The 88404-nt window shown below is 41.2% G+C and carries 84 protein-coding genes and 2 tRNA genes (1 of these 86 running past the window's edge); 53 read left to right on the forward strand and 33 right to left on the reverse strand.

Annotation, left to right across the window (positions count from 1 at the left end):
* Together DDT91_RS14165 and DDT91_RS14170 are read left to right on the forward strand one after the other, a co-directional pair.
* On the forward strand, nt 1–436 hold the end of the coding sequence (locus DDT91_RS14165; protein WP_370539320.1) for an MFS transporter. Its footprint begins 773 nt before the window's first position; the window shows 436 of its 1209 coding nt (coding positions 774–1209); the start codon falls outside the window, past its left edge; its stop codon occupies nt 434–436.
* Nucleotides 437–502: 66 nt separating this feature from the next.
* The gene (locus tag DDT91_RS14170; protein ID WP_187176850.1) at nt 503–718 is read left to right on the forward strand and encodes a hypothetical protein; all 216 of its coding nucleotides are present in this window, start codon (nt 503–505) and stop codon (nt 716–718) included.
* Between the two features lie 59 nt (nt 719–777).
* Here the strand turns inward: DDT91_RS14170 and DDT91_RS14175 are convergent, their stop codons facing one another.
* From DDT91_RS14175 to DDT91_RS14220, 10 genes are all read right to left on the reverse strand, one after another.
* Nucleotides 778–2112 carry a transglutaminase-like domain-containing protein gene (locus DDT91_RS14175; protein WP_187176851.1) on the reverse strand — a complete coding sequence of 445 codons (1335 nt, stop codon included), beginning with the start codon at nt 2110–2112 and terminating at the stop codon, nt 778–780.
* Between the two features lie 21 nt (nt 2113–2133).
* Nucleotides 2134–2895, reverse strand: coding sequence for a malonate transporter subunit MadM (gene madM, locus DDT91_RS14180; protein WP_187176852.1), 762 nt, complete (start codon nt 2893–2895; stop codon nt 2134–2136).
* 1 nt (nt 2896) lies between these two features.
* Nucleotides 2897–3253, reverse strand: a complete 357-nt coding sequence (locus DDT91_RS14185) for a malonate transporter subunit MadL (protein WP_187176853.1) — start codon at nt 3251–3253, stop codon at nt 2897–2899.
* Between the two features lie 33 nt (nt 3254–3286).
* Nucleotides 3287–4768 (reverse strand): acyl-CoA synthetase, encoded by a 1482-nt coding sequence (locus DDT91_RS14190; protein WP_187176854.1) that lies wholly within the window; start codon nt 4766–4768, stop codon nt 3287–3289.
* Between the two features lie 279 nt (nt 4769–5047).
* The gene (locus DDT91_RS14195) at nt 5048–5326 is read right to left on the reverse strand and encodes a hypothetical protein (RefSeq protein WP_187176855.1); all 279 of its coding nucleotides are present in this window, start codon (nt 5324–5326) and stop codon (nt 5048–5050) included.
* Between the two features lie 154 nt (nt 5327–5480).
* The gene (gene pgl, locus DDT91_RS14200) at nt 5481–6170 is read right to left on the reverse strand and encodes a 6-phosphogluconolactonase (RefSeq protein ID WP_187176856.1); all 690 of its coding nucleotides are present in this window, start codon (nt 6168–6170) and stop codon (nt 5481–5483) included.
* 3 nt (nt 6171–6173) lie between these two features.
* On the reverse strand, nt 6174–7553 hold the full coding sequence (zwf, locus tag DDT91_RS14205; protein ID WP_187176857.1) for a glucose-6-phosphate dehydrogenase: 1380 nt from the start codon (nt 7551–7553) through the stop codon (nt 6174–6176).
* A gap of 73 nt (nt 7554–7626) precedes the next feature.
* Nucleotides 7627–8286 carry an ROK family protein gene (locus DDT91_RS14210; protein ID WP_187176858.1) on the reverse strand — a complete coding sequence of 220 codons (660 nt, stop codon included), beginning with the start codon at nt 8284–8286 and terminating at the stop codon, nt 7627–7629.
* Between the two features lie 349 nt (nt 8287–8635).
* Nucleotides 8636–9253: an NADPH-dependent F420 reductase gene (locus tag DDT91_RS14215; RefSeq protein ID WP_187176859.1), complete on the reverse strand. Its 618-nt coding sequence runs from the start codon at nt 9251–9253 to the stop codon at nt 8636–8638.
* Nucleotides 9254–9631: 378 nt separating this feature from the next.
* Complete coding sequence (locus DDT91_RS14220) at nt 9632–10741, reverse strand: hypothetical protein (RefSeq protein ID WP_187176860.1); 1110 nt, start codon at nt 10739–10741, stop codon at nt 9632–9634.
* Nucleotides 10742–10913: 172 nt separating this feature from the next.
* Between DDT91_RS14220 and DDT91_RS14225 the strand changes: the two genes are divergently transcribed.
* From DDT91_RS14225 to DDT91_RS14320, 20 genes are all read left to right on the forward strand, one after another.
* Nucleotides 10914–12902: a tetratricopeptide repeat protein gene (locus DDT91_RS14225; RefSeq protein ID WP_187176861.1), complete on the forward strand. Its 1989-nt coding sequence runs from the start codon at nt 10914–10916 to the stop codon at nt 12900–12902.
* A 12-nt stretch (nt 12903–12914) separates the two neighbouring features.
* Complete coding sequence (locus DDT91_RS20830) at nt 12915–13541, forward strand: nucleotide pyrophosphohydrolase (RefSeq protein WP_222718649.1); 627 nt, start codon at nt 12915–12917, stop codon at nt 13539–13541.
* Nucleotides 13538–15877, forward strand: coding sequence for an McrB family protein (locus DDT91_RS14235; protein WP_187176862.1), 2340 nt, complete (start codon nt 13538–13540; stop codon nt 15875–15877). Before DDT91_RS20830 ends, DDT91_RS14235 begins: the two co-directional genes overlap by 4 nt.
* 6 nt (nt 15878–15883) lie before the next feature.
* The gene (locus DDT91_RS14240; RefSeq protein WP_187176863.1) at nt 15884–18274 is read left to right on the forward strand and encodes a DUF2357 domain-containing protein; all 2391 of its coding nucleotides are present in this window, start codon (nt 15884–15886) and stop codon (nt 18272–18274) included.
* Nucleotides 18275–18283: 9 nt separating this feature from the next.
* On the forward strand, nt 18284–18715 hold the full coding sequence (locus DDT91_RS14245) for a hypothetical protein (protein WP_187176864.1): 432 nt from the start codon (nt 18284–18286) through the stop codon (nt 18713–18715).
* On the forward strand, nt 18712–22371 hold the full coding sequence (locus DDT91_RS14250; RefSeq protein WP_187176865.1) for a DUF6079 family protein: 3660 nt from the start codon (nt 18712–18714) through the stop codon (nt 22369–22371). The genes DDT91_RS14245 and DDT91_RS14250 overlap by 4 nt, the downstream gene beginning before the upstream one ends.
* Nucleotides 22372–22414: 43 nt before the next feature.
* The gene (locus tag DDT91_RS14255) at nt 22415–22948 is read left to right on the forward strand and encodes a hypothetical protein (protein WP_187176866.1); all 534 of its coding nucleotides are present in this window, start codon (nt 22415–22417) and stop codon (nt 22946–22948) included.
* Nucleotides 22949–22951: 3 nt separating this feature from the next.
* Nucleotides 22952–23338, forward strand: coding sequence for a helix-turn-helix transcriptional regulator (locus DDT91_RS14260; RefSeq protein WP_187176867.1), 387 nt, complete (start codon nt 22952–22954; stop codon nt 23336–23338).
* Nucleotide 23339: 1 nt separating this feature from the next.
* Nucleotides 23340–23777, forward strand: coding sequence for a hypothetical protein (locus DDT91_RS14265; protein WP_187176868.1), 438 nt, complete (start codon nt 23340–23342; stop codon nt 23775–23777).
* 17 nt (nt 23778–23794) lie between these two features.
* The gene (locus tag DDT91_RS14270) at nt 23795–26428 is read left to right on the forward strand and encodes a DNA methyltransferase (RefSeq protein WP_187176869.1); all 2634 of its coding nucleotides are present in this window, start codon (nt 23795–23797) and stop codon (nt 26426–26428) included.
* Between the two features lie 44 nt (nt 26429–26472).
* The gene (locus DDT91_RS14275) at nt 26473–26976 is read left to right on the forward strand and encodes a hypothetical protein (protein ID WP_187176870.1); all 504 of its coding nucleotides are present in this window, start codon (nt 26473–26475) and stop codon (nt 26974–26976) included.
* A 13-nt stretch (nt 26977–26989) separates the two neighbouring features.
* The gene (locus DDT91_RS14280; RefSeq protein WP_187176871.1) at nt 26990–27826 is read left to right on the forward strand and encodes a hypothetical protein; all 837 of its coding nucleotides are present in this window, start codon (nt 26990–26992) and stop codon (nt 27824–27826) included.
* Nucleotides 27814–28422: a DUF4145 domain-containing protein gene (locus DDT91_RS14285; protein ID WP_222718650.1), complete on the forward strand. Its 609-nt coding sequence runs from the start codon at nt 27814–27816 to the stop codon at nt 28420–28422. The genes DDT91_RS14280 and DDT91_RS14285 overlap by 13 nt, the downstream gene beginning before the upstream one ends.
* Nucleotides 28423–31194: a DEAD/DEAH box helicase gene (locus DDT91_RS14290; RefSeq protein WP_187176872.1), complete on the forward strand. Its 2772-nt coding sequence runs from the start codon at nt 28423–28425 to the stop codon at nt 31192–31194.
* Nucleotides 31187–32638, forward strand: coding sequence for a PglZ domain-containing protein (locus DDT91_RS14295; RefSeq protein WP_187176873.1), 1452 nt, complete (start codon nt 31187–31189; stop codon nt 32636–32638). Before DDT91_RS14290 ends, DDT91_RS14295 begins: the two co-directional genes overlap by 8 nt.
* On the forward strand, nt 32635–33255 hold the full coding sequence (locus tag DDT91_RS14300) for a hypothetical protein (RefSeq protein ID WP_187176874.1): 621 nt from the start codon (nt 32635–32637) through the stop codon (nt 33253–33255). The genes DDT91_RS14295 and DDT91_RS14300 overlap by 4 nt, the downstream gene beginning before the upstream one ends.
* A 1190-nt stretch (nt 33256–34445) precedes the next feature.
* Nucleotides 34446–35171 carry a hypothetical protein gene (locus tag DDT91_RS14305; RefSeq protein WP_187176875.1) on the forward strand — a complete coding sequence of 242 codons (726 nt, stop codon included), beginning with the start codon at nt 34446–34448 and terminating at the stop codon, nt 35169–35171.
* A 282-nt stretch (nt 35172–35453) separates the two neighbouring features.
* A complete protein-coding gene (locus DDT91_RS14310; protein WP_255502121.1) occupies nt 35454–36296 on the forward strand; it encodes an AAA family ATPase in 843 nt (280 codons plus the stop codon).
* A complete protein-coding gene (locus DDT91_RS14315) occupies nt 36277–37263 on the forward strand; it encodes a DUF3871 family protein (protein ID WP_187176877.1) in 987 nt (328 codons plus the stop codon). Before DDT91_RS14310 ends, DDT91_RS14315 begins: the two co-directional genes overlap by 20 nt.
* Before the next feature lie 49 nt (nt 37264–37312).
* The gene (locus tag DDT91_RS14320) at nt 37313–37762 is read left to right on the forward strand and encodes a RadC family protein (protein ID WP_187176878.1); all 450 of its coding nucleotides are present in this window, start codon (nt 37313–37315) and stop codon (nt 37760–37762) included.
* A 33-nt stretch (nt 37763–37795) separates the two neighbouring features.
* On the opposite strand, the gene DDT91_RS14325 is transcribed toward DDT91_RS14320, so the two are convergent.
* The 15 genes from DDT91_RS14325 to DDT91_RS14395 form a co-directional block, all read right to left on the reverse strand.
* Nucleotides 37796–38308, reverse strand: a complete 513-nt coding sequence (locus tag DDT91_RS14325) for a hypothetical protein (RefSeq protein WP_187176879.1) — start codon at nt 38306–38308, stop codon at nt 37796–37798.
* A complete protein-coding gene (locus tag DDT91_RS14330) occupies nt 38305–38955 on the reverse strand; it encodes a hypothetical protein (RefSeq protein ID WP_187176880.1) in 651 nt (216 codons plus the stop codon). Before DDT91_RS14330 ends, DDT91_RS14325 begins: the two co-directional genes overlap by 4 nt.
* Before the next feature lie 266 nt (nt 38956–39221).
* Nucleotides 39222–39458: a hypothetical protein gene (locus DDT91_RS14335; protein WP_187176881.1), complete on the reverse strand. Its 237-nt coding sequence runs from the start codon at nt 39456–39458 to the stop codon at nt 39222–39224.
* Nucleotides 39459–39513: 55 nt separating this feature from the next.
* Nucleotides 39514–39771 (reverse strand): helix-turn-helix domain-containing protein, encoded by a 258-nt coding sequence (locus tag DDT91_RS20835; RefSeq protein ID WP_187176882.1) that lies wholly within the window; start codon nt 39769–39771, stop codon nt 39514–39516.
* 111 nt (nt 39772–39882) lie between these two features.
* A complete protein-coding gene (locus DDT91_RS14345) occupies nt 39883–40788 on the reverse strand; it encodes a hypothetical protein (RefSeq protein WP_187176883.1) in 906 nt (301 codons plus the stop codon).
* Nucleotides 40781–41911 (reverse strand): site-specific integrase, encoded by a 1131-nt coding sequence (locus tag DDT91_RS14350; RefSeq protein WP_187176884.1) that lies wholly within the window; start codon nt 41909–41911, stop codon nt 40781–40783. Before DDT91_RS14350 ends, DDT91_RS14345 begins: the two co-directional genes overlap by 8 nt.
* Nucleotides 41908–42276 (reverse strand): helix-turn-helix domain-containing protein, encoded by a 369-nt coding sequence (locus tag DDT91_RS14355; RefSeq protein ID WP_187176885.1) that lies wholly within the window; start codon nt 42274–42276, stop codon nt 41908–41910. The genes DDT91_RS14350 and DDT91_RS14355 overlap by 4 nt, the downstream gene beginning before the upstream one ends.
* 215 nt (nt 42277–42491) lie before the next feature.
* Nucleotides 42492–43874 carry a tRNA uridine-5-carboxymethylaminomethyl(34) synthesis GTPase MnmE gene (gene mnmE / locus DDT91_RS14360; RefSeq protein WP_187176886.1) on the reverse strand — a complete coding sequence of 461 codons (1383 nt, stop codon included), beginning with the start codon at nt 43872–43874 and terminating at the stop codon, nt 42492–42494.
* Nucleotides 43871–44326, reverse strand: a complete 456-nt coding sequence (locus DDT91_RS14365; protein ID WP_187176887.1) for a thioredoxin fold domain-containing protein — start codon at nt 44324–44326, stop codon at nt 43871–43873. The genes mnmE and DDT91_RS14365 overlap by 4 nt, the downstream gene beginning before the upstream one ends.
* Nucleotides 44327–44338: 12 nt before the next feature.
* On the reverse strand, nt 44339–45235 hold the full coding sequence (locus DDT91_RS14370; protein WP_187176888.1) for a metal ABC transporter permease: 897 nt from the start codon (nt 45233–45235) through the stop codon (nt 44339–44341).
* Nucleotides 45225–46517 (reverse strand): iron chelate uptake ABC transporter family permease subunit, encoded by a 1293-nt coding sequence (locus tag DDT91_RS14375; protein ID WP_187176889.1) that lies wholly within the window; start codon nt 46515–46517, stop codon nt 45225–45227. The genes DDT91_RS14370 and DDT91_RS14375 overlap by 11 nt, the downstream gene beginning before the upstream one ends.
* Before the next feature lies 1 nt (nt 46518).
* On the reverse strand, nt 46519–47307 hold the full coding sequence (locus DDT91_RS14380) for a metal ABC transporter ATP-binding protein (RefSeq protein ID WP_187176890.1): 789 nt from the start codon (nt 47305–47307) through the stop codon (nt 46519–46521).
* Nucleotides 47304–48224, reverse strand: a complete 921-nt coding sequence (locus tag DDT91_RS14385; RefSeq protein WP_187176891.1) for a metal ABC transporter solute-binding protein, Zn/Mn family — start codon at nt 48222–48224, stop codon at nt 47304–47306. The genes DDT91_RS14380 and DDT91_RS14385 overlap by 4 nt, the downstream gene beginning before the upstream one ends.
* Nucleotides 48221–48883, reverse strand: coding sequence for a metal-dependent transcriptional regulator (locus tag DDT91_RS14390; protein WP_187176892.1), 663 nt, complete (start codon nt 48881–48883; stop codon nt 48221–48223). Before DDT91_RS14390 ends, DDT91_RS14385 begins: the two co-directional genes overlap by 4 nt.
* 323 nt (nt 48884–49206) lie before the next feature.
* The gene (locus tag DDT91_RS14395; RefSeq protein ID WP_187176893.1) at nt 49207–50334 is read right to left on the reverse strand and encodes a hypothetical protein; all 1128 of its coding nucleotides are present in this window, start codon (nt 50332–50334) and stop codon (nt 49207–49209) included.
* 21 nt (nt 50335–50355) lie between these two features.
* On the opposite strand from DDT91_RS14395, the gene DDT91_RS14400 reads away from it, so the two are divergent.
* Both DDT91_RS14400 and DDT91_RS14405 read left to right on the forward strand, forming a co-directional pair.
* Nucleotides 50356–51171 carry a 2,3,4,5-tetrahydropyridine-2,6-dicarboxylate N-succinyltransferase gene (locus DDT91_RS14400; RefSeq protein ID WP_187176894.1) on the forward strand — a complete coding sequence of 272 codons (816 nt, stop codon included), beginning with the start codon at nt 50356–50358 and terminating at the stop codon, nt 51169–51171.
* A 10-nt stretch (nt 51172–51181) separates the two neighbouring features.
* Nucleotides 51182–51784: a tetratricopeptide repeat protein gene (locus tag DDT91_RS14405; protein WP_187176895.1), complete on the forward strand. Its 603-nt coding sequence runs from the start codon at nt 51182–51184 to the stop codon at nt 51782–51784.
* A gap of 22 nt (nt 51785–51806) precedes the next feature.
* Here DDT91_RS14405 and DDT91_RS14410 read toward each other — a convergent pair whose 3' ends face one another.
* Entirely contained in the window at nt 51807–52514 is a 708-nt protein-coding gene (locus DDT91_RS14410) for a molecular chaperone DnaJ (protein ID WP_370539321.1), read from the reverse strand.
* Between the two features lie 188 nt (nt 52515–52702).
* Here DDT91_RS14410 and DDT91_RS14415 point away from each other — a divergent pair, with 188 nt between their 5' ends.
* The 5 genes from DDT91_RS14415 (at nt 52703) to DDT91_RS14435 (ending at nt 57537) form a co-directional block, all read left to right on the forward strand.
* Entirely contained in the window at nt 52703–53110 is a 408-nt protein-coding gene (locus DDT91_RS14415) for a DUF4332 domain-containing protein (RefSeq protein WP_187176896.1), read from the forward strand.
* Nucleotides 53111–53314: 204 nt separating this feature from the next.
* Nucleotides 53315–54853, forward strand: a complete 1539-nt coding sequence (locus DDT91_RS14420; RefSeq protein WP_187176897.1) for a helicase HerA-like domain-containing protein — start codon at nt 53315–53317, stop codon at nt 54851–54853.
* Between the two features lie 34 nt (nt 54854–54887).
* Entirely contained in the window at nt 54888–56102 is a 1215-nt protein-coding gene (locus tag DDT91_RS14425) for an NAD(P)/FAD-dependent oxidoreductase (RefSeq protein WP_187176898.1), read from the forward strand.
* Nucleotides 56099–56446 carry a hypothetical protein gene (locus DDT91_RS14430; RefSeq protein WP_187176899.1) on the forward strand — a complete coding sequence of 116 codons (348 nt, stop codon included), beginning with the start codon at nt 56099–56101 and terminating at the stop codon, nt 56444–56446. Before DDT91_RS14425 ends, DDT91_RS14430 begins: the two co-directional genes overlap by 4 nt.
* 131 nt (nt 56447–56577) lie before the next feature.
* Complete coding sequence (locus DDT91_RS14435) at nt 56578–57537, forward strand: YheT family hydrolase (RefSeq protein WP_187176934.1); 960 nt, start codon at nt 56578–56580, stop codon at nt 57535–57537.
* A 35-nt stretch (nt 57538–57572) separates the two neighbouring features.
* Here the strand turns inward: DDT91_RS14435 and lhgO are convergent, their stop codons facing one another.
* Nucleotides 57573–58772: an L-2-hydroxyglutarate oxidase gene (gene lhgO / locus DDT91_RS14440; protein ID WP_187176900.1), complete on the reverse strand. Its 1200-nt coding sequence runs from the start codon at nt 58770–58772 to the stop codon at nt 57573–57575.
* A gap of 166 nt (nt 58773–58938) precedes the next feature.
* On the opposite strand from lhgO, the gene DDT91_RS14445 reads away from it, so the two are divergent.
* The 6 genes from DDT91_RS14445 (at nt 58939) to rplT (ending at nt 65530) form a co-directional block, all read left to right on the forward strand.
* Nucleotides 58939–61416, forward strand: a complete 2478-nt coding sequence (locus tag DDT91_RS14445; RefSeq protein ID WP_187176901.1) for a DUF5686 and carboxypeptidase-like regulatory domain-containing protein — start codon at nt 58939–58941, stop codon at nt 61414–61416.
* 118 nt (nt 61417–61534) lie between these two features.
* Nucleotides 61535–62098, forward strand: a complete 564-nt coding sequence (locus tag DDT91_RS14450; protein WP_187176902.1) for a hypothetical protein — start codon at nt 61535–61537, stop codon at nt 62096–62098.
* A 175-nt stretch (nt 62099–62273) separates the two neighbouring features.
* On the forward strand, nt 62274–64223 hold the full coding sequence (gene thrS, locus DDT91_RS14455; protein ID WP_187176903.1) for a threonine--tRNA ligase: 1950 nt from the start codon (nt 62274–62276) through the stop codon (nt 64221–64223).
* Between the two features lie 84 nt (nt 64224–64307).
* Nucleotides 64308–64862, forward strand: a complete 555-nt coding sequence (infC, locus tag DDT91_RS14460; protein WP_222718651.1) for a translation initiation factor IF-3 — start codon at nt 64308–64310, stop codon at nt 64860–64862.
* A 24-nt stretch (nt 64863–64886) separates the two neighbouring features.
* A complete protein-coding gene (gene rpmI, locus DDT91_RS14465; RefSeq protein WP_133552901.1) occupies nt 64887–65081 on the forward strand; it encodes a 50S ribosomal protein L35 in 195 nt (64 codons plus the stop codon).
* A gap of 104 nt (nt 65082–65185) precedes the next feature.
* A complete protein-coding gene (rplT, locus tag DDT91_RS14470) occupies nt 65186–65530 on the forward strand; it encodes a 50S ribosomal protein L20 (protein ID WP_187176904.1) in 345 nt (114 codons plus the stop codon).
* Nucleotides 65531–65581: 51 nt separating this feature from the next.
* Here rplT and DDT91_RS14475 read toward each other — a convergent pair whose 3' ends face one another.
* The 4 genes from DDT91_RS14475 to DDT91_RS14490 form a co-directional block, all read right to left on the reverse strand.
* Nucleotides 65582–66850, reverse strand: coding sequence for an Nramp family divalent metal transporter (locus DDT91_RS14475; protein ID WP_255502124.1), 1269 nt, complete (start codon nt 66848–66850; stop codon nt 65582–65584).
* A 351-nt stretch (nt 66851–67201) separates the two neighbouring features.
* A complete protein-coding gene (locus tag DDT91_RS20690; RefSeq protein WP_255502125.1) occupies nt 67202–67348 on the reverse strand; it encodes a GIY-YIG nuclease family protein in 147 nt (48 codons plus the stop codon).
* Nucleotides 67349–67472: 124 nt separating this feature from the next.
* Nucleotides 67473–67745 carry a GIY-YIG nuclease family protein gene (locus DDT91_RS14485; protein ID WP_187176906.1) on the reverse strand — a complete coding sequence of 91 codons (273 nt, stop codon included), beginning with the start codon at nt 67743–67745 and terminating at the stop codon, nt 67473–67475.
* A 40-nt stretch (nt 67746–67785) separates the two neighbouring features.
* Nucleotides 67786–67859, reverse strand: a tRNA-Met gene (locus tag DDT91_RS14490).
* 501 nt (nt 67860–68360) lie between these two features.
* Here DDT91_RS14490 and DDT91_RS14495 point away from each other — a divergent pair.
* From DDT91_RS14495 to bshB1, 8 genes are all read left to right on the forward strand, one after another.
* On the forward strand, nt 68361–68756 hold the full coding sequence (locus DDT91_RS14495) for an START-like domain-containing protein (protein WP_187176907.1): 396 nt from the start codon (nt 68361–68363) through the stop codon (nt 68754–68756).
* A gap of 71 nt (nt 68757–68827) precedes the next feature.
* Nucleotides 68828–70591 (forward strand): LptF/LptG family permease, encoded by a 1764-nt coding sequence (locus DDT91_RS14500; protein WP_187176908.1) that lies wholly within the window; start codon nt 68828–68830, stop codon nt 70589–70591.
* Between the two features lie 63 nt (nt 70592–70654).
* On the forward strand, nt 70655–70930 hold the full coding sequence (gene rpsO / locus DDT91_RS14505) for a 30S ribosomal protein S15 (protein ID WP_187176909.1): 276 nt from the start codon (nt 70655–70657) through the stop codon (nt 70928–70930).
* Between the two features lie 101 nt (nt 70931–71031).
* The gene (gene pnp / locus DDT91_RS14510; RefSeq protein WP_187176910.1) at nt 71032–73179 is read left to right on the forward strand and encodes a polyribonucleotide nucleotidyltransferase; all 2148 of its coding nucleotides are present in this window, start codon (nt 71032–71034) and stop codon (nt 73177–73179) included.
* 53 nt (nt 73180–73232) lie between these two features.
* Nucleotides 73233–74096 (forward strand): RNA polymerase sigma factor RpoD/SigA, encoded by an 864-nt coding sequence (locus DDT91_RS14515; RefSeq protein WP_026951708.1) that lies wholly within the window; start codon nt 73233–73235, stop codon nt 74094–74096.
* A gap of 158 nt (nt 74097–74254) precedes the next feature.
* The gene (gene trxB, locus DDT91_RS14520) at nt 74255–75199 is read left to right on the forward strand and encodes a thioredoxin-disulfide reductase (RefSeq protein ID WP_187176911.1); all 945 of its coding nucleotides are present in this window, start codon (nt 74255–74257) and stop codon (nt 75197–75199) included.
* Nucleotides 75200–75208: 9 nt separating this feature from the next.
* The gene (locus DDT91_RS14525) at nt 75209–76246 is read left to right on the forward strand and encodes a M23 family metallopeptidase (protein WP_187176912.1); all 1038 of its coding nucleotides are present in this window, start codon (nt 75209–75211) and stop codon (nt 76244–76246) included.
* Between the two features lie 11 nt (nt 76247–76257).
* Nucleotides 76258–76977, forward strand: coding sequence for a bacillithiol biosynthesis deacetylase BshB1 (bshB1, locus tag DDT91_RS14530; RefSeq protein ID WP_187176913.1), 720 nt, complete (start codon nt 76258–76260; stop codon nt 76975–76977).
* Here bshB1 and pdxH read toward each other — a convergent pair whose 3' ends face one another.
* The gene (gene pdxH, locus DDT91_RS14535) at nt 76978–77613 is read right to left on the reverse strand and encodes a pyridoxamine 5'-phosphate oxidase (RefSeq protein WP_187176914.1); all 636 of its coding nucleotides are present in this window, start codon (nt 77611–77613) and stop codon (nt 76978–76980) included. It abuts the gene before it with no gap.
* A 115-nt stretch (nt 77614–77728) separates the two neighbouring features.
* On the opposite strand from pdxH, the gene DDT91_RS14540 reads away from it, so the two are divergent.
* The 4 genes from DDT91_RS14540 to DDT91_RS14555 all read left to right on the forward strand — a co-directional run bounded on the left by DDT91_RS14540 (nt 77729) and on the right by DDT91_RS14555 (nt 81453).
* Nucleotides 77729–78298 carry a YqgE/AlgH family protein gene (locus DDT91_RS14540; protein WP_187176915.1) on the forward strand — a complete coding sequence of 190 codons (570 nt, stop codon included), beginning with the start codon at nt 77729–77731 and terminating at the stop codon, nt 78296–78298.
* A 48-nt stretch (nt 78299–78346) separates the two neighbouring features.
* Nucleotides 78347–80344: a DUF349 domain-containing protein gene (locus DDT91_RS14545; RefSeq protein ID WP_187176916.1), complete on the forward strand. Its 1998-nt coding sequence runs from the start codon at nt 78347–78349 to the stop codon at nt 80342–80344.
* Nucleotides 80345–80453: 109 nt separating this feature from the next.
* Nucleotides 80454–80529: transfer RNA gene (locus tag DDT91_RS14550), tRNA-Thr, on the forward strand.
* 141 nt (nt 80530–80670) lie between these two features.
* Nucleotides 80671–81453, forward strand: coding sequence for a Fic family protein (locus DDT91_RS14555; protein ID WP_187176917.1), 783 nt, complete (start codon nt 80671–80673; stop codon nt 81451–81453).
* A 688-nt stretch (nt 81454–82141) separates the two neighbouring features.
* On the opposite strand, the gene DDT91_RS14560 is transcribed toward DDT91_RS14555, so the two are convergent.
* Nucleotides 82142–82306, reverse strand: a complete 165-nt coding sequence (locus tag DDT91_RS14560) for a hypothetical protein (protein WP_187176918.1) — start codon at nt 82304–82306, stop codon at nt 82142–82144.
* A 400-nt stretch (nt 82307–82706) separates the two neighbouring features.
* On the opposite strand from DDT91_RS14560, the gene DDT91_RS20840 reads away from it, so the two are divergent.
* The 6 genes from DDT91_RS20840 to DDT91_RS14585 all read left to right on the forward strand — a co-directional run bounded on the left by DDT91_RS20840 (nt 82707) and on the right by DDT91_RS14585 (nt 88215).
* On the forward strand, nt 82707–83186 hold the full coding sequence (locus DDT91_RS20840; RefSeq protein ID WP_370539323.1) for a hypothetical protein: 480 nt from the start codon (nt 82707–82709) through the stop codon (nt 83184–83186).
* The gene (locus tag DDT91_RS14565; protein WP_370539324.1) at nt 83099–84442 is read left to right on the forward strand and encodes a TrkH family potassium uptake protein; all 1344 of its coding nucleotides are present in this window, start codon (nt 83099–83101) and stop codon (nt 84440–84442) included. Before DDT91_RS20840 ends, DDT91_RS14565 begins: the two co-directional genes overlap by 88 nt.
* A 23-nt stretch (nt 84443–84465) precedes the next feature.
* The gene (locus DDT91_RS14570; RefSeq protein ID WP_187176920.1) at nt 84466–85155 is read left to right on the forward strand and encodes a TrkA family potassium uptake protein; all 690 of its coding nucleotides are present in this window, start codon (nt 84466–84468) and stop codon (nt 85153–85155) included.
* A 240-nt stretch (nt 85156–85395) separates the two neighbouring features.
* Nucleotides 85396–86211 (forward strand): hypothetical protein, encoded by an 816-nt coding sequence (locus tag DDT91_RS14575; protein WP_187176921.1) that lies wholly within the window; start codon nt 85396–85398, stop codon nt 86209–86211.
* Nucleotides 86208–87224, forward strand: coding sequence for a S41 family peptidase (locus DDT91_RS14580; RefSeq protein WP_187176922.1), 1017 nt, complete (start codon nt 86208–86210; stop codon nt 87222–87224). The genes DDT91_RS14575 and DDT91_RS14580 overlap by 4 nt, the downstream gene beginning before the upstream one ends.
* A 613-nt stretch (nt 87225–87837) precedes the next feature.
* The gene (locus DDT91_RS14585) at nt 87838–88215 is read left to right on the forward strand and encodes a hypothetical protein (protein ID WP_187176923.1); all 378 of its coding nucleotides are present in this window, start codon (nt 87838–87840) and stop codon (nt 88213–88215) included.
* The last annotated feature ends 189 nt before the right edge of the window (nt 88216–88404 follow it).

The following is an 88404-nucleotide window of genomic DNA, read 5'->3' on the forward strand; positions in this document are numbered from 1 at the left end:
TAAGATAGCATCGATTTATCCGATTTTATGGGGTTTCGGACAGTTGGCTACAGGAAAAATGGCAGATCATTTCTCTAAAAAGTGGATGTTGTTTTGGGGTATGTTTGTGCAGGGGGTAGCTATTTTGGGATTGGTTTGGGCTGATTCGATTTATGCCTACACCGTCCTCTCGGTAATTCTGGGATTGGGGACTGCGGTGGTTTATCCTACGTTCTTGACGGCTATTGCTGGAGGAAGCCACCCGATTCAACGAGCTGAAAGTTTAGGAACCTTTAGGTTTTGGAGAGATTTGGGTTATGCCATTGGAGCATTGGTGTCAGGCGTGATGGCAGACCAATTTGGAATCGATTCAGCAGTGATTTTGATTGGTATAGTGACTTTAATTTCATCCTTAATTATCGGAATCCGGATGCCCTCCTGGGAAAATAGGGATTAAAAACAGCTTGCTTTTAACCAATTATCATTAATTTTAATAGTTAATCCATTTCAACCTTATCAAATCATGAGAAAATTCAGATTTACTATTGCCAGCCTAATGATTGTAGGATTTCTTTCTGCGACGCTTTTCACTTCTTGTGGAGGTAAAAAAGAAGAAGCTACTGAAGAGACTACAGAGCAAGCTGGAGACCATCCATCCTCAGGTTCGGAGCATCCATCTTCAGGCTCTGAGCATCCAGCAGCTGATAGTACTGCTACGGATAGCACTTCCGCACAATAAGGTAAAACTAAAAAAGAGTCCCGATCACTTCAGATCGGGACTCTTTTTATGCTCATTTTTTAGGATTTCCTCTGAAAAGTAAAGGTAGTCGGAGCCTTCACTTCTTTTCCGTTGATCTCTAGGTAAGGATAGGCCAAGAAATTGATTGGTCCCTGCGACGGTCCCGGATTCAGTTCCAAATCCCGTCCTCTGGTAAACTCAATTCGGTTGGCAGGATGTCTTCCGAAATAGTAAGTGGCCAAGGCCGTGTATTTATTAGCTTCACTAATGTCCACAGGCCACCATTTACCATCTGCATAGAATTCAGCCCAGCAATGATATCCGTCAATGCCGCCTTCGTTTCGATCAGAAGGAATAGAGGCTCCAATGGCAAATCGGGCAGGAATACCCACTGACCGTGCTAAAGAAATAAAGAAGGAGTGAAACTCAGAGCAGTTTCCTGTCTTGGAATCGCAGGCATAGTTGGAATCTCCGCGACCAAAATCCCCAAACTTCATGTAGCGCATGTTGTCTATGATGTAATCGTACAAGGCTCTGGCCTGAACCAAGTGTGAATCATTGATTTTTGCTCCCAACGTTTCCTTAGCGATTTGTTCAAATCGACCTCCGACAGGCATCAGTTTGTTAGACCCAAGGTCAATTTTCGGATCTGGAGTTGGAGCTTCATACGGAGTTTTTTCACGACGCTGAACAGCATACGAAATCTCAATGGTTTTTCCGCTGTCCTTGGGATTTAGCTCCAGATATAGGACCTTGTTTCGGTTCACTTGATCCAAAAGTTGACTGGATTTACCGGGAACCTTCATGTCCAGCACCTGAACCTCCTGAAAGTCATCTGACAGCGCGATAGGTATCCAGATCTCGGCTTTTTCCTTCAGTTCAGGAATATTGACTGTATAGTAAAATTCAAAATTGTCTTTTCCTTCTATCACTCCCAGAAGGTTGTTGTCAGATTGTTCAAGTGGCATGCGATACCAGGTTTTGTCTTCTTTTTGTTTCCAACTGTAAAATGGCTTTCCATTCAGCTTGTGTACGGTGGTCTGGGTAACAGTCATTTGACCAGGTTTGCCTTCCATGAAAAAATCCACATCATAGACATCGCCCTTTTCATCAACCAAATCCACACAGGCAAAGTGGCTGTCCGGACCAAGATTGGATAGATATTCAGTATGTACCCGAACCAGCTTCATTTTAAGATCGTGATTTTCGTCTTTTACTGGGAAGAAACCACCATTTTCTGCAGTTTTTTGGTCAATAAAGGACTTGATTCCTGCCTCAATCTCGGCAATTTCAATTCTGGGAGCTAGGGGTACAGTCTTTACTTCGGCTTGCTCCTGAGGGGCAGAACACGAGAAAATAAAAGCCAGAAGTCCAGGATAAAGGATTTTTTTCATCGTTAGGTGTGGTTTGGCTGTTTAGCCTAAAAGCCAGTTTAATACCAAATAAAACAGAGAAGGACAAACCAAACAACCCAAGCCTGTGTAAAAGGTTGCAGTGACAGCCCCATAAGGTACCAATTTGGGATCGGTGGCGGCAAGTCCTGCTGCTACCCCACTGGATGTTCCCATGATTCCTCCGAAAGCCATAGCAGCGCCAGGAGAGTCTAAACCGATCTTTTTGGCTAAAATGGGGGTGAAGATGGTCACCGCTATGGTCTTGACCACTCCTGTCCCTATACTCAATGCAATTACTTCCGAACTTGCCCCAATGGCTCCACCGGTCACAGGCCCTACAATGTACGTGCAAGCTCCTGCGCCGATCGTACACAGACTCACGGCATCACGGTACCCCATCACCCAAGCTAAAACCACCCCTCCGAGGAAAAACACACCGATTCCTAAGATTAAGGAAGTTAACCCAAGTAGGCCACTTTTGCGGATCAGAAAAAAGCTTGCCCCAATCGCTGTGGATACAATCGCAAAGTCCCTGAACATGGACCCTCCCAAAATTGAAAGTCCATGAAACAGTGGAAGATCTGCCAGTCCGTTTTCTCCATCGGCCAGGACTCCACCCAGGTATCCAAATACCAAGGCAAGAAAAATCGCGATCGCTGACCCGGGAATTTTGGAAGCCAAAATCTTTTTGGAAAAGACGTCTGTTAACCAAGTCAAAAGGCCTACTAAAAGAAAGGCAACAATCAATCCGTTTTTATCGATCAGCTTGAGAAGCGCTTCCATATTAGCTGGGCTTTACGGATTTGACCAATATCTTAAACACCCAAAAAGCAAAAAATACAGGGATCGTTCCGGCCAAAACGGCTAAGATTCCTGAGGAAAGGGCAGATTTCACATTTAGGCTTGCTGCCATAGCAATGACCACGGGGATATAGAGTTTGTTCCAAAACTCGATTCCAAATTCCAGGTCTGTACTCCACCAGCCTTTTTTGGAAAATCCTTCTTTCAGTAAAATCAAAAAAATCATCGCAAATCCAACGCCCCCGACATTGGCCTCGATGCCAAGCCAAGCACCCAAAAGGTCGCCGGTCCACATGCCAAGGAGAAAGGAAAAGGAGAGCAAAGCAAGGCCCTTGATCATGGTTTAGAGGGGATTTTCAAAATTGACCGGGAGTTAAGCAAAGAGTTTTTTGAGATCATTTTTCACCACTTTTCCCATGGCATTGCGGGGAAGCTCCTCAAGGATAAGGTATTTTCTCGGGGTTTTATAAGCAGGCATTTGTTCTCGCATCCACTGATTGAGTGATTTGGTCTCGATTTCTCCCAATGGAATGATTGCAGCCACCACAAGCTCGCCCCATTCTTCATCAGGAACACCCACTACGCCGCAATCTTTGATCAGGGGGTGCTTTCGCAGGACTTCTTCGATCTCCAAAGCGGAAATTTTATACCCTCCGGATTTGATGATATCGACCGAATCTCTTCCCAAAATGCGATAGTAGCCGTCTTCGATAACGGCAATATCTCCTGTCTTGAACCAGCCGTCGGAGGTGAAAGATTTGACAGTGGCTTCTGGTTTACCCCAATACTCCTTAAAAACCGAAGGTCCTTTGATCTGTATTTCACCTGGCTGCCCTGTAGAAAGTTCCTGATTTTGCTCATCGACCAACCTTGCTAATACTCCAGAAAGCAGTTTTCCGATATATCCTGCCCTTCGTTCTCCATCATAGGGATTGCTGATGGCCATACCGATTTCGGTCATGCCATAGCGCTCGAGCAGGTAGTGTCCGGAGATCTTTTGCCAGGATTCCATTACCGAAACAGGCAATGCGGCCGAACCCGAAACCATCAATCGGAAACGTTTCATAGACTCGTGAAGCTCATTCCTTTCGGATTCTGAACGTGATTCAAATTCAGAAATCAATTTGAAATAAATAGTAGGTACGGCCATGAAAACATTGATTTTCCCCTCAAGGAAAAGATCAAAAACCTGCTTGGCATCAAATGGGTGAAGAAAATGTACCGTAGCTCCAGCCCAAAGTGCGCAAGACATGACATTGATGATGCCGTGCACGTGATGCAAAGGAAGAAGACAAAGGGTGTAATCTTTATTCGACCATTCCCATGCCTGAATCAGCGTGCTGACTTGAGATTCTATGTTGGCATGAGTAGTGAGTACGCCTTTGGGAAGACTCGTCGTGCCTGAGGTGTAAAGAATCATCGCTCCACGATCATTTGTGATTTCGGGAAGACTGCCAGGGGAAACAGGTTTCTTAAGCTTTTCCAAAGTGAGCCAATGGATTTTTTTTTCCATCGCGTAGTCCTTGAGAATTACTTCATACTCTGGGCCTGCGATTACTATTTCCGCTTGGGTATCTTCGATCACATAGCTGAGAGAAGGTAGGGGATAGGTGATGCACAGTGGAACGGCTATTCCTCCAGCTTTCCATATTCCCCACTGAACAGAGGTGTAATCGATTCCTGGAGATACCATAAAGGCAACACGGGCTTGATTCAAGTCAGTTTTACCTTGCAAAAGGTAAAAGGCTACCCGATCACTTAAGGCTGAAAGATCTTGAAAGGTATAGGCTCCAGAGGAGTCGATAATGGCAATTTTGGAAGGGTTGAGTTGTGCTTGGGTGAATAGGCTGAGCATGTAATCGAAATTTACAGAAAGATATAAATTCGAACTGTAATCAGACTTTGCCCTAAAAGAAAAAGCCCGAAGGAATCAGGCTTTATTATGGTGAAATCACTTTTTTACCGGCTTTTTCCAGGAAGCCTTTGTTCCTTCATTGATATCAAAAAGCAAAAAAAGTTTTTGGGCTTTTTAAATGCATGTCGCGTTTCATAAACAAAGTCAATGCTGTAGTCATTATCAATGGAATGCTCTTCCCAATTGCCCTCATACCATCCATAATTAATTACTTTCAGATCATGGATTGCCAGCCGGAACGTCCACTGTGAAAGAACCGGTTTTGCTTTCCAGTGTCACCGGTGAACCCCCGATTTCTTTGCAGTCAATTACCATAACAGTTTTGGTTTGAGGATCAAAACCCTCTTTTACAGCCGCAATTTTCACAAAAACGGTCAATTTGGTAATTAGAGCGAAAAGGGGACTTGAAAGGATAATCAGACAGAGGTATAAAGGATGAGCTTTTTCACGAGGTTGGGAGGTTCTTGGTGCTTGATTAGGTTGAAGGGTATAGAGCATAAAAGTTGGGAGTTTGATATTAACCAAGAGGTCGGAAAGTGTACAGCAAAATCCGTATTTCTTGCTTTTTGATTAAAAAATTGAAAGAATACCGTTTTAAAGACTTGGTAGATGACAAAAAAAACCGGCGTTTGCCGGTTTTGAGGATGAAGAGTTAAATTGACTTCGCAGCGTCTTGATCTGCAATTATGAAAGCATTTTCGGGGTTCACTTTTCCAGCAGGGATGCCGGGATCCTGATTAAGAAGCTTCTTGAGCATATCTGCTTTTTCTTCTCCTGTCACTACCCAAAGGATTTCTTTCGCCCGGTTGAGGATCGGATAGGTCATAGTCATCCTCAATCTTCCTTGGTATGGCTGCTCAGTGACGGCGATATCTTTATCGGTCACCTCACATACAGGATCACCTGGAATTAAGGAAGCGGTATGACCATCCGCACCCAAACCCAAATGAACCAAATCCAAGATGCCATCACCGGTTACCTCTCGGAGGGTCTGAGCATATTCATTGGCTTCTTCTTCAAGATTTTCAGCGATGACATGCATGGGGAAAATATTTACCCTGGTGAGAATTCCTGATCCCTCCAGACAGTGAAATAGCTGGGTGAGATTTCTATCTGCGTGTCCGTCGGGTGCTTCTCTTTCGTCTACCTGAAAAATATTGACTTTCTCCCAACGAAGTTTTGCCTTGACCAAGATCTTCATCATTTCCCAAGGGGTTTTTCCACCGCTGATCGCCATGGAAAAGCTTCCTTTGGTAAGGATGGCTGTTCTTATTTTTTCCTCAATGTGTTTGGCAGCTTTTTCTGCTACTTCTTCTGGATTGGAATAAATTTCAGTGGTCATAATCTATTTTTTTAATACGGCAGGATTATTCCATCCGCCTGGAGGAAGTATTAATTCATTTACATTTTCGGGACCCCAAGTGCCAATTTCATATTCATATACTGGAAAGTCTGAAGCTAGGTAATCGTCTACAATTTTCCAGGCCTCTTCTACATAGTCCTGTCTTGCGAAGTGTGTAGGATCTCCTGCCATGGCATCAGTCAATACTCGCTCATAGGCATCCTTTTCATTCGGAAATGGAGTGGGGTTGCCTTGGACCTCCGACAAAACAGAGGACATATCTTCGCCTTGGGCCATGATTAACATGCCAAAGGCAATAGTCACATCAGGGCTGATTCGAAATCGGATATGATTGGGTTGGGTTGCGATAGAAGAATAAGCCGAAGGATGATGCTTGAATCTGACTAGAATCTCCGTGCAAGTGACGGGGAGATTTTTACCCGCCCGGATAAAAAAAGGAACCCCTTCCCATCTTGGAGAGTCAATATGCAGTCTCATGGCCGCAAAGGTCTCTGTTTTGGAATTGGGTGGTACCGCTTTCTCATTCAAATAACCTTTGTATTGTCCTTTAACAACATCTTGACCACGGAGGGGAGTGATGGCCTTGAGCACTTTTACTTTCTCATCACGGATCGATTCACTGTCCAGGGCCTTTGGAGGCTCCATAGTCAGGTTGCAAAGGATTTGAAACAGGTGGTTTTGAATCACATCTCGGATCGCACCTGTGACATCGTAAAATGCGCCGCGGCTTTGAATTCCAAAATCCTCCGCCATGGTAATTTGGATCGATTCGATATGATCTTTGTTCCAAACTGGCTCCAGTAAAGAATTGACAAAGCGGAAAAACACCAGGTTGTTTACTGGTCTTTTTCCCAAATAATGGTCAATCCGATAAATGGCACTTTCTGAAAACTTGGAAAGAAGTACTTTATTTAATGCTCTTGCCGATTCAAAATCAGTTCCAAATGGCTTTTCTACGATCACTCGGGCACCTTTGGCACAGCCGGAAAGATCCAGTTGTTCGATGATTTTTGGAAATAGAACAGGGGGGATAGCCAGGTAATGGGTGGGATTTTTGGCAGAACCCAAAGCTTGACGGATTCTCGAAAAAGTCTGTGGATCTGTGTAATCCCCTCCCACAAATTCCAGAAGACTGCAAAACTTTTGAAAAGATTCCTCCTCAAATTTTCCGTGCTTCTGAATACTTTCTTTAGCTCTTGCTCTAAGTTTTTCCAGATCATAATCACCTCTTGCCACACCAATGATGGGAGCATCGAGATTACCTCTTTTGACCATCATATGGAGAGCAGGAAATATTTTTTTAAAAGCCAGATCCCCGGTCGCACCATAAAACACCAAAGCATCTGATTTTATTTGAGCCATAAAGCTGAGTTTATTTTTTTCAAATGGATGAAGCAAATCCCGGGAGGGATTTTTGGATGGATTTTTGAACAGCTTAGAGCTTGTACGTCTTTTCCCAGAGTCTGAATCCGCCAGTGAATGCGTTTTTGTTGGAACCTAGGCGACAATCGGCAGGAATATCTTCCAAGAGCTTTGAATTTCCACCTCCCAGAACTATTTCATCAGGCTGAAAACAGTGTCTGAAGTGTTCGATAGTCTGATAGACATGCTCCATCCACTTCTTTTTCCCCAGTTTTTTCAATGCTGAATTTCCCACATGAGTTTCGAAAGTGCCCATTTTGAAGGGTAAATGACCACCCTCGAGAGGCAAAAGCAGATCTTCAAAAACCATGGCAGTACCCAAGCCGGTCCCAAAACCCATAAAAAGTAATTTGCCACCTTCATAACTTCCCAATGCCTGCATCACCGCATCATTGATGATTTTTACCTGGCATCCAAAGGCCTTTTCAAAATCGAAACCTTTCCATCCTTTTCCCATATTCACTGGATCGGCTGCAATTTTACCGTGCTTGACTACCCCGGGAAATCCTATGGATATGGCCTCGTATTTCCAATCTTTGGCGGCATCTTTGACTAGGGGGACCAACTCTTCAGGTCTGAATTCACTGCCTGATGGGATTTTGATTCGTTCAGGCTGACCTGTGCCTAATATTTTGATGTTGGAACCTCCAATGTCAATGACCAATACATTCATTCTTGCTTTTCGATTTGGGTATGGGCAGAGGCTTTTTTCTGTCCGTCGTTTCTATTATTCTAAATCGGAAGCTTAAAGATAGCATATACTTCTCCCATAAACAGAATAAAATTGTGATGGATGTTTACTTTTTTGTACACATTTGATTGAAAATCAATAAAATATTATTCAAAAAATAATTGAAAAATTTTGTCAGACTATAAGTGATTTAATTTGAAATGTGTCTGTTGATAATCGATCTCTCCTGATTTCAGGAATGACGAGTAGATGATTTTTGAAAATGGATTCTTTGAAACAAAAAAAGGTGGGATTTCCCCACCTTTCGGGTGATTTTGAAAAAATGCTATGGTCAACTGGCTATCAGCTTGAAATGAAAGTTGGATTGGTCTTTTCGGTTCCAACTGATTTCCTTACTTAGGTGATAAAATGCCTCCAATAGAGGAGCATTGTTGATCAAGCCTACATCTATGGCTTTAAATCCGATCAATTCGATCAGACGTTTAACCCGTATTTTGTCTGGAATATCGTCTCCGCAGTAGTAGGTTTCTTTGATTATTCCCAAGATATCCGATGATGGATAATCAACCCCCAGATTGTTGAATGCCTTAAACAAATGAGCTTTTGGTGCAGCTTTTTGGATCAGCAGGGTATTGGATATGGCCAGTTTTTTATCGTAGTGCGCATTGGTACAGTCGATAATCAGCTTACTTTCAGTATCCACACTTTTCAGTGCCTGGCAAATCTCAGGAATAAAAGCAGTATCGGCACAGATCAGAATTATTTCAGATTGAATGATGGCAGATTCATAAGGGCAAATCCTATTATAAAGCCTGTTGAGCATTTTCCATTCGACTTGCTCCGTGTCAAAATCATGTCTGACACCAAAGACTACATCCACACCTGCTTCGATGTATTTTTTGCCTAAAGTTTTTGCCAGCGAAGTGCCGCCAAGAAGTGCGATTTTCATAGAGTTCGTTCTGATTTAGCTTTTGTTCGAAACTTAGCAGAGAACCGAAAAACGTTTGCCGGAACTCCACATAAACCATTGAAAACTAGAACAATGGAATCAATTATCAAAATAAAATTCCGAAAAAAATCAAAAAACAATACACTATTCATATTTGGATATGGTAAATCCAAATTTTTGGATGTGAAATGAAGGGTGAATAAAGAGTAATGAATTGCAGAATTATGAAAAAGAGGGGGATAGGTTACTTCCCGATACAAAATCTCCCGACGTTCAAATTGTCAGGGAGTTATGGATTCCTGGCAACAAATAGGCAACATAAATTGCTCAAATAGAATCAAATAGACTCAAATTGCCACTCAGGAATTTCACCCAAAACTACCAGTTTTTGTTCTGCTCTTTCGGGAATTCCGGAGGATATTTTCCAAGCAACTCATCTTCATGGCCAGAAGTAGGATCAAGCCATGTCGCCTTATCCATTGCCCATTTGATCCAATCTCCATCAAGTTCCTTTTCATTTGCCTGAATGTGATTGATGTAATCTTTCAAGATTTGGGATTGCTTCCATCGGTTGGCCTTGTCAATCAATTCTTGGAAATTCTTGAACTCGATTTTCTTATTTTCAAGGATTTGTTGCTTTCTTCTTTCTTGTTCTTCATGAATTCTACGTCTTTCTCGATTCTCCAAAATCTGGCGATTAAGTTCTTGAGCCTTAACTTCTAGGTATGAAATGATTTTTGGGATTTGCAGTTCCAAGCTTTCTTTTTCATCAGTCCATTCTTTCTTGCTATAATGGTCATTTTGAAAATATAGGGTTCCAGTTGGTACATATTTTTGACTGTCCCATGTCCCTCTCTTTTCCTTGACTATTTTCAGTCTTTCTTTCAGTGCAATTTTAAGCCTTGCTTCTCCAATAACTAGATGCGTGGTTGATCCCCAATCAACGCTTATTTTGTGGCCTCTTAGGTCAATGATGTAAAGAAACTTCTTAAGAAATCGAAGTGCTTTATTTTGAATACTCCTCGAAAAACGGACATCAAACTCTCCACGAGATGGCTCCCAGGAATCACTGAATCTTCCGTAGCCATCTCCCTTTTTGGTTTTTAGCTCTTCTATCAAGCTTTTAAACAAGGGATGGCTCACGCCACTGAACTCATTTTCTGAAAGCAAGGGAGCATATTGCTCTTTTATTTCATTTATTATTTGGTTTTGTCTGAAGGTCTTTTCTGAAATTACCTGCTCGCCTGTTTTCCTTTTCTCAAGTATGATTTGTTCTTTAGTTTCAAATTTTGGCAGGGATGGCTTTTTGTAGGTTTTCCCTAGTCTCAATCTTGCCCAATGTCCTTGGCTTGGTAAGGGGATTTTGAGACGAGTGCAGATTTTTCTTAGCCCTGTGTCTGAGATTTGGTAATCTTTTGCTAAATGAGAGAAAGGCTTTTGCCAAACGAGTTCGAATAGCTCTTCTCGAGAGAGTTGTATTGTATCCATGGGTGTGGAATTGAAAATTTAAACCTTGGTCAAGTTCCTGAAAAAACGCTTTCATTAACCAGCTTTTTTTCAAATTGACACTGTGTGTCAAGCTTTCTGATGAAACTTGATTAAATCGCTTTTTGAAGGGGATTACCTTCCAATTCCTATAGATTTTCAGTTTATTTAAATCATGAAAATCATTTACCAGAAGTCAGAATTTTTGAAAAACCTCTTCCCCGAGGTAAATATGAATGATAACCAAGCTGTTGAAACTGCCATTCACAAATACCTTATTGGTTTGGGAACAACAGGGATAGTCAAAATAGAGGGAGATTTGATTTCCGTTGAACTTCCTGACATTTTCGAGCCGGAATTTCCAAAAGAATTTTATCAAGCCACCAATCTTTGTGCTCAGGGGAAATTTGTAGAAGCCAGACCGATTTTTGAGGAGTTGATCAAGAAGACTCCACATGTAAGTGAATATTACAGAAATCTTGCTCAAACCTTTGAGGAAGACGGTCAGCATGAAAAGGCTATTGATATCCTAATTGATGCACTGAGATGGGATCCAAAAAACCATTGGGCATTGATATTAATGGGAAACATCTATGCCAGACATAAGGATGATCCCGATACTGCGATGACGTATTATGATCAGGTGGTAAATGCAGACCCAGGTAACTTTATCGCTCTCAATAATATAGGAGGGGCTTTTTTGCAAAATGGTAAGCTTGACCTTGGTGAAAAATATATGCTTAAGGCTTACCAGATCAACCCCAAATATCCAAATACTTCTTATGCACTTGGGTTAATTGCTGAAATGAAAGGGGATAATTTAAGTGCCTTCAAGTATGCTCAGGAAGCAATCAAGAATTCTGATTCTTCACAGTCACCTATATTTCAAAACAGTCTAAAGACTGCTTTGCAGGCTTCAAAAAAAATAACCGATTCAGACGAGGGTAAGGAAGACTTGGTTGATTTTATCAATCAGCTCGAATTAAAAACTGACAAAGAAATCCGAATTGAGGAAGATAGTACTATTCCAACAGCTGCCACGGTTCAAATTGCGGAAAACCACCAACGGGATTACCATTTGATCAAATTTAAGCCAGCCTTGGCAATTGATCACATCATTCTCCATGAACTGGTTCATATCCATTTTTATCATGAGGCACGCCAAATCAACGAGAATAAGCTATTTATAGTGCAAGGAGAGAAGGAGAAGGAATTCAAAAGGAAGTATGCCAAAGAAATCAAGGACTTAATAAAAAAGGGTTTTCCAGAGAAACAGATCAATAAAGTTTTTGGGGAGCTCTTTCATGGGATTCTTCGTCAGGCGTTCAATACTCCCATTGATATGTTCATCGAAGACCTGATTTTTGAAAAGTTTCCCTCATTAAGGCCACATCAATTTCTTTCCTTATATCGCCTTGCTTCCGAGGGATTGGCAGCTGTCAGTAATCCACAGGCGAAGAATTTGATTCCATCAGAAATCCTATTTCAAACCAAGATTTATAATATGCTGGCTGCGAGACATACCGACAGATTGTTAGGGACCAGGTTTGAGGAACAGTATAAAGCAACAGGAAGAGAAAAAGAGATGCTCAATTCCCTATGGGATGAGTTTTTAGAATATAGAAACGACCGAGAACCAGGTGAAGAATACGAGTTGGTTCAGCATTGGGGTGATGACCTGGGATTGTCTGATATATTTTCCTTGGTGGATGAAGAAGCACATCAAAAGAAGCGGGATAATGTCTTCTCTTCCAAAACGCCAGAAGATGTCCTAGAATCTATTGAACGAGATCCGGAATCCTTGGGAAGGTATACAGAAAGTGAGGATAGAGAAATGTCTGACTTTATCAAATCGCATTCTGGTAAGAATATCAATATGGCTGTTGCTTTTTACATGGTTGATGCCTTGGAGTATTTTGCAAAGCTCCCAATTGAAAAAATTAAAGAGATCGCCTTCGAAGTGGCTACACTAGGCCAGTCAGGTATTGATCCGAAAAAGCAAGGCTACCGCTTGAATAAAATACCAGGAAAGGTATTTTCAGGTTACAAGCTTTTGGCTTATTATTACGTTAGTTGGGCAAAAGCGATTCCTGAAATGCTTTCTATGCTCCAAATGCCATTCGACAAAGAGTATAAATTGGCACTCTCTTTTTTTAAAAAATAATTTTTGGATGAAGTGAATAAACTCAGATCTGTAATCAGACACCCAAATTTCAAGCCGGAAGAATTTGGGGGCTTTATAAGTGGGGACTTTCAGTTTTGCAAGTTATTCTTTTTGGGTGATCGAACTCTAAAGGAGACGTTTGATGAAGTAAATCTTTTTCTTGAAGAGAATGGCTATTACCGGCTGAATTACAATGATTTTAAAGAAGAGCTTACAATTTCATGGGATCTTGTCACCATCGCTGCCAATCAGTATGCGAATGAAAATGATCGACATTTGGTGCTGACGATCAAGATTTTTGATCCTTGGGATAATCCAGTTGATAGGGTGTTGGTTGAGTTACTCCAATTTCGAAATGCCAGGGATTGGGGACAATTCCATAATTCCAAAGATCTGGCTTTAGCACTAAGTGTGGAGGCTTCTGAATTGCTAGAACTATTTCTCTGGAAAGAAAATGAAGAAGCGAATCCGGAGAAATTAAAAGAAGAGTTGGCCGATGTCTTTTTGTATGGGCTTCTCTTGATGCATAAACACGGGTTCGATTTTGAGGAGATTCTGAGGCAGAAAATCGAAGCAAATGAAAAAAAGTATCCTGTTTCCAAAGCGAAAGGATCCGCTAAAAAGTACAATGAATTATGAACGAGCAGGTTTTAGTCTACGAAATAAAAAGTTCCGCAGTCCAAAATGCTGTCAACCTTTTCAGCAATGATCAAAAGTATTTTTATTGGAATGACTCCAGCTTCAAGTTTTTAAATGAAGGAGACTATGTCTTTATAGTCAATGTTACCTCTAGGTGGGTTTTATTCACAAAATTCTTGGAGAAAAGGATACAAACTGAACCTGATTATGGGAATCTTATTTCTAGATTCAACCATAATGGAAAAAGTTTTGAACCCGTAGCCCCTAGTTCTGCCAAGTTAGAGGAGTGGAATAATTTTATCCACCTCGAAGTTCTTCAAAAAATCAATCTTCCTAAGGAATGGGTTTGGAAAAGCCTAGGGAGTAGTGAAACGACCTATCTCAATGGATCAAGAATAAATAAAGATGCAGCATTAAACAGGATGTTAAATATTGAACAATTAAAAATGCTTTCAGATGATCATCAATATCAAGAAGTTTTGAATGCTAGCCTTGAAAATTTTATCGGAGGTACCTTGAACCCAATAATTCTGAAAGCTATAAAAACGGAAAAAATTCAAAAGATCATTACCGATCCAGATTTTTATTTTCAGTTAGCCAAAAACAAGCTTGAAGAGTTTGAAAATTTTCCAGATTTGAGTCAAGGCGATCTTGATGATTTGCTGGCTGATTTTTCTGAATCTGATGCTACTTATTCAGATTATATTAAGAAGTTAGATGAGAAAAGCACAGAATATAGATTATTCTTCTTGATTGGGGAGCTCGTTAGTTATTGCGATTTCAATGCTGCTGGTAAAAAGCAACTTAATCAATATGAGGATAATAGAGTCCTTGCTAAATCAAATGTGAGGCAAACTGATTGGGTAAAAAGTCTCCTGAAATATAAGGTAGGTGGATTGAACTTAGAGGGAATTCCAGACAGCATAAAAAATGCGATTTCATTTCTAAAGAATCCTGATGAGGGATCAACCATGCTAAGTGAAAAACATCGTGAACGAGCCTCAAAAAACCTTTTAGGTTTGGATTACAACTCAACTGATTTTCTGAATTCTGTCAAGATTTTTTTTAAACCATACAATATTAACTGCAACAATCCTTTGAACTACACACTAGTTCTAAGCAAAATATTTTATGATGAAGAGGTCAAAAAACTTTGGGATAGTGATGGCAAAGAGGAGGAGAACCAACAGGATACTGATAATATGAATTTCAAAGAAATTATCAATCATGTCCATAATTATATAAAAAGTAAAGGTTTCAAATATGAGATCGAAGAGGTTGCGAATTTCTATTTGGCACTAAAGTCCAAGCCTTTTGTAATCCTTGCTGGAATTTCGGGTACAGGAAAAACTCAACTTCCACGGAAATTTGCTGAAGCCGTCGGAATGAAAAAGGAAGAACAGGTTATTCAGGTTCCTGTAAGACCCGATTGGACAGATTCCAGCGATTTGATTGGTTATACGGCACTGGATGGAAAATTCGTGCCTAAACCATTGATTGATGCTGTTCTCAAAGCAAAGAACGATAAAGAAAAGAAACCCTATTTTTTCATTTTAGATGAAATGAATCTCGCCAGGGTGGAACATTATTTCTCTGACTTTTTGAGCATCATTGAAACTAGAGAACTGAAAGATGGAAAAATTGTCACTGATGTCATTATCAGGGATGAGTCATTTAAAACTGAGGATGATAAATCCAAATACGGAAATTTAACCTGGCCAGAAAACCTGTTTCTTATCGGTACAGTGAATATGGATGAGACAACCCATGCATTTTCCCGGAAAGTGCTGGATAGAGCCAATTCCATCGAAATGAATTCCATTAATTTGAAATGGATCAAACCTTCTGAATTATCGATTGAACCACTTAAATCGATTTCACCCAAATTCTTCCACACCGAATTTATTGAATCAAAGCAACTTACTGAATCTGACCTTGAGTCAATCTCTAAGGAGATGGAGATCCTATTTGCAATAAACGATTCATTAAAAAGAGCTGACTTACATTTTGCTTACCGGGTAAGAGACGAGGTAGCTTTCTACCTTGTCCTTAATAAAAAATATGGCCTTATGGATTCCGATGTGGCTTTGGATTTCCAATTAATGCAAAAAGTTTTGCCCAGGATACACGGTAGTTCCAGAAGGGTTTATCTGGCCTTGTTAGGAATCTTGGAAGTATTGACAAAGAAGGAATTCAATGAATCTGAATATGAGATGGCTACCATAAAAAAAATGGTAGAAGACACTCAGAAGTCAAAATATCAGAAGTCAATAGACAAAATTCTGTTCATGTTGGAAAGGTTTGATGAAGATAGGTTTACTTCATTTTGGGTATAAGTACACATGGCCGAACCCACTTCACATAATTTTGATATTCCTGGTTATGGGAAAGTTGAATTGGATATTCCGATTTCCGAAAAATCCTTTTATCGTCCTTTGTACTCTGTGCCGCCCAAGTTCCGAGTAAAAATTCTAGGGAAAGAAGTTTCTTCCGATGAAGTTTTTCATGTGTTTGAATGGCAAAGGGTCACCATCAATCTGATTTTTAAAAAAATTAGTGATGCACCATTCTCATTGATTGTTAACAACAATACTAAGTTCAAATCCAAACTACTTTTAGATTTTCATGTACTTAATGGGGTTCTGGTATTTGAAAATCAGGTAGGAGAGACGAGCCTTAAGGTTATCAACCAATTCCAAGAAACACTGCTAGAAATAGAGTTTGAGGTCTTTCCTCTCAAAATGGATTATAAGTCCGACTACAGGGCGATGGTTCTGGAACTTTCCCAAATTATTAGAAACCTGACTTACTCATTCTTAAAGGACACGTATCAAAAGGCAAAACCCAAAATTCAGGGACATACTACTGAACATGAATGGTGGAGTATTCTTGATGAGCTATTTGAGATCTTCATCAAAAATATGGAAACGATCAAAAGGCAACCCAAACATGAGATTTTGCATGAAGAGCAAATACTCCCTGTGGATCGGATCAAAAGGGGATCCGTCAAAAATGCAGGATGGTTCCAGAAAAACACAAAATTTTTAAGCGCTATTACCGGATTACAGGTAGTGCCTGAAAAATATTTTACACATGCACTGTCTGTCAAGAAAAGAACTTCCTACGATACATACGAAAATCGATTTGTCGTTTATGCAATCAAGGAAACGCTTTCAAGAATTTCTTTTTACCGGAAGGAGATTTTTAAAGGTGGAAAGCTAGAAAACACCTACATGGGCAAAAAAATGGCTGCCTACCAGGAAAAGCTCCAAAGTTTTTTACACCAATCGCCTTTTGATGAGGTAGGATTATTTGAAAAAAGAAGCTATTTCTCAACCACCTTAACCAAGGGAGCAGGATACAGAGACTTTCTTCAGATTTTCATGCTTTTAAACAAAGGTCTGGAGATTCTGAATGATGATATTTTTAAAATTGACCAGAAAGAGATTTCCACTCTTTATGAATATTGGTGCTTTTTGAAATTGTACGAACTCATAAAAGGTGAGATTGGCTACGAAATGAACTTTCAGAGCCTGATCAAACTCAAGGCAGGTAAGTTTAATGTGGATTTGAGAAAAGGAAATGAATCCGAAATCAGATTTAAAAATCATCATGGAGAGGAGCTTTCCCTATATTTCAACAAGGAGTTTGGGCCGAGAACCAAGCATACTTTTACCTACAATCAAATCCCGGATTTTTCCCTGAAATTCAAGAAAAAGGGATATGATAGCCCATTCTGGTATATCATTGATTCGAAATATAGATTCAATCAAAATAAAGGTGAGGCTGAGTTTGATGCTCCTGATGATGCCATTGGACAACTTCACCGTTACAGGGATGCGATCTTACATTCTAAGGTAAGACAGACTACCTATAAATCTGCGATTAAAAATCTTGGAGGGGTTATTTTGTATCCTTTTCCAAATGAAGAAAAAGACTTTGAGAGTAATAGATATTACAAAAGCATTGAGGAAGTAAATATTGGTGCATTGCCCTTTTTGCCAGGCAAAACCAGTCTTGCCAAAAAATTTCTTCATAACCTTATCAATGAAAAGTCTCCTGAGGATCATTTCGAAGAATACATCGATATGGACTTTGACGAATACAGCCAAAAGCTCTCCTCTTTTGATAAATGGGTGACTATAGGGGTAATTCGGAGTGCAAATCAGAAAGAGAGAATTGAATTACTATTAGGGAAAAAGATCCATTATGTGCCTTTTATAAAGGAGGTCGCCAGCAGAATTTATTCATCAAAGAAATTACTGGCTTGTGTCTCAGGTACAGATCAGGGATATCTTTTTGAGGTGAAGGATTACCAAGTTCTAACCAGAGGTGAATTAAAAGAACAATATGAAATTTCTTGGGGAATGCGGGCTGAACGATACATAGTTTTCAATCTTTCAGAAGGATTTCAAAAGCTAAGTATTTCGCCGAGTATTATACCGGTAAACTTCCGATATACCACTCAAGGAGGGCTGGATATTTATTTGAGCAATGAAATAAAAAGCCCTAGAGATTTGTATATCAATAATTTAACAGCATATCGACTTTATACTACCCTCCAAAGAAGAAAGATTGAATTTCAAGTCTCCTGGGGTGAAAGCAAATCAGATTTGAGCGAGGTGAACTTCTCCTTTGGAGATTTAACTGTAATCACCTCGGAATTACATCCTTCGCGATACAGAGTCGAAGGAGAATTCTTTTCCTTGGATAAAGTTTTGTCATTGATCTAACCCTTTTTAATGGAACCTACCGTAGCAGAAAAAATCAAATCCTACATTAGTGCTATCTCCAGAAACCGAATCGTTTTTCACCAGACAATAATATCAGATTTGGAATATGTCGATTTGGGTAAAGAGCTTTCTAAGGCTATTTTTAACCAGATGAATCAAACCAAACTCTCCATGAGAGCTTTGGTCGAACTGGAAAAAATTCTCGAAAAAGGAGTCAAAAATCACTATAAGTACGGAACCTGTCTGGCTATCTGTAATCTGGGAATCCTTTTTGAACCCGAGTTAAAACTCGATTTCTCCGGTTTTTTGGATAAATATTCCAAGAACAACGTCCTTTTTGTCAAATGGGAAGGTGAGGCAGATTCCGATCACCTCTACTTTTTGACTATCCAAAATGGTATCAAAATCAGCATCAAGAATATAAGCCATATCAAAATATGAAGTACAAAGATCTTTTAAACTTTGAGCCCATCACCGAGGTGGTAAAATTTAGCCGGACTAATGAGTTTGATTATCAGAAGACTCTGGTTAAAACTTTTGTGTTTTCGGACACTTTCAAAAACCACCTTATTCCCTTAATGATCCGAAATCTGGATTTGAATTTTTCCGGGGAGTCTTTTGGCTTGCAGGTAGTTGGTAACTACGGAACGGGTAAATCCCACCTCATGTCTTTGATTTCACTTTTGGCAGAAAATGAAGAATTGATTGACTTGGTCAATGATGACAAGCCGAAAAAAGACCTGAAAACAATTGCCGGAAAATTCAAAGTTCTTCGATTCGAACTGGGTAACACAGAAAGCCTTTGGGAGGTAATCACCTATCAGATCGAAGAATACCTGAAAACCCAAGGCATTCATTTTTCTTTTGATGCTTTCGGTCCTAAGCCTTATTTCGAAAAGCTTCTTCTGATGATGGCCGAATTTGAGGAGAAGTTTCCGGGTAAAGGTTTTCTTATTGTCATCGATGAGATGCTGGCTTATCTCAAAGGGAGAAGCGCAGCGGACAAACTCAATCAGGATTTGGCTGTTCTTCAGGCACTTGGTCAGGCTTGTGATAAGTCTAAGTTTAAGTTCATTTTCGGTGTTCAGGAAATGATTTACCACTCTCCTGAATTCCAGTTTGCAGCAGAAATGCTCCAAAAAGTGAATGACCGATACAAGGATATCATGATCACCAAGGAAGATGTGGCATTCATTGTGAAAAACAGATTGCTTCGAAAGGATGAACATCAAAAGCAAAAAATCAAAGCACATCTGGATCCATTCCTGGGACTTTTCACAGATATGCATGCTAGGACACAGGACTACATCGAGCTGTTTCCTGTACATCCGACCTACTTTGAAAACTTTGAAAAAATAAGAATCGGGAAAAGTCAGCGTGAAATCCTCAAGACTCTGTCCAATCAGTTTTCCGGAATCCTTGAGCAGGAAGTTCCAAAAGACAACCCCGGTTTATTGACTTATGATCAGTATTGGGAGGATTTGCAGAAAAGTCAGGATCTGATGGCAATTCCTGATATCCGAAGAGTCAAAGAGATAACAGATACGATTTTGGACAAAGTGGACTCGTATTTTACCGGAGTAAGGGCTTCCAAAAAGTTGGTGGCACGTAGAATTATTAATGCTTGTGCGATAAAAATTCTCCAGCATGAGCTGCAGAAGCAGCACGGCACCAATACAGAGCAGTTGGTGGATGACCTTTGTCTAACAGATAAACTTGCCAACGACCGGGAATTTCTGATCGATGTAATCGACTCTGCTGCACAGCAGATCATCACAGCCACCTCTGGTCAGTACTTCGACAAAAACCCTGACAACTCCATTTTCCATTTGAGAATAGAAGGAGGGATTAATTTTGATCAAAAAATCAGGGACTACGCTGCCACCATGGGAGACTCCCAAAAGGATGAGTATTTCTTCAAATTTCTCGAGGTCAATCTTCCCCTGACACACGATACCTACCGGACCGGCTTTAGAATCTGGGATCACAGCATTGACTGGAAATCTCACAAAACCTATCGGGAGGGATACATTTTCTTTGGAAACCCCAACGAGAAATCCACTACCCATCCCCGACAGCACTTTTACATGTATTTCATGCCGATCTTCGATGAAAGTAAGAAAGGCAGAAATCTGGAGGAGGACGAGATATACTTTATTTTTGAAGGCTTATCCAAGGAATTCAAAGAATCGGTCACTTTATATGGAGCAGCAACTGCCCTGGAAGTCCGATCTGACAGCTCTCAAAAAGCCATCTACAGGCAAAAGATTGATGACCTGAATAAAAAAGCAAGGGCACTTTTTGATCAAGAATTTGTCCAAGTGACTCAGGTAGATTACATGGGAACAGAACGTCCCTTGAGTGGGTATCCGCTTCCCGGTGCTGGTTCTAGTAAGGAGCAACTTTTTTCCACTGTTGCCTCCATGGTGTTTGAAAACTGGTTTGAAGACGAAAGGCCTAACTATCCAAAATTCAGTCAGTTAAATTCATCCGTATCGAAGGAGAATTTTGACCGACTGATCAAGCAAGCACTGGCGAAAATCTCCAATCCCGAACAGGCAAACCGAGATGGGGAAGGTATTTTGAGTGGATTAGGATGCTGGGTTCCGGGTATGCTGGATTACAGTCATTCGCCCTATGCCAATAGTCTTCTCAATAAGTTGAAGGACAAAGGGGAAGGAAAGGTTCTCAACAGGGATGAGATCATCGAATTTGTTGATAAGAGTGAGAACATTTGGCTTACCCGGGATTTTAAGATCGAAGCAGAATTGCAATTTGTAGTGATGGCAACCTTGGCCGCTCTCGGTGAAATCGAGATTACGCTGAGCTCTGGGAAATCCATCAATTCCACTAATCTCAATGAACTGAAGGACATCCAAAAACAGGATTTCTATTCCTTTACCCATATCAAGCAACCCAAAGGCTTGAACCTAGCAGCACTTCGAACCATGTTTATCGGGATACTGGGAAGGGATCTGAGCAATTACTTGAAAGATCCATCTACCTACACCCATTTGGTCAATGCTGCCAATGAATGGGCGAGAAAGACGGTAACCCTGCTCAATAAAATTCAGGGTGGATATGCATTCAAAGGGGTGGAGATCGTCACCCAGGATAAGGCTGCTACTTATCGTCAACATTTCACTGCTTTCGCGGGCTTTTGTGATAAACTGTCTAACTATACCTCCGAAGCCAAAATCAAGAACTTTTCCTTCTCGACGGAGGATTTGAGCAAACTTTTGCCCTACAAGGTGGAGGTAGAACAATTGGAGTCAAAGCTGGCTGAGCTTCAAGTGCTGAATGAGGATATCTCGTACCTGCAACAGTGCCGGCAATACATCACTGATGCATCATTTAAGGAGGAAATATCTAATGCTATTCAACAATTAGCTCAGATCTTGGAAAGTGAGGATGCCACTCCACTCACTGCCTACAAGCAACAGCTGAAGCAGCTCAAAGAAAAGTATGCAGAATGGTACCTGGGATTATACCTAAAGTACCGAATCAGCCAAAATGACGATACCAAAAAGCAGGCAATGTTGGATTCGGATGAAAAAGTAATCTGTGATATCCTCAAGGATGCCGATTTTCTGTCCTCCGGGCAATACAATCAATGGTTGACTAAAATCAATAAGCTTCAAGCGGCTGATTTCAGAGTAAACAAAGAAGCCGTTCTTGTTGCACCTTTCCAGGATTTCAACCCCATGGATTTCGTAGGAACTGCTGGCTTTACTGTAAGTCAGCTTAAAGAGGAATTGACAGACCTGCTTGATCAGTGGATCTCTACGCTAAAGGATAGTCTGGAAGATCCCATGGTGAAAAAGAAATTGAATCTCTTGGATGACAACACCCAGAAACTTCTCAGTGATTTTAAATCCGGAGTAGTGGAGCTGGCAAAAGATAATGCATTACGCATTCGTAATGCGATTATGGATTTGCATAAGGGATTGGAAAAGATTGAGTTGATTATCGATGATATGAAGTCGAGCTTCAATAAACCTTTGACTCCTGATGAAGCCATAGAAGCATTCAAAGCCTATATCGAACAAATGTCCAAAGGCAAAGAACGGGATAAAATCCGGATCATTTTAAAATGATTTAACTTAAAAGTGAAAATTTTACTTTTTATTTAACTTTAAGATGAATAGTTTTGCTAAAATTCTTTTGGTACAGCGGTTTAGGAAAGTAACCTATTATACCATAAAAGTAGAAGGGGACGAATTGAGTTTATTCGGACAGTTTAAGGAAAAGCACACAGTTGAAAACAGACTTAAATTGAACCATATCCTTGCTTGGATTAAGGTAATCGGAATTGATTATGGAGCAAAGGGAGTTTATTTCAGAAATGAAGCTGAAACAGCAGATACATCCGCACTTCCTCCGGAAAACCCCAATTGGGAACCTACCTATGTGGAGTGGGACGAAGAATCGCAGACAGGCCAAACCAATAATCTCAGGCTCTACACATTTAGAGCGAATGACCGAGTAGTTTTCCTTTTTAATGGAGATATAAAGACAGCTGAAACAGCACAGGAGTGTGATAAGGTAAGGCCTCATTTCAGGCTTGCCAATAGATTGACCAAGCTTCTTGAAGCTAGTTTTGGTAATGAAATCAAATGGAATAATGATCAAACCGATATCATCATAGAAGAAGGGTTTGAATTAAACTGGTAAATAATGGAAAGAGAAGGAAGTATGATCACAGATTGGTTGGACCAATACGGTGATCCTGAAGTAGAAGCGTTCATCAGTAAAAATCTGGCGATTACTGAGAAAGTGCGGCAGGCACTGGAATTCAAAGGGTGGACCAGAATGCAATTTGCAGAAGCCATGGGCAAAAGTCCATCGGAGGTGAGCAAATGGCTCACTGGGATGCACAACCTTACCCTGAAAAGTATCATCAAAATGGAAAGTGTATTGGGAATTAACCTGATCCAATGTGAGCCCATGCAAGAGTATGAATACATCTTTCTGGGGATGGTCAATGTAGGAATGGCGGCTGAGGAACCACGAGCAGAATATAGCTCTGCAACTGAAAAAGTGGAATTTGAGATAGCCATGTAAAATGGAAAGAAAGCAGGCACCCATCGTTCCCCAAGAAATCCACCTCCTTAGAGTGGAGGTAGTCCAGCAGAAAATGGACTTGGCGGCTTTCAAAAAGAACAAAAGCCACAAACTGAATGTCGGACACAAATTCCTCCACAACCTCAAGGATGAGCGAGTCAAGTTGGAATTTGTGTTTTCTTTTTCGGATGAGCAGAAGAACGAGCTGCTGTTTTTTCAGATCGATTTTCACTTCCATGTAGAGCACCTTTCTAACTTTTACGAACTGAAGTCAGAAAACCAGCCCATTTTCGATGCTCACCTTATGGCCACCCTAATCGGAATTGCTTTTTCAACCGGTCGAGGGATCATCTTCGAGAAACTAACCAATGCTGGAGTATCCAATGTGCTCCTTCCAGTAGTGTCTCCACAAGAGATGCTGAGAAAAAACCACCAATAACCCCAATTACCCAAGCTATGAACAGCCAAGGACAGGATAAAATCATCGTACTCGGAAAGGAATTCCCCTCAGAGGAGGAGCGAAGAGCCTATTTCCGTGAGGAACTGCGTAAGAAACTCCCCGAACTTAAGAAGATGGAAGGTTTTCCCATCGGGGAAGATGAAGATATCCTGAATCTAAGCGATCCGCCTTACTACACAGCCTGTCCCAATCCTTGGCTCAATGACTTTATTGCTGAATGGGAATCCGAAAAGAAGGAACTGGAAAAGAAGGGGCTAAGAAAAGCGGATTTTGAAGTCGCAGAACCTTATGCTGCAGATGTGAGTGAGGGTAAAAACAACCCCTTTTATAATGCCCATAGCTATCATACCAAAGTGCCTCACCCTGCTATTATGCGGTATATATTACACTACACCCAGCCCGGAGATATTGTATTTGATGGGTTTGCTGGGACAGGGATGACAGGTGTGGCGTCCTCGCAATGTCAAAATCCAACGGATGAAGTTAAATATCAAATCGAAAAAGATTTTAAAACCAGTTCAATTTCAAACCCTAATTGGGGAAGAAGACATGCTATTCTTGGAGAATTATCACCGGCAGCATCTTTTATATCTTACAATTACAACAGTAAAATTAACTTGAATGAATATCAAGCCACGATTGAGAAGATATTGAGTAAAATTGATTTGGAATTGGGTTGGATGTATGTTACAAATCATAGTGATGGGACTAAGGGGAAAATAAACTTCACAGTGTGGAGCGATGTATTTTTATGTTCTTACTGTGGGGAAGAAATCGTTTTTTTTGAAGAAGCAACAGATAAAGAAACAGGTAAATTATTGGAAGAATTCAAATGTCCAAAATGCAATGCAATTCATAAAAAGCGAAACTTAGAAAAGGCGAAAGTAAGTATTTATGATAGAATTTTAGATCAAGTAATTCTTCAATCTAAAAAAGTGCCGGTCCTGATAAATTATACAGTAAATGAGAAAAGATTCGAAAAAAAACCAGATAAAGATGATTTCTTACTATTGAATAAAATCTCTGACATCCAAATTGATTTTTGGTTTCCGACCTATAGATTGCCCGATGGTGATGAATCAAGAAGAAATGATGATGATGGATTTACTCACACTCATCATTTTTACAATAAAAGAAGCCTGATACTATTAAGTACCTTGTATAGTTATTGTGAAGGTGATCCCTTAAAATCAAAGCTTTGGTTTCTATTCGAACAGTGGGTTATAGGACTTTCATTATTAAATCGTTACTCACCAACTCACTATTCACAAAATAATAGAAACTTATCAGGAACACTTTATATTGGGTCGCAACTAGCTGAAGTTTCACCTTATTACGCTTTCGAAAAGAAAATTAAAAATCTATATAAAGTTTTTAATTCAATAAAGGAAAACAATCTAATAGGCATTCAATCTGCATCAAATCTACAGTTGAACGACAGTTGTATTGATTATATTTTTACTGATCCGCCGTTTGGGTCAAATATAATGTACTCTGAGCTGAATTTTTTATGGGAATCATGGCTAAAAGTGAAAACTAATATTAAAGAAGAGGCCATAGAAAATAAGACTCAGAAAAAAACAATTTTTGACTATCAGGCAATTATGACTGATTGCTTTAAAGAAATGTTCAGGGTGCTAAAGCCGGGAAAATGGATGACCGTTGAATTTAGTAATACAAGTGCAGCGGTATGGAATGGAATTCAGACTGCAATACAAAGAGCTGGTTTTGTAATAGCAAATGTTGCTGGATTGGATAAACAACAAGGAAGTTTTAAAGCTGTAACTACTCCAACAGCAGTTAAACAAGATTTAGTAATAAGTTGCTATAAGCCTTCTATTGAATTCGAAAATGAATTCATTCAGCATAAAAATTCAGCTTTGGGTTTTTGGGAATTTGTCACAGAGCATTTAGATCACTTACCAATTCACATGGCCTCTGGTAATTCTACTACAACCATTATTGAACGAAGCCCAAAGATTCTCTTTGACCGGTTGATTGCCTTTTATGTGCAGCGTGGACTTCCCGTACCTATTGATGCCGGGAAGTTCCAGCAGGGTTTGCGAGAGCGGTTTATTGAGCGGGATGGGATGTTCTTCACTCACGAGCAGGTGCAGGAGTATGACCGTAAAAAAGCCGAGGTTCCTAATTTTATCCAGATGAGCATCTTTGTGGGAAATGAGCAAGATGCCATCTATTGGTTGAGAAATCTACTGGAAAAAGCTTCAAAGACCGAACAAGACCTCCATCCGCTGTGGATGAAGGAAGTAGCAGGTAATATGCGGAAAGGAGACAGCCTGCCAGAGATGCGTACCATTCTGGAAGAAAACTTCCTGAAAAATGAGAAAGGGCAGTGGTATCTCCCAGATCCGGAAAATGAAGCAGACCTGGAAAAACTCCGTACCAAGCGACTGCTCAAGCAATTTGATTTGATCAAAACAGAGGCTTACAAGCCTAAGACCAAGATCAAAGAAGCCCGGGTAGAAGCCTTACGTGCAGGATTTAAGCAGTGCTACCAAGACAAGGACTTTCAGACCATCGTCCAGGTAGGCGACCGCATCCCCAATAACCTCCTGATGGAAGACGAAGTGCTGTTGCAGTTTTATGATATCGCGAGTTCGAGGGTGTAAGAGATTTTAATTCTGTTATAAAAACATTTTAGTGAAATAGATTTATGGGTAAGTCAATGAAATATCAGTTTTTGTTTATTGTTTTTTTGATGTTGTTGTCATGTGGCGAGAGTAAAATGAAGGATCCTGAAGATGTTGGTAAGAAAACTTTTAATTTATTAAAAAAATTGAATCATATACAAATTCAAGAATATATTAATGAATTTATATCCTTGGAGCAGATAAGGTCACTTGCTAAAAATAATGAATTAATTACTAGTGAAAAAGGTAGAAATAGATTATCGAGTTTGTTAAAGGATGAATTTGAGGAAGAGATTATTAGAAATTTTGATTATTTGACAGAAACTGGAGTTGCGCATGAAATAATTTGGAAAAATATTGAATTTCGGGATTATGTCTATGAGATTGAAGAAAATGATGGTTTGAAACTGTATAATGGAAAGGTTTTTATTAATCATTTAGGAGAAGTATATTTTATTAATGTTGCATCAATATGGGTTGGAGATCAATTTGAAATTGTTGAAATAAGAGATTTATACGAAAAATAATTTTTTAATCATAATGGAAGAACTTTTGCACTTTAGATATCCTGATCGCGATGACTTAACGGCTGCTGTTCTCGGGGTTAGTTCTGTAGAGTGGAGAGGGACTACCAACAAAGAATTTTCGCAAAACAGAGAAGGAGTCTTTACAGAAATGTATTCCAGTGGCTTCGATATTCTCCCTTCATTGGATAGATCTGGTAAGACCACTCACTTTGTGTCTTCATCAAAATGGGGAAAGATCTCTTTAGAAGGGCTGGAATTAGTAAAAATTGATCATCTAAGTGATGTCATCTACTATTTGACGCATGTTCGAGATGTTGTCCGGTTGATGGTCGAAAAGGGAAGGAACTTCTTTTTTTTGAGTAATCATACAGAGATAGTCGGTCTCTTGACTATAGCAAATTTCAACGACAAGCATTTTTATTTTTGGCTTTACAAGAAAATTCTGAGTTTAGAGAAAGGCCTTTCTGAATTTATACAGCAAAATTTGACTGAGACAGACATTTATACCAAGGTTCAGGAAATTAGTCTTAGTGAAAACGATCCACGAGGGTATTTTTCAGAAGTTTTGTCGAGATTTCTTGAAGATAAAGAAAGTGGTGCTGATGCTTCACTTTTGGAATACCTTTATCTCAGGCAGTTGTGTGAATTGGTGATTCATTTCCGATTGTACGCGAAAATTGGACTTACCAAAAGTGATTTTGAATCTGGACTTGGGGTTTTAAATGAAACTCGAAAAAGAGTTGCACATCCGACTAAAAGTTTGATAAGGTCACAAAGTGATTTGAAGGATTTGTGGAAGGGAATTAAGAAAATTGATAGTATACAAACTAGATTACTATGGAAGCAATAAAAATTGGGCAATCTCTTACTATAAAGAGATGTCCCCATTGTAGTATAGCTCATCCAAACATGAGTTTACAAAGCCAATTTAAAACGTCTGATAAGGCTCAACGGAATTCTCGGACATGGTCAATTTTTTATTGCACTTCGTGTGGAGGAGTGTTAACCGTTTCCTCAAATCCTTCACACCAAAATGGGTTTTTTGAAATTTTCCCATCATTCAAGGGATTAGATGGCTCTATTCCTGAAAAAGCATTGTCATTTTTAAGTCAGGCTATGGAAACTATCCATGCGCCATCCGCTTCCATCATGGTTGCCTGTAGCGCTTTGGATGAAATGCTTAAACAAAAAGGCTTGAGGGAAGGAAAACTGTATCCACGAATAAAGAAGGCCGCAGAAAACCATCTGATTACTCCGGAAATGGAAACCTGGGCTCACGAAATCAGATTGGAAGCCAATGATCAAAGGCATGCAGATGAAAGTGTAGCTTTGCCAACAATGGATGATGCAAAACGAGTGCTTGATTTTGTGTTGGCTTTAGCTGAATTTCTATTTGTCCTTCCCAGCAGAGTAAGAAAAGGAATTTCTGATGCAAAGGCCGAGTAAATGATTTACCAAGGGAAAGCCTGTGAGCTAATCGGAACAAAAAAGATTTTTGACCAAGAGGTGGCTTGGATTAGGATTTTGGAATCCAATGAGTTTAAGAAGGTTCCATTAGATGAGCTTGGAGAAGAGATTAAGTCCTATGACCTGCATTTTATCCGATTTGTGGCCATAGCTGCCAAGATCAAAGATGAAGTCGCTAAGAAGGCAATTCTTGCTCCGTATGAAAGCAGTCTGATTCCACTTCCTCATCAAGTCTTGGTGTTGGAGAAAGTCATGCAATCTCTACAAAACCGCTTTCTATTGGCCGATGAGGTGGGAATGGGAAAAACCATTGAAGCTGGCTTGATCCTAAAGGAGCTCAAACTTCGAGGTGAGGTAGCCCGGATATTGGTCATTGTTCCCAAGTCTGCTATGATGCAGTGGCAATCTGAATTGAAGGAGCATTTCAATGAGATATTCCACATCTATGATTCAGAATTGATCAATTCCCTTGCGAGGACTTTTTCCAATATCAACGCGGATCAGGAGTTTAATTTTTGGGAGCAGCATAATCAAATCATAGTATCCACAGACGCGCTAAAGCCAATTTCCTACCGTCAGGGCTGGAAGAGGGAAAAAGTGGAGGAGTACAATAAATTCAGGATGGAGGCAGTCCTCAGAGCCAATTTTGACCTGATCATCATAGATGAAGTTCATAAAATGGGTGGGGCAAATCCAAACGTATCTAGGTACCAATTAGCTCAGGGGCTTTGTGATACTGTGCCCAATGTCATCCTGCTTTCAGCAACGCCCCACAGGGGTAAATCTGATCATTTCAGAAGAATCCTGCAATTGCTGGACCCTGATGCATTCACAGGGGAGGGGCTGCCAGAAATAAAGGAATTGGAACCCTATGTGATTCGTACTGAAAAACGTTTGGCTCTGGATTATGAAGGTAACAAGCTATTCAACGAGCGAGAGACTGCCAGATTCGATGTGATCCTGGATTACAAGAAACATGCGCTACAACGTGAACTGTATGAAGCTGTGACCAATTACGTTAGGAAAGGCTTCAATACGGCCAGAAAAACAAGGAATTCGGCCAAGGGACTCATTATGATACTTTTTCAGCGATTGGTCAGCAGTTCTACCGCTGCCATTCTTTCGGCGATGGAAGGCAGGCTGCTGAGATTGCAATCGGGAGAAGACGATGAAGTAGAGAGCTACGCTTTGGATATGGATAAGATCTTGGAGGAAGGCGAAACTACTTTTGACTTAGATTCAGTTTATGCAGATCTTACTGTTGGTTTTCTTCAGGATGAAGAAGCTTATCTAAAAGATTTGATCGATAAGGCCAAAAAATGTATCCAAAGAGAGCGGGATGCAAAAGCGGAAGCTTTCTTGGTAAAGTATCGCCAACTTCAGCAGGAATACAATGACCCGGATTTAAAAGTTTTGGTTTTCACCGAATTCCGAACCACCCAAATGATGCTAAAGAAGATTTTGGAGTTGGAGGGACTTAGGGTTACCATAATTAACGGAAGTCAGGATATTGATGAGCGGAAAATCAACCTATCGAAATTCAAAAAGGACTGCCAAGTTTTGATTGCTACCGATGCTGCCGGAGAATCTTTGAACATGCAGTTTAGCCATATAGTATTCAACTATGACCTGCCATGGAACCCGATGATGATCGAGCAGCGTATTGGCAGGGTAGACCGTATCGGGCAGAAAAAGAAGGTCCGTGCATTCAATATGCTCACAGATAATTCTGTTGACAGCAGAGTTTATCAAGTCATTCAGGAGAAACTAAGCTACATCCTGGAACAACTCGGCATAGATAAAACTTCAGATGTGCTGGATTCGACTCTGGATCAGGATAAAATAAACACACTCTATCTTCAGAGTTTATTGGATCCATCCAAATTTGAATTTGCCGGAGACAAATGGCTCAATGAGATCAAGGGGAAGCTCAAATCTTATAAAAGCACTGAAGGCATCTTGCCTCAAGTCGAGGAAAAAGACATCGATCCAAAAAAAGCATCGGAAATTAAGTTCAGTCCACTTCCTTTTTGGCTTGAATCATTGATTCAGGAATACACTTTGAGTCATCAGGGTACGTTGACCAAAAATCTTCTGGGTTTTTCAGAGATTTCGCTTGGTAAGGAAAAGAAGAAATTGACGTTCGATCCTGAGATTGCCTTGAATAATCCTGATGTGGAACATTTGACTCTTCAGCATGATTGGGTGAAAAAATTGATGAATAATCTCCCGGCTGTTGATGAATCAAGCTTCATTCCGACTTTCAGATCGAGTACAGGTGAAGAAACACCAGGTATATGGAGCCTTTGGGAAATAAGTGCGCTTAACAAAATCGAGAGCAAAACAGTCTTCCAGAGCTTTTTCCTGGCAGACAACGGGAAACAATATTCTGCCTATGCAAATGACATTTGGTCTCGATTGATCAGTGGTGAGCTAAAGCTAAAAAAAGCTGAGTCGGAATACGATAAAAAGTGCGGATCTCAGCTTGAAGATTTGAATGATTTATTGTTCTTGGCATTTGAAAATATTGAAGCTGAGCTATCGGCAAAAATGTCTGTCAAAAAAGAAAACAAAGCCAATTCGTTCAATTTCCAGAAATCAAGAATTGAAAAAATCGGGATTGATAATATTCGCCAGTCCAAGTTGAAAAGGCTTGAAAATGACATGGAAAATTGGTTGAAGGAATACCAATCCAACCGCAAAATTATTCCTGGACTAAAGCAGCTCCTAACGATTCGAATTAATGGCTAAAGGCCTCATCCAACATATCGCTGAAGACTTTAAAACCAGAAATTCAAAAGTCTTTTTGATAGAGAACAATGATCAGTTTCTTTATAGGAAGGATGTGATCTCTGCCCTCCACACTTTTGGCATTGATGTTCATTCAGGGACTCTACTAGAACAAAGGGTTCGATTTGAAATGAGAGAGCCAGGTGAGCTAATCTTTTTTCTTTCCCAGGACAACTCGACTTACTTGGATGATATCAAGCTTAACTCCGAGGTTATTGAATTTAGTCTAGCCAAATACCTAAAAGGTTACCACATACCATCAGTGATCCAATCAGAAATACCACTTTTGGACGAATGCTTCAAACATCCACAGTTGGTCAGCCTTAACCGGCAAGAGACAAAAAACAGGATTTTTCAGTTTCAACAGGAGATAGAAGTCAGGAAGGAATCCATTGACCTAGATGCTTTCATTCAAGATGTTGATAAGCTGCTGAAAGAAGAACGAATCAATTGGCTTTCATTGAGCAGCCTTATTTCCAAGGCCATAGTGAATGCTGTAGGGAAGCCTGAGATGGATGAACTTAAGGTGCAGATTTTCCGGGTAAATGAGTATTTCCAAAAGTACCTTGAATCGGACTATGCTCAGACAAAAAATTCCAGTGCGATAAAAAAGCCCAAGATCGTTTCCAAAATTCTTGATTACCTCAGTTTTAACTTTCTCGAGCATAAAATTGCCTTGATAGTCATTGATGGAATGGCATTTTGGCAATATGAGCTGTTGAGTTCAAAGCTTTCTCCGAGTAAATCAGAGGAGGTTATATTTTCATGGATTCCATCGATCACCCAATTGTCCAGGCAGGCGATTTTTCGTGGAGGCAATCCTGTTACTACCTACAAGCAAGGTCCGGTGAATGAGGAAAAGCTGTGGAAAGCTTTCTGGAAAGAAAAGGGAATCAGCGAGTTTCAAATTTCTTATCAACATGAAAAGCTTGATTTTTCCAATTTGGATTCAATTACCAAGTTGGCAGTCGTTTTTAAAGATTTGGATGACAAAATGCACAGCTCCTCGGATTATCAGGATCTCCTTGTTCTTACCAAAAACTGGATCGAAAGAAGCAAAATAGAAGAAGTCATCCAGGAGTTGGAAATGAACGGGTTTAAAATATTCCTTACATCAGACCACGGGAATATTCAATCAAAGGGATGGAGAGGGCTTAAAGGCAGGGAGAAACTTGGAACAAACAAATCTGGAAGCCGAAGTGAAAGGCATTTGGAATATTCAGAAGAATGGTTGGCCAAGGAATTCCAAGCCAATAATCCGGAATTGAAAGATTCAGTGGTTTTTGATGAACAAGGCATTTATTTCAAGGATGAGCTAAGCTTCTCAACCCGCGAAGTTTTGGTTACTCACGGGGGAGCTCATTTTCTGGAGGTTTTGATACCATTTATTGAAATAAGAGGATGAGGGAAAAATCGATCGATATCAACCAACGGATTCCTTTAGAGACTCTTTCTGTTGGCCTCATGTCATTTCTAGAAGGAGAATACAGCGAGGATTACATCATTCAGCAGCTGCGCTTGGAATTTAATGGGGAAAACAGAATAAAAAAGTCATTACGGATTGTAGGAAAAATAATCGTAAGGTCACCACTATCCGGATTCTTGCTTGATCATAAGGAAGAATTGAAAATTGCCTTGAGAAAAAAGAGTGACAGGAACCTTGTATTGATCGCTTTGTTAAACTGTGCATTTCCATTCTCGTTTGATGCTTTCCAGTTGTTAGGCAAGTTCCTATCTGTCCAGGATGTTGTCAATAGAGAAACGATCAAGAAATCTCTTTCGAACATTTATGGCGGTAATCGAGCAACTGAAGTTGCCTTAGACAGTGTTATCCCGATGTTTATTGAAGCGGGAATCATCAAAAGACCCAAACTAGGACTCTATGAGCGAGATTTGGATCTTTTTTTCACTTCCAGATTAGTGCGATCCATTTTTGAGGAATCCTACAAATCAGTCAAATCCATCAACGAGATTCAGGATTATCAGCGTAGGGATCCATATTTCTTTTTTCTTTCCAACTGATTGAAATATTGGGACTTGGGAAACGCATTCTCAATTCCGATTCAAACTTTTTTGATTTAATTCTTCTGGGTTTAAAATTTGCATTCAATTTAAAAGTTAGGATGCAACAGTTTTTCATACCGGATACCATTGACCTTGACTCCCTTGTAAGAGACATCCCAAGGCCAGATGTGAAAAGGAACGTAAAGTTTGGTTGTGCTTACATTCTGGATCATTTTTATCAGTATCCCAAGACCCCGAAAGGCCAAGATATCTTTGAGAAAACGGGTGGGGGAGTACCGATTACAATGACGATTCTCCGTGATCAAATCGGTAGTAAAACAGCTGACAAGGCTTTGAATCTTCTACAGGAGCTGGGTGTGATTTTAAGGATAAAAAACTACAATCGGGAATTAGAAAAGTCCAGAGTTTATAAAATTCAAACAACTTTTGGTGACTGGCTTCTTGTTGAAATAGACAGGCCTTCTTATAATAAAAATTCAAACTATGGGAGTTTGAAAACCCAAAAAGCAAACTCCAATGATTTACCTTTTCTAAAAAAATGGCTTAACCCAGATCTGCTTAAGGTAGATTATGAAGCTTTGGATTTTTTTGTTCAGTTTTTCTATAACAGACTTCACTTTGAAATTCCTAAGGTTAAAACCTCCTATGTAGGAAAGAAAAAAAAAGAATTTCAAGATAAACTAAAAAGCTTATTGAACGTTCGATTTCTTGAATTGACTGGGGATTTTCAAAATTATAAGTCTTTGATAGAAAGATCCAATCGAAGTTCTTCGAACCAGAGGTTTAACACAGCATTGACGCAAATGATCAAGACTGGTAGGTTCTTTTTGAAGATTGAGGATTCAAGCTTATTTGAGATTGACCTTAGTTCAAGTCAGCCTTTTTTCTTTCTTTCCCTGCTTCAAGAAATCGAAAAAGTTCAAAATAATTCCACTAATTCTACTCTATTAACTTCAAACTCTCTCTCTTTAATCTCTACCATATACCCTTTACCAAAAACAGACCATATCCTGTCCACTTTTTCAAATTTGGATTTTGTCCGGCTTGATTCAGAAATCGCAAAATTCAGGGATTTATTCCTAGCAGACAGTCAGGATTTCTATATAAATCTTGGGAGCCTTCTTGATGAAGAATCGGATACAAAGCTGCCACATTTTTCCAATCGTGAAAGAACAAAGAAAGCATTCATGTTTCTCCTGTTTGAACAATTTGAAAATGAAAAGAAAAGATTGCCAGTATATCAGGTGTTCAAGAAAGCTTTTCCAATGATCGTACAGGTAATGGATCAAATCAAAAGGACCAAGAAAAATCGATTGGCTATAATTCTTCAGAAACTAGAGGCTTATTTTATGCTGGATGTGATTGCGAAAAAATTCGCATCAAAACATCCCGATTCACCTGTTTACACCATCCATGATGCCTACTTGGTAAAAGAGCCTGATGTGGAGGAACTGGACAAGCTGATCAAAGATGAATTGGAAAATCAGGTTGGAATACGTCCTTCAACAAAAATAAAGAAGCTTTCTCCTGCAAATCTCTTTATGGATCTGAATAAGGCTATTGATTTGGAGATAGCATTGCTGAAAGAGAAAGCTCGCAAGAAAAAGCCTATTGAATCATCGGATTACAAATACTTTAGACTGTTTGAAAACGAAATTCCGAAGTGGAACGGGGAGGAGGTAATGACTGCTTCAGTTTGGGCACAAGTTCAAAACAATCCGAAGTATCGTCCCTTTTTGGTTGACAAATCCAAAATGGAAAAACTGAAACAGATCCGAGAGGAGAGAAGGGTAGTAAAATCTCTGTTTCAAGACTCTGATCTAGATCAGATTGGTTGCCAAATCGAACTTAGGAAACAGGTTCCTCCTGGGTATACAGTCCGACATTTATTCGATTTTCGTGAAAGGGAGTGAACGCAGATATGCACATCGGCCAGTTTTTCATCTGCATCAGCCATATAAACTTTTACAGTTGGCTATAAATTAAATAGCAAAAGTTTATGTGTGCGAATGTAGGGACCACCCTTCGAACCATCCCCCCTTACCTTTAGATTTGGATCTACCCCCCGGGTCTTACTGTTACCCTTTCCCTACCCGGATTCCTACCCACACCGAAATCCAGTGTTAAACTTAAACTATTTAAACATGCTGGATTTACGTGTATCAAAACGTTCCCAAGCACGCATACGAGTTGCGTTGCAGGGTCCAAGCGGGTCAGGAAAAACATACTCCTCACTACTGCTTGCTCATGGTCTTATCGGCAACTGGTCCAAGATTGCCGTCATTGACACCGAAAACCAAAGCGCTGACCTGTATGCGCATCTTGGACCGTACAATGTGATTGCCATTGGCACACCACACACACCTGAGAAGTACGTGGAGGCCATCCAGATCTGCGAGAATGCCGGTATGGAGGCAATCATTATCGACAGCATTTCTCACGAGTGGGAGACGCTGCTGGATATCCAGTCGAACATGCCGGGTAACAGCTTCACCAACTGGGCAAAGATCACCCCTCGGCACAATGCTCTGATCAACAAAATCCTGTCCTCTTCTGCTCATGTGATTGCTACTGTCAGATCCAAGCAGGATTATGTGATCACAGACAAGAACGGGAAGATGGTTCCTGAGAAGGTTGGCCTGAAAGGGGTTCAACGAGACGGTCTGGAATACGACTTTACGGTGGTGTTTGATGTCAACATCAAGCATCAAGCGACCGCCTCGAAAGATCGAACTGGTCTGTTTGTGGACAAGCCGGAATTCACGATCGATCAGAAAACTGGAGAACAGATCAAAGCTTGGTGCGTTGACAATCACGCTTCTGAGAATGGTAATGGGTCAAAATCGCTGATTGACGACTTCGAAAAAGGGCTTCAGTTTATCGATGCGATCCACGCCTGCAAGAACTTGGACGAGTTGAGAAAACTCTTCAACGGGAATCCCGACCTGCAGGAGCTTTACCGGGAAGAATTCGTAGCTAAGAAAAACGAGTTGTTAAACCATCAAACCTTCAGACAAAATGGAACTGCTAAGCGTTAATCAGCTACTTACCCCGACCATAATTGAGCCCGTTACTCCTGTGAGAACGGGTTCTTCGTTTATTGAAGCCAACACTGAAGTCGTGAGCTTTGATGAAATGCGAGATCGCCATGTGATTCCTGTATTCCTCAAAGACAACGAACCGACCATTTCACACTGTGATTTTGTGGAGGCAGTCGGTGTTGCAGCAAAGGACTATTTCGGCCTGGCTAATTTTCCTATTCCGGACATCAGGGTATCACATCCTGTGAAAGGGAGAGTCTATGAAGCAAGGCACAAGAAGGCCCAGGATCTGCTGCCAAATGAGAAGACCATTTACTTCGAACGCATGGCTTTTATGATCACTATCCCCGGTATCAGGGATGAGATTTCCGGCAACTTACTTGAGCTAACGCTGGGAGGTGTCAAAGCCTATCATCTGGACAACCTCAATGCAACCAAGGGTAGCCTGGAACACTTTAAGATTTTCATCGGCTTCAAGAACGTAGTGTGTACTAATCTTTGTGTATCCACCGACGGAGTAAAGCTGGATCTGAAGGTTCGAACAGTAGAGGAGCTGTTCGAAAAAGTGATGGAATTGATCTCGGGATTTGATGTGATCAGGTATATGAGAAATCTTTCAACCTTGACAGCTTACGAATTGGAAGAGCGACAATTTGCTCAGATCATCGGTCGGAGTAGGATGTACCAGTTTCTCCCCAAGACTCTCAAGAATGAGATTCCGGAACTGCTGATCAACGATACTCAGATTTCCAGGATTGCTGAGTACTTCTACCATGACCCCAACTTCTCCAGGAACGATTCAGGCACTATTGATTTGTGGAGGTTTTTCAACCTGTTTACCGGGGCGAACAAGCAGTCTTATATCGATAAGTATCTCGAACGTGGAGTGAATTGCTTCGAGTTTACAGATCAGATCAGGCAAGCACTGGATAATCCCCAATCTGATTTCTGGTATTTAAGTTAAATCAAGAGCCCACCGTTCCAAAGCGGTGGGTTTTTTAATTGAACAAGTCATGAAAAATTTTCTATACGAACTAAAGCTCAGCTATAACAGAACAGGGGAGTACAAAAAGTACGACCCTATCCGATCCAGCAAAGACGTGTACCAGATTCTCTCACAAGTTTTCGATCCTGACCTGATGGAGGCTCGTGAGGAGTTTGTTATTCTGTATCTAAATCGTGCAAACGTCGTGATAGGTTACTACAAAGCCTTTCAAGGTGGTGTTTCTGCGGTAGTGGCTGATACAAAACTGATTCTTTCTATGGGACTGAAGTCCCTGGCTTCAGGGGTCATTCTGGCACATAACCATCCGTCTGGCAGGGTAGAACCCTCAGACCAGGATCTTCGATTGACCCGAAGAGTAAAAGAAGCTTGTAAATTGGTCGATTTGGAGCTACTGGACCACATGATTATGTCAGCGGACAATGGCTACTACAGCTTTGCGGATGAGGGTAAATTGTAAAAAAAGTCCTCCCAAATCGGGAGGACTTTTAATCTATTTTTCAAGACGGATGAGTAGTACTTTATCAAAATCAGGATCTTCCAGATCAAAATCTGGTATATACCAGCCAATAATTTCTTCGGGAAGGTACCTCGGAAATTTCAATAATAGCCAGACAATGTCCCTCTTGGCTGATTCTTCACCTTGATTTTTAAGTATTGACTGAAAGTCAAATCTACGGTTTTGATCAATGTATGAAAGGAATCGTGCTTTTTCCGACTCATTTGAACTTTCATTGTTCACTATAATTTTAAGTTCATTTGGACTGTTGTGGCCATCTTTACATAACACATTACTGTCAATGCTATTTTCAAATTCAAAGGTCTTCAAAAATAGTTTGCCGCCATCCTTAGTCATGCAGTCTGCCAAATTTTCGATGTATGAAATTCCTTCAATGTGGATTTTTCCACTTTCGGTTTCTATTGGTGAATTTGTTACAGTCCGTTTATCCAAATTTTTTGGTAGTAATTGGATTAGGTCTCGGTGCTTTTCTACTATTGTAATCATACAGCAATCAAGTTGATTTTTAATAAATTAGTGATTTTTGAAATTTTTTCTGGTTGCTTTTTAAAGAGCGTTGAGAGATAGGTTAAATCAATGAAATCACTCTTCATGGTATATAATTTTAGATCTCTTGAATGTATTTCGTTTGGCAATGCACCCCATGGAATATCAGCCACATCCAAAGGAACTATGTAAAAAAAAGGTGTTTGGCCTTTTCTTATCCAATATTTACTAAGCTTTTGGAATACATCACTCCAACCTTCTAGTCCCCAAGCTGAACTTATTGCAGATGCAACATAAATGGGTTCATTTAATTCAAATAGACGTCGCCAGAAGTCCTCACACATATGTTCAGATTTAGGAAGATCAATTGGAAGTTTGAATTTGGTTTTAATCGCAAAATCATCCTGCAGGCATTTATACTCAAACTTCCAACCATCAAGAAAACTCTGATCCAATGGTGAATTTTTGAAGTGATCTAACACTGTTTCTAAATCTAACTCACATAAAAGTTCTGAATTAACCAAGATTGCCCAAGCAATAGATTCTAGATGTAAATCAGTAAACAAAAAAATATTCTTATTCAGATCTTTTGATTGAAATATGAAAAATTCCTTGTCATGCGATAACAGCATTTTATAGTTTTTCATAATGTTTGTTTTTTTGTGAGTGAATATTTGAAGATTTTTCAGGGACTAAGATGAAGTAGCCCTGAATTCTACCCCATCTTAAAAATTGCCAAGTAGTTTGTGTCTGACCCCCATTGCTGAGTCCAGCCCTCTATGGATTGTTAGATTTGCATGGTCACCGCCTCAAAAGAGATGGTGAGGTCGCCATGCCGACGGAGTTGTCAAGTAGTTTGTGTCTGACCCCCATTGCTGGGTCCAGCCCTCTATAAACTTACGGATTCTAATGCCTAGCTGACCTTACTCAGATTTTCCTTCATCAGATTGTAAAACCAGTTGTAGCCATCTTCGGAGGAAATCCTTGGAATTGTTGCCCATTTGTACCTTCTGTAATTTTCTTGATCATACGACAAGTATGATTTTTCCAAGAGTTCATCTGAGGGCATGTTTTGCTCGTCAAAAGCGCCGATTTCGCGTAAAAACTTAAAGACTTTTCGCTCCTTAAGTGGGAGCCCGGTTCGTTTCATGGCCGATCTCATGGATATTGGCCATGGTCCTGTGTGATGAAACATAGGGAATCTGTTAATTTAAAGAACGGTTTAAAGCCAGGATAGACAGTTCTTGTATTGTTGTCACTCGGTGGGCGGGATTTTTGATCCATTCCTCCAATTCAGTTCGGCTAAAGTAGACCCTGCGTATCCCGGGAATTTTGTAATGTGGAATAAGCCGCTTGCTAATCAATTGGTACATTGACCCGGTCTTATACCCCAAAAGTTTAGAGGCTGCCTCGATGTCGAGGAGGTCAGAAGTTTCAATAGTTGTTTTTAAGTTGTTGTCCATGAAAATTTGGTTAAGATTTCTGGGACAAACTTATAAAATATACTATTTATCTGTCAATAAATATTTTTACTATAGGTAATAGTAAATACTAAAAATATAGAAAAACGTTTCTCAGAAATGTTTTTTCAAGAGGGTGCCAATCGATACCACAATTGGGTTGTCAGTGACTTTTGTCCAATTGGAAGCAATGCCATCAATTTTTTTGTTTGATTCATCTTGGTCGCAATGATCAAAGATGATTCTTCCTTTCATATTCCTTATAGCTTCTGCAGTATCTACATTGAAAAAATCATGCTTCTTAAATTCCTTGATGATTCCTCTTAATACCACCGGCTGCTTGAAGAAGATAGGGGTTATTAAATCCTCAGACTCTGAAAAAAGCTTTTCGAATTCTTCGTAAGAACAATTGACTTGATTTTTTGATAAAAGGATTGAAAAAACTGCTTTAAGAAAGGGAAGTGCTTTTGGCTTTAAAAAATGGTTTTCATCATATGGAAATTGAATTGCGCCTTCTAGGTTAAGCCCGAAAAGAATTTCACGTTCCAATAGCCCAAACTCAAATTTTTCTTCCACCAAACTTTCGATCCGGGAAAAGATTTGACCAAGATCAAACACAAAATTTTCCTTGTTTAAAAGGTTGGGGGCAACTCCTATACTACTCATATCTTCTTCTCCGAGTAATGCTATGTCAAAAGGATTTGACGACATCACTTGATTGTGGTTCATTTGATTAAGCAAAGTCTTAATCTTCTCAAGTGTTTCTCGATATTCAGTAGAAATAGCCTGCTTAATCTCATCAACAGAATTTTTGGATTCTTTATCTCCGCTAAAAGAAGAAATAAATTCTCTTCGCATTGAGGATACTACACAGTCGATAAATTCGAATACGAGATCAGAATGGTAAAGACCAGCAACAGAAAAGAACTCTTTTCTAATTTCATGTGCAGCCCCTTTTAATTGATGACTCTTTATCTTAAGTCTCTTTAATGGTTTTGTTAACTCCTCAAAATCAACCATTACTGTTTTTCTTTTTAGTATTTAGACTTTTAATATCAATTCGGTTCACCGCATCCATTTTCGTTCGATCCATGACCTTGGCATAAATCTGTGTGGTTTTTAGTGATCTATGCCCGAGCAGCTTGCTTACCGTGTAAATGTCTGTTCCGGCCTTGAGTTGTAACACCGCATGGGTATGACGCGCAGAGTGGAAGGTTACCTTTCTCGTGATCCCGGCCTTCATAAACCACTGTTCAAGTTTTAAATTATTCCATGCGCTGTAGTGTAAGAAAGGGAAGACACTTCCTTTTTCCTTCTTTTCTCCGAGTATGGACATGGCTTGATCTGAAACTGGGAGGTTCTCAAATGACTTGGTTTTGGATTGTCTAAACCTTAAAATCGTTCCCATTGAATCAGATTCAATAAAGTCTTCCCATTGTAATTTTTGCAAATCCCCGAATCGCAACCCGGTAAGGCAGGAAAACAAAAATGCTGATTTTAAAATTGGCATTTCGCATTCAGTGGTAACCAGCTTTTCCACTTCTTCAAGCGTGAGATACGACCTCTCTGTTTCCATTACTTTGAAGTTTTCGGCTGAAGTTCCAGGATTCTTTATCAAAAATCCACGGTTCTCGGCTTCCTTCAATCCTGCCAAGAATTTTCCGAAGTATGCTATTCTTGAGTTTTGTGCAAGCGGGGTTTGGTTTCTTTTTTTTGCTTTAGCCAGGTAGTTCTTGAAACCATCCACATATTCTTTAGTAATGTCTTCGAAGGTTATACCCGGGTGTGAATAGTCCTTCAGGTGTTTTAGTAAACTTCTCCAATTTCCACTGTTTCCGATGCTGGTACCTCGTTCTTCTTTAAGTTTTTCAAAAAAGGGGATTACAAGTGTCTTTTGCTTTTTAACATCGGCAAGAGAAAACTTTCCTGAATTGAAGTCAATATTCTTTTGGTGGCAGATTTGCTCCGCAATTCGTCTGACTTCCTTGTTTCTTTCTATTTCCAACCGTGACAACTTTCCTTTTTCAGGTTCAGGAATTAGGTGCAAATCCAAATACTCGATCTGCCGGAATCCCTTTTGGTAATAATCCAGGTAGAGGACAATTTTTTTGCCTTTCTTTCTTTCGCGTAACGTGACCTTCATAGTTGTAATAAAATATCGATGTTCTTTTTTGAAATAATGACTCGGCGATTCAGTCTGACAACCTGAAGCTTTTCTGCTGATATCAATCTTTCAATGGTGCGCTTACTGACGCCAATCAATGCTGCCGCTTCAGTTATGCTCAAATACTCCTTATCTCTCATGGATAGGAAAGCATTAGCTCCATTTTCCGAGGATTTCTTTTCAGTCTCTTTGCCTAAATGCTGGGCGATTTTTTTTTCCCTTGCAAGGACTTTATAGTGCCTGGAATTACACTTATGCGAACAGTACTTGGTGGTTAAAGTCTTGGCAACAAAGACCTCACCACAGAACTGACAATTCTTATTTATTCTCAGGTTAGTAGTCATGATAAACTGATCTGTCAAGAAACGCCAGCTTCCGCCATAGTATGTCAGGATACGTCAGGAACCGACATAATTTCGCCGAATTAGATTTGGCAACAAATTTATGTGAGGCTGGCAACAAGTTGGCAACAAATTTTGCTCAATTATAATCAAACAGATTAAATAAAAAAGGCCTCTTAGAGGCCAAATTCAAACAAAATTAGACAGATTGAGTGTCATCACTTCCCGATACAAAACTTACTAAAAATATTCGCCAGCAAATCATCCGTGGTCACTTGCCCGGTAATCTCTCCAAGATAGTGCAAGGCACGTCGGATATCCATGGCAAGGAAATCGTTGGTCACTTGACTGTCCAATCCGGTGAGTACATCAAGCAGAGACTCCCGGGTTTTAGTCAGGCTGTCGTAGTGGCGAACATTGGTCACGATGGTGTTTCCAGTGCGGAATTTATCTAGATTAACTAGTTCGAGGATGCGTGCTTTGAGGCCTTCAAGGTTTTCTTTTTTCCCAGCAGAAATAAAAATCGTATCGGGATGTTGAGATTTTAACTCACTGATAATATTATCTTTAGCCTTATCTGTTTTATTCGCTACTTTCAGAAAAGGTACGCCCAGATTTTCCAGTTTGTTGATATCCCTGTTGATCTCTACCAGGTCGGTATCGCTCAGGTCAAAGAGGTACAGAATCAGGGAAGCGGTCTTCATTTTCTCTTGGGTCCGACTTACGCCTATGGCCTCGATGGTGTCGGTTGTTTCCCGCAAACCGGCCGTATCGATAAATCGGAAGATGACTCCCCCGATGCTGATTTCATCTTCGATAAAATCACGGGTGGTTCCAGCGATATCGGAGACGATAGCTTTTTCCTCGTTGAGTAGGGCATTGAGCAGGGTGGATTTTCCGGCATTGGGCTTGCCGGCTATCACGGTGGGAACCCCGTTTTTGATCACATTGCCCAAATCAAAACTCAATATCAGTTCCTCCACGATCCTGAGAATCCGTTCCACCAACCTCCTCAAGTCGTCCCGACTGGCAAACTCCACGTCTTCTTCTACAAAGTCGAGTTCCAACTCGATCATCGAGGCAAAGTGGATCAGTTGATTTCGCAATTCTTGGATTTCAGAGGAAAAACCCCCACGCATCTGATTGAGCGCGGCTTGGTGGCTGGTTTCTGAGTCGGCATGGATCAAATCAGCCACGGCCTCTGCTTGGGCGAGATCAAATTGTCCATTTAAAAAGGCACGTTGAGTAAATTCTCCTGGCTTGGCTAGTCGGACACCTTTGCGTACAAAGAGCTTGAGCACTTGATTGATGATGTAAGAGGAACCGTGCGTGGAGATTTCGACGACATTTTCTTTCGTAAAGGAGCGAGGCGCCTTGAAAATGGATACCAATACCTCATCGATGATCTTTTCTCCATCCCGTATGGTGCCAAAATGAATGGTATGGGAAGGTTGGTTTTCAAGATTTTTTCCAAAAAAAACCTCATTAGTTAGTCTAATGGCATCTTTTCCGGAAAGACGAATGACGGCAATGGCTCCTACTCCCTGAGGAGTGGCTAGGGCGATGATGGTATCTTCGCGCTCTGCGAGGGAAAAACTCATGGTTTTACTCGGAAAGCTTTTTCTACCAGTTCGTTCAAACCTTCCAAAAAGGCATCAGCAGGTCGGTAACCGGGAAGTTGGGCAATATTTTGAAGTCCGGGTTCAATGACCACAAAATTGGGATAGGAGCGAACCCGCATGGCGGCGGCCATATCCGCTTCGCTGTAGGTTTTACCCATAAATTCAAACTTTCGCTGGGTGTTTTCTGCATTCAGTTTTACCGCATAAAAGTTTTGCTTGAGATGTGCGATAACTTTAGGATTCGTAAAAGTCTCTTTGTCCATTTTTTTACACCAACCACACCAATCCGTATAGACATCAACCAAGATCATTTTGGGTTGTTTGGTATTGGCTGCAATGGCCTCCTCAAACTTCATCCACTGAATCTGATCCTGAGCTTTTAAGGAAAGACTCAAAAGCAAACTGAAAACTAGAAGTAAGGTGTATTTCATTTTTCTTATCATTCAAATACCAAACGGCTTGGCAGCCTTGTAAGTTCCTTGCAGCCAACTTGGTCTCTTTCCTTTAATCAAAGCACTCACGAAAAAGAAGACTCCGGCAACGGTAACCATCATACCTGCAATCGAACTATCTAACCAATAAGCAAGATAATAACCCAAAATGGCAATTAAAATGCCAAGTACTGAGGTAAGTTTTAGAAGTGGAATCAGGCTCTTGGTCCAAAGGAAAGCAGTGGCTGGTGGAACCACCAAAAGTGCCACCACCAAAATAGCCCCAACAGACTCAAAACTGCTGACGGTGGTGTAAGATACCATACTCATCAGGGCAAGGTTGATTCCTTTGGCGTTGATGCCAATCACAGAGCTAAAGCTTTCATCGAAGCTAGTCAGGATCAACTCTTTAAATAACAGGTAGATAAATCCGGATACAAACAGAAAATTCAACCCTGCCAACCAAGTGATTCTTGGCCCCATGGTCAATCCACTTTTGGTAATCCAAAGATCAATTGGGAGGTAAGCAATCTCTCCGTACAATACACATTCCTGATCCAGATCAACCTTGTAAGCAAACAGATTGATCAGAATAATGCCGATTGCGAAAAGCAGGGTAAAAGTGATCCCGATAGAGGCATCGAGCTGAACTTTGGCCTTTTTGCGCAAGCCCTCAATCATCAACGTGGCCAAAATCCCCAGCAATCCGGCTCCCATGATGACCTCAAGGCTTCGTTGACTTCCCGACACGAAAAATCCAATCACGATTCCAGGCAACACCGCATGGGAAATAGCATCACCTGTCATAGACATTTTGCGCAGCATCATAAAGACGCCTAAGAACCCGCAGGAGATCGCGATAAGTGCTCCCGTGAAAATGATCAAAAATGCGTTGCTGTCAAAGGTCATGGTTTTCTCGGGGGATAGTTTCCTGATGGGGATCAAGGGTAGGAAAGTTGAGCCGCTTCTCGAGCATGGCTTCGAGTTCCGGAGTGAGCAAATGTTCCATTTGTTCGGCAGATTCATGGACGTGATCGGGAGCAATATTCATGGACTCATTGAGGTAGAGTTCCCACAATCGATGCAGACGAACGATACGCATGGCATCCGAAGTTCCTTGAGAAGTAAGATTTACAAGTGTTTGATTTTTAGTAATAAAACCTTCCTGTAATAAATCTTTGATTGATTGGTCAATTTGCACTTTTTGATAGGGGTAGAGCTCATAGATTTCCTCTATGGTTAGGCCTTCTTTGTTTTCTTCCCTTGCTTTGTAGAGCGCCTTCATCAAATGGTCTTTATGCGTTTTTCTCAGGTATTTTTTTCTGGAAAAGTATCGGAAAATGATCCCGCTTTTCGGAGAAAACATAAAGGAAAGCAAGGCAATCAGGGAAAGAAAAACCACCACCCAGGGACCGGTGGGCATCTGAGGAATCACGAAGGAAATGTAGGTGCCCAATATCCCAGAGATGATCGAAAAGGAGGCTGCCAAAATTAAGAGCGGGTTGAGTCTGTCGGTCCAGAATCTCGCAGCAGCACCGGGAGTGATCAGAAGGGCGGCCATCAAGACTACGCCTATCGCCTGAATGCCGATCACCACCGCAAGAATCATCAGGACATTGAAGAGAAAACGGATCGCTTCCATCGGAAAACCGATCGCTTTTCCATATCCCGGATCAAAGACCATCAGCCGAAATTCCTTTAGAAAAAGTGTCAATACAATAATAATGGTCAGGGACAATCCTCCATAGATCATCAGATCGGTCTCGGAGATGCCGATGGCATTGCCAAAAATGAAGGAGTTCAGGCCGGCGATCTCAGGATTGCCTGACTTTTGCAGTGCGGTCAACATTACGATGCCGATACCGAAAAAGACAGATAGAATCGTGGCGATGATGGTGTCTTCGCTCAGCTTGGTGTTTTTTTTCAGCCAAGAACTCAGAAACGTGGCTAATGCTCCAGAAAGAAACGCGCCAGTAACAATGTAGACGGGGTTCTTTTCTCCCGCCAAAATGAACCCCAAACAGATTCCTGGCAATACCGCGTGGGAAATGGCATCACCCAAAAGCGCTTTTTTATCCAAAAAAGAAAAGGTGCCCACGTAAGCAGAACCGATTCCCAAAAGGGTAATGCCCAAAACAACCCACGTGATCGAAGGATCTTGAAAGGTGAAGAAATAGACAAAGTCTTCCATACTAGCTTTTGAGCGGGTTAAAGTCTTTGTTTCGAATCAGGTCAGTGACCTTGGTGAGGAGGTTGAGTTTGCCTCCGTAGGTTTTGCGAAGCAAATCCTCTGTTATCACCAACTCTTTTGGTCCAGAAGCAACCAAGTGCAAATTGAGCATGATCACCCAATCAAAGAAGTTCATCGCAGAGTGGATGTCATGGTGCACGACTAGAACAGTTTTTCCGGAGTCAGCCATTTCTTTCAATAATTGAAAAATGGCAGTTTCCGTCGCCATATCAACACCCGCAAACGGTTCGTCCATGAGGTACAAATCAGCCTGCTGGGCCAAAGCCCGCGCGATAAATACCCGCTGCTGTTGACCTCCTGACAATTCGGATATCTGCCTCTCAACAAATCCTGTCATCCCTACCTGTTCAAGACACTGCATGGCGAGGTTCTTTTCTTTTTTTCCAGGCCTACGGAAAAGACCCAATTTCCCATAGGTCCCCATCATGACCACATCCAGCACCGAAGCAGGAAAATTCCAGTCCACCGATTCACGCTGTGGCACATAGCTGATTCGTGCGCGTACATCATTTAGGGGTTTGTCAAAAATCCGAACATAGCCCGAAGTGGGAGGAATCAACCCCATGATGGATTTGATCAGGGTGGATTTTCCTGCACCGTTGGGACCGAGGATACCCACAAGCTTGCCGGAAGGAAGGCTCAAGTCCACATTCCAAAGTACCGGGTTTTGATCGTAGCTGACCGTAAGGTCATGGATTTCCAACACAGGATTTTCTACTTGGGAGATCATGGCAATAAGTTTTGGTATATGATGTTGAGGTTGGTGGCAAACATCCCGAGATACGTACCAGCCGGGGTTTCCGGAGCATCTAGGCTGTCGGTATAAAGCGGGCCGGCTAACTGTACGCTTTGGTTTTTTTCAGCAGCTCCGTTAGCAACAGCTTTCAAGGCTTTGGGAGAAATGGTCTGTTCGGCGAAAATGGCTTTGACTTGATGCTCTTGAATGATCTGAATCAACTCGGTCAAATCCCGGAGTCCGGGTTCGCTGAGTGTGGAGAGCCCTTGTAGTGAATAGACTTCGAGACCATAGGCTTTTCCAAAATAGGCGAAGGCATCATGGGCAGTGACCAATACCTGATTTTTTGACCTCAATTCATTGACTTTGGTTCTAGCCTCTTGTTCAAGCGTTTCCAGTTTTTTGAAGTAAGTGGTTGAATTCAATTCAATGCTTGACTTCCATTCAGGCTTCCATTTGACAAGTTCTTCGCTGGCATGCTTCAAGGCTTTTGACCAAAGGTTAATATCAAACCAGATATGCGGATCGACACTGTGTGCCTCGGGACCCGAGCGAATCAATTGATCTTGGGGTACCCCTTGTGAAACATCTATGATGGATTGAGTTAAGGTCAATTTCTCGAATATCTCCGTCATTTTGCCTTCCAAGTACAATCCATGGTACACGACGAGATCTGCATTGGTCAACAGGTCGAGATCCCTAACGGAGGCTTTGTATAAATGAGGATCCACTCCGGCTGGCATGAGCGCAATTACCTCTGCCTTATCACCCACGAGATTTTGAATTCCATCTGCTAGAATGCTGGTGGTGGCAACAATTAATGGTTTTTCTCTTTGAGTTTCGTAAGCAGGTTTACAAGCTCCGAAGAGGAGAAGCATAGAGACTAAGTAAACTGTCAAAAATCTACTCATGACTGAAGTACCAGAATATTGCTAGCGACATCTTTGGACATAAACAAGGTCTTCTTTTGATCCACCAGAATTTCGAGGGATCCATCAAATTCCACTTTGTCCAGCACTTTTATCCTTGCCCCAATGTAGGCGCCCACTTTATCCAAATAGCGGAGAAATGCAGCAGAACTGTCCTTAACCGCCACAATTTGTCCAGTTTGGTCCACATCCATCTCATTGAGCTGTACTCTTGGTCTAGATCTTACATCCCCAAATTCATCCGGAATGGGGTCTCCATGCGGATCAAATTTCGGAAAGTTGAGGTAAGCATCGAGGCGCTGTATCAGAAGGGGAGATTGGATGTGCTCAAGTTGTTCGGCTACCTCATGTACCTCATCCCAGGCAAAGTTGAGTTTTTCAACCAAAAAAACTTCCCAAAGTCGGTGTTTCCGGATGGTCTGTAGGGCATAACGTTTCCCCGTTTCGGTGATCTGCAGTCCGTAATACTTACGGTATTCGATCACTTCTTTTTCTCCAAGCTTGCGCAGCATATCGCTGACGGAGGCAGGCTTGGTGTTGATTTCAGCCGCAATGTCATTGGTGGACACGCTTTTTTTTCCTCCATCGGAGAGGTGGTAGATCGCTTTCAGGTAATTCTCTTCCGCAACAGTCAATTCCATAGGTAGCTCAAAATAATAAGCCAAATGTAAAAATTAAATTAGATATATCTAAAAATAAATTTAATAGACGCTAAAAGAAGTGTGGAAAACCCAAAAATAGCTGTGTTTTAATATTTAGATTAGGCTAAAAATAAATTTAGACCACATGATAAACCTATGTAAACATCAATAAATCAATGGATTATAAATACTTGTCTTAGTGCAAATGATTAAAAAGGGTTGAGAAATCCGAGTTTCCATTTCCGGGATTTGAGTGTAAAAAATGGGGGAGAGGTGGATAAGTTTCCACACTTATCCACTTTCCAAAGGAAAATCAGGGAGAATTAAGACAGGAGATTTTGGATAGCTTCTTGAAAATGAAGCCTTTCAGTTTTCCACAATACTGACCTAGGCACTGGTGTGGAAAAGTAGTTCTGGGATAGGGCTTGTTGAAAAGTCGCTACGGCGAGTTGAGTCTGCTGAAAGTCGACCGAAAAGCCACCCTTGAAGCTATTGTAAAAATTTTCCCAATTCGGGTTAGGAGTCATCAAAATGGGAATGCCTAAAGCAGCGCATTCAAAGAGCTTAGTGGGAAGTTTGTCTTGTATAACAGGATGGATTGCGTAGGGCAAAAGTGACACATCTGAACAGTTCAAAACTTTCTCAATCTTTCGATAAAGAATGGGGAAATCAGAAATTTCCAGATGAACCTGTGAGCAATTTCTGGCCTGTTGGACTAGCTGAATCTTGTACTCCTTTATTGGACAATGACCGATGACCTCTAGTTCAAAATGGGGATAAACTTCTAGGAGTTTTTGAAACCAGATCAAACCTTCCAAAGTGCCATAGGCAGGAGTTAGAGTACCTGTTATGCAGAATTTAAGTTTTTTAAATGGATCCAGTCGAAGCTGGGATACTTTCCTGATTTCCCCTTGATACTTATTTTCTAGTACCAGAAATGGCTTTTTCTCCGGCATTTCGGAAATGTAGCTGGACTCAGCCAAAAGAAATAAATCAATTCCCTGAACCTGTTCTGCTTTTTGGATGAGGTAGTTTGCCAGTTTTTTTTTCCAAAAAGGGAGACTTGGATTCAGATCCAGATTTTTACGATAGTTCTCCTGCACATCATAGACAAGCTTGAACGTAAAAAATAGCTTAAAGAAAGCTGACAATGGAAGGTATTCGTAAGTGCAACAAATCAAGAGTTTGGGCCTTACTTGAATTAATATCTTAGCAAATCTGAACTGTGCCATCCAACGATCCCACTTGGAATGGAAATGGCTCATAGAAGAAAAGAATCGGATTTTGGGGTACCTATCGGGCTTTTCCGAAGAAAAACCTATGATGTTTAGGCTGTATTTATTTGTTTCGCCAAGCGAAAGGGCCAGCTTTTGAAAGGCACGCACATCCTCTAAGGGCTTCAGCGTGGAAGCAATTACTACAGGAATCAAATTGGCCCCCTCAAGACTCATAAACGAAACTAAATAAATCTAATGGAACTCAAAACGATCATCGAGAACGCCTGGGAAAACAGGGAATTGCTCAAAGAAAAAGAAACCGAAATTGCCATCAAGACCATTATTGCTGATTTGGACGCTGGTCAACTTAGAGTCGCTGAACCTACTAAAGATGGGAATTGGCAAGTAAATGAATGGATTAAAAAAGCAGTGATTCTTTATTTCCCTATCCAAAAAATGCAGACCATAGAAGTGGGCCCCTTTGAGTTTCATGATAAGATGGCTCTGAAAACAAACTATGCCAAACAGGGTGTAAGAGTGGTTCCTCATGCAGTTGCCCGCTACGGGGCTTACTTGGCTAGCGGTGTGGTGATGATGCCAAGTTATGTTAATATCGGAGCCTATGTGGACAGTGGCACGATGGTTGATACCTGGGCTACCGTCGGATCTTGTGCGCAGATTGGCAAAAACGTTCATTTGAGTGGTGGAGTGGGAATCGGTGGAGTGCTTGAACCCGTTCAGGCAGCACCGGTAATTGTAGAAGACGGAGCTTTTATTGGTAGCCGTGCGATAATAGTGGAAGGTGTAAGGATCGGTAAGGAGGCAGTGATCGGAGCAGGCGTTACTTTGACCGCGAGTTCAAAAATCATAGATGTGACAGGATCTGAGCCTGTTGAATACAAAGGTTACGTACCGCCTCGTTCAGTAGTGATCCCAGGATCTATTTCTAAAACTTTCCCTGCCGGAACCTACCAAGTTCCCTGCGCTTTGATCATCGGTCAGCGTAAGGCTTCTACAGATCTCAAGACTTCCCTCAATGATGCGCTTAGAGAAAATAATGTAGCAGTCTAAACCAACTATAATGAAAAACCTGAGTAAAGTAATTCTAGTCCCGGTGATTGCCGGGGCTCTGTTTTCCTGTTCTGAACAAAAGTCAAATCCTGCAGATCGATATTTCGAAAAAGGCCAATATGAGTTGGCTGCACAGAGTTATACCGACCATCTGAAGAACAAGCCTACTGACGTCAAAACACTTTACGGTAGAGGAAGGGCTTTTCAGCAATTGGGGAAATTGACTGAAGCACAAGCAGATTTTGAAGCAGCTCTTACTCAGGAACCCAACAATTTCCAAGTCCTGCTTGGCCTTTCTGCTATCCAATTGGAGCAAAAAAATTATGCAAGTGCGTTACTATATGCCACTAAAGCAGAGGAAATTCCAGGGGCTCCGGCCATGGCTTCGTTCCTAAAAGGCAGGGCGCTACATCAACTGGGTATGCCCGAAGATGCTTTGAAGTCTTACGGCAATGCCATTCAGATTGACAAAGATTTTGGACAGGCCTACTACAACAGAGGACTTTTGAAAGTTGCGCTGGAAAGAAAAAAGCAAGCCTGTGAAGATTTCAAACTTGCTTCAGTTTTGGAATATCCCGGAGCTTCAGAAGCTTTACAGAAATATTGTAAGTGAAAAAATCCCGCAAAAGCGGGATTTATTTTTCCTGGTGTTCCTTGTGCTCATGAGGCTGGTGGTCGCAGATCTCATCAGAAGGTAATTTCCCCGCTCCGTTACAAGTTCGGCATTCGCTTATTTCTTTTCCCGAACCCGAGCATTCCGGACAGGTTAATCTTCCTTTACCGGAACATCGCTCGCACTCAAAAAACTCCACGATGTTAAATACGTTCGTTTTTTTGATCATTCCGGTAGCTCCGCATCTGCTGCATCCCACTATTCCTTTCGACTTGCAGTAGGAACAAGTCTGTTCGGTATGTTTTTTTCCCTCACAGGTAAAACACGCAAGGTATCTGTACCCTCTTCTGTCACAAAGCTCGCAGGATTGAATCTTAGCCAGAGGTTCTTTTAATTTCTCTTTAAGCTGTGATGCCCCCTGATAATTTTGACCGTTAAACCCAGTCAATTCGAGGTACTTATTGAGAAAGTTATTGCTATTGTCATATTGGCCAAGTTGAAAAAGGGTTTCAGAAAAATAATAAGGCATTTCGTCAGGAAGTGGAAGACCAGAGTCAATCAGGTTTCTGAAAATTGAATTGGCCGTCTGATAATCTTTCCGCTCCATGGCGGCTAGGGCACCCTTCATCCAGCGGTCTGTCTGTCCAAGATTTACTTGAGAGAAAACTACATTTGCATTCAGAACGAATGAAACCAGTAAGAAGAGAGGATAGGTAAATTTATTTTGCACTTTTTGAAGAAAGTAATTTGAGGCAAGTAAGTAACAAGATTTGGTTACTTCAAGTTAAAATTTATGTCAATCAGGATAAATTCATCTCCAAATCAGTTAGAAAGCCGAAAATTTTACCTAACTTAATTTTTGACCTTAATGGTTAGAAGTCATTTTTTAAAACAATTAAACTTTAAACTTAGAATTTTATGGGTAAATCAATCACAATGATCGAAGGAATCGGTGAAGTGTACCAAGGTAAACTCGCCACTGCCGGTATAAGTACCGTTGAAGGTCTTCTAGAAAAAGGAGCAACCAAATCAGGCAGAAAATCAATTGCCGAAGCTTCTGGTATTGATGAAGGAAAAATTTTGGATTGGGTGAATATGGCTGATCTATTTCGAATAAACGGTGTTGCAAGCCAGTTTGCTGAATTGCTAAAAGCTGCAGGGGTTGATACCGTGAAGGAGTTAAGAAACCGAAATGCGGAAAATCTTCATGCTGCCCTGACTAAAACCCAAGAAGAAAAGGGATTGACCAGAGTTGTGCCTCCATTATCAAAAGTCGAGGATTTCATAGCTCAAGCCAAAGAATTAGAGCCAGTAGTGACTTACTGAAATCGGAATTTATGATTCTCCGGAATGTGGCCATTGGCCGAATGTTAATCGATACTAGAATTGGTAGACCGACATAGGCCTGATTTGGCCATTACATTGGCTTTCCAAAAAGAATACCGGATAGCCTATTTTAATTTTCAAACCCTTCAAAACCTTGAGTCAACTCAAGGTTTTTTTGTAGTTTGACCACAAAGTTTTTTCTCTATGAACAAGATCGAAGAATTCAAGAACCATCTTTCTCAAGGCCAGCAATTTAAAAAGGACTATATCATCTTAGGAGCAGGGATACTTGACGGCCAGCCTGTGGAAAGCGCCCAGATTAAAGTTCCCCTCAAGACCTTAAACAGACATGGATTAATTGCCGGAGCGACAGGAACAGGAAAAACCAAAACACTTCAAGTCATCGCTGAACAACTTTCACTGAAAGGAATCCCATCCGTTTTGATGGATTTGAAGGGAGATCTGTCAGGTTTGGCAATGCCAGGGGAGACTTCTGATTTTATTTTAAAAAGATCCGCTACCATCGGAGTAGACTTTGCTCCACAAGGGCTTCCAGTCGAGCTGATGTCTATTTCCAATGAAAAAGGGGTTCGATTGAAAGCCACCGTTTCAGAGTTTGGCCCGGTGTTGATCTCCCAGATTTTAGAGTTGAATGATACCCAGAGAGGAGTAGTAGCATTGATCTTCAGATATTGTGATTTACACCATTTACCGCTTATTGATCTCAAGGATTTCAAAAGAGTCCTTCAGTATATCAGCAATGAGGGGAAATCAGCTATTGAGAAAGAGTTTGGCCAAGTTTCTTCAGCTTCCGTCAACACGATCATGCGAAAAATTATAGAGCTTGAGCAACAAGGTGCTGACAGATTCTTTGGAGAGTTATCTTTCGATGTGGATGATTTTGTCCGGACCAAAGACGGAAAAGGGGTGATTTCTGTAATTCGCCTGACTGATATTCAAAGCAGGCCAAAATTATTTTCCACCTTCATGTTAAGCTTGCTTTCGGAGATTTATGAGACTTTTCCAGAGCAGGGTGATGCAGACCAACCCAAGCTTTGTCTATTCATCGATGAAGCTCATTTGGTCTTTTCCAATGCCTCCAAGGATCTTTTGGATAAAATAGAAGCCATCATCAAGCTTATCCGTTCTAAAGGAGTCGGTGTGTTTTTCTGTACACAGACACCAACTGATGTCCCTGACAATGTCTTGGGTCAACTTGGATTAAAGGTACAACATGCGCTGAGGGCATTTACTGCAAAAGACCGAAAAGCCATTACCAAAACGGCGGAAAACTACCCGGATTCTCCTTTTTACAAAACTTCTGAAGTGCTCACCTCTATGGGAATTGGAGAGGCACTGGTAACTGCATTGAATGAAAAAGGAATCCCAACTCCACTCGCTCATACACTGGTCCGTGCTCCGATTACTCGAATGGATATCTTGACAGAGGCAGAAATTGACCGACTGGTGGGAGGTTCTGAACTGGCGAGAAAGTACAATGTGGATTTGGACCATGACAGCGCCTTTGAAATTCTTGAGAGGAAAATGATGGAGGTCCAAAGACAACAGGAAAAAATACCCCCCATGAATGCCCCTACATCCCGGACTACTACCCGGACCAAACAAGACGAGTCCCTGCTGGAAGAGCTCAGCAAAAACACCATGGTAAGGCAAATGGGAAGAACCCTGTTTCGCGAATTGGCAAGAGGAATTTTGGGTTCATTTTCAGGAAAAAGAAGATAATGTCAATTAAGTGTAAATCAATAAGTAATAGATCTTGAAAGTAGCGGTAATTGGAGGAGGAGCGGCAGGTTTTTTTGCTGCAGTTCATGCCAGTGGGTCGGGAAATGAGGTTGCGATTTTCGAAAAATCGCCCAAGGTCCTATCCAAAGTGAAGGTCTCTGGAGGCGGCAGATGCAATGTCACTCACAGGCCAATCGAAATCTCCAAACTGGTAAAGAATTATCCTAGAGGGGAAAAGTTTTTAAAAAAAGCTTTTCGTCATTTCTCCATAGAAGACACGTTTCACTGGTTTGAATCCAGGGGAGTATTCCTGAAAATAGAAGAAGACGGGCGAGTCTTTCCTGTCTCCGATGACTCACAGACCATCATCAAAACACTTACTGAAGAGGCACAAAAGAGAGGAGTAAAAATTCTTGTTTCCACCGGAATACAGGATCTAAAACCTATCGCAAATGGATTTGAGATAGTCACAAGTAGTGGATCTTTGCGATTTGACAAAGTAATCATAGCCACAGGAGGACATCCGAACAAAGACTCCTATGGTTTTCTTAAATCATTAAGGCATAAGATAATAAATCCTATTCCCTCTCTTTTTACTTTCAATACTCCTGGAGAAAAAATCCGGGAATTGATGGGTATATCCATGCCTAAGGCTGAAGTCAAAATTGAAGGCACCAAACTTACCTATCAAGGCCCTATCTTGATTACTCACTGGGGGATCAGCGGGCCTGCGGTACTGAAACTTTCTGCTTTTGGGGCACAATGGCTTTTTGATCAACAGTATCATGCAAGGGCCATAATCAATTGGAATGCTGAAATGGGAGAGCAAGACTATGCAGAGCAAATCTTGAATTATTGCAAATCCCATCCAAGTCGGAAAATCTTAACAAACCCTCTTTTTGGGGTTCCAGCTAGACTGTGGGAACATTTTTGCGAGAAATGCGGAATTACAGAATCTCAGCTTTATGGTAATGTTCCAAAAAAAATCCAAAATCGCTTAGTTCAAAATCTTTTTTGCTTTATTTTGGAAATCAAAGGAAAAACCACCTTCAAAGAGGAATTTGTCACAGCAGGAGGCATTCCCTTAGAAGAGGTAGATCCTGACACCATGCAAAGTAAATATCACCCCAATCTTTTCTTTGCAGGTGAAGTTCTCAATCTAGACGGAATAACTGGAGGATTTAATTTTCAAGCTGCGTGGACAACAGGGTACATCGCAGGGTGCTCAGCAAAAAGTAATGTTTTATGACAAATTATTACCCGGAGTTGAATCAAAGAATTCTGGAAATGTCTGAAGGAGACGATGAATTTCGCGAGGAATTGACCCAAGCGATTTATAAAGGACTCATTGAGCTCAAGCAAATTTATTCGGAAGGGACTATTGAAAGAGACATCGTTAAAATCCAACAAATAAGACACAAGCTTAAACCGACTCTTTCAATGTTTGATTTTGATCTTCTGACCGAAAATCTCCAAAAAGGAAAAGAATTACTTGAATCAAGCGGATTTGAAGGAGAGTTCGAAGTTCATTTCAAAGATTTTATTGAAAAAGTAGATTTGGCAATTCAGGAAGTGGAAAACCTGCCGAAATAAAAACGGAGCGTCATAGATCGCTCCGTTTTTTATTTTACCCTATGAGAATTGTTTCTTTGCAAAAGTATTCACCTCAGATTTCTTGAGAATTACCTCAAAGTGAAGTTGAGGTGAAGGTTTTATCTTTTCTTATGCCGATTATTTCTTCCTCGTACCGACGTCCACCTTTTTACCTTTTCAATGGCCACTTGGAAACCATCGTTCCGAGCATTTGGAGAAAAGTAGAAGGGGTCAATTATTCCAGAGAAAAAATCAATACACCGGATGGAGATTTTTTGAATTTGGATTGGTCTAAGGTAGGTTCTTCCAAACTTTTGATCATTTCCCATGGACTGGAAGGGGACTCCAATCGTCACTATGCCAAGGCCTTGGTTAAGCTATTTAATCAGAATAACTGGGATGTTTTGGTTTGGAATAACCGAACCTGTGGGGGAGAGATGAACCTAAAGCCCATTCTTTACCATCATGGAGCAAGTTATGACCTGGATACAGTGGTTCAACACAGTTTGAAAATAGAAAGGTATAAAGAAGTAGCCCTTGCAGGAATCAGCATGGGAGGAGCCCAAACATTGAAATATCTTGGAGAAAAAGGGGATTCCTTGCCTTTGCAGATCAAAAAAGCTGCAGTTTATTCTACCCCCTGCAATCTTCCCTCAAGCGCCGAAACCCTTAAATTCAAGTCAAACAAATTTTATAAAAACCGTTTTTTGGGAAAATTGAAGCAAAAAATGTCCCTTAAGGCCGATCAATTTCCTGATCTCATCAAAAAGGAATTGCTGGAAAGGGTGAGTACTTTTGATGAGTTTGACACCTTATTTACCGCCAAACTGCACGGATTTAAAGACGCTCAAGACTTTTATCAAAGCGTAAGTGCTGACAACTGGATGCCTCAAATTACTATTCCAACCCTGATCATTAACGCGTTGAATGATCCCCTTTTAGGAAAAGCCTGCTACCCTTTAAAACTTGCTGAATCTAAGTCAGAAATTCTATTAGAAATGCCCAAAAGGGGAGGACATACCGGTTTTATCCTTAACAATCAAGAATTTACTTGGGCAGAAATGAGGTTTCTGGAATTTTTGAATTCATAAAAAAAGGAGGTTTTCACCTCCTTTAGAACTTTAAGTTAAAACCTCTTTAAGGCCATTTCCGCAACCGTTCCTCCGATGGAAAGTGAACTTGTGGCCGCGGGTGAAGGGGCATTCAATACATTGATGGCATACTGAGACTCTCGGATGGCAAAGTCATCCAATAAACCTCCCGTTCGGTCACAGGCCTGGGCACGTACGCCTGCACCTCCGTCCACCAAATCGGATTCTTGGATTTCGGGAATCAATTCCTGAAGAGCTTTTGTAAAAGCAGCTTTTGAAAAAGAGCGGTAAAGTTCTCCAAAACCGGTCTTCCAATATTTCCCAGCTACTTTTTGAAATCCGGGCCAAGCCAAGGATTCAAATAACTCTGAAAGATTGATCTGGGACTTTTTATATCCTTCTCTTTTGAATGCCAGAACTGCATTAGGTCCAGCTTCGACACCACCTTTTTTCATTCGGGTAAAATGAACTCCCAAAAATGGAAAATTTGGATCCGGCACAGGATAGATCAGGTTTTTGACCAGGTATTCTTTTTCCTTTTTCAGCTTGTAATATTCCCCTCTGAAAGGGATGATCTTCACATCATCTATGGAGGCATCATTCATCCGAGCCACTTTGTCTGAATACAATCCTGCACAGTTGATGACCAATTTGGCTTGGAAAGAGTCTTTTGAAGTTTCAATATGATTTACTCCATTTTGTTGGCTTATGCCCAATACTTTATGTTCCAAAAAAATCTGCCCGCCTTGCTGCATGATCTTTCGCCCGTAGGCTAAAGCTACCTGAAAATAGTCCACAATACCTGTTTGGGGAACATGAATCGCTGCCACGCCCGTGCAATGCGGTTCATACTCCTTCAGTTCTTCCAGTGTAATTTTTCGGGTTCCCGTGAGTCCGTTTTGTAGACCTCTTGACAAGAGGGTGTCCAATAGGGGCTTTTGCTCTTCACGGGTGGCGACCACCACTTTACCTGTAATCTCATAAGGAATTTTTTCTTCTTGACAGAATTTCACCAATTCATGGTAACCATTGATACAATTGGTAGCCTTCAATGATCCTGGTTTGTAATAAAGCCCAGAATGGATTACTCCTGAATTGTTTGCTGTTTGGTGTTTAGCTAATTGGTTTTCCTTCTCAAGGATTGCAACTTTCAAGTCGGGGCGGGATTTTAAAATTTTATATCCTGTAGCCAATCCCACAATGCCTCCGCCAACAATAACAATGTCGTATATCATTTCCTGATGATTTTTGCCCCAAATATAGAGGAAGGCGGGTCAAAATTAACTAGGCGAAACTTTTCCTAAACAAAGGTCGTTTCGTCAAAATCGAAAAGAAGCAGGTTGGCATCAAAAATGAACTTAACTTGCATCCGTTTTCCAAAAAGTACCGACCAATCGATTAATGATTCGATCTTTTCTTCTGGGAGTTTTTCTCCTTTTTTCCATATCCTCTTACAGTCAATTCATCATAAAAGGAAGGGTGACCGATGCTGAAACGGGCGATCCCATTCCTTTTGCGAATGTGATTCTAAAGGGTACAAGCACTGGAATTACCACTGATTTTGAGGGGAATTATCAAATCAAAGCCCAAGTACTTTCTGATAGTCTGAGAGTCAGTTATTTGGGATATATCACCCAGTCCAAGGCCCTGGCCAATCAAGTGGAGCAAACGCTCAATTTTCAACTTTGGCCTGCAGCATTTGAATTGGGAACTTTTGTCTTTGAGGCAGGGGAAAACCCTGCTTTCGAAATTATCCGAAGAGCATCAGCCAGAAGAAAAGAATTTGACAAAAGAAGCTTAGATTCCTACGAAACAAAAAACTACACCAAAATCGAAATAGATGTAGACAACCTTTCGGAAGAATTTCGGCAAAGGAAGTCCGTAAGAGTAGTCACTTCGGTATTGGATAGTATTAAGCAATTGACCAATGACGAGGGAGAAAAAATCCTTCCTGTATTTTTCTCGGAGACGGTATCAAAATTTTATTATAGAAATAACCCCGAACTCCGAAAAGAGATTATTGAAAAAACAAAAGTCACAGGAGTAGGAATCACCGACGGATCTACCACCTCACAAATCACCGGATCCGTTTTTCAGGAGTATAATTTTTATAAAAACTGGCTCAGGATCCTGGAAAAAGACTTCATTTCACCCATTGCTGATGGGTGGAAAACCTATTATGATTATGATTTGATGGATTCGGTTCTGGTAGGTCAGGACAGTTGTTATAAGCTTCAGGTATATCCCAGAAGGGAGCAGGATTTGGCTTTTACCGGGACCATTTGGATCAAAAAAGACGACTACTCGCTCAAACAAGTGGATTTAACGATTCCAAAGGCTGCCAATCTGAACTTTGTGGAACGGATTAAAATTCAGCAGGAATTGGTTCCTACCGAAGCGGGGCCACTTTTACCTTCCAAAACCCGGGTTCTTTTGAAGATCGGTCAAATTCTGGATAATACCGCCGGTCTATTGGCCAAATTTTACACTTCCACAGACAGTGTGATCATCAATCAACCCAAGAGCACGGCTTTTTTCAATCAAGCCATTGAGCTACAGCCTGATTTTAACCGGTTTGAAGAGGATTTTTGGAAAAGCATCAGACCGGAACCATTGTCTGAAGAAGAACTGACCATTTTGCAGATGGTAGATACCTTAAGGACCATTCCTCTGGTAAGGTTCTATTCCGAAGGACTTAAATTTTTTGCTACCGGATACCTTAATGTTGGAAAAGTGGACTTGGGGCCTTGGACTGAATTCGGGAATTATAATAATGTCGAGGGGTTGCGGTTGGGCTTTGGTTTAAGGAGCAGTTACAAATTTTCTAATAAATGGCTGTTGGAAGGCTATGCTGCCTATGGTTTTGCCGACGAACGCTGGAAGTATAAAGCATCTGCAACCAGAATTCTGGATCGGAAGAGATGGACTACTTTGCAGTTACGCACCAGTCAGGAATTGGACCAGGTAGGGCTTGAAATCGAAAGTCTTCAGGGCAATAGTGTCTTCTTGGCCGCTAGCCGATTTGGCACCCTCCGTCAGCCTTATGTGTCAAATTATAATAGGCTCAATTTTCAGAGAGAGTTTTTCAAGGGTTTTTTATTTTCCACCGGGCTCAATGTGGGAAAGTTTGATCCTCTCTTCAATTTTTACTATTTCGAAAAAGACACAGGAGAACTTAAAGATAGTTTTGACGCTACGGAAATCAGGGCTGGAATCCGCTACGGTAGAGACGAAATTATTATTATCAATGACAACACCCGTGCTTCATTTGGTCCTTTAAGGTGGCCCATTGTAGAAGTAAATTTTGCACAGGGAGCGCAGATTTTGGGAGGGGAGGTATCCTACACCAAACTGAATTTTTACCTATATCAGCGGCTTACCATGGGCATTTTTGGGGTAGGAAGGTATGAGTTTGATGCAGGAAAAATCTGGGGAGAAGTACCTTATCCTTTGCTCAAAAACCACCTTGGAAATGAAACCTCCTTCTACACCACTGCAGCTTTTAACACGATGAATTTCAATGAATTTGCGTCAGATGGATTTGTGAGTTTAAGGTACAGGCAGTCTTTTGAGGGATTTTTGGTCAATTCTGTCCCTTTGATTAAAAGACTTAAATGGAGAATGGTAGGCAATGCCAATATTCTGTTTGGATCAGTTCGGCAGGAAAATATTGACAATATACCTACTGTTGATCCGGAAGGAAATCCCCTTGTCACTTTTGGACGCTTGGATCCTACCAAACCCTACCTGGAACTGGGCTATGGAGTAGAAAATATCTTCAAGTTTTTCCGGGTGGATTTCTTCCATCGGATGACCTATTTGGACAATCCTGGGGCGAAGCCGTTTCATGTTAAAGTGAGTGCGCAGATTATTTTGTAAAAAGCATACGTATTTTTTTTGAAAAAGATTTAGTTTTAAAAATGATGAATGATCTCAATCCTTTCATGTTCATGAGAGTATTGTCATTTAGAATGTTTCATTTTTAAAAATTTCAGCGATGAAAAAATCATTACAAAAGTTTGGTATTTGCCTATTTATCTTGGTTTTTTCCAGTCATTTCTCTGTTTTTGCTCAATCCGAACCCGAATCATTCACAGCAAAACATGCGGTTTATCTTGAAGTTGGAGGGAGTTCCGGAAGATACGCGATAAATTACAGCAAGATTTTCCATCAAAATGGGAAGCTAAAATTGAATGCCAGTGCAGGTTTTTCTATGTGGAGAAACGAATTAAAAGATTTCAAAACCATTTGGCTTCCTGTTGTTCCATTAGAGGTCTCTGCCCTATATGGGAAGTCAAAGCATCATCTGGAAATGGGCTTTGGATTTACTTCACTCTTAGATAGAGGTTTAGAATTTAAGTCAGAATCACTAGAATTAAAAGACAGAGTTGCTATTGATGCCTTCATTCCTCTTAGAGTCGGATATCGATACCAAAAACCCGATGGCGGATTCTTTTTTAGAATTGGTTACACGCCAATTATTAACTTTCCGCCTAGAACAGGCGGAAACTGGTCTTTTTATCCTTATCATGTAGGTATAAGTTTTGGAAAGAGTTTTTGAATCACTCAAGAAATCAGTTTTCCATTAAGATACTCATGTCCTTTTCAGCTATAGGAGAAGAAATCAAATATCATTTCTACATTCCTTTCCCCTAAATTTTTCCTTTGAAGGATGGTTATGCATATTTGCAGCTTAAACCACCTGCCTGTTTGTATGGGCAGAAAACGAAAATTACATGTCACAACTTATCAAAATCACCCTTCCCGATGGCTCGGTGAGGGAGTATGAAAAAGGAACTACCGGGCTACAGATTGCTGCCAGTATCAGCGAGGGTTTGGCCCGGAATGTTCTAGCCGCAAAAGTCAACGGTCAGGTTTGGGATGCTACCCGAGCCATTGAACAAGATTCAACGCTTCAGTTGCTCACCTGGAATGACCTGGAAGGGAAAAACACGTTCTGGCATTCTTCCGCCCACTTGATGGCCGAAGCCTTGGAAGCCCTTTATCCAGGCATCAAATTCGGAATCGGACCTCCGATCGAGACTGGTTTCTATTACGATGTGGACTTTGGTGACCACAAGCTGGAAGGAGAGGAGCTAGAGAAGATCGAGGCCAAAATGATCGAACTGGCCAAGCAAAAAAGTGAATTCATCCGCAAGGACGTTTCCAAACAGGATGCCATCGCCTATTTCCAAGAAAAGGGCGACGAATACAAATTAGACCTTCTGGAAGGATTGGAAGATGGTACCATCACATTCTACGAGCAAGGCAATTTCACTGACCTTTGTCGTGGACCACATATCCCAAATACAGGTTTTGTCAAGGCCGTGAAGCTGACCAATATAGCAGGGGCTTACTGGAGAGGAGACGAGAAGCGCAAAATGCTGACCCGTATTTACGGAGTTACTTTTCCAAAGGCTCAAGAATTGAAAGATTACTTGACCCTGTTGGAAGAAGCCAAAAAGCGAGATCACCGAAAGATTGGTCGGGAATTGGAGCTTTTCACCTTCTCGGAAAAAGTGGGCATGGGACTTCCGCTTTGGCTTCCCAAGGGTACCTTGCTGAGAGAGCGATTGGTAGCATTTATGAAAAGAGCACAGGATAAGTCTGGCTATCAGCAAGTGACTACGCCTCATATCGGGCATAAAGTGCTCTATGAGACTTCCGGTCACTATGAGAAGTACGGCAAGGATTCCTTCCAGCCGATCATGACTCCAAATGAAGGGGAGGCTTTCCTATTGAAGCCGATGAACTGTCCTCATCACTGCGAAATCTACAAGCACAAGCCAAGATCATACAAAGACCTTCCAATTCGCTATGCTGAGTTCGGTACGGTTTATCGCTACGAGCAGAGCGGGGAATTGCACGGATTGACCCGGGTTCGAGGCTTTACTCAGGATGATGCACATATCTTCTGCCGTCCCGATCAGGTGAAGGAAGAGTTTATCAAAGTAATTGACTTGGTCCTTTATGTATTCAAGGCCCTAGGATTTCAGGATTATACCGCTCAGATTTCACTTCGGGATCCAGAAAACAAGCAAAAATACATTGGTACTGACGAGGCTTGGGAAAAGGCAGAATCTGCCATCATCGAAGCTGCTGCGGAGAAGGGCTTAGAGACAGTCACCGAATTGGGAGAAGCAGCATTTTATGGTCCAAAGTTGGACTTCATGGTAAAGGATGCTTTGGGTAGAAAGTGGCAGTTGGGTACCATCCAAGTGGATTACCAGCTTCCTGATCGATTCCAACTAGAATATATTGGATCAGACAACCAAAAGCACCGCCCAGTGATGATTCATCGAGCTCCATTTGGATCTTTGGAACGCTTTGTAGCGGTATTGATCGAACACTGTGCAGGTGAATTCCCTCTGTGGTTGGCTCCAGAGCAGATCAATATTCTTCCTATTTCTGAAAAGTACATTGGGTATGCCGAAGAACTGAAAGGGATTCTTGAAGATGCCGGAATCACAGGAAACATCGACAACCGTGATGAGAAAATCGGCCGAAAAATCCGTGACTCAGAAGTCAAAAAAGTACCTTTTATGCTAATTGTAGGTGAAAAGGAACAGGAAGAGAGAAAAGTTTCTGTCAGAAAGCATGGGCAGGGAGACCTAGGAAGCTTCTCACCCGAGGAGTTTATTCAGTATTTTCAAGGGATAATTTCAGAATCATTAAGCAAGGAGTAAAAGTGGAAAATTTTGTTCCGTTTTTTGAATTGGAAATAATTCCGATATTTGCAGGCAATTTCAATTAAAACAACCGTAGCTAACTTGAACCAAAGACCACAGCAGCCAAGAGGAAGACAAGAAGAACCCTACAGAATCAATCATAAGATTAGAGTACGTGAAGTAAGGGTAGTAGGTGATTTCGTAGAAGGGGGCAATGCCGTTCTTCCTATCGAAAAGGCCATTAAACTAGCTCAGGAAAATGAGTTGGACCTTGTCGAAATTTCTCCCAATGCAGAACCTCCTGTATGTAAAATCATTGACTATGCGAAGTTTAAGTACGAGCAGAAAAAGAAGCAAAAGGAGATTAAGGCCAATGCAGCCAAAGTTGTCTTAAAAGAAATTCGTTTCGGACCTAACACGGATGACCACGATTTCAATTTTAAGTTGAAACATGCCGTCAATTTCCTTAAAGAAGGGGCTAAAGTAAAAGCCTATGTTCACTTTGTCGGAAGGACTATTGTCTTCAAAGAAAGAGGTGAGATGTTGCTTTTGAAGTTTGCCCAAGCCTTGGAAGATGTGGGTGTGGTGGAGCAAATGCCGAAGTTGGAAGGAAAGCGAATGAATATTTTCATCGCGCCGAAACCTCACAAGAAATAATTTCAACCAACTAAATACAGCAAAATGCCAAAAGTAAAAACCAAATCCAGTGCAAAGAAGCGGTTTACCTTAACAGGTACCGGTAAAATCAAAAGGAAACACGCTTTCAAAAGCCACATCCTGACGAAAAAATCTACCAAGCGTAAGCACAACTTGACCAAAGCTGGTCTGGTACACACTTCCGACGAAGGTAGAGTAAGAGACATGTTGAAAATCTGATTTTCAGCCTGACTCTTTTAAAATTAAGGTTTATTTATTCACCAGATGCTTTGGTAATCAAGATCCCTAAATAAGGGACACCAAGTGTCAAAAAACAAAAAACTATGCCTAGATCAGTAAACGCGGTAGCGTCAAGAGCAAGAAGAAAAAAAGTGCTTAAGGCCACAAGAGGTTACTTCGGAAGAGGTAAAAACGTGTGGACGGTAGCAAAAAACAAGTATGAGAAAGGTCTTCAGTACGCTTACAGAGACCGTAAAGCTAAGAAAAGAGAATTCAGAGCTTTGTGGATTCAGCGTATCAATGCCGGTGCGAGAGAGCACGGGATTTCCTATTCTCAATTGATGGGTCTGTTGAAAAAAGCTGAAATCGAACTGAACAGAAAGGTTTTGGCTGATCTCGCAATGAACCATCCAGAGGCATTCAAAGCTGTAGTTGAAAGAGTAAAATAAGGTCGGCACTACCTTGTTTTATGGAAGCCTTCCCATTTGGGAAGGCTTTTTTTATGTCATTGCCTGAATGATTCCGTAAACCGAAACACCCAGAATGGAGGCCACGCTTAGCCAGAAAAACAGCTTGGACAAAAGGCTGTTACCAAATCCCAAGGCGGTATTTTTTCTCCTGAAATTGATACCAATGTATACTGTTATCAAAAGTAGGATGGACCCAATCAAACCTCCGATGAGAACCAAAGCTCCAGGCTGTTGAACCACCCAAAAAACCACCATCCATGCCAAAGGAAACCCAAAAGCCAAAAGCTGAACGAAAAGTTTCAAATGCTTCTCTTTGATCCACCTGAGATGGATTAAAATATCCGGAAAAAGCCTAGTCCAGTAGGCCAATGTGGCAAAAACACTGGAATATAAAGCAAAGAATCCTCCAACCAGATAGATGAACTTGGCTCCATCTCCCAAGGACTCTGTATAAATACCCGATAAAGCAACAAATAAATCAGTCCCTTCCGGGAGGCTTTCTTTTCCATGTAAAATTGAAGCCCCCAGCAGATAAAATGCGGCAGTAACCAAAGTATATATCACCATAGCCACTAAGGCATCCAACTTCATGATAGAAATCCAACCCTGGGCTCTGATTATCCATTCTGCGCTGCCATCATTGGGGCCGGCATACCTGGCATATCCTTTTTCTTTGCACCAATAAGTATATGCGATGATTTCATCACTTGCCACACCAGTGATTCCAAAAGCACCTATAGCAACAAAAAGTAACTCTTGAGGAAGGTGAAATTTCAAACCAGAGGATACTTCATCCCAAGTAATAGCGTAGGGAGTGAAAAATACAGCGATGAAGGAAATCAGGGTAAAAATTGTAAATCCAAAAACCATGATAGATGCGGTTCGCTCGATTAAAGGGTAATAGTTTTTGGCAAAAAAGAGAGGTAAAACTGAACCTAAAATCACTAAAGATAGCCCTATGGGTAAGAAAGGGAAAATCAAGGAAAGCGCTAAGGCCGCGCCTCCAATCATCCCCCCAAGTTGAAGAATCTTAAATAGGGTCAGTATACCAATTGCCCAAATTGACCAGTGCCCAGATGGAGAATTTGACAATGTATTTAAGTCCCCCATAAGACTACGTTCTGAGAGGATGGCATTTTTTCCAAATTCTACCTGAATGGCTACTTTGATCAAGCAGCTAACCAAAATTACCCACAACGTGATGAATCCGCCTTTAGCTCCTAGAAGGGTAGTAGCAATTAACTCTCCCGAACCAACAATCGATGCGGATAGGATGAGGCCTGGGCCCAAAAATCTCAAGCGCGCTCGAAAATTTTCAGGAGGGTAGAGATAAGTTTCGGGTTCGGTTGGTAATGTCATTTAGAAAAATAGCAAGAAGAGTCACTTTTAAAAAACTGAAATAGGATCAAAAACAAAAAGGCTTCCATTTCTGGAAGCTCCCGAAAGCATTCGGGACGAGGACGGGAGTTGAACCCGTGTCCGCCGCGCCTGTGCGCCGTGGCGTAGCGGATATGAATCCTGCGGACTAACCAACTGAATTAAATTTTGGAAGAATGATCCTTCTTACACAATCCCGTCCTTTTCCTGTTTTTAATTCTTTCTCCCGTAGCATGGCTTCCATTTTTGACTCATAAAATTCAACATGAGCAACTATCCAAGGCCTGTACCTAATCTAAATCCTTTGGTAGATTTGAAGTTATGGAAATGGAATCTAGTGATCAAATCAGAAGTCATTCCGGTGTAGGTCTTTCCGGAAGAAGCCGAATAAAGGATATAAACGACAAAAGTATTTTCCATAACGTAAAAAATAAAAAGGCTTCCATTTCTGGAAGCTCCCGAAAGCATTCGGGACGAGTACGGGAGTTGAACCCGTGTCCGCCGCGCCTGTGCGCCGTGGCGTAGCGGATATGAATCCTGCGGACTAAACAACTGAGTTAAATTTTGGAAGAATGATCCTTCTTACCCAATCCCGTCCTTTTCCTGTTTTTAATTCTTTCTCCCGTAGCATGGCTTCCATTTTTGACTCAAAAAATTCAACATGAGCAACTATCCAAGGCCTGTACTTAATCGTAAATCCTTTGGTAGATTTGAAGTTATGGAAATGGAATCTAGTGATCAAATCAGAAGTCATTCCAGTGTAGGTCTTTCCGGAAGAAGCCGAATAAAGGATATAAACGACAAAAGTATTTTCCATAACGTAAAAAATAAAAAGGCTTCCATTTCTGGAAGCCTCGTAGCGAGGACGGGAGTTGAACCCGTGACCTCAGGGTTATGAATCCTGCGCTCTAACCAACTGAGCTACCTCGCCATAAATTTCACTATTTCAAATTGGACTGAGAGTTGAACCCGTGTCCGCCGAGGCGGATATGAATCCTGCTCCCGATAACTATCGGGATACCTCGCCATAAATTTCACTACTTCAAATTGGACCGAGAGTTGAACCCGTGTCCGCCGAGGCGGATATGAATCCTGCTCCCGATAACTATCGGGATACCTCGCCATAAATTTCACTACTTCAAATTGGACCAAGAATTGAACCCGTGTCCGCCGAGGCGGATATGAATCCTGCTCCCGATAACTATCGGGATACCTCGCCAAATATTTAAAGTAATATCTTTAAGTATTGACTTTTGAAATTAATGGTTAACTTAAACCACCATCAGATTTCAAAAATAAGTCGTGATTCCTTGTGAATTTTTACGACTTTTGCCCCTCCTGAAAGGGAATGCAAATATGAGGTCTTGTGCCTTCAAATGCAAGTTCAGTTTTAAGAAAAAGTGTGAAATTTTCATTTCCAAAATGCCTTATCATGGTCAATAGTAAGTTTGTCGCTGATTATCAAATAAATGCTTCCAAGAAGATTGTTTTCCATTATTTAAGTACAGCTAGTGGGCTAGAGGAGTGGTTTGCAGACGAAGTACGAATTGATGAGGATAAAAATTATATCTTTAATTTTGACAATGAAGATCATTATGCAAGGTTAGTGGCTCTTCGGTCCAATGCCCATGTCAAGTTTGATTTTTTTGATCCAAAAAATCCAGATTCCACGGATCATTCCTACATCGAATTTAAGCTGGAAGAAAATGAGCTCACTCAATCGCTTTTTCTTAAGGTAGTGGATTATTCCAACGACTATCAGGAAGATGAACTGGCGGCGATTTGGGATGGAATGATTGGGAAACTCAAAGAAATTATTGGAGGCTAGTCTAAGTTCAATCTTTCAAATTTGAACTCCGCAAGAAGAAAATCGTTTTCTTTGCCGGGAAGTTCGCGCTGATGAAAAAACTGGATAAGCTTATTTTAGGATCCTTTTTAGGTCCATTTATTCTGACCTTTTTGGTGGTTGACTTCATCCTTTTGATAGTCAACATGCTTAAGTATTTTGATGAGATTTTTGGAAAAGGATTGGGGTTTTGGATATACCTTGAACTAATCGGATACTTTGTCATAAGCATTTCGCCCATGGCCTTGCCTTTGGCAGTCTTGCTTTCCAGCTTAATGACTTTTGGAAATTTAGGAGAGCATTTCGAACTCACGGCTATAAAAAGTAGCGGCATTTCTTTGACTCGTGCGCTGCGTCCTATAGGAATATTTGCTGCAGGATTAACAGTTTTAGCCTATTTATCAAACAATTATTTAGTGCCTAAAGTCAATCTTAAAACATTTAGTTTGCTTTATGATATCCGGATGAAATCTCCTGCTTTGGACATTAAGGAAGGTGTTTTCTATTCTGGAATCCCAAATTACAGCATCAAAGTAAATCGAAAACTGGATGACGTGAGACTTCAGGACATCATAATTTACAACCATACCGATGTACCCGATAACCTTAGTGTAACCTTGGCAGATTCCGGCCGAATGGAAACATTTTATAATGATAGTTACCTTAAATTGACCCTATATCATGGGCATAACTATAAAGAATCAAGATCCTCTCGAGGAATATCCGAACCTCCGGTTGAATTTTCGAGAACAAAATTCCAGGAAAATGTCATGGTGTTTGATCTTTCTGCTTTTCAATTAAGTAGAACTCCCGAAGATCAATGGTCCACGAATCGGGCTATAAAAAATATCGGTGAAATAAGAGAGGGGCTTGATTCTATCAATTTTATCATCAATGACCTGAAATATCAAAATTACATCACCGCGGCAAGCATTTATCCATTTTTTACCCGGAATAGAAAGTTGCTTCCATCTGATGAAATCGTGAATCAAAAAGCGAAATACGATACCTTAAGAAGGATAAAGATTGAAAAAGAAAAATCCCTTAAGGATTCTATCAACCAATTGAAAACAGTCGAAGATTCCTTGAAGATTAAGGATGTGCCGATGTCAGATCAAGAGACGTCAATTTCTGTGAAAACAATTGCAGAAGTTCCAAAATCCGATAGCCTTTTCAAGGAAAAATTGCAGGCAAAAAAAGAACGCCAAACAGATACGTTGTCTTCATCGGAAGAGATCATAACCACCGTTGATACTATGGGGCTCGAACCTGTCTATAAAAAGCCAATAAGAACTTCACCGTTGACTGACCGAGAAAAATACATTTTAGATTCTGTATTGTATCAAAGAGGGTATATCACCAATGCCATCACCATGGCTTTAAATAATTCGAGAAATCTAAAAAACACTTTTAATGTAAAGATGAGCCAGGTAGATGGGCATTTGAGAGAATTTCGCAGATATGAAATCGCCTGGTATCAAAAATACAGTCAGGCCATTGCCTGTTTTATGATGTTTCTAATCGGAGCCCCTCTGGGATCTATCATCAAAAAAGGAGGATTAGGAATGCCGGTGCTCATTTCCATCATATTCTTTATTCTCTTTTATATGTTGACCATTACTGGAGAAAAATGGGCAAAAGAGGGACTTACGGATTCATTTTTTGGAACCATTTTTTCCAATCTCTGTCTTCTTCCATTTGGGCTTTTCTTTTTAAGGCAGGCACGGAGAGATGCAAGATTATTTGAAGCTGATTTTTATTCCGGTCTTTGGGAAAGAATAAAAAATTCGATTATCAGGAAAAAACCAATTTTATGATCGTGTTTTATAATTGAATTTTTAACCTTACCTTTGTAACTGTTTTATTAAATTTAGCTAAACATGTATTTAACATCAGAGAAAAAACAAGAGTTGTTTAAAAATCATGGACGGTTAAAATCTGCTACAGATACAGGATCTCCTGAATCACAGATTGCCCTCTTCACACACAGAATTCAGCATTTGACTGAGCACCTTAAGTCAAACAAAAAAGACCACTCGTCCAGATTGGGCTTGATGAAGCTGGTAGGTAAGAGAAGAAGTCTTTTAGACTACCTCCATAAAAGAGAAATCGAGCGTTACAGAGCAATCATTGCCGAGCTCGGAATCAGAAAATAATCCTTTCAGTAAGGTTCTCTTGGTTGAGAACCTTACTTTTTTCTTTTTTAACGATGAACAAGATTTTTATCCACTTGACGCTTTAATTCTAACACGTATTTATGTTACCAAACTTAATCACCAAATCCATCACCCTTCAGGATGGTAGAGAAATTATCATTGAGACCGGGGCTCTAGCCAAACAGGCCGACGGTTCAGTAGTTGTGCGAATGGGAAAAGCAATGCTGTTGGCTACAGTAGTTGCGAAAAAAGATGCTTTAGAAGGAGTTGACTTTTTGCCTTTATCTGTTGACTATCAGGAGAAATTTGCCGCTTCCGGCAAAATCCCAGGTGGATTTTTGAAGAGAGAAGGAAAGCTTTCCGATTATGAAATCCTTATCAGTAGATTGGTAGATCGAGCCATCCGTCCGATTTTTCCGGATGATTATCATGCTGATACCCAAGTAGCAATCACCCTGATGTCTTCCGATGAAGAAGTCCTTCCGGATGCATTGGCTGGTCTTGCTGCGTCTGCTGCGCTGGCAGTTTCAGACATTCCATTTAACGGACCTATTTCAGAGGTGAGAGTAGCTAAAATTGATGGACAACTTATCATCAATCCAACTCCTTCTCAATTGGAAAAGGCCACATTAGAATTCATTGTGGCAGGTTCACTGGAATACATTCTGATGGTTGAGGGTGAAGCTTCTGAGATTCAGGAAGACGAAATGGTAGAAGCACTCCAGTTCGCCCATGAAGAAATCAAGCGTCATTGTCAAGCGCAAATCGAGCTTACCAAAATGGTAGGTAAAGAGCTGAAGAGAGAGTATAGCCACGAAAAATCTGACCTAGCACTTTATGAAAAAATGCGGGCGGAGCTGTATGACAAGCTTTTTGAAGCAGTAAATCGACAGATCGCCAATAAATCCGAAAGAGCAGCCATTGTAAAGGAAATCAAAGATGCTTTTGTGGCTAGTTTGGGCGAAGAACACGGATTTGAAGCCAGTTTGATCGGTCCATATTTTCACAAAATCCACAAAGAAGCGGCTAGAAACCTCACATTGGAAACCAAGAAGCGTCTAGATGGCAGAAACTTGGACGAAATCAGACCAATCTGGTCTGTGGTAGATTACCTTCCCTCTGCACATGGTTCGGCTGTATTCACCCGTGGTGAAACTCAGTCAGTCACTACCTGTACACTAGGAACCAAGATGGACGAGCAAATGGTGGATGGAGCTGTAATCTCCGGCTACAATAAGTTTTTCCTTCACTACAATTTTCCGGGATTTTCTACAGGTGAGGTGAAGCCAAACCGTGGACCAGGCAGGAGAGAAGTGGGGCATGGTAACCTTGCCATGAGGGCTCTTAAGAAAGTATTGCCTCCCGAAAATGAAAACCCATACACAATCCGGGTGGTATCTGATATTCTTGAATCCAACGGTTCATCTTCTATGGCTACCGTATGTGCCGGTTCATTGGCATTAATGGATGCTGGTGTTCAGATTAAAGCTCCGGTGACTGGAATTGCCATGGGTATGATTTCTGATGCCAAGACTGGTAAATATGCCATCCTTTCCGATATCCTTGGTGACGAGGATCACTTGGGAGACATGGACTTTAAAGTAACTGGTACTGAGAAAGGCATCACCGCTTGTCAGATGGATCTTAAGGTAGAAGGTCTTGATTACTCTGTTTTGAAGGAAGCCTTATACCAAGCCAAAGAGGGCAGATTGCATATCCTTAGGGAAATCTCCAAAACTCTTGCAGCACCTAAGCCTGATCTCAAGCCCCATACTCCACGCTCATTTATGATGTGGATTCCAAAAGAATTGATAGGAGCCGTAATTGGACCTGGAGGAAAAGTGATTCAAGAAATCCAAAAAGATACTTCTACTACCATCGTGATCGAAGAAGTGGATAATCAGGGTAAGATCAACATTTTCTCCGCCAACCAATCCAATATGGATGCCGCTATACGTAGAGTAAAATCCATTGTAGCACAACCAGAGATTGGAGAGGTTTATACCGGAAAAGTGAAAAATATTCAACCATTTGGAGCTTTTGTGGAATTTATGCCGGGCAAGGATGGTTTACTCCATATATCAGAGATCAAGTGGGAACGACTTGAAAGCATGGAAGGGGTACTCGAGCCAGGCGAAGAAATAATGGTAAAATTGATTGACGTGGACAAAAAGACCGGTAAATTCAAACTATCCAGAAAAGTTCTTTTGCCAAAGCCCGAAAAGCCTGAAGCAAAAAGCCAAGTATAACTGATTGACAATCTCACCGAATTTAATATCAAATTCTCAAATATTTACCCTGAATGAGGCAGCTAAAAATTAGCAAACAGATTACCAACAGAGAGTCCCAATCCCTGGATAAATACCTTCAGGAGATCGGTAAAGTAGATCTGTTGACAGCTGATGAAGAGGTGGTATTGGCGAAAAGAATCCGGGAAGGCGACCAGCTTGCCCTGGAAAAACTTACCAAAGCCAACCTTCGATTTGTGGTTTCTGTAGCGAAGCAATATCAAAACCAAGGTCTTTCATTGGGCGATTTGATCAACGAAGGAAATCTTGGTTTGATCAAGGCAGCTCAGAGATTTGACGAAACTCGTGGTTTCAAATTCATTTCTTACGCTGTTTGGTGGATTAGACAATCCATTCTTCAGGCTTTGGCAGAACAATCCAGAATTGTCCGCCTTCCTCTTAACCGGGTTGGGTCTTTAAATAAAATTTCCAAAACCTTCAGTGAGTTGGAGCAAAAGTTCGAAAGAGAGCCTTCTCCTGAGGAATTGGCTGAAGTTCTTGAAGTAACTGCTTCTGAGGTAGTGGACACTATGAAGATCTCCGGTCGTCACGTTTCCATGGATGCCCCGTTTGTTCAAGGTGAAGAAAACAGCCTTTTGGACGTATTGGAAAATGATGGGGACGAAAAACCGGATGATGGCTTGATGACTGATTCCTTGAGAAAAGAAGTTCAAAGAGCTCTTTCTACACTTACCCAAAGAGAAGCTGACGTGATCACCTTGTACTTTGGATTGAATGGGGAGCATGCGATGACTTTAGAGGAAATCGGAGAAAAATTCAATTTGACCAGAGAAAGAGTCCGTCAGATTAAAGAAAAAGCAATCAGAAGATTGAGACATACCTCCCGAAGCAAGACCCTCAAACCTTACTTGGGATAACAATCAAAGGGGGCTTAGGCCCCTTTTTTCATTTTATATCCAGCCATTTTATTCCATTGATTGTAAGTAACAAACCTCACCTTTGGGAATTTTAACTTTTCCCAGTTTTGTTACCAATTTAGAAATCACAAAATTTAACCGATTAATACACGCTATTAATGAACCAAGAAATTGAAAGGGTCAAAGTTTTGATCATTGGATCTGGCCCGGCAGGTTATACCGCAGCTATTTATGCTGCCAGAGCTGGAATGAAACCAGTGCTATACACAGGTGGACAACCTGGTGGCCAACTTACCATTACCACCGATGTGGAAAATTATCCAGGATATCCGGATGGGATTATGGGTCCGGAGATGATGGAAGACTTCCGAAAACAAGCGGAAAGATTTGGGACAGAGGTAAGATATGGATTGGTTACGAAAGTTGATTTTTCAAACCGGCCACATGTCATTACCGTAGATGACCAAAAAATAATCCATGCCGAAACTGTCATTATCAGTACTGGCGCCTCTGCAAAATGGCTGGGGTTAGAAAGCGAAACACGTCTGAATGGAAGAGGGGTTTCTGCTTGTGCGGTTTGTGATGGTTTCTTTTTCCGGGGACAGGATGTCGCAATTGTCGGCGCGGGCGACACCGCTTGTGAGGAAGCATCCTATCTGGCCAATATTTGCTCTAAGGTCTACATGATAGTCCGAAGAGATGAAATGCGTGCTTCCCAAATCATGCAAAACCGCGTAAAAAACAATCCTAAAATCGAAATCCTGTGGAATTCAGAAACAGAGGAGATTTTGGGAGACCAAGAAGTGACCGGAGTGAAAATATTGAACAATAAAACCGGAGAAATTCGGGAAATTTCAATTTCTGGCTTCTTTGTTGCTATTGGTCACCAACCCAACACAGAAATATTCAAGGACTTCATTCACATGGATTCCGCTGGATATATCAAAACCATTCCCGGTACTACCAAGACCAATGTGGAAGGGGTTTTTGCCTGTGGTGACGCACAAGACAATGTTTATCGACAAGCTGTAACCGCAGCAGGTACAGGTTGTATGGCTGCCTTGGATGCCGAACGGTTCCTTGCAGCTCAAGAAACTCACTAAAACCAATTAATGAGGAGTTATATTCTTAAGTTTATGTTAGGACTTGTCTTGAGCATTGGTCTTTCTGAGGCCAATGCTCAAGTTTTTCCTAAGATTATTAAAAAAAATCCGAATACTTCTGGCCAAACCCAGGAGAGAAGAAATATTGAACTTAGAGAATTTAATCAGGAAAGTTATCTCAGGACACTTTCCACTCAAACCGATTCTTTACTTTTTCAAAACTCGGTCAACCTAGAAAGAATCCGATCTATCATCAGTGAAGATCCTTTCTCCATGAATTGGGCCCCTACCAATCAACTCATCCAAATTTCCGAACAAATTCAGATTGACAGTATCTGGGTTACGGCATTTGAATATTTTTCCAATTGGGACAGTAAAAAAGTAGATATCTACAACTTGGATATCCGGACTTTCTCAGATAGCCTTGTTCTAAGATTGTACGACCAAAAAATTGGGCAAAACTGGAAAATGCCGCTCGATGACCTCTTAGTCAATTCCAGATTCGGTCCAAGATGGGGGAGAATGCATGCTGGAACTGACCTGGATTTAAATACAGGAGATCCTGTTTATTCTGCCTTTGACGGGATTGTCAGAGTCAAGTCTTACGACAGATATGGATATGGTTATTATTACGTGGTGAGACACAAAAATGGCCTCGAAACGCTATATGGTCACTTGTCCAAGCATGTAGCAGAAGTAGGGCAGGAGGTAAAAGCAGGGGATTTTTTGGGGAAAGGAGGTTCTACAGGCAGGAGCACTGGGCCTCATCTCCATTACGAACTTAGATACAAAGGACTTGCCTTTGATCCTGAGCTAGTTTACGATTTCGAAAAAGGAGAAATCACCAAGCAGGAACTTTTGATTTCCAAACAACTGTTTGGACACATAGCCAAGGCAAGAGCTGCGGCATATCATAGGGTAAAAAGAGGAGATACCCTAGGTGCTATTGCCAGAAGGTACGGGGTTTCGGTATCTCAAATCACCCGATTAAACGGAATTTCCACCCGAACCACCTTGAGAATAGGCCAAAACCTAAGAGTAAAATAAGCTTTCAAAGCATGACAAAACTGGATATTTTGGTGATTGCTGCACATCCTGATGATGCAGAATTGGGTTGTTCAGGTACTATTGCCGCTCATGTAGCCCAAGGATACAAAGTTGGAATTGTAGACCTGACCCATGGAGAAATGGGCACTCGGGGCACACCGGAAATCAGACTTCAGGAATCGGAAGAGGCTTCAAAAATTTTGGGTTTGTCGGCCAGAGAAAATATGGGATTCAAAGACATCTTCTTCAAAGACGATGAATCCCATCAGATCGAATTGATCAAGATGATCAGAAAATACCAGCCTGAGATTGTCCTAGCCAATGCCATCAAAGACCGTCATCCAGATCATGGAAAAGGAGCGTCTTTGGCTACCCATGCCTGCTTCATGAGTGGCTTGAGAAAAATCGAAACCGTTCTTGATGGAGTTTTACAACCGGCTTGGAGACCCAAGTTTGTGTACCATTATATCCAAAACAATTACATCGAACCCGATTTTATCGTGGATATTTCCGCTCATTGGGATACGAAAGTAGCCAGCATCATGGCTTTTAAGTCGCAGTTTTACGATCCCAACAGCCAAGAACCAGCAAGCTTTATCTCTTCCCCGGAATTTTTACCTTTTATTGAATCCAGAGCAAGGGAACTAGGCCATCGGATCATGACCAAGTATGGAGAGGGATTCACTGTAGAGAGATATATCGGTGTACAAGATCTGTTTGACCTCAAGTAATCATGGAGCCAGTCGGGTGATTTTCCAATCCCCGCTGATCTGCTTTTCATAACAAATCCGGTCATGTAATCTACTGGGTCTTCCTTGCCAAAATTCCAGCTTATTGGGGATCAGGCGGTATCCGCCCCAGTGAGCGGGACGCAGAAGCGTGTTTTTTTTGAAATTCTCTTCCACCTCTTTGAGTTTGGCTTCCAATTCTTCCCGGCTTGAAATTTCCCTGCTTTGGGGGGATGTCCAAGCACCAATCTGAGAACCCAAGGGTCGAGAGAAAAAGTACTCGTCTGATTCGGAATTACTCACCTTGGTTACTTCACCCCTGATTCTGACCTGCCTTTCCAACTCTGGCCAGAAAAAGGTGATGGAGGCCTTGGGATGAGCCTGTAGTTCTTTACCTTTTTCGCTTTCATAATTGGTAAAAAACACAAATCCGTGATCCAATTCTTTGAGCAATACGATCCTGGCATTGGGAAATCCATCCAGACCAATGGTAGAAAGGCACATGGCATTGACTTCCAAGGCCTCCGCATCCACGGCTTCTTCAAACCAGGTTTTGAATTGCCTCAATGGATCTATACTTACCTCGCTGACATCAAGAGATTTGAGTGTATATTCTTTTCTGATTTCAGATAATTTCATACCGAAGAGATGGTGTAGAATTCGCGTATTTTTTTTTAACTCAATGCTAAGCTACTATGGACATTGCATTTTTGAAATTTAAACTTATCTTTTTCGAGAATTTTCCAGACAGCCTATGAAGACAGATCCTCATAAAATCCCTCAGGCAGGAAATCTTTTGATTTCAGAACCATTTTTACAGGATGAGAATTTTGTCCGATCGGTGGTCCTGCTCTGTGAGCATAACTCTGATGGGAGTTTTGGTTTGGTTTTAAACAAGCCCTCCATTCTTCATTTAAGTGAATTGGTAGAAGAATTGGCCTTTTTGGATGCTGAAGTTTTTGTGGGTGGACCTGTGGAGCAGAACACCCTTCATTTCATCTATTTTGGCCAAAAACAACTCGAAGGAAGCATACAGATTGGAAATCAACTTTGGTGGGGCGGAGATTTCGATTCTTTGGTGCAAAAGCTCAAACAGGGAATTTTATCCCAGGATTCTGTCCGGTTTTTTCTGGGCTACAGTGGGTGGGGTCCGGGGCAGTTGTCCGATGAATTAACAGAAAACACCTGGATCATTTGTGAGGAAGAAATCGACTCAGAGGTACTTGATAACACCCCTGAGGAACTTTGGAGAGTCCTCCTTAAAAACATGGGAGGGGAGTTCAAGGTTATTGCAAATTATCCCCTTGACCCAAGATTAAATTAGGCAAAATGCCTACTTTTGCCCATATTGCCTTGAAATAGTATCTATTTTATGACCGAGAAAAGTAACGAATTGTCCGAGCAGGACAAGGTGACCCAAGCTTCTGGAGAGGAAGTAAAAGGTATTGAAAACACAGCTGAGCCTACCGAATCTTCCGCTGAGCTAGTCGGGGAAAATGCCGCATCGACAGATCAAACTGCCAAAGAACTTTCTTCCGAGGACTCTACTGCTCCTGTTGAAGAAGAAATAAAAACTGAGGCCCCTGACTTGACTGAAGAGGCCGGATCAAAACCCGCTGACTCTGAAGAGCATGCAGAAGAGGAGGAGGAGCACGGTGAAGATCATCCAGACCTTTCAGGCCTGACAAAAGCTCAGCTTCTTAAGCTTCTCAAAGATAAAATCCACCATGGGGCTATACTCAAACTGGACAAGTTAGCCCATGAAATCAAGGCCGCTTTCGATGAGTTGGTAGCCAAGGATACCGAAATGGCTCTGGAAAAATTCAAAGCCGACGGAGGTGCCGAGGTTGACTTCGAATACCGACTTCATGAAGAGGAAAAAGAATTTAACAAGGTATTTAATGACTTCAGATATCAGCTTAACTCTTTAAGAAAAGAGGCTGAAAAGCAAAAAGAAAAAAATCTTCTTGCAAAAAATGAATTGCTTAACAAACTCCGTGATCTCGTGCATGGAGAAGAAACCACACTCAGCATGGGTGCAGTGAAAGCGATTCAAGAGGAATGGAAAGCCATCGGACCTGTTCCTACCGCTCAAAACAGAAATCTCTGGGCTAGCTTCAATGCCTTGATGGATCGCTTCTATGACAATCGAAGCATCTATTTTGAACTGAAGGAATTAGACCGCAAGAAAAATCTGGAAAGCAAAATCGAACTTTGTGAAAAAGCAGAGGCCCTCAAGGAAGTGAAAGAGTTGAAGGAAGCCATTAGACAACTCAATGAACTTCATGAGGAATTCAAACATATAGGGCCGGTTCCCAGAGATGAACAGGAAAATCTCTGGCAACGATTTAAGGCCGCCTCTGATGCGGTTTATGACCGAAGAAAAGAGTTCTTTGAAGGTCAAAAGGAAGTTTTCAAAAAGAACCAGACAGAAAAAGAAGCCCTGATTGCTCTTCTGACTCCTTTTGGGGAGTTCAAAGCGGATCGTATCAAGGACTGGAATACCAAGACCAAGGAGATTTTGGAGATTCAAAAGGCCTGGGAAAAAATCGGTCCTGTTCCAAAAGAAGCCGGAAAAGAGATCAACAAAGCCTTTTGGGCTGCTTTCAAGCAGTTTTTCCATCACAAGAACATGTTCTTCAAGGAACTGGACGAAATCCGTGCTTCCAATCAGAAGAAAGCAGAGGAGTTAATCTCCCAAGCGGAGGCCTTGATGGCAAATACCGATTGGCAGAACACCGCGAATCAACTGGTCAAGCTTCAGCAAGAGTGGAAGAAGCTCGGTCCAACTCCTGAGAAAAACCGAGATGCGCTATACAAAAGATTTAAGACAGCTTGTGATTCCTTCTTTGAAAACAGAAGAAATACCAACAAGCAGGCTAATACTGAGTTTGATCAAAACCTGAAGCAAAAGCAGGAACTTATCCAAAAAATCAAGGAATCTGCCTCTGGAGATAATTTAAGTGAAGGAGAATTGAGTGATTTTGTGGCTGAATTCAACGAGATCGGTTTTGTGCCAAGAAAAAATATGAAAGAGATCCAAAACCAATTTAAAGAAGCGGTGGATCTATACCTTGGCAAGCTCGATCCAAGCGGAAGCGGCAGAGAAGATTTCTTATTCAGGCTCAACCTGAACCGGATTCAATCGGATCCCAATGCGGTCAAAACGCTTAACAAAAAGGAGCATGGCATCCGCAAGCAGATTGCAGACTTGGAAAACAATATTACGCTCTGGAAAAACAATCTGGAGTTTTTTGCAGCTTCCAAGACTGCGGATAAGCTGAGAGATCAGTTTGATATCAAGATTCAGAAAGCCGAAGAAGAAATCGATAAGCTGAAGAAGAAGCTGTCGATTCTGAAGGAATTCTAAATTTTTCCGGCTCAAAATCTGAGAGATAGCGGAATTTATGAAATTTCTCAGGTTTTGGGTTTGGAGTAAAAGAGAGTAGGGCTATATTTGCACCACCTAAACGGGGAACGCCTCTTTAGCTCAGCTGGTAGAGCAACTGACTTGTAATCAGTAGGTCGCTGGTTCGATCCCGGCAAGGGGCTCCAAAAACCACTCAGAAATGAGTGGTTTTTTTTATTCCAGTATCCTTGGTAAAGTTTTGAAGTAGGTAGAAAGTCGATTGTTTTTTATTCGATAAATTCAACATCTATTTCGTCTTTCATTTTAAATAGGCACCTCTTTTAATTATGAACCTTCAAATCCTTCCATCCCATTTACTCAATGAATATTTGATGAATATTGGGGATGGATTGCAGGGTGCTTTTGATCAATTGAAAGAGGCAGAATTAACTACACCTAATTTTAGCTTTTACACTTCTGTTGCTTCCGTATTCAGTAGTAAAATCGAAGGGGAGCCTATTGAATTGGACAGCTACATCAAACACAAGCGGGATGGGCTTGCTTTTCAGCCGGACTACACCAAAAAAATAGATGACTTGTATGGTGCTTATGAGTTGGCCCAAAAAAATCCACTACAGGAAAGTACGGTCAAGGAAGCTCATCGTCTTTTGAGTAGACATTTGGTCACTGAATCATGGCAGGGGAGATATCGAGCACAAAATATGTACGTGGCCACCGAAGATGGCAGAATCGAATATGTGGCTCCCATTCCGTCGAAAGTAGAAGGGGAGATGCAAAAGTTTTTTTCGGATCTTAAAATCCTCTTGGAAGCTGATTTGTCCATAGAAGAGGTGTTTTATTATTCAGCGATGATTCATTTGGTTTTTGTAAAAATCCATCCTTGGAATGATGGCAATGGCCGCAGTGCCAGACTGATTGAGAAATGGTTTATGGCTGAAAAGCTGGGAGAGAAGGCATGGTTTGTCCAGAGTGAAAAGACCTATTATCAGCATCATCACCTGTATTACCAAAATATTCGAGCCATTGGGTTGGAATATGATCACTTAGATTATTCAAAAGCACTTCCTTTTTTGTTGATGCTGCCTAGCACCTTGCTTTCTGAAATCTGACAAATCCATTCCCATCTCTTTTTCTCCGCCAAATACCGACAATTCCCTCCATTCACTTTTTCATTTTCCCGTTTGAGCGTAGTCTATTCTCTTTCCGTTTTGAAGTTCAATAGGCCGCTGGGGGTAATTTGTAATTACAACCTACTATCCCTTGGAATTTTAAATTCCATTTTCCTAAAGCTGTCTGAATGATTGGGCTAATAAAGCCCTGATGACCATTACATGATTTTTAGCCTCCTCTAGGAGTAAAATCATGGCTGGGACTAGGTGTAGTCCCCTCTTCTAGGTGTAGACCATCGTAGGAGTAGAATGTTGGCCATTGACTAAGCGTAGATTGCATCTACGCTTTTATATGTTTGAGAATTTACAATTCTCTCCACCTCAGCGTAGTCTATTGCCTTTAAGCTTTGAGGTTTTTTGAAAGCTGGGTGTAATCCACGATGGCAATCGGGAGTAATTAGACCCTCGCATCTTTTGTAATACCTTTTTCCCAAAAACTATCCTTAGGATTGGGCTAAAGCCCGGAAATCCTGTTGTATGATTCCTATCCCCCTGCTAAAGCAGGAGGCTAGTCTTTAGCCCTGCTCCCTGTTTTTGAATTGGAATGTGGCTTTAGCCCATTCAATGCTGAGGTTTTTTGCTTCATGGGGCTTTAGCCCAATTCTATCCTTTGGATCCCTTACAACTGTCAGGATGAAAATCCATTTTCCCAAAGCTGTCTGAATGATTGGGCTAAAGCCCGGAAATCCTGATGCAATTCTATCAGTTGGATCCCGTACAACTGTCGGGATGAAAATCCATTTTCCCAAAGCTGTCTGAATGATTGGGCTAAAGCCCGAAAATCTTGATGCATGATTCCTATCCTCCTGCTAAAGCAGGAGGCAATTCAAAAGCTTTGGTCCCTGTTTTTGAACTGGAATGTGGCTTTAGCCCATTCAATGCTGAGGTTTTTTGCTTCATGGGGCTTTAGGCCAATTCTATCTTTGGAGATTGCTTCGTAGTCGTTCCTCCTCCCCGCAATGACGGGAGGGGGTACTTCCGAAGTACCCGTCTGGGAGTAGAATCTTTGTCTAAGCGAAGTTCCGACTGCTGTACGTGAGGAGGCAATTCCTGTTCTAATTTCAACCTTTGAAAAAGGAATGGGGCTTTTGTCCAATACCTACGGAACCCAAGCCTGCTGAAGCCTTTATTAAATCCCCCTTTCTGTTGGAATTTACTTCAAGAAGTTCAACATTTGAACAAAGTATTCCAACATGAATTGGATTAGCCGATTGGCATTTCTCAGCAGTCTTTTGGGTTTGTTTGCACTGATTGCAGACTTCGGGTTTAACCAAAGCAGTTTTTATCAGGAGGTATTTGACGGGTTTTATTTTGTAGTCCTTGGGTTTGGACTTATCTCCACGGTGGGGAGGTATATCGTGCGAAAAAGTATTCCCAAGAAAAGTGTGTTTGTATTTGACCTGCTTTCGGTCGGATTTACCCTTTGGGTATTTTATCTCTACCTCTTTGTTGGGGTTCCCTTTGAAACAGATTTGATCCTCGAAAACCCCATTTGGGTGCAGATTGCGGTGATCTTGACCTTTATCCGGGAGTTTTCCGAGCTCAGGATCAACTTCAAGCGGACCGTGCTCAATCCGGCCCAGCTATTTGTGTTAAGTTTCATACTGATTATTCTTTTTGGGGCGTTTCTTCTGATGGCCCCTCGGGCCACAGTGGGGGGCTTTCATTTGTAGATGCCTTATTTACCTCGACCAGTGCAGTATGCGTCACGGGATTGATCGTGGTGGATACAGGGAGTTATTTTACAGACTTTGGACAGCTGGTGATTTTATTGTTGATCCAAATAGGCGGATTGGGAATTTTGACCTTCGCGAGCTATTTCAGTTATTTTTTTAAAGGGGGATCTACCTACGAAAACCAGTTGGTTTTAAGCGACATGACCAATTCCAATAAGTTGGGAGAGGTTTTTTCCACGATCAAATCCATCCTTTTCATCACCTTTGGGATAGAGATGATCTCTGCACTGTTGATTTATTCGAGTTTGGATTCAAGTTTATTCCCTTCTGAACCGAGAAAACTATTTTTTGCCGTATTTCATGCAGTTTCGGCATTTTGTAATGCCGGTTTTTCCACGTTGCCGCTGGGGCTTTATGAACCTGAATACAGATTCAATTACTTGCTACAGGTGATTCTCATCTTAACTTTCGTCATGGGGGGATTGGGTTTTCCGATTGTGAACAATATTATCCAGTTTCTTACCTATAAGCTAAAGGCCTTGCTTTCCTTTGGTCGATTTAGACCTTCCCATCGTCCTTGGGTTCTCAATCTCAACAGCCGGATTACCTTGATCACCACAATCAGCATATCCGCTGTGGGTTTTTTGGCATTTTATGTATTGGAATATCACAACACCATGGCAGAGCATCAGGGAATTGGAAAAGTGGTCACGGCTCTGTTTGGTGCCACTACACCCCGTACGGCCGGCTTCAACACCATTGACACCGCTGCGATGCTTTTTCCGACCACCATGGTCGTCTTTCTGCTGATGTGGATCGGGGCCTCTCCGGCGTCCACTGGTGGGGGGATCAAAACCAGTACGTTTGCCATTGCCACCCTGAATATTCTCAGTTTGGCAAAAGGCAAAAGTAAAATTGAAGTTTACCGTAGAGAAATAGCCGATATTTCCGTTCGAAGGGCATTTGCGACTATTTCTCTTTCCTTGATCGTGATTGGTTTTGGAATCGTGTTGATCTCTGTTTTTGATGAGGACAAAAGCTTGATTCAGATCGGGTTTGAGACTTTCTCCGCATTCAGTACGGTAGGGCTGAGTTTGGGCATCACTTCCAGCCTGTCAGATATGAGCAAATTGATATTGACCGGAATCATGTTTATCGGAAGAGTGAGTATGCTTTCACTTCTCATCGCCGTATTCAAGAAAGCACGGTATAAAAATTACAAATATCCCACAGAGGAGATTGTCATCAATTAACTGGTTTAGAAAAAGACAGAATTATGAAATACATCATTGTAGGCCTGGGAAACTTTGGATCCTCTTTGGCTATGAAACTGACGGCAGCAGGAAATGAAGTCATAGGAATAGACTCACGAATAGAGAAAGTGGACCTATTTAAGGAAAAAATTTCCCATACGATATGTATGAATGCCACCGATGAGTTTACAGTTTCCGGTCTTCCTTTGAAAGATACGGATGTGGTCATCGTAGCCATAGGAGAGGATCAAGGAGCCAATATTATGACAACCGCACTCTTCAAAAATCAGCAGGTAAAACGGCTGATCAGCCGAGCACTCAATCCCCTTCATGAGCGTGTGCTCCAAGCCATTGGGGTGGATGAAATCGTCCATCCCGAAGAGGAGACGGCAGAGCGATTGGCCAAAAAGCTTTGCATTAAGAATGTGGTGGATTCTTTTGAACTCAGTGAAGAATTTAGCATCATCGAGGCCAATGTACCGGAGGAATATGTGGGTAAATCCATCAGGGAAATCGGCTTTCGCCAGAAATTCAACCTATTGGTGCTCACGACTATCAAGAAAGAGGAAGTAAAAAGCGTCTTGGGAAAAAGCAGAACCATGGAGCGCGTGTTGGGTATTGCCACTCCAGAATTGGTCTTAAAAGAAAATGAGATTCTGGTTCTTTTTGGGGCAAATCAGGATTTGGAAAAATTTCTGAAGAAGAGATTTTGAATTTAGTAGCGAAAATGAGCTGGAAAGATCGCTGAAAAGGAAAGATCCCACGAATCAAACCTCATCAGGACACCAAGTGTAAGGAGGAAAGAGGAATTTGGACTCTTCGAAGTAGTGAATCAAGATGGATATTTAGATCCAAAAACGCTCAAAATTGTCTGGTCTGAATTGATTTTTATCATAAAGTATTCCCTGAAAAAAAAGCAATTTTAGCAACGCTTTGATGCCTCTGGCCAATCCATGAAAAAATTAATATTGGGTATTTTCTTTTTTGGATTTTGGATGGAATGGGTTTTTCCACAGGAAATCCCAAAGACAAGTTATTTCGGACTCGGGCTGGGTATTCAATCCACTACTTTCAAAGATCAGCTGGTCACCCAATCCACCTATCAGGGTTCCAATCTTTACCTTTCACTACAACATTTGAAAGAAAAGAAAAATACGCTCCGATTTTTTCAATGGGATGGATCACTTGGAAAAGTAAAAACAAAGCTGTACGACAGGACTATTGATGGGGGAAAATACATCGGTCCGGCAGTGAATTCGTATTGGAGTGAAATAAGCTATCGACACCTGTTTTTGGTGGGAAATGGCGCCAAAGGAAAATGGTTTTTAGGTCCTGCGATTTTTCATTTGCTCCATCTTCGCTTGGGTACACGATGGGACAACAGTCAGATCAACTATGAGATTGCCGCCGGACTGAAAGCCGAACTGGCCCATAGAAGACAAATCCATTGGCCAAAGAAAAACTCTTTACTTCATTTAGGTGTCCAAGTTCCTGTTGCCGGATACATTCTGAGGCCTTCTTATACGGGAGTTCCTGACTTTCTGGATCTCAATAAGAGCTTTATCACGGATATGTTTGAAAACAGGTACTTCGCTTGGATGGGAAACTTCCCAAGGGTACAGACTTCCATTCGACTGGATATGCCTATTGCTTCCGGCAACCGAATGCATCTTGGCTACGATTGGCAGGTTTATTCCTTTCAAGATCCTTGGTTGACACAGACCGGTGTTCATACCTTTTCTTTTACCTTTCTTCTTAAAGCAAAATGAAAAAGCGGGTTTTTCAATGGGCACTTGGATTAGTATTTACCCTGGGACTCGGGGCGTGTAATCAGCTTTTTGTGGAAGAGGATCCTGAAAACAACTTTTCCAACAATTTTGAAATCCTTTGGAAAACCCTGGATCAGAGGTATCCCTTTTTCGAGTTTAAAAAAATCAATTGGGACAGTATCTATCAAGTTTACAAGCCCTTGGCTGTCTCCAGTAAAAATGATAAGGAGTTTTTTGATCGTATGGCCGCTATGCTCAGTTCGTTAAGGGATGGTCATGTTAACCTACGTACCCCTTTCGATATCAGTACTTATAAGCCCTATGCGGATGCTGACCCTAATTACAGTTTTGATGTGTTGCAACGGAACTACCTGGGGGATTATCAAATCACCGGGAACCTGATCAATCAGGAAATAGACGGAGTGGGATATATCCATTACCGTAGTTTTAAAGACAAAATTTTGGATTCTGAGCTGGATGAGGTAGTTGGCCGGTTTGCAAATCTTCCCGGAGTGGTCATTGATATCCGGGACAATAACGGAGGCAATCCTGAAAATGGACTTAAAATGGCGCGCAGAATGATCAGCGAACCGACGCATATTTATTCTTATCAAAATAAAACAGGACCCGGAAGGAATGACTTGGGAGAATTAAAAATGGTCTTACTTGAGCCGATAAAAGACAGACCAATGTTTAAGGGAAGAATAGTAGTGCTCACTAACCGGACGGTGTTCAGTGCAGGAAGTTATTTTGCGGCTTACATGGTAGGCATACCGCAAGCCATTTTAATGGGAGATAGGTCTGGAGGAGGTAGTGGAGTGCCGGCTGGGCATGACTTACCCAATGGATGGTATTTTAATTTTAGCTCCTCGATAGGATATACAGTGGATGGTTTCAATTTTGAAAATGGAGTTCCGGTAGATATCGAGGTGAAAATGACTTCCAAAGATATTGCGCTTGGAAAAGACCCCATTTTGGAAAGGGCTATCCAGTATATTAAAACAGGAAATTAATTTTTATGATTATACGCAATTCTTCCAGTTGACGAATTTGCCTCTGCTTTTTGGTCGGAAGACCGATGACCGAAGACCGAAGCATTCCAGATTTCAGCCTTTTCTAGAAATTTTTTAGCTCGCTTAACTTTCTGGTAAGAAAGCGGATATACAGATTAAGTTTTCTGATTGTCCGCAATTCTTCCAGTTGACGAATTTGCCTCTGCTTTTGGGTTGGAAGACCGATGACCGAAGACCGAAGCATTCCAGATTTCAACCTTTTCTAGAAATTTTTTTAGCTAGCCTAACTTTCTGGTAAGAAAGCGGATATACAGATTAAGTTTTCTGATTATACGGAATTCTTCCAGTTGACGAATTTGCTTCTGATTTTGGGTAGGAAGCCGATGACCGAAAATGGATAAAAACTGGGCATAATCTTGATCTTCACATGTTTAAGATTAGCTTCCGGCAAAGTTCCGTATATACAAATTAAGTTTTTTATAGTTTGAGAATTTTAAGGATGTTAACCAAATCCACCCCACTATTTTGTGAAAAGTGATCAATTTCTTGAGAGGGTATTTTGACCCTCAACATTATTCCCTAAATTTTATCATCATTCTACCCTTAACCCTTTATGAAAAAATTATCCTCTATTCTCTTTGTGCTGCTTTTTGCAGCGGTTTCCGTTGCTGGACTGTCCAGCTTTTCATCGTATTCTCCGGAATATTTCGAGGGCAAATGGGCGGTAACCGTGAAAGATACCCCTCAGGGCACCGCTACCATCCCGATGCGTTTTGAAACCAAGGACGGTAAAACCATGGGTTATTTTGTCGAAGACCCATCCGGTACCGAAAAACCTATGTCTTCTGTTTCTATTTCCGGTGATGTACTCACAGGCTACTTTAACATCCAAGGCTATGATGTCTATATCAGCCTGAAAAAAGTGGATGAAGAAAGTGCCGCTGGTTCGCTGATGGATATGTTTACGGCTGAGGCGAAGAAGATGAAGTAAGATACTACAAGACGCTTGATACATCACACTAAGTACAGGCGAGGGATTCAGCCTAAAATCAAAGGACAATTCGTCAACAGATTGAATAAATTCCTCTCAGATTATAAATTTCTCTGAGACCTCTGTGGTGATTAACTAATTACAAAAAATAAGGCCTGGAGTGATTTTGCGGTGCCCCCAAAAAGTTAG

Origin of the sequence: Algoriphagus sp. AK58 (assembly GCF_014324365.1) — a bacterium.
In the GTDB taxonomy this organism is placed as follows: Bacteria; Bacteroidota; Bacteroidia; order Cytophagales; family Cyclobacteriaceae; genus Algoriphagus.

What these genes read in the sequence shown, in the direction of transcription:
- DDT91_RS14170 (WP_187176850.1), top strand. Translation starts at nt 503, where the DNA reads ATGAGAAAATTCAGATTTACTATTGCCAGCCTAATGATTGTAGGATTT.
- DDT91_RS14175 (WP_187176851.1), bottom strand. Translation starts at nt 2,112, where the DNA reads ATGAAAAAAATCCTTTATCCTGGACTTCTGGCTTTTATTTTCTCGTGT.
- madM (WP_187176852.1), bottom strand. Translation starts at nt 2,895, where the DNA reads ATGGAAGCGCTTCTCAAGCTGATCGATAAAAACGGATTGATTGTTGCC.
- DDT91_RS14185 (WP_187176853.1), bottom strand. Translation starts at nt 3,253, where the DNA reads ATGATCAAGGGCCTTGCTTTGCTCTCCTTTTCCTTTCTCCTTGGCATG.
- DDT91_RS14190 (WP_187176854.1), bottom strand. Translation starts at nt 4,768, where the DNA reads ATGCTCAGCCTATTCACCCAAGCACAACTCAACCCTTCCAAAATTGCC.
- DDT91_RS14195 (WP_187176855.1), bottom strand. Translation starts at nt 5,326, where the DNA reads ATGCTCTATACCCTTCAACCTAATCAAGCACCAAGAACCTCCCAACCT.
- pgl (WP_187176856.1), bottom strand. Translation starts at nt 6,170, where the DNA reads ATGACCACTGAAATTTATTCCAATCCAGAAGAAGTAGCAGAAAAAGCT.
- zwf (WP_187176857.1), bottom strand. Translation starts at nt 7,553, where the DNA reads ATGGCTCAAATAAAATCAGATGCTTTGGTGTTTTATGGTGCGACCGGG.
- DDT91_RS14210 (WP_187176858.1), bottom strand. Translation starts at nt 8,286, where the DNA reads ATGAATGTATTGGTCATTGACATTGGAGGTTCCAACATCAAAATATTA.
- DDT91_RS14215 (WP_187176859.1), bottom strand. Translation starts at nt 9,253, where the DNA reads ATGAAAATCGCACTTCTTGGCGGCACTTCGCTGGCAAAAACTTTAGGC.
- DDT91_RS14220 (WP_187176860.1), bottom strand. Translation starts at nt 10,741, where the DNA reads ATGGATACAATACAACTCTCTCGAGAAGAGCTATTCGAACTCGTTTGG.
- DDT91_RS14225 (WP_187176861.1), top strand. Translation starts at nt 10,914, where the DNA reads ATGAAAATCATTTACCAGAAGTCAGAATTTTTGAAAAACCTCTTCCCC.
- DDT91_RS14235 (WP_187176862.1), top strand. Translation starts at nt 13,538, where the DNA reads ATGAACGAGCAGGTTTTAGTCTACGAAATAAAAAGTTCCGCAGTCCAA.
- DDT91_RS14240 (WP_187176863.1), top strand. Translation starts at nt 15,884, where the DNA reads ATGGCCGAACCCACTTCACATAATTTTGATATTCCTGGTTATGGGAAA.
- DDT91_RS14245 (WP_187176864.1), top strand. Translation starts at nt 18,284, where the DNA reads ATGGAACCTACCGTAGCAGAAAAAATCAAATCCTACATTAGTGCTATC.
- DDT91_RS14250 (WP_187176865.1), top strand. Translation starts at nt 18,712, where the DNA reads ATGAAGTACAAAGATCTTTTAAACTTTGAGCCCATCACCGAGGTGGTA.
- DDT91_RS14255 (WP_187176866.1), top strand. Translation starts at nt 22,415, where the DNA reads ATGAATAGTTTTGCTAAAATTCTTTTGGTACAGCGGTTTAGGAAAGTA.
- DDT91_RS14260 (WP_187176867.1), top strand. Translation starts at nt 22,952, where the DNA reads ATGGAAAGAGAAGGAAGTATGATCACAGATTGGTTGGACCAATACGGT.
- DDT91_RS14265 (WP_187176868.1), top strand. Translation starts at nt 23,340, where the DNA reads ATGGAAAGAAAGCAGGCACCCATCGTTCCCCAAGAAATCCACCTCCTT.
- DDT91_RS14270 (WP_187176869.1), top strand. Translation starts at nt 23,795, where the DNA reads ATGAACAGCCAAGGACAGGATAAAATCATCGTACTCGGAAAGGAATTC.
- DDT91_RS14275 (WP_187176870.1), top strand. Translation starts at nt 26,473, where the DNA reads ATGGGTAAGTCAATGAAATATCAGTTTTTGTTTATTGTTTTTTTGATG.
- DDT91_RS14280 (WP_187176871.1), top strand. Translation starts at nt 26,990, where the DNA reads ATGGAAGAACTTTTGCACTTTAGATATCCTGATCGCGATGACTTAACG.
- DDT91_RS14285 (WP_222718650.1), top strand. Translation starts at nt 27,814, where the DNA reads ATGGAAGCAATAAAAATTGGGCAATCTCTTACTATAAAGAGATGTCCC.
- DDT91_RS14290 (WP_187176872.1), top strand. Translation starts at nt 28,423, where the DNA reads ATGATTTACCAAGGGAAAGCCTGTGAGCTAATCGGAACAAAAAAGATT.
- DDT91_RS14295 (WP_187176873.1), top strand. Translation starts at nt 31,187, where the DNA reads ATGGCTAAAGGCCTCATCCAACATATCGCTGAAGACTTTAAAACCAGA.
- DDT91_RS14300 (WP_187176874.1), top strand. Translation starts at nt 32,635, where the DNA reads ATGAGGGAAAAATCGATCGATATCAACCAACGGATTCCTTTAGAGACT.
- DDT91_RS14305 (WP_187176875.1), top strand. Translation starts at nt 34,446, where the DNA reads ATGTTTCTCCTGTTTGAACAATTTGAAAATGAAAAGAAAAGATTGCCA.
- DDT91_RS14315 (WP_187176877.1), top strand. Translation starts at nt 36,277, where the DNA reads ATGGAACTGCTAAGCGTTAATCAGCTACTTACCCCGACCATAATTGAG.
- DDT91_RS14320 (WP_187176878.1), top strand. Translation starts at nt 37,313, where the DNA reads ATGAAAAATTTTCTATACGAACTAAAGCTCAGCTATAACAGAACAGGG.
- DDT91_RS14325 (WP_187176879.1), bottom strand. Translation starts at nt 38,308, where the DNA reads ATGATTACAATAGTAGAAAAGCACCGAGACCTAATCCAATTACTACCA.
- DDT91_RS14330 (WP_187176880.1), bottom strand. Translation starts at nt 38,955, where the DNA reads ATGAAAAACTATAAAATGCTGTTATCGCATGACAAGGAATTTTTCATA.
- DDT91_RS14335 (WP_187176881.1), bottom strand. Translation starts at nt 39,458, where the DNA reads ATGAAACGAACCGGGCTCCCACTTAAGGAGCGAAAAGTCTTTAAGTTT.
- DDT91_RS20835 (WP_187176882.1), bottom strand. Translation starts at nt 39,771, where the DNA reads ATGGACAACAACTTAAAAACAACTATTGAAACTTCTGACCTCCTCGAC.
- DDT91_RS14345 (WP_187176883.1), bottom strand. Translation starts at nt 40,788, where the DNA reads ATGGTTGATTTTGAGGAGTTAACAAAACCATTAAAGAGACTTAAGATA.
- DDT91_RS14350 (WP_187176884.1), bottom strand. Translation starts at nt 41,911, where the DNA reads ATGAAGGTCACGTTACGCGAAAGAAAGAAAGGCAAAAAAATTGTCCTC.
- DDT91_RS14355 (WP_187176885.1), bottom strand. Translation starts at nt 42,276, where the DNA reads ATGACTACTAACCTGAGAATAAATAAGAATTGTCAGTTCTGTGGTGAG.
- mnmE (WP_187176886.1), bottom strand. Translation starts at nt 43,874, where the DNA reads ATGAGTTTTTCCCTCGCAGAGCGCGAAGATACCATCATCGCCCTAGCC.
- DDT91_RS14365 (WP_187176887.1), bottom strand. Translation starts at nt 44,326, where the DNA reads ATGAAATACACCTTACTTCTAGTTTTCAGTTTGCTTTTGAGTCTTTCC.
- DDT91_RS14370 (WP_187176888.1), bottom strand. Translation starts at nt 45,235, where the DNA reads ATGACCTTTGACAGCAACGCATTTTTGATCATTTTCACGGGAGCACTT.
- DDT91_RS14375 (WP_187176889.1), bottom strand. Translation starts at nt 46,517, where the DNA reads ATGGAAGACTTTGTCTATTTCTTCACCTTTCAAGATCCTTCGATCACG.
- DDT91_RS14380 (WP_187176890.1), bottom strand. Translation starts at nt 47,307, where the DNA reads ATGATCTCCCAAGTAGAAAATCCTGTGTTGGAAATCCATGACCTTACG.
- DDT91_RS14385 (WP_187176891.1), bottom strand. Translation starts at nt 48,224, where the DNA reads ATGAGTAGATTTTTGACAGTTTACTTAGTCTCTATGCTTCTCCTCTTC.
- DDT91_RS14390 (WP_187176892.1), bottom strand. Translation starts at nt 48,883, where the DNA reads ATGGAATTGACTGTTGCGGAAGAGAATTACCTGAAAGCGATCTACCAC.
- DDT91_RS14395 (WP_187176893.1), bottom strand. Translation starts at nt 50,334, where the DNA reads ATGAGTCTTGAGGGGGCCAATTTGATTCCTGTAGTAATTGCTTCCACG.
- DDT91_RS14400 (WP_187176894.1), top strand. Translation starts at nt 50,356, where the DNA reads ATGGAACTCAAAACGATCATCGAGAACGCCTGGGAAAACAGGGAATTG.
- DDT91_RS14405 (WP_187176895.1), top strand. Translation starts at nt 51,182, where the DNA reads ATGAAAAACCTGAGTAAAGTAATTCTAGTCCCGGTGATTGCCGGGGCT.
- DDT91_RS14415 (WP_187176896.1), top strand. Translation starts at nt 52,703, where the DNA reads ATGGGTAAATCAATCACAATGATCGAAGGAATCGGTGAAGTGTACCAA.
- DDT91_RS14420 (WP_187176897.1), top strand. Translation starts at nt 53,315, where the DNA reads ATGAACAAGATCGAAGAATTCAAGAACCATCTTTCTCAAGGCCAGCAA.
- DDT91_RS14430 (WP_187176899.1), top strand. Translation starts at nt 56,099, where the DNA reads ATGACAAATTATTACCCGGAGTTGAATCAAAGAATTCTGGAAATGTCT.
- DDT91_RS14435 (WP_187176934.1), top strand. Translation starts at nt 56,578, where the DNA reads ATGCCGATTATTTCTTCCTCGTACCGACGTCCACCTTTTTACCTTTTC.
- lhgO (WP_187176900.1), bottom strand. Translation starts at nt 58,772, where the DNA reads ATGATATACGACATTGTTATTGTTGGCGGAGGCATTGTGGGATTGGCT.
- DDT91_RS14445 (WP_187176901.1), top strand. Translation starts at nt 58,939, where the DNA reads ATGATTCGATCTTTTCTTCTGGGAGTTTTTCTCCTTTTTTCCATATCC.
- DDT91_RS14450 (WP_187176902.1), top strand. Translation starts at nt 61,535, where the DNA reads ATGAAAAAATCATTACAAAAGTTTGGTATTTGCCTATTTATCTTGGTT.
- thrS (WP_187176903.1), top strand. Translation starts at nt 62,274, where the DNA reads ATGTCACAACTTATCAAAATCACCCTTCCCGATGGCTCGGTGAGGGAG.
- rpmI (WP_133552901.1), top strand. Translation starts at nt 64,887, where the DNA reads ATGCCAAAAGTAAAAACCAAATCCAGTGCAAAGAAGCGGTTTACCTTA.
- rplT (WP_187176904.1), top strand. Translation starts at nt 65,186, where the DNA reads ATGCCTAGATCAGTAAACGCGGTAGCGTCAAGAGCAAGAAGAAAAAAA.
- DDT91_RS20690 (WP_255502125.1), bottom strand. Translation starts at nt 67,348, where the DNA reads ATGGAAAATACTTTTGTCGTTTATATCCTTTATTCGGCTTCTTCCGGA.
- DDT91_RS14485 (WP_187176906.1), bottom strand. Translation starts at nt 67,745, where the DNA reads ATGGAAAATACTTTTGTCGTTTATATCCTTTATTCGGCTTCTTCCGGA.
- DDT91_RS14495 (WP_187176907.1), top strand. Translation starts at nt 68,361, where the DNA reads ATGGTCAATAGTAAGTTTGTCGCTGATTATCAAATAAATGCTTCCAAG.
- DDT91_RS14500 (WP_187176908.1), top strand. Translation starts at nt 68,828, where the DNA reads ATGAAAAAACTGGATAAGCTTATTTTAGGATCCTTTTTAGGTCCATTT.
- rpsO (WP_187176909.1), top strand. Translation starts at nt 70,655, where the DNA reads ATGTATTTAACATCAGAGAAAAAACAAGAGTTGTTTAAAAATCATGGA.
- pnp (WP_187176910.1), top strand. Translation starts at nt 71,032, where the DNA reads ATGTTACCAAACTTAATCACCAAATCCATCACCCTTCAGGATGGTAGA.
- DDT91_RS14515 (WP_026951708.1), top strand. Translation starts at nt 73,233, where the DNA reads ATGAGGCAGCTAAAAATTAGCAAACAGATTACCAACAGAGAGTCCCAA.
- trxB (WP_187176911.1), top strand. Translation starts at nt 74,255, where the DNA reads ATGAACCAAGAAATTGAAAGGGTCAAAGTTTTGATCATTGGATCTGGC.
- DDT91_RS14525 (WP_187176912.1), top strand. Translation starts at nt 75,209, where the DNA reads ATGAGGAGTTATATTCTTAAGTTTATGTTAGGACTTGTCTTGAGCATT.
- bshB1 (WP_187176913.1), top strand. Translation starts at nt 76,258, where the DNA reads ATGACAAAACTGGATATTTTGGTGATTGCTGCACATCCTGATGATGCA.
- pdxH (WP_187176914.1), bottom strand. Translation starts at nt 77,613, where the DNA reads ATGAAATTATCTGAAATCAGAAAAGAATATACACTCAAATCTCTTGAT.
- DDT91_RS14540 (WP_187176915.1), top strand. Translation starts at nt 77,729, where the DNA reads ATGAAGACAGATCCTCATAAAATCCCTCAGGCAGGAAATCTTTTGATT.
- DDT91_RS14545 (WP_187176916.1), top strand. Translation starts at nt 78,347, where the DNA reads ATGACCGAGAAAAGTAACGAATTGTCCGAGCAGGACAAGGTGACCCAA.
- DDT91_RS14555 (WP_187176917.1), top strand. Translation starts at nt 80,671, where the DNA reads ATGAACCTTCAAATCCTTCCATCCCATTTACTCAATGAATATTTGATG.
- DDT91_RS14560 (WP_187176918.1), bottom strand. Translation starts at nt 82,306, where the DNA reads ATGCATCAAGATTTTCGGGCTTTAGCCCAATCATTCAGACAGCTTTGG.
- DDT91_RS20840 (WP_370539323.1), top strand. Translation starts at nt 82,707, where the DNA reads ATGAATTGGATTAGCCGATTGGCATTTCTCAGCAGTCTTTTGGGTTTG.
- DDT91_RS14570 (WP_187176920.1), top strand. Translation starts at nt 84,466, where the DNA reads ATGAAATACATCATTGTAGGCCTGGGAAACTTTGGATCCTCTTTGGCT.
- DDT91_RS14575 (WP_187176921.1), top strand. Translation starts at nt 85,396, where the DNA reads ATGAAAAAATTAATATTGGGTATTTTCTTTTTTGGATTTTGGATGGAA.
- DDT91_RS14580 (WP_187176922.1), top strand. Translation starts at nt 86,208, where the DNA reads ATGAAAAAGCGGGTTTTTCAATGGGCACTTGGATTAGTATTTACCCTG.
- DDT91_RS14585 (WP_187176923.1), top strand. Translation starts at nt 87,838, where the DNA reads ATGAAAAAATTATCCTCTATTCTCTTTGTGCTGCTTTTTGCAGCGGTT.